This is a genomic window from Streptomyces sp. NBC_00212 (genome assembly GCF_045206365.1).
In the GTDB taxonomy this organism is placed as follows: Bacteria; Actinomycetota; Actinomycetes; order Streptomycetales; family Streptomycetaceae; genus Streptomyces.
Map to the genome: position 1 here is coordinate 1,018,572 of NZ_CP108115.1, position 111,961 is coordinate 1,130,532.

General features: G+C 72.0%; 102 protein-coding genes, 2 tRNA genes and 2 pseudogenes (2 of these 106 only partly in view). 44 read left to right on the plus strand and 62 right to left on the minus strand.

Annotation, left to right across the window (positions count from 1 at the left end):
- Window positions 1-1,120: the end of an ATP-binding cassette domain-containing protein gene (locus OHA17_RS04730; protein WP_406504325.1), read on the plus strand. Its footprint begins 1,223 nt before the window's first position; the window shows 1,120 of its 2,343 coding nt (coding positions 1,224-2,343); its start codon lies beyond the left edge, outside the window; the stop codon is at window positions 1,118-1,120.
- 157 nt (window positions 1,121-1,277) lie between these two features.
- On the plus strand, window positions 1,278-3,026 hold the full coding sequence (locus tag OHA17_RS04735) for a carbohydrate binding domain-containing protein (RefSeq protein ID WP_406504327.1): 1,749 nt from the start codon (window positions 1,278-1,280) through the stop codon (window positions 3,024-3,026).
- Between the two features lie 28 nt (window positions 3,027-3,054).
- Here OHA17_RS04735 and OHA17_RS04740 read toward each other — a convergent pair whose 3' ends face one another.
- Entirely contained in the window at window positions 3,055-3,801 is a 747-nt protein-coding gene (locus tag OHA17_RS04740; protein WP_406504329.1) for a hypothetical protein, read from the minus strand.
- A 237-nt stretch (window positions 3,802-4,038) separates the two neighbouring features.
- Here OHA17_RS04740 and OHA17_RS04745 point away from each other — a divergent pair, with 237 nt between their 5' ends.
- Together OHA17_RS04745 and OHA17_RS04750 are read left to right on the plus strand one after the other, a co-directional pair.
- On the plus strand, window positions 4,039-5,061 hold the full coding sequence (locus OHA17_RS04745; RefSeq protein ID WP_406504331.1) for a LysR family transcriptional regulator: 1,023 nt from the start codon (window positions 4,039-4,041) through the stop codon (window positions 5,059-5,061).
- A gap of 203 nt (window positions 5,062-5,264) precedes the next feature.
- Window positions 5,265-5,945 carry a hypothetical protein gene (locus OHA17_RS04750; RefSeq protein ID WP_406504333.1) on the plus strand — a complete coding sequence of 227 codons (681 nt, stop codon included), beginning with the start codon at window positions 5,265-5,267 and terminating at the stop codon, window positions 5,943-5,945.
- Window positions 5,946-6,009: 64 nt separating this feature from the next.
- Here OHA17_RS04750 and OHA17_RS04755 read toward each other — a convergent pair whose 3' ends face one another.
- The 3 genes from OHA17_RS04755 to OHA17_RS04765 are packed head-to-tail and all read right to left on the minus strand — an operon-like array spanning window position 6,010 to window position 9,417.
- Complete coding sequence (locus OHA17_RS04755; protein ID WP_406504335.1) at window positions 6,010-6,765, minus strand: succinate dehydrogenase/fumarate reductase iron-sulfur subunit; 756 nt, start codon at window positions 6,763-6,765, stop codon at window positions 6,010-6,012.
- Window positions 6,762-8,711: a fumarate reductase/succinate dehydrogenase flavoprotein subunit gene (locus tag OHA17_RS04760; RefSeq protein WP_406504336.1), complete on the minus strand. Its 1,950-nt coding sequence runs from the start codon at window positions 8,709-8,711 to the stop codon at window positions 6,762-6,764. The genes OHA17_RS04755 and OHA17_RS04760 overlap by 4 nt, the downstream gene beginning before the upstream one ends.
- A gap of 1 nt (window position 8,712) precedes the next feature.
- Entirely contained in the window at window positions 8,713-9,417 is a 705-nt protein-coding gene (locus tag OHA17_RS04765) for a succinate dehydrogenase (RefSeq protein ID WP_406504338.1), read from the minus strand.
- A gap of 83 nt (window positions 9,418-9,500) precedes the next feature.
- Between OHA17_RS04765 and OHA17_RS04770 the strand changes: the two genes are divergently transcribed.
- The gene (locus OHA17_RS04770) at window positions 9,501-10,403 is read left to right on the plus strand and encodes a LysR family transcriptional regulator (protein WP_406504340.1); all 903 of its coding nucleotides are present in this window, start codon (window positions 9,501-9,503) and stop codon (window positions 10,401-10,403) included.
- Between the two features lie 21 nt (window positions 10,404-10,424).
- Here the strand turns inward: OHA17_RS04770 and OHA17_RS04775 are convergent, their stop codons facing one another.
- The 3 genes from OHA17_RS04775 to OHA17_RS04785 all read right to left on the minus strand — a co-directional run bounded on the left by OHA17_RS04775 (window position 10,425) and on the right by OHA17_RS04785 (window position 14,621).
- Window positions 10,425-12,599 (minus strand): bifunctional diguanylate cyclase/phosphodiesterase, encoded by a 2,175-nt coding sequence (locus tag OHA17_RS04775; RefSeq protein WP_053725446.1) that lies wholly within the window; start codon window positions 12,597-12,599, stop codon window positions 10,425-10,427.
- The gene (locus OHA17_RS04780; protein ID WP_406504342.1) at window positions 12,596-13,408 is read right to left on the minus strand and encodes an SAM-dependent methyltransferase; all 813 of its coding nucleotides are present in this window, start codon (window positions 13,406-13,408) and stop codon (window positions 12,596-12,598) included. Before OHA17_RS04780 ends, OHA17_RS04775 begins: the two co-directional genes overlap by 4 nt.
- A 256-nt stretch (window positions 13,409-13,664) precedes the next feature.
- Window positions 13,665-14,621, minus strand: a complete 957-nt coding sequence (locus OHA17_RS04785; RefSeq protein WP_053725448.1) for an SCO0930 family lipoprotein — start codon at window positions 14,619-14,621, stop codon at window positions 13,665-13,667.
- A gap of 227 nt (window positions 14,622-14,848) precedes the next feature.
- On the opposite strand from OHA17_RS04785, the gene OHA17_RS04790 reads away from it, so the two are divergent.
- The 3 genes from OHA17_RS04790 (at window position 14,849) to OHA17_RS04800 (ending at window position 16,974) form a co-directional block, all read left to right on the plus strand.
- Complete coding sequence (locus OHA17_RS04790; RefSeq protein WP_406504344.1) at window positions 14,849-15,424, plus strand: hypothetical protein; 576 nt, start codon at window positions 14,849-14,851, stop codon at window positions 15,422-15,424.
- A gap of 24 nt (window positions 15,425-15,448) precedes the next feature.
- Window positions 15,449-16,210 carry a DUF4239 domain-containing protein gene (locus OHA17_RS04795; RefSeq protein ID WP_406504346.1) on the plus strand — a complete coding sequence of 254 codons (762 nt, stop codon included), beginning with the start codon at window positions 15,449-15,451 and terminating at the stop codon, window positions 16,208-16,210.
- A gap of 197 nt (window positions 16,211-16,407) precedes the next feature.
- Window positions 16,408-16,974, plus strand: coding sequence for a hypothetical protein (locus tag OHA17_RS04800; RefSeq protein ID WP_398872863.1), 567 nt, complete (start codon window positions 16,408-16,410; stop codon window positions 16,972-16,974).
- 106 nt (window positions 16,975-17,080) lie between these two features.
- On the opposite strand, the gene OHA17_RS04805 is transcribed toward OHA17_RS04800, so the two are convergent.
- Entirely contained in the window at window positions 17,081-17,569 is a 489-nt protein-coding gene (locus OHA17_RS04805; RefSeq protein WP_398872861.1) for a hypothetical protein, read from the minus strand.
- A gap of 330 nt (window positions 17,570-17,899) precedes the next feature.
- On the opposite strand from OHA17_RS04805, the gene OHA17_RS04810 reads away from it, so the two are divergent.
- Entirely contained in the window at window positions 17,900-18,559 is a 660-nt protein-coding gene (locus OHA17_RS04810; RefSeq protein WP_398872859.1) for a class F sortase, read from the plus strand.
- A gap of 12 nt (window positions 18,560-18,571) precedes the next feature.
- Here OHA17_RS04810 and OHA17_RS04815 read toward each other — a convergent pair whose 3' ends face one another.
- Together OHA17_RS04815 and lysX are read right to left on the minus strand one after the other, a co-directional pair.
- A complete protein-coding gene (locus OHA17_RS04815) occupies window positions 18,572-19,417 on the minus strand; it encodes a polysaccharide deacetylase family protein (RefSeq protein WP_406504349.1) in 846 nt (281 codons plus the stop codon).
- A gap of 129 nt (window positions 19,418-19,546) precedes the next feature.
- Window positions 19,547-22,819, minus strand: coding sequence for a bifunctional lysylphosphatidylglycerol synthetase/lysine--tRNA ligase LysX (gene lysX / locus OHA17_RS04820; RefSeq protein ID WP_406504351.1), 3,273 nt, complete (start codon window positions 22,817-22,819; stop codon window positions 19,547-19,549).
- Window positions 22,820-22,890: 71 nt separating this feature from the next.
- Here lysX and OHA17_RS04825 point away from each other — a divergent pair, with 71 nt between their 5' ends.
- Window positions 22,891-23,370 carry a universal stress protein gene (locus OHA17_RS04825; protein WP_053730901.1) on the plus strand — a complete coding sequence of 160 codons (480 nt, stop codon included), beginning with the start codon at window positions 22,891-22,893 and terminating at the stop codon, window positions 23,368-23,370.
- A 17-nt stretch (window positions 23,371-23,387) separates the two neighbouring features.
- Here OHA17_RS04825 and OHA17_RS04830 read toward each other — a convergent pair whose 3' ends face one another.
- Window positions 23,388-24,578: a CapA family protein gene (locus OHA17_RS04830; RefSeq protein WP_406504354.1), complete on the minus strand. Its 1,191-nt coding sequence runs from the start codon at window positions 24,576-24,578 to the stop codon at window positions 23,388-23,390.
- Between the two features lie 264 nt (window positions 24,579-24,842).
- Here OHA17_RS04830 and OHA17_RS04835 point away from each other — a divergent pair, with 264 nt between their 5' ends.
- A complete protein-coding gene (locus OHA17_RS04835) occupies window positions 24,843-25,463 on the plus strand; it encodes a sigma-70 family RNA polymerase sigma factor (protein WP_053730993.1) in 621 nt (206 codons plus the stop codon).
- On the opposite strand, the gene OHA17_RS04840 is transcribed toward OHA17_RS04835, so the two are convergent.
- Complete coding sequence (locus OHA17_RS04840) at window positions 25,364-25,750, minus strand: zf-HC2 domain-containing protein (protein WP_324610227.1); 387 nt, start codon at window positions 25,748-25,750, stop codon at window positions 25,364-25,366. The two genes, OHA17_RS04835 and OHA17_RS04840, sit on opposite strands and share 100 nt — an antisense overlap.
- Here OHA17_RS04840 and OHA17_RS04845 point away from each other — a divergent pair.
- The gene (locus OHA17_RS04845; protein WP_406504356.1) at window positions 25,693-26,187 is read left to right on the plus strand and encodes a hypothetical protein; all 495 of its coding nucleotides are present in this window, start codon (window positions 25,693-25,695) and stop codon (window positions 26,185-26,187) included. The two genes, OHA17_RS04840 and OHA17_RS04845, sit on opposite strands and share 58 nt — an antisense overlap.
- 24 nt (window positions 26,188-26,211) lie before the next feature.
- Here OHA17_RS04845 and OHA17_RS04850 read toward each other — a convergent pair whose 3' ends face one another.
- From OHA17_RS04850 to OHA17_RS04865, 4 genes and pseudogenes are all read right to left on the minus strand, one after another.
- On the minus strand, window positions 26,212-27,393 hold the full coding sequence (locus tag OHA17_RS04850) for a sensor histidine kinase (RefSeq protein WP_406504358.1): 1,182 nt from the start codon (window positions 27,391-27,393) through the stop codon (window positions 26,212-26,214).
- Window positions 27,390-29,069: a cation acetate symporter gene (locus tag OHA17_RS04855; RefSeq protein ID WP_406504359.1), complete on the minus strand. Its 1,680-nt coding sequence runs from the start codon at window positions 29,067-29,069 to the stop codon at window positions 27,390-27,392. Before OHA17_RS04855 ends, OHA17_RS04850 begins: the two co-directional genes overlap by 4 nt.
- Window positions 29,070-29,164: 95 nt before the next feature.
- A pseudogene (locus OHA17_RS04860) lies at window positions 29,165-29,518 on the minus strand (hypothetical protein); the annotation flags it as partial.
- A 44-nt stretch (window positions 29,519-29,562) separates the two neighbouring features.
- Window positions 29,563-30,309: a LytR/AlgR family response regulator transcription factor gene (locus OHA17_RS04865; RefSeq protein WP_406504361.1), complete on the minus strand. Its 747-nt coding sequence runs from the start codon at window positions 30,307-30,309 to the stop codon at window positions 29,563-29,565.
- Between the two features lie 123 nt (window positions 30,310-30,432).
- Here OHA17_RS04865 and OHA17_RS04870 point away from each other — a divergent pair, with 123 nt between their 5' ends.
- Entirely contained in the window at window positions 30,433-31,053 is a 621-nt protein-coding gene (locus OHA17_RS04870; protein ID WP_406504363.1) for a zf-HC2 domain-containing protein, read from the plus strand.
- A 21-nt stretch (window positions 31,054-31,074) separates the two neighbouring features.
- Here OHA17_RS04870 and OHA17_RS04875 read toward each other — a convergent pair whose 3' ends face one another.
- From OHA17_RS04875 to OHA17_RS04905, 7 genes are all read right to left on the minus strand, one after another.
- Window positions 31,075-31,935 carry an Fpg/Nei family DNA glycosylase gene (locus OHA17_RS04875; protein ID WP_406504365.1) on the minus strand — a complete coding sequence of 287 codons (861 nt, stop codon included), beginning with the start codon at window positions 31,933-31,935 and terminating at the stop codon, window positions 31,075-31,077.
- A gap of 29 nt (window positions 31,936-31,964) precedes the next feature.
- Entirely contained in the window at window positions 31,965-33,299 is a 1,335-nt protein-coding gene (locus OHA17_RS04880; protein ID WP_406504366.1) for a wax ester/triacylglycerol synthase family O-acyltransferase, read from the minus strand.
- Between the two features lie 187 nt (window positions 33,300-33,486).
- Window positions 33,487-35,481 (minus strand): SpoIIE family protein phosphatase, encoded by a 1,995-nt coding sequence (locus OHA17_RS04885; RefSeq protein WP_398873929.1) that lies wholly within the window; start codon window positions 35,479-35,481, stop codon window positions 33,487-33,489.
- A 165-nt stretch (window positions 35,482-35,646) separates the two neighbouring features.
- The gene (locus OHA17_RS04890; RefSeq protein ID WP_406504368.1) at window positions 35,647-36,678 is read right to left on the minus strand and encodes a hypothetical protein; all 1,032 of its coding nucleotides are present in this window, start codon (window positions 36,676-36,678) and stop codon (window positions 35,647-35,649) included.
- 148 nt (window positions 36,679-36,826) lie between these two features.
- A complete protein-coding gene (locus OHA17_RS04895; RefSeq protein ID WP_406504369.1) occupies window positions 36,827-38,047 on the minus strand; it encodes a DUF6777 domain-containing protein in 1,221 nt (406 codons plus the stop codon).
- 87 nt (window positions 38,048-38,134) lie between these two features.
- Window positions 38,135-40,489, minus strand: a complete 2,355-nt coding sequence (locus OHA17_RS04900) for an alpha-L-fucosidase (RefSeq protein ID WP_406504371.1) — start codon at window positions 40,487-40,489, stop codon at window positions 38,135-38,137.
- A gap of 173 nt (window positions 40,490-40,662) precedes the next feature.
- The gene (locus OHA17_RS04905) at window positions 40,663-42,690 is read right to left on the minus strand and encodes a S9 family peptidase (protein WP_406504373.1); all 2,028 of its coding nucleotides are present in this window, start codon (window positions 42,688-42,690) and stop codon (window positions 40,663-40,665) included.
- Between the two features lie 338 nt (window positions 42,691-43,028).
- Between OHA17_RS04905 and OHA17_RS04910 the strand changes: the two genes are divergently transcribed.
- Entirely contained in the window at window positions 43,029-44,699 is a 1,671-nt protein-coding gene (locus OHA17_RS04910; protein WP_398872829.1) for an amidohydrolase, read from the plus strand.
- Window positions 44,700-44,764: 65 nt separating this feature from the next.
- Here OHA17_RS04910 and OHA17_RS04915 read toward each other — a convergent pair whose 3' ends face one another.
- Window positions 44,765-44,938 (minus strand): hypothetical protein, encoded by a 174-nt coding sequence (locus OHA17_RS04915; RefSeq protein ID WP_344379193.1) that lies wholly within the window; start codon window positions 44,936-44,938, stop codon window positions 44,765-44,767.
- A 343-nt stretch (window positions 44,939-45,281) separates the two neighbouring features.
- Between OHA17_RS04915 and OHA17_RS04920 the strand changes: the two genes are divergently transcribed.
- On the plus strand, window positions 45,282-45,854 hold the full coding sequence (locus tag OHA17_RS04920; protein ID WP_406504376.1) for an inositol oxygenase family protein: 573 nt from the start codon (window positions 45,282-45,284) through the stop codon (window positions 45,852-45,854).
- Window positions 45,855-45,929: 75 nt separating this feature from the next.
- On the opposite strand, the gene OHA17_RS04925 is transcribed toward OHA17_RS04920, so the two are convergent.
- The 4 genes from OHA17_RS04925 to OHA17_RS04940 form a co-directional block, all read right to left on the minus strand.
- On the minus strand, window positions 45,930-47,456 hold the full coding sequence (locus OHA17_RS04925) for an SDR family NAD(P)-dependent oxidoreductase (RefSeq protein WP_406504378.1): 1,527 nt from the start codon (window positions 47,454-47,456) through the stop codon (window positions 45,930-45,932).
- Window positions 47,457-47,662: 206 nt separating this feature from the next.
- On the minus strand, window positions 47,663-50,005 hold the full coding sequence (locus OHA17_RS04930; RefSeq protein ID WP_406504380.1) for a GH92 family glycosyl hydrolase: 2,343 nt from the start codon (window positions 50,003-50,005) through the stop codon (window positions 47,663-47,665).
- Between the two features lie 174 nt (window positions 50,006-50,179).
- Window positions 50,180-50,728, minus strand: coding sequence for a Clp protease N-terminal domain-containing protein (locus OHA17_RS04935; RefSeq protein WP_406504382.1), 549 nt, complete (start codon window positions 50,726-50,728; stop codon window positions 50,180-50,182).
- Window positions 50,729-50,730: 2 nt separating this feature from the next.
- Window positions 50,731-50,973 (minus strand): hypothetical protein, encoded by a 243-nt coding sequence (locus tag OHA17_RS04940; RefSeq protein WP_053730920.1) that lies wholly within the window; start codon window positions 50,971-50,973, stop codon window positions 50,731-50,733.
- Between the two features lie 349 nt (window positions 50,974-51,322).
- Between OHA17_RS04940 and OHA17_RS04945 the strand changes: the two genes are divergently transcribed.
- Entirely contained in the window at window positions 51,323-52,246 is a 924-nt protein-coding gene (locus OHA17_RS04945) for a DMT family transporter (protein ID WP_406504384.1), read from the plus strand.
- Here OHA17_RS04945 and OHA17_RS04950 read toward each other — a convergent pair.
- Window positions 52,216-53,385, minus strand: a complete 1,170-nt coding sequence (locus tag OHA17_RS04950) for a transglycosylase family protein (RefSeq protein ID WP_406504386.1) — start codon at window positions 53,383-53,385, stop codon at window positions 52,216-52,218. The genes OHA17_RS04945 and OHA17_RS04950 overlap by 31 nt on opposite strands.
- A gap of 230 nt (window positions 53,386-53,615) precedes the next feature.
- Between OHA17_RS04950 and gndA the strand changes: the two genes are divergently transcribed.
- Complete coding sequence (gndA, locus tag OHA17_RS04955) at window positions 53,616-55,058, plus strand: NADP-dependent phosphogluconate dehydrogenase (RefSeq protein WP_406504388.1); 1,443 nt, start codon at window positions 53,616-53,618, stop codon at window positions 55,056-55,058.
- Window positions 55,059-55,467: 409 nt separating this feature from the next.
- Here gndA and OHA17_RS04960 read toward each other — a convergent pair whose 3' ends face one another.
- The 6 genes from OHA17_RS04960 to OHA17_RS04985 form a co-directional block, all read right to left on the minus strand.
- Entirely contained in the window at window positions 55,468-56,094 is a 627-nt protein-coding gene (locus OHA17_RS04960; RefSeq protein ID WP_406504390.1) for an aspartate/glutamate racemase family protein, read from the minus strand.
- A 2-nt stretch (window positions 56,095-56,096) separates the two neighbouring features.
- Window positions 56,097-56,435: a GNAT family N-acetyltransferase gene (locus tag OHA17_RS04965; protein WP_406504392.1), complete on the minus strand. Its 339-nt coding sequence runs from the start codon at window positions 56,433-56,435 to the stop codon at window positions 56,097-56,099.
- 31 nt (window positions 56,436-56,466) lie between these two features.
- Window positions 56,467-56,895, minus strand: a complete 429-nt coding sequence (panD, locus tag OHA17_RS04970; protein ID WP_053730925.1) for an aspartate 1-decarboxylase — start codon at window positions 56,893-56,895, stop codon at window positions 56,467-56,469.
- Window positions 56,896-57,020: 125 nt separating this feature from the next.
- Window positions 57,021-57,551 carry a DoxX family protein gene (locus OHA17_RS04975; protein WP_406504394.1) on the minus strand — a complete coding sequence of 177 codons (531 nt, stop codon included), beginning with the start codon at window positions 57,549-57,551 and terminating at the stop codon, window positions 57,021-57,023.
- A gap of 105 nt (window positions 57,552-57,656) precedes the next feature.
- Window positions 57,657-58,598 (minus strand): M56 family metallopeptidase, encoded by a 942-nt coding sequence (locus OHA17_RS04980; RefSeq protein ID WP_406504396.1) that lies wholly within the window; start codon window positions 58,596-58,598, stop codon window positions 57,657-57,659.
- Complete coding sequence (locus OHA17_RS04985; protein WP_053730928.1) at window positions 58,595-58,990, minus strand: BlaI/MecI/CopY family transcriptional regulator; 396 nt, start codon at window positions 58,988-58,990, stop codon at window positions 58,595-58,597. Before OHA17_RS04985 ends, OHA17_RS04980 begins: the two co-directional genes overlap by 4 nt.
- Window positions 58,991-59,112: 122 nt before the next feature.
- On the opposite strand from OHA17_RS04985, the gene OHA17_RS04990 reads away from it, so the two are divergent.
- On the plus strand, window positions 59,113-59,787 hold the full coding sequence (locus tag OHA17_RS04990) for a DedA family protein (protein ID WP_398872807.1): 675 nt from the start codon (window positions 59,113-59,115) through the stop codon (window positions 59,785-59,787).
- Between the two features lie 117 nt (window positions 59,788-59,904).
- Window positions 59,905-60,579: a phosphatase PAP2 family protein gene (locus tag OHA17_RS04995; RefSeq protein ID WP_406504398.1), complete on the plus strand. Its 675-nt coding sequence runs from the start codon at window positions 59,905-59,907 to the stop codon at window positions 60,577-60,579.
- A gap of 93 nt (window positions 60,580-60,672) precedes the next feature.
- Here OHA17_RS04995 and OHA17_RS05000 read toward each other — a convergent pair whose 3' ends face one another.
- Window positions 60,673-60,873 carry a hypothetical protein gene (locus OHA17_RS05000; RefSeq protein ID WP_398872803.1) on the minus strand — a complete coding sequence of 67 codons (201 nt, stop codon included), beginning with the start codon at window positions 60,871-60,873 and terminating at the stop codon, window positions 60,673-60,675.
- A gap of 346 nt (window positions 60,874-61,219) precedes the next feature.
- The gene (locus OHA17_RS05005; RefSeq protein WP_406504400.1) at window positions 61,220-62,455 is read right to left on the minus strand and encodes a hypothetical protein; all 1,236 of its coding nucleotides are present in this window, start codon (window positions 62,453-62,455) and stop codon (window positions 61,220-61,222) included.
- A gap of 308 nt (window positions 62,456-62,763) precedes the next feature.
- Here OHA17_RS05005 and OHA17_RS05010 point away from each other — a divergent pair, with 308 nt between their 5' ends.
- The 3 genes from OHA17_RS05010 to OHA17_RS05020 all read left to right on the plus strand — a co-directional run bounded on the left by OHA17_RS05010 (window position 62,764) and on the right by OHA17_RS05020 (window position 65,063).
- Window positions 62,764-63,768, plus strand: a complete 1,005-nt coding sequence (locus OHA17_RS05010; RefSeq protein WP_406504402.1) for an SPFH domain-containing protein — start codon at window positions 62,764-62,766, stop codon at window positions 63,766-63,768.
- Window positions 63,765-64,664, plus strand: a complete 900-nt coding sequence (locus OHA17_RS05015; protein WP_406504404.1) for a hypothetical protein — start codon at window positions 63,765-63,767, stop codon at window positions 64,662-64,664. The genes OHA17_RS05010 and OHA17_RS05015 overlap by 4 nt, the downstream gene beginning before the upstream one ends.
- A 141-nt stretch (window positions 64,665-64,805) precedes the next feature.
- Window positions 64,806-65,063, plus strand: coding sequence for a hypothetical protein (locus OHA17_RS05020; protein WP_053730935.1), 258 nt, complete (start codon window positions 64,806-64,808; stop codon window positions 65,061-65,063).
- A gap of 21 nt (window positions 65,064-65,084) precedes the next feature.
- Here the strand turns inward: OHA17_RS05020 and OHA17_RS05025 are convergent, their stop codons facing one another.
- On the minus strand, window positions 65,085-65,909 hold the full coding sequence (locus tag OHA17_RS05025; RefSeq protein ID WP_406504406.1) for an SAM-dependent methyltransferase: 825 nt from the start codon (window positions 65,907-65,909) through the stop codon (window positions 65,085-65,087).
- A gap of 461 nt (window positions 65,910-66,370) precedes the next feature.
- On the opposite strand from OHA17_RS05025, the pseudogene OHA17_RS05030 reads away from it, so the two are divergent.
- The 4 genes and pseudogenes from OHA17_RS05030 to OHA17_RS05045 all read left to right on the plus strand — a co-directional run.
- Window positions 66,371-66,661 (plus strand): annotated as a pseudogene (locus OHA17_RS05030) (discoidin domain-containing protein); the annotation flags it as partial.
- Window positions 66,631-67,716: a metallophosphoesterase gene (locus tag OHA17_RS05035; RefSeq protein ID WP_406504408.1), complete on the plus strand. Its 1,086-nt coding sequence runs from the start codon at window positions 66,631-66,633 to the stop codon at window positions 67,714-67,716. The pseudogene OHA17_RS05030 and the gene OHA17_RS05035, both read left to right, overlap by 31 nt.
- Window positions 67,717-67,844: 128 nt before the next feature.
- Window positions 67,845-68,981 carry an MFS transporter gene (locus OHA17_RS05040; RefSeq protein WP_406504410.1) on the plus strand — a complete coding sequence of 379 codons (1,137 nt, stop codon included), beginning with the start codon at window positions 67,845-67,847 and terminating at the stop codon, window positions 68,979-68,981.
- Complete coding sequence (locus OHA17_RS05045) at window positions 68,978-69,958, plus strand: TolB family protein (RefSeq protein WP_406504412.1); 981 nt, start codon at window positions 68,978-68,980, stop codon at window positions 69,956-69,958. Before OHA17_RS05040 ends, OHA17_RS05045 begins: the two co-directional genes overlap by 4 nt.
- A gap of 1 nt (window position 69,959) precedes the next feature.
- On the opposite strand, the gene OHA17_RS05050 is transcribed toward OHA17_RS05045, so the two are convergent.
- Entirely contained in the window at window positions 69,960-71,201 is a 1,242-nt protein-coding gene (locus OHA17_RS05050; protein WP_406510634.1) for a cytochrome P450, read from the minus strand.
- A 1,217-nt stretch (window positions 71,202-72,418) separates the two neighbouring features.
- On the opposite strand from OHA17_RS05050, the gene OHA17_RS05055 reads away from it, so the two are divergent.
- Window positions 72,419-72,934 carry a hypothetical protein gene (locus tag OHA17_RS05055; RefSeq protein WP_406504414.1) on the plus strand — a complete coding sequence of 172 codons (516 nt, stop codon included), beginning with the start codon at window positions 72,419-72,421 and terminating at the stop codon, window positions 72,932-72,934.
- Between the two features lie 64 nt (window positions 72,935-72,998).
- Here the strand turns inward: OHA17_RS05055 and OHA17_RS05060 are convergent, their stop codons facing one another.
- Window positions 72,999-73,652 (minus strand): chaplin, encoded by a 654-nt coding sequence (locus OHA17_RS05060; RefSeq protein ID WP_406504415.1) that lies wholly within the window; start codon window positions 73,650-73,652, stop codon window positions 72,999-73,001.
- Between the two features lie 297 nt (window positions 73,653-73,949).
- Here OHA17_RS05060 and OHA17_RS05065 point away from each other — a divergent pair, with 297 nt between their 5' ends.
- Window positions 73,950-74,756 carry a hypothetical protein gene (locus tag OHA17_RS05065; RefSeq protein WP_406504417.1) on the plus strand — a complete coding sequence of 269 codons (807 nt, stop codon included), beginning with the start codon at window positions 73,950-73,952 and terminating at the stop codon, window positions 74,754-74,756.
- A 15-nt stretch (window positions 74,757-74,771) separates the two neighbouring features.
- Here the strand turns inward: OHA17_RS05065 and OHA17_RS05070 are convergent, their stop codons facing one another.
- The 3 genes from OHA17_RS05070 to OHA17_RS05080 all read right to left on the minus strand — a co-directional run bounded on the left by OHA17_RS05070 (window position 74,772) and on the right by OHA17_RS05080 (window position 77,555).
- Window positions 74,772-75,491, minus strand: a complete 720-nt coding sequence (locus tag OHA17_RS05070) for an MgtC/SapB family protein (RefSeq protein WP_406504419.1) — start codon at window positions 75,489-75,491, stop codon at window positions 74,772-74,774.
- A 92-nt stretch (window positions 75,492-75,583) separates the two neighbouring features.
- A complete protein-coding gene (locus OHA17_RS05075; protein ID WP_406504421.1) occupies window positions 75,584-77,107 on the minus strand; it encodes a helix-turn-helix domain-containing protein in 1,524 nt (507 codons plus the stop codon).
- 374 nt (window positions 77,108-77,481) lie between these two features.
- Window positions 77,482-77,555, minus strand: a tRNA-Pro gene (locus OHA17_RS05080).
- 93 nt (window positions 77,556-77,648) lie between these two features.
- Here OHA17_RS05080 and OHA17_RS05085 point away from each other — a divergent pair.
- Window positions 77,649-78,134 carry a DUF309 domain-containing protein gene (locus tag OHA17_RS05085; RefSeq protein ID WP_406504422.1) on the plus strand — a complete coding sequence of 162 codons (486 nt, stop codon included), beginning with the start codon at window positions 77,649-77,651 and terminating at the stop codon, window positions 78,132-78,134.
- Here the strand turns inward: OHA17_RS05085 and OHA17_RS05090 are convergent.
- The 6 genes from OHA17_RS05090 to OHA17_RS05115 form a co-directional block, all read right to left on the minus strand.
- Entirely contained in the window at window positions 78,124-78,753 is a 630-nt protein-coding gene (locus OHA17_RS05090; RefSeq protein WP_406504424.1) for a lactate utilization protein C, read from the minus strand. The genes OHA17_RS05085 and OHA17_RS05090 overlap by 11 nt on opposite strands.
- Complete coding sequence (locus OHA17_RS05095) at window positions 78,750-80,168, minus strand: LutB/LldF family L-lactate oxidation iron-sulfur protein (protein WP_406504426.1); 1,419 nt, start codon at window positions 80,166-80,168, stop codon at window positions 78,750-78,752. The genes OHA17_RS05090 and OHA17_RS05095 overlap by 4 nt, the downstream gene beginning before the upstream one ends.
- Complete coding sequence (locus tag OHA17_RS05100) at window positions 80,165-80,920, minus strand: (Fe-S)-binding protein (RefSeq protein ID WP_406504428.1); 756 nt, start codon at window positions 80,918-80,920, stop codon at window positions 80,165-80,167. Before OHA17_RS05100 ends, OHA17_RS05095 begins: the two co-directional genes overlap by 4 nt.
- Before the next feature lie 139 nt (window positions 80,921-81,059).
- Window positions 81,060-82,289, minus strand: a complete 1,230-nt coding sequence (locus OHA17_RS05105) for a cytochrome P450 (RefSeq protein WP_406504430.1) — start codon at window positions 82,287-82,289, stop codon at window positions 81,060-81,062.
- A gap of 109 nt (window positions 82,290-82,398) precedes the next feature.
- Entirely contained in the window at window positions 82,399-83,256 is an 858-nt protein-coding gene (locus tag OHA17_RS05110) for a ketose-bisphosphate aldolase (RefSeq protein WP_406504432.1), read from the minus strand.
- A gap of 54 nt (window positions 83,257-83,310) precedes the next feature.
- Window positions 83,311-84,195 (minus strand): SIS domain-containing protein, encoded by an 885-nt coding sequence (locus OHA17_RS05115; RefSeq protein ID WP_406504434.1) that lies wholly within the window; start codon window positions 84,193-84,195, stop codon window positions 83,311-83,313.
- A gap of 157 nt (window positions 84,196-84,352) precedes the next feature.
- Between OHA17_RS05115 and OHA17_RS05120 the strand changes: the two genes are divergently transcribed.
- Window positions 84,353-85,132: a DeoR/GlpR family DNA-binding transcription regulator gene (locus OHA17_RS05120; RefSeq protein ID WP_398872764.1), complete on the plus strand. Its 780-nt coding sequence runs from the start codon at window positions 84,353-84,355 to the stop codon at window positions 85,130-85,132.
- A gap of 69 nt (window positions 85,133-85,201) precedes the next feature.
- Here OHA17_RS05120 and OHA17_RS05125 read toward each other — a convergent pair whose 3' ends face one another.
- Window positions 85,202-85,801, minus strand: coding sequence for a TetR/AcrR family transcriptional regulator (locus OHA17_RS05125; RefSeq protein WP_053730962.1), 600 nt, complete (start codon window positions 85,799-85,801; stop codon window positions 85,202-85,204).
- 171 nt (window positions 85,802-85,972) lie between these two features.
- On the opposite strand from OHA17_RS05125, the gene OHA17_RS05130 reads away from it, so the two are divergent.
- Both OHA17_RS05130 and OHA17_RS05135 read left to right on the plus strand, forming a co-directional pair.
- Window positions 85,973-86,863, plus strand: a complete 891-nt coding sequence (locus tag OHA17_RS05130) for a phosphatase PAP2 family protein (RefSeq protein ID WP_406504437.1) — start codon at window positions 85,973-85,975, stop codon at window positions 86,861-86,863.
- Window positions 86,860-87,774, plus strand: coding sequence for a DMT family transporter (locus OHA17_RS05135; protein ID WP_398872759.1), 915 nt, complete (start codon window positions 86,860-86,862; stop codon window positions 87,772-87,774). The genes OHA17_RS05130 and OHA17_RS05135 overlap by 4 nt, the downstream gene beginning before the upstream one ends.
- Window positions 87,775-87,785: 11 nt before the next feature.
- Here OHA17_RS05135 and OHA17_RS05140 read toward each other — a convergent pair whose 3' ends face one another.
- Window positions 87,786-88,895, minus strand: coding sequence for an FAD-dependent monooxygenase (locus tag OHA17_RS05140; RefSeq protein WP_406504439.1), 1,110 nt, complete (start codon window positions 88,893-88,895; stop codon window positions 87,786-87,788).
- Window positions 88,896-89,124: 229 nt separating this feature from the next.
- Between OHA17_RS05140 and OHA17_RS05145 the strand changes: the two genes are divergently transcribed.
- Window positions 89,125-90,072: a TetR/AcrR family transcriptional regulator C-terminal domain-containing protein gene (locus OHA17_RS05145; protein ID WP_406504441.1), complete on the plus strand. Its 948-nt coding sequence runs from the start codon at window positions 89,125-89,127 to the stop codon at window positions 90,070-90,072.
- On the opposite strand, the gene OHA17_RS05150 is transcribed toward OHA17_RS05145, so the two are convergent.
- The 3 genes from OHA17_RS05150 to OHA17_RS05160 all read right to left on the minus strand — a co-directional run bounded on the left by OHA17_RS05150 (window position 90,035) and on the right by OHA17_RS05160 (window position 93,557).
- The gene (locus OHA17_RS05150) at window positions 90,035-90,262 is read right to left on the minus strand and encodes a hypothetical protein (protein ID WP_406504443.1); all 228 of its coding nucleotides are present in this window, start codon (window positions 90,260-90,262) and stop codon (window positions 90,035-90,037) included. The genes OHA17_RS05145 and OHA17_RS05150 overlap by 38 nt on opposite strands.
- 34 nt (window positions 90,263-90,296) lie before the next feature.
- Window positions 90,297-92,966, minus strand: a complete 2,670-nt coding sequence (locus tag OHA17_RS05155; protein WP_406504445.1) for a TIM-barrel domain-containing protein — start codon at window positions 92,964-92,966, stop codon at window positions 90,297-90,299.
- A 285-nt stretch (window positions 92,967-93,251) separates the two neighbouring features.
- Window positions 93,252-93,557: a hypothetical protein gene (locus OHA17_RS05160; RefSeq protein ID WP_406504447.1), complete on the minus strand. Its 306-nt coding sequence runs from the start codon at window positions 93,555-93,557 to the stop codon at window positions 93,252-93,254.
- A gap of 801 nt (window positions 93,558-94,358) precedes the next feature.
- Between OHA17_RS05160 and OHA17_RS05165 the strand changes: the two genes are divergently transcribed.
- Window positions 94,359-95,096: a BTAD domain-containing putative transcriptional regulator gene (locus tag OHA17_RS05165; protein WP_406504449.1), complete on the plus strand. Its 738-nt coding sequence runs from the start codon at window positions 94,359-94,361 to the stop codon at window positions 95,094-95,096.
- 16 nt (window positions 95,097-95,112) lie between these two features.
- Here the strand turns inward: OHA17_RS05165 and OHA17_RS05170 are convergent, their stop codons facing one another.
- Entirely contained in the window at window positions 95,113-96,105 is a 993-nt protein-coding gene (locus tag OHA17_RS05170; RefSeq protein ID WP_406504451.1) for a phosphatidylglycerol lysyltransferase domain-containing protein, read from the minus strand.
- A 184-nt stretch (window positions 96,106-96,289) separates the two neighbouring features.
- Between OHA17_RS05170 and OHA17_RS05175 the strand changes: the two genes are divergently transcribed.
- The 7 genes from OHA17_RS05175 to OHA17_RS05205 are packed head-to-tail and all read left to right on the plus strand — an operon-like array spanning window position 96,290 to window position 102,871.
- A complete protein-coding gene (locus OHA17_RS05175; protein WP_406510635.1) occupies window positions 96,290-97,951 on the plus strand; it encodes an aldehyde dehydrogenase family protein in 1,662 nt (553 codons plus the stop codon).
- 10 nt (window positions 97,952-97,961) lie between these two features.
- Window positions 97,962-99,095, plus strand: a complete 1,134-nt coding sequence (locus OHA17_RS05180; RefSeq protein ID WP_406504453.1) for an acyl-CoA dehydrogenase family protein — start codon at window positions 97,962-97,964, stop codon at window positions 99,093-99,095.
- Between the two features lie 14 nt (window positions 99,096-99,109).
- Window positions 99,110-100,396, plus strand: a complete 1,287-nt coding sequence (locus OHA17_RS05185; RefSeq protein ID WP_406504455.1) for an aspartate aminotransferase family protein — start codon at window positions 99,110-99,112, stop codon at window positions 100,394-100,396.
- Window positions 100,397-100,403: 7 nt separating this feature from the next.
- A complete protein-coding gene (locus tag OHA17_RS05190; protein WP_406504457.1) occupies window positions 100,404-100,922 on the plus strand; it encodes a type II toxin-antitoxin system RatA family toxin in 519 nt (172 codons plus the stop codon).
- Window positions 100,922-101,413, plus strand: a complete 492-nt coding sequence (locus OHA17_RS05195; RefSeq protein ID WP_406504459.1) for a hypothetical protein — start codon at window positions 100,922-100,924, stop codon at window positions 101,411-101,413. Before OHA17_RS05190 ends, OHA17_RS05195 begins: the two co-directional genes overlap by 1 nt.
- 14 nt (window positions 101,414-101,427) lie before the next feature.
- Window positions 101,428-101,892: a flavin reductase family protein gene (locus OHA17_RS05200; protein WP_406504460.1), complete on the plus strand. Its 465-nt coding sequence runs from the start codon at window positions 101,428-101,430 to the stop codon at window positions 101,890-101,892.
- A gap of 4 nt (window positions 101,893-101,896) precedes the next feature.
- Window positions 101,897-102,871, plus strand: a complete 975-nt coding sequence (locus tag OHA17_RS05205; protein WP_406504462.1) for a VlmB-like protein — start codon at window positions 101,897-101,899, stop codon at window positions 102,869-102,871.
- Window positions 102,872-102,905: 34 nt separating this feature from the next.
- Here OHA17_RS05205 and OHA17_RS05210 read toward each other — a convergent pair whose 3' ends face one another.
- From OHA17_RS05210 to OHA17_RS05220, 3 genes are read right to left on the minus strand one after another with little or no spacing between them, the layout of a single operon-like run.
- Window positions 102,906-103,646: a hypothetical protein gene (locus OHA17_RS05210; RefSeq protein WP_406504464.1), complete on the minus strand. Its 741-nt coding sequence runs from the start codon at window positions 103,644-103,646 to the stop codon at window positions 102,906-102,908.
- A 20-nt stretch (window positions 103,647-103,666) separates the two neighbouring features.
- Window positions 103,667-105,742, minus strand: coding sequence for an MmgE/PrpD family protein (locus tag OHA17_RS05215; protein ID WP_406504466.1), 2,076 nt, complete (start codon window positions 105,740-105,742; stop codon window positions 103,667-103,669).
- The gene (locus OHA17_RS05220) at window positions 105,739-107,331 is read right to left on the minus strand and encodes an MFS transporter (RefSeq protein ID WP_406504468.1); all 1,593 of its coding nucleotides are present in this window, start codon (window positions 107,329-107,331) and stop codon (window positions 105,739-105,741) included. The genes OHA17_RS05215 and OHA17_RS05220 overlap by 4 nt, the downstream gene beginning before the upstream one ends.
- A gap of 150 nt (window positions 107,332-107,481) precedes the next feature.
- Here OHA17_RS05220 and OHA17_RS05225 point away from each other — a divergent pair, with 150 nt between their 5' ends.
- From OHA17_RS05225 to OHA17_RS05235, 3 genes are all read left to right on the plus strand, one after another.
- The gene (locus OHA17_RS05225; protein ID WP_406504469.1) at window positions 107,482-108,111 is read left to right on the plus strand and encodes a TetR/AcrR family transcriptional regulator; all 630 of its coding nucleotides are present in this window, start codon (window positions 107,482-107,484) and stop codon (window positions 108,109-108,111) included.
- An 89-nt stretch (window positions 108,112-108,200) separates the two neighbouring features.
- Window positions 108,201-108,292: transfer RNA gene (locus OHA17_RS05230), tRNA-OTHER, on the plus strand.
- 38 nt (window positions 108,293-108,330) lie between these two features.
- Entirely contained in the window at window positions 108,331-109,245 is a 915-nt protein-coding gene (locus tag OHA17_RS05235) for a diacylglycerol/lipid kinase family protein (protein WP_406504471.1), read from the plus strand.
- 127 nt (window positions 109,246-109,372) lie between these two features.
- Here the strand turns inward: OHA17_RS05235 and OHA17_RS05240 are convergent, their stop codons facing one another.
- The 4 genes from OHA17_RS05240 to OHA17_RS05255 all read right to left on the minus strand — a co-directional run.
- A complete protein-coding gene (locus OHA17_RS05240) occupies window positions 109,373-110,443 on the minus strand; it encodes a methyltransferase domain-containing protein (protein WP_406504473.1) in 1,071 nt (356 codons plus the stop codon).
- Between the two features lie 72 nt (window positions 110,444-110,515).
- Window positions 110,516-110,974, minus strand: coding sequence for a hypothetical protein (locus tag OHA17_RS05245; RefSeq protein WP_406504475.1), 459 nt, complete (start codon window positions 110,972-110,974; stop codon window positions 110,516-110,518).
- Entirely contained in the window at window positions 110,971-111,417 is a 447-nt protein-coding gene (locus OHA17_RS05250; RefSeq protein ID WP_406504477.1) for a hypothetical protein, read from the minus strand. Before OHA17_RS05250 ends, OHA17_RS05245 begins: the two co-directional genes overlap by 4 nt.
- Window positions 111,318-111,961: the 3' portion of an ATP-binding protein gene (locus OHA17_RS05255; protein WP_406510943.1), read on the minus strand. 1,216 nt of this gene lie beyond the right edge of the window; the window shows 644 of its 1,860 coding nt (coding positions 1,217-1,860); its start codon lies beyond the right edge, outside the window; it ends in the stop codon at window positions 111,318-111,320. The genes OHA17_RS05250 and OHA17_RS05255 overlap by 100 nt, the downstream gene beginning before the upstream one ends.

A 111,961-nucleotide genomic window follows, 5' to 3' on the forward strand; every position in this document is an offset into this window, starting at 1 on the left:
CCATCTGGATGTGGTGCGGCACGCGGACTGGCTGGTCGACGTGGGTCCGCTGGCCGGCGAGCACGGCGGCCAAGTGCTGCACAGCGGGCCGTTGGCCGAGCTCGCCCGCGTCGAGGAGTCGGCGACCCGCCGCTTCCTCTTCGACCGCTCCCCCGCGCCGCGCCGCACCGTCCGCGAGCCGCGCGGCCGCCTTGAGCTGACCGGTGTGACCCGGCACAATCTGCGCGGCGTCGACGCGGCGTTCCCGCTCGGCGTGTTCACGGCGGTGACCGGCGTCTCCGGCTCCGGAAAGTCCACCCTGGTCGACGCGCTGACCGAACAACTCCCCGGTGTGGGGCGGCTGGTGAGGGTGGATCAGAAACCGATCGGCCGCACCCCGCGTTCCAATCTGGCCACCTACACCGGCCTCTTCGACGTCGTACGCAAGCTCTTCACCGCCGCCGACGAGGCGAAGGCGCGCGGCTACAAGGCGGGCCGGTTCTCCTTCAATGTGGCCGGCGGCCGGTGCGAGACCTGTCAGGGCGAGGGCTTCGTGTCGGTGGAGCTGCTCTTCCTGCCGAGCACGTACGCGCCCTGCCCGGACTGTCACGGCGCGCGCTACAACCCCGAGACGCTCGAAGTCACCCATCGGGGCCGCAACATCGCCGAGGTGCTCGACCTCACGGTGGAGGCGGCGGCCGAGGTCTTCGCGGACACCCCGTCGGCCGCCCGCAGTCTGAGCGCGCTGCTCGACGTCGGCCTCGGCTATCTGCGCCTCGGCCAGCCCGCCACCGAGCTGTCGGGCGGCGAGGCCCAACGCATCAAGCTGGCAACGGAGTTGCAGCGCGTCCGCCGCGAGCACACCCTGTACGTCCTCGACGAGCCGACGACGGGGCTGCACCCCGCCGACGTCGAGATCCTGCTGCGCCAGCTGCACGGCCTGGTCGACGCGGGCCACTCGGTGGTCGTCGTCGAGCACGACATGAGCGTGGTGGCGGGCGCCGACTGGATGCTCGACCTGGGTCCCGGCGGCGGTGACGAGGGCGGCCGCATCGTGGCGGCGGGCCCGCCCGCCGAGGTCGCCGACGCCGGAGTGGGTCGTACGGCGCCCTACCTGGCGAAGGCCCTGGCCGAGATCTGATCGGCTCGGGGTGACCCCGAACTCGCCATCGCCGCACGTCGGTTGAGGGTCGAGGCAAACAGCGCGGAATGAATTGGCCTAGACCCTTGACCGGCTGTTGGTCCAGACCAATCATGGGGCGTCCGCACCCTTCTCTCACCCCCGTCGGAGAGCCCCGATGAGACGTCCGAGATCCGTCCGCGCCCTGCTCGCCACGCTCAGCACCGTCGCCGCTTCCGCCGGCCTCGTCATCGGGGCCGACGGCGCCGCGCACGCCGCCACCCCGCTCCCCGCCCACGTCTTCGCGCCGTACTTCGAGGCGTACTCCTCCGACAGCCCCGCCGATCTGGCGCAGAAGTCGGGTGCCAAGTACCTCACGATGGCGTTCGTGCAGGCCGACGCGAAGGGCTCGTGCACCCCGTACTGGAACGGCTCGACGGGCCAGCCGATCTCGTCTTCCGTGTTCGGCGCCGACATCTCCACCATCCGCTCGCGCGGCGGCGACGTCATCCCGTCGTTCGGCGGGTACGCGGCCGACAACGGCGGCACCGAGATCGCCGACAGCTGCACCAGTGTGGACTCGATCGCGGCCGCGTACGAGAAGGTCATCACCACCTACGACCTCTCCCGGCTCGACATGGACATCGAGGACAACTCGCTGACCAACAAGGCGGGCATCGACCGCCGCAACCAGGCGATCAAGAAGGTGCAGGACTGGGCGGCCGCGGGCGGGCGCTCGGTGCAGTTCTCGTACACCCTGCCCACCACCACCGGCGGACTCGCCGACAGCGGGCTCGCGGTCCTCAACAGCGCGGTGAAGTACGGCGCGAAGGTCGACGTCGTGAACATCATGACCTTCGACTACTACGACGGCGCCACGCACAACATGGCCAACGACACCCAGACCGCCGCCACCGGCCTCTACAACCAGCTGGCCTCCCTCTACCCGGGCAAGTCGTCCGCCCAGCTGTGGGGCATGATCGGCGTCACCGAGATGCCGGGCATCGACGACTACGGCCCGGCCGAGACGTTCACCACGGCGGACGCGACCGCCGTCTACAACTGGGCAACCTCCAAGGGCATCAACACCCTTTCGTTCTGGGCCCTCCAGCGCGACAACGGCGGCTGCCCCGGCACCGGCGGGCAGGACACCTGCTCCGGCATCGCTCAGGACCCGTGGTACTTCAGCCACACCTTCGAGCCGTTCACCGGGGGCGGCGGGCCGGTGCAGGACGACTTCTCGGTGGCCGTCGCGCCCGGTTCGGCCTCGGTGGCCCCCGGCGGCTCCACCACCGCCACGGTGAGTACGGCGGTGACCTCCGGCAGCGCCAAGTCCCTCGCGCTGACCGCCACCGGCGCCCCCGCCGGAGTGACGGCGACGCTCAGCCCGGCCTCCGTCACCGCGGGCGCCTCGGCCCAGCTCACGGTCGGCGCTTCTGCCTCGGCCGCGCCCGGAACATACCCGATCACCATCACGGGCACCGCCGGCTCGCTCGCCCACTCGACGACCTTCACGCTCACCGTGACGGGCTCCGGCGGCAACCCCGGCGCCCTGGTCAACGGCGGCTTCGAGAGCGGCTCCCTCGCCCCGTGGTCCTGCGACAGCGGCGCCGGTGTGGTGTCGAGCCCGGTGCACGGAGGCTCGTACGCGCTGAAGACCGCGCCCACCTCCGCGCAGACCGGCGAGTGCGCGCAGACGCTCACGCTGACCCCCAACACCAAGTACACGCTGAGCGGTTGGGTGCAGGGCAGCTACGCCTACCTCGGCGTGCGCGGCGGCGCCACGGGCAGCACCTGGACCAGCTCCACCGGCTGGTCGAAGCTGACCGTGCCGTTCACGACGGGCGCCTCGGGCACCGTCACCGTCTACCTGCACGGCTGGTACGGGCAGGGCGCGGTGTACGGGGACGACCTCTCCGTCGGGTAGGTACGGTCACTCGCGCGCCCGCCGGGAGCTACCGCCGTGGCGTCTCCACCTCGGCGCGGACCGCCCGCATGATCGGCGCGACGTCGGCGGCCGTGTAGCCGAGCCTGGTGCCGGTGCCGTCGGTCTTGGGGATGACGGTGACGCCTGCGGCGGTGGTCGCGGTGAACCACGAGCAGGTGGAGACCGCGGTGGTGAGCACCCCGGACTGGACCAGGACGGTGTTGCAGATCGCCCGGCCGCCGTGCGGGCCCGGCTCGGCATCGATGGCGCTGGTGGTCACGCGATCACCGGCGCCATCGTCGTGGACGGCCGGGAGCTGGCTGAGGGCATCGTGGAGACGGTCGGGATCGAACCCGCTGCCGGTGACGCCGGTGTAGAAGATCCAGGCGCCGTCCGCACAGTCGTCGTAGTAGGCCCGCACGGGCGTGCCGGAGACGGAGAGGCGCCCGGCGTTCTGCCGCATGTCGGCGTCGAACCGCTGCACCATGTCGGCGGGCGGCTGCCCCTGGGGATGGCCGGCCGCCACCTGCGGCGCGGTCAGCGCCCACCGGGTGCCGCCCTGCGTGGTGGCACCGCCCCCGGCCGTGCCCGGGACGGACGGCGCACCGCCTGGGACGGACGGCCCGCCGGGAGGGCCGGCCGAGCCGGAGGCAGGACCGCAGCCCGACGCCAGGGGCGCTCCCAACACCGCGCAGAGGAGAAGCGGTGCGAGAGCGGACCGGCCGGGACGCGGTACGGACGGGACGCCCGGCAGCCGGGAGACGGAACGGACCATGTGCGGCCTCCTTGTGGACGGGACACGACCGGGCTTCGGGCGCAGCCGCGCCTGGGCATGGCTGCGCCAGGGCGAGTGCGGGCCGAGGCCCTCGGGATGCCGCCGAGTCTGGCAGCCGCACGCCCACCGGGCACCCCTGTCGCACAGCGCCGCTTGCCCCTGCCCGACAGGACAACTGTCGGCACCTGGGTACAGTCCGGGGCACCGGTCCCGCCGACCCGTAGGAGGGCGACACGCATGGATCTCGACCCCCGGCGCCTGCTGGTGCTGAGCTCGATAGCGCGGAGCGGCGGCCTCGCTCCGGCCGCCCGGCTGCTCGGGCATACGCGTTCGGCCGTGTCGCAGCAACTGGCGAGCCTGGAAAGGGAAGTGGGGCTGCCGCTGGTCGACAGGTCGGGTCCACGGCTTGAGCTCACCGCGGCGGGTCGGCTGCTCGCCGCCACCGGAGACCGTATCGGCAAGGAACTCGCAACGGCGGCAGAGCAGTTGAGCTCCGTGCACCAGGACGTGGCTCAGGGGCCGGTGGCGATCGGGGCCACGTCGTGGGTGCTGGCCCGGCTGGCCGTCCGGGCGCTGCGACTGCTCGCGTCCTCGCATCCCCGGGTCGAGCCGAGGTTCGTGGAGGCCGGTCTCGCGGACGGTCTGCGGCAGCTGCGGCTCGGCGAGTTGGACGTCCTCGTCATCACGGACGACCGCGACACCGCCGCACCGCTGCCGCCTTCGGTGCGGGCCCAGGTGCTGAGCGAGGACCACTACCGGGTGGTCGTCCCAGCCGCCTGGGAGACGCCGACGGCGCCCGCCGAGCTGTCCGGCCGGCCCTGGATCTGCGCCCCCGCCCACTCCGCACGGGGCCGCGCCTTCGCCCGCTTCGCGAGCTCCCACGGGGTCGTACCGTCCGTCGAGCACCTGGCCGATCACATGCTCGCCGTCCAGGCGCTCCTCGCGGGGCAGGTGGGCGCCGCGATCCTGCCCGCGTATCTCGCGGCCCAGCTGGACCAGGTGACCGTGACCACGCTTCCCGTGACCGGCAGCCAGATCACCCGCACGCTCTGCCGCAAGGGGCCCGGTGCCGCCGCAGCTGCGGCGGGAGTGGTTGCCGACACTCTGAAGCAGGCGGCCCGCGACCACGCCGAGGCCGCGACCGGCACGGGGCGGGCGAAGGGCGACATCGTCGTCCGCCCGCTGCACGACCCCACCGAGACGCCCCGGCCCGCGCGCGGCGCCGCCCTCCCCGCACCCGGCACGCCGCGAAGCCGCTGACGGGCCGGATCGAGTCACCGAGCGCGTGACGGCCCCTTGCTGACGATCTGTAGCACGACGATGCCCGCCGACAACCTGAAACTTCGTCAACTTTCTGGCCAGGAGGCTCCTTTCCGCCCCTCCAACCCGGCCCTACTCTCAAGTCACCTGAGTTCCTCCTCGCACCCCCACTCATCGAATCCGTTCGACCGAGGAGTCCCCCCATGGCAATACGCACCTCACGCGCGCTCATCCTGCTCGCTCCCGCCGCCGCGGCCACCCTGGTGCTCGGCGGCACGACGGGCGCCAGCGCCCTGTCGGACGCCGGGCCGACCACCGTGACACCGGCCGGCCACTCCTTCGCGGCCCAGCTGACCGGTCAGGCCACCTTCAAGGCCGGGTCCACCACCATGACCTGCACGGTCTCGGCCTCCCTCCCCACCACGGGCGCCAACAACCAGGTCCCGGCCGCGCCCGGCAACCACAACGACGCGGGCGCGGTCTCCGCACCCATCAACCCGCCCACGTTCAGCGGGTGTTCGACCAGCATCGGCGGGGTGAGCGTCACCGCGAGCAGCAACGCCGACAACGGATCGTGGAGCATCTCGGCCCAGAACGGCACGCCCGTCGCGGCCGGTCTGACCATGCCCAAGGGCGGCTTCGTCCTCCAGACCAGCGGCCTGGCCGCCTGCACGATCACCGCGTCACCCGACGGCCCCACCACCGTCCCCGGCGCCTGGACGAACGGAGCGCCCTCCTCGCTGGCCATCTCCGAGGCACCCGTGGCCGCCACGGTGACCGGCGGCTTCCTGTGCCCGACGGGCAACCAGGCAGCCACCTTCTCGGCCACGTACAACGTCAGCGACACCACCGATTCGGCGCAGCAGATCACCGTAACCGGCTGACAGAGTAAGGGAGTTGGGACGCGCCCCCCGGATCATCGGGGGCGCGTTCTCCGCGCGGGGTGCGTCAGCGGCCCACCTTCTTCGCCTTCCTCGTCGCCCGCAGCCACTCCTTGTTCATGGCCGCGATCGACGGCAGCGGGATGCCCTTGGGGCAGGCCGTCGCGCACTCGCCGGTCAGGGTGCAGCCACCGAAGCCCTCGTCGTCCATCTGCCCGACCATGTCCAGGACGCGCGTCTCGCGTTCGGGAGCGCCCTGCGGCAGCACGTTCAGGTGGTTGATCTTGGCTGAAGTGAACAGCATCGCCGAGCCGTTGGGGCAGGCCGCCACGCACGCGCCGCAGCCGATGCACTCGGCGTGCTCGAAGGCGAAGTCGGCGTCCGGCTTGGGCACCAGGGTGGCGTGTGCCTCGGGGGCCGCGCCGGTCGGGACGCTGATGTAGCCGCCGGCCTGGATGATCCGGTCGAACGCCGAGCGGTCCACCACCAGGTCCTTGACCACCGGGAACGCGGAGGCGCGCCACGGCTCGACGTCGATGGTGTCGCCGTCGTTGAACGACCGCATGTGGAGCTGGCAGGTGGTGGTTCGCTCGGGGCCGTGGGCGTCGCCGTTGACGACGAGGGAGCAGGCGCCGCAGATGCCCTCGCGGCAGTCGTGGTCGAAGGCGACCGGCTCTTCGCCCTTGAGGATGAGCTCCTCGTTGAGCGTGTCGAGCATTTCGAGGAACGACATGTCCGTCGAGATGCCGTCGACGTCGTAAGTGGCCATGGCTCCGGGCGAGTTGGCGTTCTTCTGGCGCCAGACGCGCAGGGTGAGCTTCATGCGTAGCTCCGCTGAGTGGGGTGGACGTACTCGAAGACGAGGTCTTCCTTGTGCAGGACGGGGGCGTCGCCGGTGGCGCTGAACTCCCAGGCCGCCGCGTACGAGAACTCCTCGTCGCGGCGTTCGGCCTCGCCGTCCGGGGTCTGGGACTCCTCGCGGAAGTGGCCGCCGCAGGACTCGGCGCGGTGCAGGGCGTCGAGGCACATGAGCTCGGCGAGCTCCAGGTAGTCGACGACGCGGTTGGCCTTCTCCAGGGACTGGTTGAACTCCTCGCCGCTGCCCGGCACCTTGATGCGGCGCCAGAACTCCTCGCGGATCTGCGGGATCCGGTCGAGCGCCTTGCGCAGGCCCGCCTCGGTGCGGGCCATCCCGCAGTACTCCCACATGAGTTCGCCGATCTCGCGGTGGAAGGAGTCGGGGGTGCGATCGCCGTTCACCGCCAGGAGCAGGTTGATGCGGTCCTCGGTCTCGGCGACCGCTTCGGCGACCGCCGGGTGCGCTTCGGTGACGGGATCCTGGTGCGGGTTGCGGGCGAGGTAGTCGTTGATGGTGGCGGGCAGGACGAAGTAGCCGTCGGCGAGGCCCTGCATCAGGGCGGAGGCGCCGAGGCGGTTGGCGCCGTGGTCGGAGAAGTTGGCCTCGCCGATCGCGAACAGGCCCGGCACGGTGGTCTGGAGGTCGTAGTCGACCCACAGGCCGCCCATCGTGTAGTGCACGGCGGGGTAGATCCGCATCGGCGTCTCGTACGGGTCCTCGGCGGTGATCCGCGCGTACATGTCGAAGAGGTTGCCGTACTTCGCCTCGACGGCCGCCCGGCCCATCCGAGCGATGGCGTCCGCGAAGTCGAGGTAGACGCCCTGCCCGCCGGGGCCGACGCCGCGACCCTCGTCGCAGACGTTCTTGGCGGCGCGCGAGGCGATGTCGCGCGGGACCAGGTTCCCGAAGGCGGGGTAGATGCGCTCCAGGTAGTAGTCGCGCTCGTCCTCGGGGATCTCGGCCGCCGGGCGGGTGTCGCCCTTCGCCTTCGGCACCCAGATGCGGCCGTCGTTGCGCAGCGACTCACTCATCAGCGTGAGCTTGGACTGGTGCTCGCCGGTACGCGGGATGCAGGTGGGGTGGATCTGCGTGAAGCACGGGTTGGCGAAGTACGCGCCGCGGCGGTGCGCCCGCCAGATCGCCGTCGCGTTGGAGTTCATGGCGTTGGTGGACAGGTAGAAGACGTTGCCGTAGCCGCCGCTGGCGAGGACCACCGCGTCCGCGAAGTACGTGTCGATCTTCCCGGTGACGAGGTCGCGGGCCACGATGCCGCGCGCCTTTCCGTCCACCACGATCAGGTCGAGCATCTCGGTGCGGGCGTGCAACTCCACGTTCCCGGCCGCGATTTGGCGCGAAAGCGCCTGGTAGGCGCCGAGGAGGAGTTGCTGTCCTGTCTGGCCCCGGGCGTAGAAGGTGCGCGAGACCTGGACGCCGCCGAAGGAGCGGGTGTCGAGGAGTCCGCCGTACTCGCGGGCGAAGGGCACGCCCTGGGCCACGCACTGGTCGATGATCTCGACGGAGATCTGGGCGAGCCGGTGGACGTTGGACTCGCGGGCGCGGAAGTCGCCGCCCTTGGCGGTGTCGTAGAAGAGCCGGTGGATGGAGTCGCCGTCGTTGCGGTAGTTCTTCGCGGCGTTGATGCCGCCCTGCGCGGCGATCGAGTGAGCGCGGCGGGGCGAGTCCTGGAAGCAGAACTGGACGACGTGGTAGCCCTGTTCGGCGAGCGTGGCGCCGGCCGAGCCGCCCGCGAGCCCCGTACCGACCACGATGACGGTGTGCTTGCGGCGGTTGGCCGGGTTGACCAGCTTGGCCTCGAAGCGGCGGGTGTCCCACCGCTCGGCGATCGGCCCCTGGGGCGCGCGGCCGTCGGCGACCGGGGCGCCCAGGGTGTAGTTGGTGTACGAGGTCATGTCAGCTCACCACTTTGGTCATGACGGCGACGGGTACGGCGACGAATCCCGCGAACAGCACCAGGGCGAGGACGTTGGCGAGCGTCTTGAGCACCCGGTCCCGGGTGGCGTTGCCCACGCCGAGGGTCTGTGCGGCGCTCCAGAATCCGTGCTGGACGTGCAGCGCCAGGGCTGCCATCGCGACGATGTAGATGACGTTCCCGTACCAGGTGGAGAAGGTGTCCACGACGTTCTGGTAGGGGTGGCCGGGCCGGAAGCCGGAGTGCACGGTGCCGGTCGTCAGATCCAGGACGTGCCAGACGATGAACAGCGCGAGGATGATGCCGCCCCAGCGCATCGTGCGGGTCGCATAACTGGCCCGGGCCCGCTTGTGTACGTACTTGCTGGGCCGCGCTCTGATGTCGCGGCGGCTGAGCTGGTACGCGGAGACGGCGTGCCCCACGACGGCGGCGACGAGGACGACGCGGATGATCCACAGCGCCCACTCGTAGTGCAGGAAGGGCTCGCCGATGGTGCGCAGCCAGTGTGCGTAGGAGTCGAACTGGCCGGCTCCGAAGAAGATCTTCAGGTTGCCCATCATGTGGACGACCAGGTAGAGCAGCATGATGAGACCGCTCACGGCCATGACCGTCTTCTTGCCGACGGTCGAGTCCCAGAGTGTGCGCGTCATGGACGGCCGTTTGTCCGTCCGCGTTGCCAGAGCCATGTCATCGACGCTAGAGGCGAAGGGCCCAAGAGGTCCAAGACATGGTTCGGCTCAACTCCATAGGGATGGCCTATCGTAGAGGTATGCAGTTCCAGCAGCTCCTCTACTTCGTGGCGGTCGCCGAGACCCGGCACTTCACCCGGGCCGCCGAGCGCGTCCATGTCTCGCAGCCCTCGCTCTCCCAGCAGATCAAGGCGCTGGAGAACGAGCTGGGCGCCGAGCTGTTCAGCCGGGCCCGGGGCAACATCGCGCTCACCGACGCGGGCGAGGCGCTGCTTCCACTGGCCCGGCGCATCCTGGCGGACGCGGACACCGCCCGCATCGAGGTCCAGGAGCTGGCCCAGCTGCGGCGCGGCCGGGTGCGCCTGGGCGCGACGCCGAGCCTGTGCACGGGACTCCTTCCGGACGTGCTGCGCGCCTTCCACGACCGCCATCCCGGCATCCAGCTCCTCATCGAGGAGGGCGGCTCGCACGATCTCGTACGCGAACTGGCGCGCGGCGCGCTGGACTTGGCGCTCATCGTGCTGCCACTCCCGGCCGCCTCCCCCGCCCTCACCACGATCGAGCTGCTCCAGGAGGACCTGGTCGTCGTGTCCTCGCCCGCCGAGGTGCCGCCCGGCTCGGGCTCCTCGGTGCGCGTCGCCGACCTGCGCGACGCGCCCCTGGTGATGTTCCGGCACGGCTACGACCTGCGGGAGCTGACGGTGGCCGCCTGCCGCGCCGAGGGGTTCGAGCCGGCGTTCACGGTGGAGGGCGGCGAGATGGACGCGGTGCTCGGCTTCGTGCGGGCCGGGCTCGGGGTGGCCGTGGTGCCGAGCATGGTGGCGGCGCGGGCCAGGGACCTGCGGGTGACCCCGCTGGCCCGCCCCGGCCTGCGCCGCACGATCGCCCTGGCCCACTGCAGTGACGTGGACCCGCCGCGCGCGGCACGGGAGTTGCAGCGGGTCCTGCTCAGCATCGGGACGGGGCAGCGGGGGCCGGTCTAGGCCCGCCCCCTCAGTGCCGGGTCACACCGCATCGATGAGTGCCAGGGAATGGATCCGGTCCGGTGCCCCGGGCCTGGCGTAGTACCAGCCCTGGGCCGTGTCGCAGCCGAGCTCCTTCAACTGCTCGGCCTGGGCACCCGTCTCCACGCCCTCCACGGTGACCGCGAGGGAGAGGCTGTGCGCGAGCGACACGATGCCCTCGACGATCTTGATGTCGACGGGGTCGGCGGGCAGCTGCTGCATGGACTGGGTGAAGGACCGGTCCAGCTTGAGCACGCTCACCGGGAGCCGCCGCAGGTTGGCCAGGTTGGAGTAGCCCGTGCCGAAGTCGTCGAGGGCTATGTCGACGCCCATCTCGGCGAGCTGGCGCAGCGGCTTGAGGAGGTCGTCGTCGGCGCCGATGAGCGCGGACTCGGTGACCTCCAGGCACAGCGCGCCCGGGGCCAGCCCGGTGCGCTCCAGCATCTCGACGGTGTCGGCGACCAGGCCCGGGTGGTGGAGCTGGGTCGGCGAAAGGTTGACGTTGATGCGCAGCGGGCCGCCGTCGGTGGCGCCCGGGTGGGCCTCCTGCCAGGCCCGGGCCTGGCGTACCGACTCCTGCATCACCCAGCGGCCCAGCGGCACGATGAGGCCGGTGTGCTCGGCGAGCGGGATGAACCGGTCGGGCCCGAGCACCCCGTGCTGCGGGTGCGACCAGCGGACCAGGGCCTCCGCGCCGTGCACGCTGCCGTCGCCGAGGTGCACGAGGGGCTGGTACTCGATGAAGAACTCGCCGCGCTCCAGGGCCGCGGGCAGCGCGTTGGTGAGGCCGTGCCGGGTGATCGCGCGGGCGTCGGCCTCGGCGTCGGCGAACTCGAAGCGGTTGCCGCCGGCCGACTTGGCCCGGTACATCGTGATGTCGGCGCTGCGCAGCACCTCGGCGGGGCTGCGCTCGCCCGCCGGGCCCTCGACGACGCCGATCGAGCCGCGCACGGTCAGCTCGCGGCCCTCGATGCGGATCGGGGTCGCGAGGGTGTGCAGGATCCGCGAGGCGAGTTCGTCGGCCTCGTACTCGCTGTCGGGTCCGGTGGTGAGCGCCACGAACTCGTCGCCGCCGAGCCGGGCCACCATCTCGCCGGGCCCGGTCGCGCAGCTCTGCAGCCGGTCGGCGACCTCCACCAGGAGCCGGTCGCCCGCCGAGTGGCCGAGGCTGTCGTTGACCGCCTTGAACCCGTCGAGGTCGAGGTAGCAGAGCCCGAACCGTTTGCCGTCGCCCGGGGCGAGGGCCTTCTCCAGGCGCTCGAAGAACAGGGTGCGGTTGGGCAGTCCGGTGAGCGCGTCGTGGGTGGCTTCGTAGCGCAGCCGCAGGTTGAGCAGCCGGCGCTCGGTGGTGTCCTCCATGAGCGCGAGCTGGTACTGCGGCCGGCCCTCGGCGTCGCGGAGCAGCGAGACGGTGAGGTTGGTCCACAGGACGGTGCCGTCGCCGCGGTAGTAGGGCTTCTCGACCCGATAGTGGTCGCGGTCGCCCCGCACCAGTTCCTCGTACAGCTTCCAGACCTGCGGGGCGTCCTCGGGGTGCACCCACTCGCTGACGTTGCGGCTGCGGATCTGGCCCTCTATGCCGCCGAACATCCGGGTGAGGGTCTCGTTGACCTCCAGGACCCGGCCTTCGAGGTCGGCGATGCCGATGCCGACCGCGGCGCCCTCGAAGACCGCCCGGAACCGGGTCTCGGTGGCGTGCAGGGCGTCCAGGGCCGCGCTGCGCGCCGACATCGCGGAGCGGGCGATGGCCTCCTGCTCGGAGCGGGTGCGTTCGCGCAGGGCCGCCGCGAAGCCGGCCGCGAGGGCGTGCTGGAGCCGGGCGCAGCGGGCCCGCGCCTCTTCGGCGGGCAGCTCGTCGCCCGCGCCGCAGTACAGGACGAGGTAGGACTCGACCACACCGAGGGTGCGGCTCAGCGCGTCCGGGTCGGTGCAGTGCACGGCGACCAGGGCGGCGCCGACCTCCTGGGCGGGCGACGGGTCGAAGTGCCGCCCGTGCAGGGCGTCGATGAGCCGGCGGGCGAGCGGCACGAGGTGCTGCTCGAACTCGGGCCGGGTCAGCGAGGTCGCCGTCACCGGGAAGATGGCCCGGCTCCAGATCGTCGCGAACCGTCTGAGCCGGTCCTCGGGACTGTCCGGCGCCAGGTCCGGAGCCTGCGCCTGGGGCGGGATGCTCACGCTGTGCGCCCCACACCGGCGAAGCCCGAGAAGGCGTACGGATCTTCCTGGTCGGCCTCGATCTCCGGCCGCCACAGCGGCATCGAGACAAGGCCGGGCTCCAGCATCGTGTACCCGTCGAAGAATCCGGTGATCTCCTCGCGCGAGCGCATGACCAGCGGGCTCTTGATGTCGCGGTATACGCCCACGGTGCCGCCGGCCTCTTCCTCGCTGAGCGGGATGCCTTCGTAGGAGGCGTGGGTGAGGACTAGGAGGCTGCCGGGGGCGAGCGCGTCGCGCAGCTCGGCCACCGCCTTGTACGGGTCGTCCTGGTCCTCGACGAAGTGCAGTACGGCGACCAGCAGGAGCGCCACCGGCCTGGACAGGTCGAGGAGTTGGGTGGTCTCGGGGGCGTTCAGGATGTCGTGCGGCTTGCGCAGGTCGGCCGCGGCTATCCCGGCCAGTTCGTTGCCTTCCAGGACGGCGCGGCTGTGGGCGACGGCCACCGAGTCGTGGTCGACGTACAGGACGCGGGCCTCGGGGCTTGCCGACTGGGCGACTTCGTGGACATTTCCGAAGGTCGGGATTCCGGATCCGATGTCCAGGAATTGCGTGATGCCCTCGGAGACCGCGAATCGCACGGCGCGGCGCATGAACGCCCGGTTCGCCTGCATGATCTTGGGAAGCCCCGGCATGAACCGCATGGCCTCGCGGGCCGCTTCCCGGTCGACCTCGAAATTGTGCGAACCGCCCAGGTAGTAGTCGTAGATGCGGGACACGCTCGGCACCGAGATGTCGATGCCCTGAGGGGCCCAGGCGGGACGCTCCATCAATGTCTCCAACAAGTCGCCGCAGGACGGCCATGACCATGACCATTGTTTGGGCCTGAGGCTACTGATCGTCCGCCGGGAGAGCGAGTAAAAACGGAAAATGCTCGTCCGTTATTGGTCACACGCCCAGGGCATGTGCGCCGGATCGTACGTGCGGAAGCGGGAGCGCGCGCCATCGTATCGAGGGTTGGACACGAGCATCGGCCCGTCGCCGCGCGGGGGACGCGATGACGGGCCGACAGGGTTGGGCCCTGGGTTACTTGGGTGCGCCGATGAGCTTGCCCTCGGGGGACACGGCGTACCAAGTGCCGCCCACGCCCTGGCCGTTGGTGTCGCCGGGCTTGGTGTCGCCGGAGAACGTGTAGACCGGCCAGCAGGTGATCGACTGCTGCTTCACGCCGTCGGGCCGGTTGAAGGTGACGAAGCCCTTGAGGGCGATGCCCTTGGTGTTGGTCTTGTCGACCGGCGCCACCACCGGCCACTTCTCCAGACAGGCGCCGGTGCAGGCGGACTTCATGGGCCAGGCCGAGTCCTTCTTGAACCGGTAGACGGTCATGCCGCGCGCGTCCACGATGACGTCGCCGAGCTTGGCGTCCTTGCGGACGGACAGGCCCGGCATCGCCGCGGCGGGTGCCGGGGCCGCGGCCGCCGCCTTCTTGCCGTCGGGGGCCGCGGCGTGCCAAGTGCCGCCCACGTTCTGCCCGTTGGTGTCACCGGGGTTGGTGTCCTTGGCGTAGCGGTACATCGGCCAGCCCCCGATGGTGAGCTGCTTGGTGCCGTCGGCCCGGGTCACCGAGCCGAGCGCCGACTGGTCGGTGCCCGCGGCCGCGGTGACGCCGTCGGCGGGGACCGCGGGCCAGGCCTTCGCGCAGTCGCCCTCGCAATTCGACTTGGGCGGACTCGCGGTGTCCTTGTCGAAGCGGTAGAGCGTGAAGCCCGCGTTGTCGGTGACGACCTTGCCCAGTTCCTTGCTGTCGCTGACCGCCAGTTGCCCGGCCTGCTTGGCGGACGATTCGGCGCCGCCCGCCTGCCCGTAGCCACCGCTCGACCCGTAGGCGTTGTCGGCGGGCTGCTGCGCCGTACTGGCGTTTCCCACCGGCTGGCCGTTGCCGCTGCTGTAGCCGCTACTCTTGTCCTGGCCGCAGCCCGTCGCGGTCACTGCCAGTACTGCCGCCGCCGCTGCCGCGAGCGATGCGCTGCGCCAGGTGACCATGTCAACTCCCGTTGTCCGTAAGGCTGTTGCGGCGCCGGATGCGCCGGGTGATGGCCCTAAGTACGGGCGGCGGGAGGGGGTGTGTTCAACGCGGGCCGAGGAATTTTTCCGAACGGCCCCGAACAGCCGGTCAACGTGCCGAACGCAAATCGCCGGGATCTCCCCCCTTCAGGCGAATCGCTTCGGCACCCGCCAACCCGACGGCCCGGCGGATCGATGATCACCCCGTGCACCGACGACACCTAGCCGGGCGGCTGCTCGCCGCCACGGCCTTCACCGCGCTGCTCGCGGTACCGGCCCCGACCGCGCAGGCCGACGCCTGTGCGTACGCCTCCGTCACGCAGGGCAGCAGCGGCTCGCCCTGGGCGGTCGCGGACGCAGGCCATGCCCGGTGCCCCTGGCCTCCCCGGCCGAGCCCGACGCCCACGCCCACCCGGGTGCCACCGCCCCCGCCGTCGCACGCGCCGGCGCCGCCGCCACCACCGGCGAAGCCCGCGCCCCGGCCCACTCCGCCGCACCGCCCGGCGCCGCATCCGGCTCCGCCGCCACCCGCGCCTCCGGCGCCGCACCAGCCCGCCAAGGCGCCCCTGCCGGCCGCGCCGCCCGTGCCGCCCACGCCCGCGCCGGCTGCCCCGGCGCGCCCCGCGCCGCCGGCCGCACACCGCATCACTCTGCACAACTACCGGATGCCGCCGCGCAAGCAGCCCGCGCCGCAGCTCTCCCCCGTCACGCTCACCCTGCTCATCACCGCGCCCGCCGTGCTCGGCGCCGCGCTCCTTCGCTCGCGTTCCGGCTCCCGCTGAGCCCCACCGACCTGAGAGGTCCCCTTGTCCGACTGGCTCGTCCTGCTCATCGCGATGGCCGCCGCCTGCGCGGTCGTCCTCACCATCACCCTGTTCAGCAACCGCCGCCTCGACCCCGACGACGACCCCTCCGGAACCCCGGACGTCATCGAATACATGACGATGATGATCGGCGTGGTGTACGCCATCGTGCTCGGCCTCGCCATCGCGGGCGTCTGGGAGGGCCGCGGCGCCGCCCAGACGGACGTGCAGCAAGAGGCCCAGGCGCTGCACGAGATCGACCAGCGGGTCCAGGTGTGGCCGGCCGAGGTGCGCGACCGGACCCGGGCCGACGTCGAGGCGTACGCCTCGTACGTGGTGCACACCGAGTGGAGCTACATGGCCGACCACGGCACCCTCACCGGCGAGGGCACGCAGAAGCTGGAGAAGATCCGCCGCGACGTGACGGACTACCACCCGGCGAACGACTACGAGACGCAGGCCTACCAGCCGCTGATCGACCAGGTGGGCGCCGTCGACGCCGCCCGGACCGCCCGCGGGCAGGGGGCGGGCGCCACCATGCCCGGGGTCGTCTGGTTCGGCTTGATCACCGGAGCGCTCGTCACGGTCGGGCTGATCTTCACCTTGCAGATCAGGCGCACCTGGCGGGAGCTTTTGCTCGCCGGGCTCTTCAGTGCCCTGATCGCCTTCCTGCTCTTCCTGATCTGGGACTTCGACGCCCCCTTCGGCCGGGGCATCTCGGCGACGGCGGGGCCGTTCCTGGACCTGTTCCCCGGCATCGGCTGACACCCCCGTCACCCGTATGGCCCCGTCGGACCGGCGGGGCCTTCTGCCAGGCCGGGCAGGGGACCGCGATGCCCCATTCGCCGTACACGGGTCGCGACACGCCGGGCCGCCTCCTAGCGTTTCGGGCATCGAGGTGCATTCGCCCCCATATGTGGAATTGGTTCCGCAGCTGCTCCTCGGGGACCGGAGGATCGACCATGGGCGCGATACGCATCGCATCCACCGCTCTGCTCGGCGCCGCCGCCCTCTCGTTCGCCGCGCCGACCGCTGCCACGGCGGCCGACAGCAGCTCCAACGCGACCAACATCCCGCCGTTCGGATTCAGCGTGACGCCCTCGGTGGTAGCACCCGGCGGCCAGGTGACGCTGAACGTCACGAACTGCCCCGGCAATGCGACGGTGTCCTCCGGGATCTTCGACACCATCACCATCCCCCCGGAGAGTTCGAGAAACGCGACGGTCGACGCGAGCGCCAAACGCGGCGCCTCCTACACCGTGACATTCACCTGCAACGGCACGCGGGGCACCGCGCAGCTGACGATCACCGGCAGCTCCCCGACCACCAGCTCCACCGTGCGCCCCACCGTCCGGCCCACCGCCACCGCCTCCGCCACCTCCCCGCTCGGCGTCCGCGGCGGTCTCGGCGGCAGCGTGAAGGAGAGCCTCGATCCCGTGGCGATGTCGGTCGGTGCCACGCTGGTCGCGACCGCGGTGGGCGGCGCGGTCTACTTCCTGCGCCGGCGCCGGTTCGACCGCCGGCACTAGGCCCCCCCCGGAGCCACCACACCCGTCGCCCCCGAGTCCTGGCCAGGACTCGGGGGCGACGGGCCGTTGGGGTCCTTCCCTGGAGGTTCGTCCGGTCAGAGTCCGGTCAGACCCGTACGCCTTGGCGCCGGCGGTGGGCGACGAACAGCGCGCCGCCGATCGCGGACGTACCGACGAGGGCGCCGCCGACCGCCATCTCGGTGTCGCTCGGGCCTGCGGCGCCGCCGAGCCCGCCGTCGGCGCCGCGGCCTTCGAGGACCCGGAAGCTGCGCGTCGCCACCCGGTCGTTGTCCCTGCACTTGACCGCCAGTTGGTATTCGCCCGGCGTCGTGTGGTCGTGGACCCTCGCGGTCGCGAAGTTGGCGTCGCCCGAGGACAGGTGGACCTCGTCGAAGGCGTTGGAGCTGACTCTGCCGCCGTTCTGACAGCCCCTGGCGGTGATCCTCAGGGTGGCGCCCTGGTGGACCGCGGAGGGGTCGACCTCGACATTGGTCGGACCGCTGGTCGACGGGCCACCTGCGACGGCCATCGGGGCGGCGAGCCCGATCGCGGCGCCGGCGGCCAGCACCACCGCGAGAGCGCGTGAAGCACGCATCGTTGAACCTCCATGGGAGGACGCCCCAAAGCGGTGCTCCGGGATGATCGACGAGTACGCCTCCCATGACGAACCCTCACCGCCACTCATACAAGCCGCATTTCGGCACTGATCCACCCTGGTGAACCGCGGCATCCCCGAATGGCCGCCGAATCTGACGGACCCGCAGGTCACAGACCGTCAGATCGGTTTTGCCGTCGCGTTACCCGGATGGGTCAGGGGCGCACGGCCGACACCCGTTCGCCACCGTCCGATCGCGGAGTGGGTGCCGCGCCCTTACGGTGCTCGGAGGCGCTCCGAGGGTGGCTGGCGAAAGGGATGCGGAGAGAGATGGCGCAGGATGAGTACGGGATGGAGCGTCGCAGGCGCTCCCCGTGGGGAGCCCTGGCCCTGGTGATGCTGACCGGCCTCGCGCTGATGCGCAACGGCGCCGACATCACGATGGGCCCGCCGCAGCCGGCCGCGGCGGCCGCGTTGAACGGCCGGGCGGCGAACGCCTCCTCCTCGCGTCCGGCGGCTCCCGTCACGGCGCTCGCCTACGCTCCCGCCTCCCGGATCCGGATCGACGCGATCAATGTGGACGCGCCCATCATGGACGTGGGCACGGACGCCCAGGGCTGGGTGCAGGCTCCCCCGCCGCAGGACCCGAACCTGGCGGGCTGGTACCAGAACGGCGTGGCCCCCGGGATGCGCGGCACGGCCGTGGTGGTGGGCCACGTCGACAACAGGACGGGCCCCGCGGTCTTCTACGGCCTCGGCTCGCTGGAGAAGGGCAACCACATCGAGGTGGCCCGCTTCGACGGGCACACCGCGGTCTTCGAGGTGTACGGCATCGAGGTGTACGAGAAGAACGCCTTCCCGGGCACCCGGGTGTACGGCGACACCGGGCACCCGGAACTGAGGGTGATCACCTGCGGGGGCGGCTTCTCCAAGAGCCGGGGCTACAACTCGAACGTCGTGGTCTTCGCCCGGCTCGTCGCCACGAAGTAGCGTCTCCATGACTCATCTGCGCCGCGGCGGAACCTTCAACTCGTAGCCCTGGGCCAGGAGTTCGGGCAGATAGGTGCGCAGGGCCGCGACGCTCTGCGAGCGGTCGCCGCCCGCGTCGTGCGAGAGCACCACGACGCCGGGCGCGGCTCCCTCCAGGACCCGGCGGATGATGGTGGGGGTGCCGGGCGTGGTCCAGTCGAGGGTGTCGACGGTCCAGGCGAGCGGCTCCATGCCCATCTCGGCCTGGATCTCGAACACGTTGCGGTTCCAGGCACCGTAGGGCGCCCGGAACCACTGGGGCGGCTCGCCCAGGGTCTGCTCGATGACCTCGCTGGTGCGGCCGATCTCGGAGCGGATCAGGGTGGGGGCCGTCTTGTTGAGCTGGGGGTGGGTCCAGGTGTGGTTGCCGACGACGTGCCCGTCGTCCTGCATCTCGCGCAGCAGGTCCCGGTTGTCGGTGGCCATCTCGCCGCAGAGGAAGAACACGGCGCGCACGTCGTGCTCGCGCAGGGTCTTGAGGATGCCCGGGGTGTAGCGCGGGTCGGGCCCGTCGTCGAAGGTGAGCACCATCGCGCGCTCCCCCAGCTCGGGCATGCTCAGGAACGGCCTGGTCCGCACCGGCGGCAGCGCCGTGTGGTAGCGCGGCGGAGTGTCGGCGGTCATGGGTTCCAGGCGGTACGCGCTGGACCGCAGCCGGGGCGCGGCGGCCTGGGGGCCCCCGGCGGGCGCCGCCCGGGGCGGGGGCGCGGGGGCGACGGTGTCCTCGGCGGTGAGCATGCGCACCGCGGCGGCGGCTCCGAGGCAGGCGGTGATGCGAAGGAGCGTCCGCCGACTGGGGAGCATTTGATCCCTTTTCATGACATACGGCTTTTGTTCGTCATGGCGGAAGATTAGGGCGTACCGGGCGCCGCGAGGCCGACGAAACGTCAACACCTGGATGACACCAGCACGAATGGAGTCAACCGGCGGCACCGGTCCCCGGCGGTCTCAGGTCCGGCGGACCAGCGGGAAGGGCAGGGTCTCGCGGATGGTGAGACCGGTGAGGAACATGACGAGCCGGTCCACGCCGATGCCGAGCCCGCCGGTGGGCGGCATGCCGTATTCGAGCGCGTCGAGGAAGTCCTCGTCGATCTCCATCGCCTCAAGGTCGCCGCCCGCCGCGAGCAGCGACTGCGCGGTGAGCCTGCGGCGCTGCTCGATCGGGTCGGTCAACTCCGAGTAGGCGGTGCCCAGTTCGGTCCCGAAGGCGACCAGGTCCCAGCGCTCGGCGAGCCGTGCGTCGGTGCGGTGCTGGCGGGTCAGCGGGGAGACCTCGGTCGGGAAGTCCTTGTAGAAGGTGGGCAGCTGGGTCTTCTCCTCGACGAGCCGCTCGTACATTTCGAGGACGACGTCGCCGCGCGTGTTGTCCGGGGTGTGCGGCACGCCGGCGCGGTCGCAGAGCCGGCGCAGCCTCGCCTCGTCGGTGTCGGCGCCGATCTCCTCGCCGAGCGCCTCGGACACCGCCCCGTACAGCGTCTTGACGGGCCAGGGGCCGGAGATGTCGTACTCGACGACCGTGCCGTCCGGGCCCGCCTTGCGGGCGATCGGGGAGCCGAAGGCGGCGGTGGCGGCGCCCTGGATCAGTTCGCGGGTGAGGTCGAGCATCACGTCGTAGTCGGCGTACGCCTGGTAGGCCTCCAGCATCGTGAACTCGGGGTTGTGCTTGTAGGAGACGCCCTCGTTGCGGAACGTGCGGCCCATCTCGAAGACCTTCTCGACGCCGCCGACGCAGAGCCGCTTCAGATACAGCTCGGGGGCGATGCGCAGGTACAGGTCGAGGTCGTAGGCGTTGATGTGGGTCGTGAACGGGCGGGCGTTGGCGCCGCCGTGGATCTGCTGGAGCATCGGCGTCTCGACCTCCAGATAGCCCCGCTCCAGCAGACCCTGGCGCAGCGCCTGGACGGCGGTGGAGCGGGCCCGGACGACCTCGCGGGCCTCCGGCCTCGCCACCAGGTCCAGATAGCGGCGGCGCACCCGGGCCTCGGGGTCGGCGAGGCCGCGGCGCTTGTCGGGCAGCGGGCGCAGGCACTTGGCGGTCATCTGCCAGGCGGTGGCGAAGAGCGAGAACTCGCCCTTGTCACTGGCGGAGGTGGTGCCGGTGGCGGTGATGTGGTCGCCGAGGTCGACGTCGTGGGTGAAGCGGTCGAGGACGGCCTCGCCCGTGCCTTCGCGGGTGAGGGCCACTTGGAGGTCGCCGGACCAGTCGCGCAGGACGGCGAAGACGACGCCGCCGAAGTCGCGTACGGCCATGACCCGGCCGGCCACGGTGGCGTTCACGCCCTCGCCCTCGGCGCGCAGCCGGGCCAGGGTGTGGGTGCGGGCGGGGACGACGACGGGGTAGGGCTCGGTGCCGTCCGCGCGCAGCCGGTCCAGCTTGCGGTGGCGTACCCGTACCTGGTCCGGGAGTTGACGCTCCGTCATCTCGGCCGAGCCGGGCCCGGCGAGGCCGAGCGCCTCGATGGAGGGCAGCCCGGCGGTGGTGACGGGCTTGGTGACGCCCTTGGGCTGACGGCCCTTGCCCCACAGCTTGCGCAGGCTCGGTACGGAGACGAAGCCCTCGGCGATGCCGGACGCGAGGCCGACCCGGGCGAGCGAGCCGGCGTCGCCGTAGCAGAGGAAGCGGGGGAACCACTGCGGCTGGTACTTCACGTTGGAGCGGTAGAGCGCCTCCAGCTGCCACCACTTGGAGAAGAACAGCAGCAGCTTGCGCCACAGCCGCAGCACCGGACCGGCACCGATGCGGGCGCCTTCCTCGAAGGCGGAGCGGAACACCGCGAAGTTCAGCGAGATCCGGCGGACCCCCAACTTCGGTACGGCGGCGCAGAGTTCGGCGACCATGAACTCCATCACTCCGTTGGGCGCGCTGCGGTCGCGCCGCATCAGGTCGAGCGAGATGCCGTCGGGGCCCCAGGGCACGAAGGAGAGCAGCGCGATCAGTTTGCCGTCGGCGTCGAAGGCCTCGACGAGCAGGCAGTCGCCGTCGGCCGGGTCACCGAGCCGGTCGAGCGCCATCGAGAAGCCGCGCTCGGTCTCGGTGTCGCGCCAGGCGTCGGCGCGGTCGATGATCTGCTGCATCTCCTCGTCGGTGAGCGCCGAGTGGCGGCGGATCCGGGTCGTGGCGCCGGTCCGCGCGACCCGGTGGACGGCTTGGCGGGTGACCCGCATGTCGCGGCCGTCGAGGTCGAACTTGGCGACGTGCAGGATCGCCTCGTCGCCGAGCTGGATGGCGCCGAGCCCGTGCCGGGCGTACACGGTGGCGCCTTCTTCGGAGGCGCCCATCACGGCGGGCGCCCAGGCGTACTGCCGCGCGATGTCGAGCCAGGCGTCGATGGCCGGGCCCCACGCTCCGCCGTCGCCCACCGGGTCGCCGCTGGCGAGCGCGACGCCCGCCTCGACGCGGTAGGTGACGGCGGCCTTGCCGTTCGGCGAGAACACCACCGCCTTGTCGCGGCGGGTGGCGAAGTAGCCGAGCGAGTCCTGGCGGCCGTACGCGCCGAGCAGCGCCCGGATGCGGGGCTCCTCGTCGCCGTGCAGGGCGGCCTCCATCCGCTGCGAGCGGAAGAGCGTGGAGGCGGCGGCCAGCAAGGCGATGGCGCCGAACAGGCCGAGGAAGAAGTACAGGGGCTTCGGCGGCCGCCCGTCGAACTGGCCGTTGGAGACGAGCCCGCCGAAGACGCGGTTGGTGGCCCACAGCAGGCGCTGGCCGCGCGGCAGGGTATTGGGAAACAGCTCGACCAGGCCCCAGCCGACGAGGACGCCCGCCGCGAGCCCGAGGCACAGCACCCCCACCGCCCGGCGGAAGGCGCCCCGTCGGGTCTGGGCGTAGAACTGCCTGCGGGCCAGGATCAGCACCACGAGCGCGGCCCCGCAGAACACCCCGTTGGGGATCCACATCCATTCGGCGACGACGATCAGCAGGACGTCGAGCAGGAAGAGCAGTCCCAGGTAGATGACGACCAGCCACCAGGCGACCTTCTTGCGGGCGCCGATCGCGGCCGCGAGCAGCAGCAGGAAGACGGCGTACGCGAGGTTGGCGCTGACCGGCACGGTGACCCGGTCGAGGAACCAGACGATGGGGTAGAGCACCCGGCGCAGCGGCGGGATGAGCGATATGAGGCCGCAGAAGAGACCGAGCACGCCGAAGAACATCGCGAACGCTTCGGGCACCCGCCCCAGAAAGCCGGTCCGGGACGGTATCGGCGCCGCCTCGCTGACAGTCATGCTCAGCACTCTAGGGAGGCCGCGGCCGGGCCGCCTGTCGGAAGCCCCACCCGGCCGGATAGCCTCGAACAGTGACAGAGCAGCAGCCCCAGTCCCACCCTGAGTCCCAGCGATTCGAACGCGGTACCGACGGCCCGAAGGTGATCGTGGCCGGCGTCGACGGCTCGGACTCCTCGCTCCGGGCCGCGGCGTACGCCAGTGGCCTGGCCCGGCGGCAGAACGCGCTGCTCGCCCTCGTGTACGTGCAGCCCGTGATGTCGGCGGGCGCCGCCCTCGGCGCGCCCGTCGCCGACACCACCGGGGAGATCGCCGAGGGTCTGGTCGCCGAGATCAGGGCGGCCGCCGAGCGGGTCCGGGGCATCTGGGACGTCCGCTGGGAGTTCCACACCTTCCGGGGCGACCCCTACTCCGGACTGGTGACCGCGGCCGACGAGCTCAAGGCGGACGCGGTGGTGGTGGGCGCGTCCGAGTCGGCGGGCCACCGCATCATCGGCTCGGTGGCCGTACGCCTGGTGAAGGCGGGCCGCTGGCCGGTCACGGTGGTCCCGTAGGCGTCCCGCCCTCTCGGCTAGTGGGACATCTTCAGGCCGTCCTTCGCGGCGCCGCGGCCGAGAACCGCCTCGCGGATGTCGTCCCGGGCCTCGGTGTAGTCCTCGCGGCCGGGTGACTTCGCCAGCGCGTCGGGCAGGCTCATCACGCGGCCGCGCTCCACGTCGATCCATTGCGGGATGAACTCCGCCTTGGTGACCGCCCAGCGCTCCCCCCGCCGGACCGGCGGCGCGAAGGTGAAGCGGGCGATCGAGCTCATGTTGCCGCGGTGGTCGCGCGCACCCGTCTCGTTGAACATCTCGCCCGCGATCTGGTCGCCCTCGCCGTAGACGATCCAGGTCCCGTTGACCTTCTCGTACGCCTGCGGGATGTGGGCGTGGGTGCCGAGGATCAGGTCGATGTCGGGGCGCCCGCTCGTTTTCGAGGCGGTGAGCGCCTTGCCGAGGGTGAGCTGCTGTTCGTCGGGCTCGGTCTGCCACTCGGTGCCCCAGTGGAGGCTGACGACCACGATGTCGGCGCCGGAAGCCCGGGCCGCCCGGGCATCCGCGATGATCTTCTTCTGGTCGATGAGGTGGACCGCCCACGGCTGCCCGTCCGGCATCGGATAGCCGTTGGTGTCGTAGGTGTACGCGAGCTGCGCGACCCTCGCACCGCCCGCCGACAGCCGCGCGGGCGTCGCCGACTCGTTCGCGGTGCGGCCCGACCCGGTGTGTTTGAGCCCGGCCTTGTCGAAGGCCCTCAGGGTGCGGGCGATGCCGTCGGCGCCGTCGTCCAGGGTGTGGTTGGAGGCCGTCGAGCAGGAGTCGTACCCGGTGTCCTTCAGCGCGGCGGCCACCTGCGGCGGCGAGGTGAAAGCCGGGTAGCCGGTGAAGGGGCCCTCGTCGGCGCCGTACACGGTCTCCATGTGGCAGATCGCCAGATCGGCCCGGGAGATGATCGGCTTGACTCCGGCGAGCATCGCCCGGAAGTCGTAACCCCGGCCGCCCGCATCGGAGTTGGCGCGTTCGATAGTCGAGTCGTGCGGGAGTACGTCGCCGGTGGCGACCAGCGTGAAGGGGCGCTGCGCGCGGGCGGGTCCGGAGGCCGGGGAGGGCTGGGCGTCCTGAGCGTGCGGCGGCCGGTGCCCGCCGCTGCATCCTGCGGTGGCCGCGAGCAGGAGGGCCGCGGCGGCCGCCGCCCTCACTCGGGCGCGCTGGGTCGGCTGGTGCATCGGGCTCCCTTGATCGGGTGCGGTGTCTGTCCGAAATCCACCTCCCGAGAACGGGCCAGTCAAGGCGAAAAGCCGTTTATAGGACCAAGACCGCTGAATCGGACGCACGGGGACCGACCCCGCCCGGGTGGCGGACCGCTCGCCGCACCATTCACCGCTCGGTTCGACCGCTCGCCGCACGGCGCGGTGCGACAGCTGTCCGCGTCCGCCCCGATGCGCTCCGATACGGCTGCGGCCGACGGAATCCGGGGAAGGGGCGTGCACGTGACGACGGCACTCGCAGGCAGCCGGCGGTACGCCCACGAGCGTGATCTGGCCGAACTGCAGCGTGCGCACGGCCCCGCCCTGCTGCACTTCCTGCTCGGCCTCACCTACGGCGACCGCCAGCGCGCCGAGGACCTCCTCCAGGAGACGCTCGTGCGGGCCTGGCAGCACCCCGAGGCCTTCGAGGCGCCGTACTGCTCGATGCGGCCCTGGCTGTTCACCGTCGCCCGGCGGCTCGCGATCGACGCGCGCCGCAGCCGGCTCGCCCGGCCCACCGAGGTCGGCGACGAGGTGCTGCGCGCGACGGCGGAGCCCGGCGACCACACCGAGCGCTGCACGGCCGCGCTCGACGTCCGCGCCGCAGTGAAGTCGCTCACACCCCAACACCGCGCGGTCCTGGTGCAGTTGTACTTCCGCGGACTGAGCGTGACCGAAGCGGCCGAAGTGCTCGGTGTTCCGCCGGGGACCGTCAAGTCCCGTTCGTACTACGCCCTGCGTGCGCTGGCCCGGGCGCTGCCCGGCTATTCTGCGTCAGGCCCCGAAGGGCTCTCCTCGGCGGGTTCCAGGTCCGCCTCGGTGAGCAGGGCGAGCAGCGACGGCGCCTCGGCGACCTCCAAGTAGGCGGTACGGCACGGCGCGCACCGGCGCAGATGCGCGGCGACGGCGCGGTCCTCGCCGGGCGTGAGAGCGCCGAGTGCGTACGCGCCGAGCAGTTGCCGCACATGCATGAGCACCTCGTGTCTTGTGACGGATCCTGCCCTTCTGGCCACGGCGGGCACGCGCCCCCGGTTCAATGCTCCCTGGAGCTCCCCGGGAGCGCCGGGACGGTCGATGAAAGAGGCGAGACAGGATGCGTCCGGAGGGAAGTAGCGGGACCAGTGGTGGCGAGCTGGTGGTGCCGATGGCATGGATGTACGCCGAGTACATCGCGGATGAATTACTGCGTACCGGCGATCTGATGCCGCCGACGACACTGGAGTTCCGGGCCGGGCGCAACGCCCTCGCTCTGACGATCTTCCTGTCCGACGGGGCGGCCGACGGGGCCCGGGTGGTGGCCCGGCTGGACGAGTGGAGCTCGCTCACCGCGGCCGGGCGGCCGTGGCGGGGCTGGGTCTGTTCGCGGCTGCGCCGGCTGGCCGGCGACCAGGAGCAGGGGCCCGATCTGGAGATGGCGCGCACCGCCTGGCGGTGGCTGGAGGAGACCGAGCTCCTGGCGACGGATCTGGACGCGGTGGTGCCGGGCGGGGTCGACCCGCACGCGGACGAGGAGGACGAGCCCCGGGTGTGGACGCCGGCCTGGGAACTCGGCCTGCCGCTGGGCCACTTGGCGATCCATCTGTTCTGAGTCGCCCCACCTCTGACGGGGACGTCAACTGTGCACTCCAGCACGGTATTTGGGGATCCGCGCCGTCACCTTCATGCCCGCTCCGACACCGGTCTCGATGACCAGGCCGTACGCGTCGCCGTACACCTGCCGCAGCCGTTCGTCGACGTTGAGCAGGCCGATGCCGCCCGACGGGCCGCCGTCGCCGCGCAGGATGCGGCGCAGCTGCTCGGGGTCCATGCCCGCGCCGTCGTCCTCGATGACGACCTCGGCCTCGTTGCCCGCGTCCAGGGCGCTGATGGTGATGCGACCTGCCGTGGCGGCACCCTCGATGCCGTGCTTGACGGCGTTCTCGACGAGCGGCTGGAGGCAAAGGAACGGCAGGGCGACCGGGAGGACCTCGGGCGCCACCTGAAGGGTGACCGAGAGCCGGTCGCCGAAGCGGGCGCGCACCAGGGCCAAGTACTGGTCGATGGAGTGGAGTTCGTCGGCGAGCGTGGTGAAGTCGCCGTGCCGGCGGAACGAGTAGCGGGTGAAGTCCGCGAATTCCAGGAGGAGTTCACGGGCCCGGTCCGGATCGGTCCGCACGAAGGAGGCGATCGCGGCGAGCGAGTTGAAGATGAAGTGCGGGGAGATCTGGGCGCGCAGGGCCTTGATCTCGGCTTCGATCAGCCGGGTGCGGGAGCGGTCGAGCTCGGCGAGCTCCAGCTGTACGGAGACCCAGCGGCCGACCTCGCCCGCCGCGCGCGCGAGCACCGCCGACTCGCGGGGCGCGTACGCGACCAGGGTGCCCAGCACCCGGTGGTCCACGGTCAGCGGGACGGCCACCGCCCAGCGCAGCGGGCAGTCCAGGTCGTCGCAGGACAGCGCGAACGCCTTGTCACGGCCGGTGTCGAGCAACGCCCTCACCTGGTCCATGACGTGAGCACTGTGGTGCTGCTCCCCCGCCCCGTCCCAGGTCAGGATGGTGTCGCGGTCGGTCAGGCAGAGCGCGTCGGTGCCGAGCAGCGAGCGAAGACCGCGGGCCGACTTGCGGGCCGCCTCACTGGTGAGCCCGGCGCGCAGCGGAGGCGCGGCGAGCGAGGCGGTGTGCAGGGTCTCGAAGGTGGCGTGCTCGACGGGGGTGCCGACATCGCTGGTACGCCCCTGGCGCGCGGCCCGCCGGCCGAGCAGGAATCCGGCGGCGGCGAGCAGCGGGCCGAGGAAGAGCAGGGCGGCCAGGGTCATCGGTGGGCTCCTCCGTGGCGGGCCAGGGCCTCGGGCAGATGGAAGCGGGTCATGGCGGCGTTGGTGCCCGCCGGGACGCGGCCCGGGGTGGCGAGCGACACCCCGATCATGGCGAGGAAGCCGACGGGCACGGACCAGACGGCGGGCCAGGCGAGCAACGCGTGCAGCAGGCCGGGCGGGGCCGCCCCGAGGACGGTGGCGGCGACGGCGACCAGCGCCGACCCGCCCCCGAGGACCAGCCCGGCGGCCGCTCCCGGCGGGGTCAGCCCCCGCCACCAGATGCCGAGCACGAGCAGCGGGCAGAACGAGGAAGCGGACACCGCGAACGCCATCCCCACCGCGTCGGCCACCGGCACCCCGCTGACCAGCAGCGCGCCGACCAGCGGCACGGAGATCGCGAGCGGCGTCGCGAGGCGGAAGTGGCGTACGCCGCGCGAGGGCAGCACGTCCTGGGTGAGGACTCCGGCGACCGCCATGGTGAGCCCGGAGGCGGTGGACAGGAACGCGGCGAACGCGCCGCCCGCGACCAGCGCGCCGAGCAGATCGCCGCCGGTGCCGCCGACGAGCCGCTCGGGCAGGAGCAGCACGGCCGCGTCGGCGTCGCCGGTGAGGGCGAGTTCGGGAGCGTACAGGCGGCCCAACGCTCCATAGACGGGCGGCAGCAGGTAGAACGCGCCGATCAGGGCGAGGACGACGACGGTCGCGCGGCGGGCCTCGCGGCCGCCCGGGCTGGTGTAGAAGCGGACGACGACGTGGGGCAGGCCCATGGTGCCGAGGAACGTCGCCACGATCAGCCCGTACGTGGCGTACAGGGGGTGTTCGGTGCGGGCGGCGCTGCCCGGGACGCGGGTCGCTTCGGCGAGGGCGAGCCGGGTGCCGGCCTCGACGCGGTGCTCGCCCGGCGGGAGCGTCAGCGCCTCGCCGTCGTGGCGGCGGCCGTCGACGGTGCCGCTCGCGCGGACCGGGAGGGGTTCGGTGAGGCGCAGGGTCAGGGTGTCGGCGAAGCGGACGGTCTGCTGGTGGCGCAGCGCGGCGGGTTCGTCATAGACGGGGCGTGGCGCGCCGTCGCCCTGCCAGGCGAGGACCAGGAAGAACACAGGTATGAGCAGCGCGGTCAGCTTCAGCCAGTACTGGAAGGCCTGCACGAACGTGATGGAGCGCATGCCTCCGGCGGCGACCGCGAGGACCACGACAGCCGCGACGAGGACCGGCCCCAGCCAGCCCGGCGCGCCGGTCAGGATCTTCAACGTCAGCCCCGCGCCCTGGAGTTGGGGCACCAGGTACAGCCAGCCCGCGCCGACCACGAACACGCTCACCAGGCGGCGCACGGCCCGGGATTCGAGCCGCCCCTCGGCGAAGTCGGGCAGCGTGTACGCGCCCGAGCGGCGCAGCGGAGCCGCGACGAAAAGGAGCAGCACGAGGTATCCGGCGGTGTAGCCGACCGGATACCAGAGCATGTCCGGGCCCTGCACCAGGACGAGTCCGGCGATGCCGAGGAAGGAGGCGGCGGAGAGGTACTCGCCGCTGATGGCGGCCGCGTTCAGGCCCGGCCCGACCGTGCGCGAAGCGACGTAGAAGTCGGACGTGGTGCGCGAGATGCGCAGTCCGAACCCGCCGACGAGGACGGTGGCGAGCACGACGGCGGTGACCGCGACCACGGCGTACGTCTGGCTCACGGTGCGGGGTGGTGTTCTGTCGGGGGACCAGGCGTCGCACGGCCTTCCGCCGCGCCAACACGCGGTGGATGGACGCCTGTTGGGCGTCCTTCCGTCGGCCGGTCGGCGACCAGGCGGGCGAAGTCGCGTTCGTTGCGCTCGGCGGTGCGCACGTACCACCAGGCGATGAGGCCGAGCGGCCCGTAGACGGCGAAGCCGAGCACGCACCAGGTGACGGCGTCGTCGTCCAGGGCGCGGAAGGCGAGCGGCAGGGTGGCGACGGTGAGGGCGAGCACGCCGAACCCGCCGAGCGCGGCGCGGAGTTGGCCGCGCATCAGGGAGCGCACATAGGCGCCGCCGAGCGCGGTCTGCTCGTCGATCTCGCACTGGGCGCGGTGGCGCGGCAGCGGGCGGACCCGCCTCGGCTCCCCCGTGACCGTCTCGCGTCGCGCGGCCTGCTCCGGTGACATGGCGCGGAGTGTACGCAGCTGATCACCGCTCGGGGAAGGCCAGGTCAGCGGCTGGTGCGGCGCAGGAGGCGGTCCCGTACCGTGCGGGCGTGGCGCCGGCTGACGGGGAGTTCGGCGTCGCCGACCCGCACGCTCATGCTGCCCGCGTCCAGGCGGAGTTCGTCGATCCGGTCGAGCGCGACGAGGTGGCTGCGGTGGATCCGGACGAAGCCGCGGCTGCGCCAGCGCTCCTCCAGGGTGGACAGCGGGATCCGCACGAGGTGGCTGCCGCGGGCGGTGTGCAGCCGGGCGTAGTCGCCCTGGGCCTCGGCGTACACGATGTCGCCGACGGGCAGGAAGCGGGTGACGCCGCCCAGTTCGACGGGTATCTGGTCCGGCTCCTGGACGCTCGCGCCGCGGTCGCCGACCAGCTCGGCGACCCGGCGGACCGCCTCCGCGAGCCGCTCGCCGCGCACCGGTTTGAGGACGTAGTCGACGGCCTTGAGGTCGAAGGCCTGGACGGCGAAGCCCTCGTGGGCGGTGACGAAGACGATCAGCGGCGGGCGGGCGAACCCGGCGAGCAGGCGGGCGATGTCGAGTCCGGTGAGCCCGGCCATGTGGATGTCGAGGAAGACCACGTCGATGCCGCGCTCGCCGTCCTCCCCCGCTTCGAGGGCGGCCCCGATGAGCCGCAGCGCCTCGGTGGCGCTGGTGGCCCCTTCGGCCGAGCGGATCCGGGAGTCGGAGCGCAGTAGGTAGAGGAGCTCTTCGAGGGCGGGGGCTTCGTCGTCGACCGCCAGTACGCGCAGCATGGGGCCGGAGTCTAGGTGGTGTCCGCCGGGCCATGACCGGGGCCGCGACCCGCCGGACTCCTCCTGGGCGTGGGATGCCGGTGTGTCTTGAGTGTTCGGGCCGGTTTCTCCGTACCTGACGGCATGAGTTCGCCGCAGATCCACGAGGACGTCGGGGCCTATGCCCTCGGCGTGCTCGGCGCCGCCGAGACCTTCCGCTTCGAGGAGCATCTCGTCGGATGCGCCGCGTGCAGACGGCTGTTGACCGAGTTCGGGAGCGTGACGGCGCTGCTGGCCGCGTATGCCGAGGACGGGGCGATGCCGGCCGGACCGGTCTCGCCGGAGGTGCTGCACCGGATGCTGGGCGCGGTGGCCAAGCGGCGTCGGCGCGGCCGCACCCTGCGGATCGCTCTGGTGGCCGCGGCCGGGGTCCTCGTGGTGGGCGGGATCGGCGTCGTCCTGGCACCGGCGGCTCCGCGCTGGCAGGTGGCCTCGCACGCGCCCGGGGTGACGGCGTCGCTGGTGACCGCGCCCAAGGAGTGGGGCACCGATGTGGAGCTCGGCCTCGCGGGCGCGGCGCCCGTCTCGTGCACCCTGGTCGCGGTGGGCCGGGACGGCACGGAACAGACGGTGGCGACCTGGGCGGACCGGGGCGGGCAGCCGGTGCGGATGCGGGGCGCGGCGGCGCTGGCGCAGAACGCCATCGCCCGGTTCGAGGTACGGGCCGCCGACGGGACCCGCCTTGCGACGATCACACCCCGGTGAGCCGGGGCCGTCCAACGGGCGCTACTTGAGGAGCTTGGACATGCGCCGGTCGGCCAGGATCTTGCCACCCGTCTGGCAGGTCGCGCAGTACTGGAGGGAGGAGTCGGCGAACGACACCTCGCGGACCGTGTCGCCGCAGACCGGACACGGCTGCCCGGTCCGGCCGTGTACGCGCAGCCCGCTCTTCTTCTCGGCCTTGAGGCGGCCCGCCGCGAGGCCGTGCGAGCGCTCGACGGCCTCGGTGAGGGCGGCGCGCATCGCCTCGTACAGCGTGGTGACCTCGTCATCGGTGAGGTGGGCGACCGGCTTGAAGGGCGACATCTTCGCCACGTGCAGGATTTCGTCGCTGTACGCGTTCCCGATGCCCGCGATGAGGGACTGGTCGCGCAGCGCGCCCTTCAGCTGGCGCCGCTCGCCCGCGAGCAGGGCCGCGAAGTCGTCGCGGCCGAAGCCGGGGGCCAGCGGGTCGGGGCCGAGCCTGGCGATGCCCGGGACCTCGCACGCATCGTGCACGAGGTAGGCGGCGAGGCTCTTGCGGGTGCCCGCCTCCGTGAGGTCGAAGCCCGCGCCGCCGACCAGCGTCACCCGCAGCGCGAGCGGCCCCTTGCCGGGTTTCGGCGGGGCGGTCGGCAGCGTGTCGTACCAGCGCAGCCAGCCCGCGCGGGCGAGGTGGACGCACAGGTGAAGACCGTCGGCGTCGATGTCGAGGAACTTGCCGTGCCGGGCGACACCGGTGACGGTGCGCCCGGCCAGGGCGGTGTACGGCGGGTCGTACGTCTTCAGGACGCTGATCGCGACGGGCAGGGCGCTCGCGATCTCCCGGCCGACCAGGTGGTCGGAGAGGAAGTCCCGCAGGGCCTCGACCTCGGGCAGTTCCGGCATACGTACCAGGGTGCACCGGCCGCGCGGGCTCAGCGAGCCGCGCTCGCCCCGATGAGGTCCGCCAGGTCCTGCCCGAAGGACTCGGCGAGCCGGTCCAGGTCGGGCACGGCCTTGCCGTCGGCCACCAGGCCTATGTGGACGCGGCCGCCGTACGTGGACAGCGCGATCGCCAGGGACTGGCCCCGGGCGAGCGGCGCCATCGGGTAGATCGCGCGCAGCGGGCAGCCGCCGAGCGAGAGCTGGGAGCGGGGCAGCGGCACGCTGGTGACGAGCACGTCGAAGAGGATGCGGGCCGCGTTCCCGGCGAGCGGCGCCCCGAACCGGTGGGCAAGGGGCGGCAGTTGGTCGGCGAGCAGGGCGACGGCTCCGGCGCCGCGCCCGGGCCCCGCCGCCTTGTTGCGGTCCATGGCGGTGCGCACGGCGGCGAGCCGGGCCAGCGGGTCGGGCTCGGCGACCGGCAGGCCGAGCAGATACGCGGAGAGCTTGTTGCCGGAGCCGGGCGGGGAGCCCGGGCGGCGGCGCGAGACGGGGACCAGGGCGCGCGGTTCGGCGCCCGGGATGCGTGAGTCGCGCTCCAGGAGCCAGCGGCGCAGCCCGCCGGCGACGACGGCGAGGAGTACGTCGTTGGCGGTGCCGCCCTCGGCCCTGCGCACCCGCTGGACGTCCTCGTGGTCGAGTACGGCCGTGGCGAGGCGGCGGGTGCCGCTGGAGTCGGCGGCGAGCGCGGAGCCCGCGCCGAGTTCGAGGCGGCTGGCCCGCATCACGGAGGCGCCGATGCCCACGGCCCGGGTGAGCTCGCCGACCCGGTCGCGGGCGAAGCCGGCGACCTGGCGGGGGCCCGGCAGCCAGGAGCGGGGCGGCACGGGGCGGCGGCGCCGGGCGCTCGGGGCGGCGAGCTGGTCGAGGATGCCCGCGCCGATGGCGACCGCGCGCATGCCGTCGGCGAGCGCGTGGTGCAGCTTCACCAGGACCGCGAAGGCGCCGTCGTCCTCGCCGGTCAGGACGTACATCCGCCACGGCGGCAGGCCGCGCTCAAGCGGACGCTCCATCAACTCCCCCGCCACCCGGGCGGATTCGGCCTGGAAGTCGCCCGCGGGCAGCCGGACCCTGCGGACGTGGCGGCGTACGTCGAAGTCCTTGTCGGCGACCCAGGCCGCGCCGCCGACGGGCAGCCACACGCCGCGTACGCACATCCGCAGCCGCGGGATGGCCGCGGCGCGCTCGGCGAGGAGTTCGAGGATCTGCCCGCCGTCGGTGCCGGGGAGCGGGTCGAAGTGTGCGAGCGCACCCAGGTGCATGGGGTGCTCCGCCGATTCGAGGTGCCAGAACGCCAGATCAAGAGGTGCCAGCAGCTCACTGCTCAAGGAGTCCTCGTGTCAGTCGGAGGCCGGTCGGGCGGCAACGGTGCCGCCCGTACAGAGTGAGCAGTGAAACCCCCGCGAACGGTTACGGTCAAGTAATGAGTTGTTACGTATGGTTACCGCCAAGTATTGATCAATTCCCGCTCAGGCGTTGTTCCCCGGCCGGACACCGAGCGCCGGCACCCGCCCCTTATCGGCCGCTGCCGGGTTCCGGGACGACGAACTCGCACCACACGCATTTGCCGCTGCCGCGCGGCTCCACGCCCCACACGTCCGCGAGCCGGTCCACCAGCATCAGACCGCGCCCGGAGACCCCGGAGGCGCCTGCCTCCCGGCGGCGCGGCAGGGCGCTGGAACGGTCCTCCACCTCGACCCGCAGGCGGCGTTCCGGGCCGGAGAGGGCCCGGATGGTGACGATCGCCCCGCCGTCGGTGTGCATCAGGGCGTTGGTGATGAGCTCGTCGGCGGCGAGCTCGATCTCGTCGGACCGCTCGCGGGCACCCCAGGCGCGGACCGCCGCGCGGATCATGTGCCGGGAGGAGCTCAGCGCCTCGGGGTCGTTCTGCGCGACGTGCTGACGCAGCCGTCCGCCGCCCTGCGGTACCTCCATGACGCTCCGGCGCAGGAGCAGCAGCGCCACGTCGTCGTCGCCGGCCCGCTCGTCGACCACGTCGCAGAGCCGGTCGGCGAGCTCTTCGAGGCCCTCGGGTCCCGACCGGACCAGAGATGCCAAGAGCTGCATGCCGTCGTCGAGGTCGGTGCCCGGCTGCTCCACGAGGCCGTCGGTGTAGAGCAACAGGGTCTGGCCCGGGTCGAGTTCGACCGTCGACACCGGGTATTCGAGGCGCCCGAACTCGGCCGAGAGCCCGAGCGGAAGGCCGCCCTCCACCGCCAGTCTGCGGCAGCTGCCGTCCTGGAAGCGGACCAGCGGGTCGATGTGCCCGGCACGCACGATCTGCACCACTCCGGTGCTCAGGTCGGCCTCCGCGTAGGTGCAGGTCGCGAACCGGTCGGTGTCCAGCTCGTGCAGGAAGACCGAGGCCCGCGCGATCACGGTGGCCGGCGTGTGCCCCTCGGCGGCGTACGCGCGCAGCACGATGCGCAGCTGCCCCATCACGGCGGCGGCGTGCGTGTCGTGTCCCTGTACGTCGCCGATGGCCACGCCGACCCGGCCGCCGGGCAGCGGGATCACGTCGTACCAGTCGCCGCCGATGTCCCGGCCGAACCGCGCCGAGCGGTAGCGGACCGCGAGCTGGGCGCCGGGCACCTCGGGGATGCGGCGCGGCAGCATCGCCTGCTGGAGGCCTTCGGCGAGGTCGTGCTCCTGCTCGTACAGCATGGCGCGCTGGAGGGACTGGGCGATCGAACTGCCCAGCGCCACAAGGATGTTGCGCTCGTCGCTGCTGAAGCCCCACTTGTCGCTGTAGAGCAGGCCGATCGCGCCGATCGGGCGGGCCTGGGCGATCAGCGGGAGGTAGGCGGCGGAGGTGATGCCGAGGCCGCTGATGTTCGGCCACAGGCCCGGGTAGGAGTCGGCGAAGTCCTTCGGCGACTCGATGAAGCGGGGCGCGAGGGTGCGGACGACCTCGCTCATCGGGTACTGCTCGTCGACCCGGGTCCACCGGGTGCCCGGCACGAAGCTGTCCTCGGGCCCCTCGGCGATCAGATGGATGCGGCCCGCCTCCAGGAGGCCCATCACGAGGCTGGTGGCGCCGAGGTATTCGGGGCCCTGCGAGTCCTTCATGACGTCGATGACGTCCTTGACGGTCCTGGCGTGCGCGAGGGCGGCGGTGGTGGCCTCGACGACGCTGGTCGTGCGGCGCCGCTCGTCGTCGAGGCCGACCCGCGCGGTGGACTCGGCGAGCTCCTGGGTGGCGTCGCGGACGATCCCGATGATGCGCAGCGGGCGGCCGGTCTCGTCGCGGCGTACGAAGCCCTGGGTGTGGGTCCAGCGCAGGCTCCGGTCCCGGCAGCGGATGCGGAAGTACACGCCGTAGTTGACGCTGCCGTTCTTGAGCGCCTGCGAGACGAGCGCGTCGAGCCTGGTGGCCTCGGCGCGCGGCACCCGGGCGGCCAGCGACTCGGGCCGGTTGTCGTACTCGTCGGGGCGCAGGTCGAACACGTCGAGCGCGGGCTCGTCCAAGTGCATGAGGCCGGTGCCGAGGTCCCAGTCGAAACTGCCCATCCGCAGGTCTCGGCCGTACGAGTGAAGGAAGCGGCAGTCCTCGCCACCGGCCGGCTCGCCGCAGTGGCACAGTTCGGCCGCCCCTCCGCCCCCTGTGCCCGCGTCCATGGGGCCACGCTAGGCGCAGCCCGGATCCCGCGCATCAGGGAGGCGGCGGGGAGTGGCTCAGTGCGCCGGGGAGGCCTTGCGCAGGGCGGTGATGCAGGTGCCGATGGCGCTCTGGAGGGCTTCGAGGCGCTGGACCATGTCGTCCTCGTAGATGTCGTCGGCGTCGTCGAGGGTGAGCTCCTCGAACACCTTCGTCGCCTTCTGCAGGCTGCTGTAGAACTTGGTGCGGCGTTCCTGCACGCGCAGCTCGGGGTCGGCTTCGACGGCCTGGACGACGAGGCCCTTGACGGTGTCGTACGCCTCGGTCGCCCACTCCCCGGCCTCTTCGGAGTCGTCGAGCTCGTCGAGCAGGGAGAGGTGCCGCTCGGCCTCGGCACGGAGCTCGGCGGGAGCCTCGACGGTCTGGCCCGCGGGCGTGCGGATCTGCCCGTTCTCGACGATCTGGCGGACGTATCCGATGCGGTCGGCGGCCCGGGTCTCGCTGGCCACCGCCTTCTTCAGCTCGTCGGTGCGGGCGATGTCGCGGGCCAGCTCGGTCTGGAGCGCGGGGTCGTCCTTGAGCCGGTCCAGGAGCGCGGAGCGGGCGGCCTGGGCGGTGCCGGGGTCGGCGAGGATCGCGGCCCTGAGCGCGGTGGGGTTCTCCGCGACCTCCAGGGCCTTGGTCGGCCGGATGCCCTCGGCCTCGGCGGCCGCGGTGATGGCGGTGCCGCGCTCCGAGGTCGCGCTGGAGCGGGACACGTAGTAGGTGAGCCAGACATCCGCGTCGGGCAGGTCGATGTCCTCGCCCGGGACGAGCGCCTCGAAGAGCGGGACCAGGCCGTCGTCGGAGGCCTTGTCCCACGCCTTGTAGTAGCGCATGACGCGCTCGGCCGAGCAGCCGGCGAGCTCGCTGAACTCCTTCGCGGAGACCTTCGGCGTCTCACCGGCCGCCTGCCCGCCGGGGCGTACGCTGCGCGCCACCTTCAGGGCGAACGCCCAGCCGCCGGTGCGGGCGTAGGCCCCGAACTCGCGGGCGTCGCGCGCCACGCTGTCGTGCACTTCGACGGTGGGGGGCGCGGACTGTTCGGGCAGGTCGATCGCGACGGTCACGGCGGACGCTCCTGGCTGCTGGAGGGAGGACAACGGACAAAGGATGCAGCCTATATGCACCTCTTGGTCCGTCTTTCCGTCACTCCCCGAGTCGGACGCCGCGGTCACCGGCGCAGCCCGCCGGTGACCGCGGGTCGTACGCGCCCCCTCAGACGTTCTCCGACTCCGGCGAGGGCCCGAACATGTCGGAGTCCGGCCCGCTCGGCAGGTTCGTCGGCTTCGTCGGCAGCGAGGGCGGGCCGCTGGGCGCGCCTGTGTCGGGCGGCGACACCGGCGTCGAGGGCACCCGCGGTGAAGGCGCCGAGGGACTCGGCACGGACGGCGTCGCGGTGACCGTCGTCGTGGCCGACGGGCAGCCGCTCGGGGTCGGCGCGACCGGCTTCGGCAGCCGGGCCGGCGGGGCGGATCCCGGCGGCGTCGGGGTCGGCGTCTCGGTGACCGTCACGGTCGGCCTCGGCGTCGGGCAGTTGGGGCTCGGCGGCGGCGAGCTGCCCGAGGGAGAACTGCTGGTCGAGGGCGAGCTGCTGACCGATGGCGAGGTGCTCGGGCTCGCCGAAGGTGACGGCGGCACGGTGACCGGCGGCTTGGTCGGGTCGATCTGGATGTCGGGCCGCTTGCGGTCGTGCTGCCCGTCGTCGCCCTTCTCCCGCTCGATCCAGGTGTTGTTGGTGATGTTGACGATGATGAAGTTGTTGATGACCACCGTGGTGGGCCGCACCACGATGACGCGGTCACCACGGAAGCCGGGCCAGGGCTTGCCCTGGTCGCGCCAGGCACCCTGGTGGTTGTTGGGCGCCTTCAGCGGGTTCCCGCAGGCGCACCGCACGCGCGGCGCACCGTGGTCGTCGACCAGGACGGCGGTGCCGGCCTGGAGCACCGACTGGAAGCTGGTCGCCGAGCCGTCGCGGAAGCCGTGGTTGGTGACCCGGGTGTCCGCGCGCAGCACGACGGGCGTGAGCCCGCGCAGGAAGCCCGCGACGGAGCCCGGGTCGACCCCGGCGGCATCGGCGAACGCCTGGTTCTTGGCCCGGTCGCCGCCGAGGAAGCGGATCTGCTTCTCCACGTCGCAGCTGGCCACCGACTGCGTACCGCCGTACAGGCCCGGCGTGGAGCCCGAGACGGTGCTCGCCGAGATCGAGCCCGACGGCGGCGCGCTGCTCCGGGTGCCGGGCGGCGCGGCCGGGGTGGGGGTCGCCGTCGATTCGGCCGTGGACTTGGTGAACGGGTCCGGCCCGGCGGCGGCGATCGGCTGGAGGTTGAGGTCCTGCTCGCTGTCGGCACCGATGGCACCGCCGCCGCATCCGGCGGCGAAGGCGCCGACGGACAGCACGGCGGCGGCAGCGGCTATTCTGCGCAGGGTCGAGGGCACGTGGATCTCCCACCTGTACGCCCCGAGTTGCCCCTCATTGTGTGCCGCAGGCTCACGTCTCGCGCAAACGGACGGGGTCCGCCCGGGTCATCCCAGCCACTCGATCTTGAACACCCAGGCGTGGCTCCCCGCGGCCCGCGCGGCGGCCGGCACGTCGATGACGAGCCCGCTGCCGCTGGTCCGCCAGGTGAGCGGCCGCCCGTGCCCGAGCATCGTGACCCGGTCCCCGGCCCGGATCGGCACCGGCGCCTCCACGGTGAGCGTGGCCCCCGGCTCGGCGAGCGAGTGGATGTAGAAGGCGCGGCCCGGCCGGACGGTGAACCTGAGGTCGGCGCCGAGCTGCGGCATCCGCGCCCAGTAGGTGGACCCGTAGATCGCCTCGCCGTTGGTCTTGAGCCACTGCCCCGTCTCGCGCAGCCGGAGCTGCATGATCTCGGGGATGGTGCCGTCCGCCCGCGGCCCGATGTCGAGCAGGAAGTTGCCGTTCTTGCTGACGATGTCGACGAGGGTGTGCACGACCTCCTCGGTGGTCATGTACCTGTCGTCCGGGGTGGCCTGGTTGTAGCCGTAGCTGAACGGGTCCAGGCCCCGGCTCGCCTCCCACTTCGCCGTCACCACCGTGTCGTACGTGGCGTACTCGGGCGTGGTGAAGTCGTGCGGCCCGATGCCGGAGCGGTTGTTGACGGTGACCTCGATGGGGCGGGCCCGCTTCTTCGCGTGGTTGAAGTACTCGGCGAGCACCCGGTGGCTGTCGTTGGCGCCGCCGATGTCGCACCACAGGATCTCCGGGTCGTACCCCTCGACCAGCTCCAGCATCTGCGGGGCCTGGAGGTCCTTGATGTAGTCCTTGCCGGGCGTGTAGCCGGTGTACGGGAGCGGCTTGAGGGTGTACGGGTTGCGCGGGCCGTGGCCCTGCCAGGGGCTGTCGGGGTTGAACCACTCCGGCATCGAGAAGTAGAGCCCGCGGTGCAGTTGCGGCGCGTACTGCTTGGACGCCTCGAACAGGGCGCGGACCAGGTCCTTCTTCGGGCCCATCTTGACCGCGTTGCGGTCGGACACCTTGGTGTCCCAGAGCGCGAAGCCTTCGTGATGCTTGGAGGTGAGGACGTGGTACTGGGCGCCCGCGTCGCGGAACAGCTCGACCCAGGAGCGGGGATCGAAGCGTTCGGCGGTGAACCGCGGGATGAAGTCGTCGTAGTTGAACGACTCGCCGTAGGTGTCGCGGTGGTAGGCGTACGTGGCGTTGTTCGGGTTCTGCATCTGGGCCCAGTACCACTCGGCGTACTGCACGCCGACGGGCGCCCAGGCGGGCACCGAGTAGACGCCCCAGTGGATGAAGATGCCGAACTTGGCGTCCTGGAACCAGTAGGGCGCCTGGTGCGAGGAGAGCGAGGCGTCGGTCGCGGTGAAGTCCGGTGTGCCCAGGGTGAGTTGACGGGACACGGAGGCGGCCTCTTGCCCCCGGCCGCGCGCGGTCACGCGCCCGGGGCGCACCGTTCCCGGGGCGGTGCCGGTGCCCGACCGGATGCCGACCCTGACCCTGGCCTGCTCGCCGGGTGCGAGCCGGGGTATCCGGGCCGCTTCGACCGTACGGGCCCCGTCGACGTCGACCTGGACGCTCAGCGCGTCGGAGGCGAGCAGGGTGACGGTGCCCGCGTTGATGACGGTGGCCTCGATGCTCTGGGCGCCGGAGGCCAGCGTCGTGGTGGTCGAGTGCGCGTCCCGCAGCGCGACCGCGCGCCCGTCCGCCGCGGGTTGCAGCGAGAGCGCGAAGACGTGCAGGGAGGGCTTGCCGGGCTGGGCGGGGTTGGTGACGGGCAGGGTGAGGGCGACGGCCTCGCGAGCGGGGTCCATCGCCAGCTCGGCGCTCGCGACGACGACCTGGTGGGAGTCCCGCACGCCGCCCGGCCCGTAGCGGTACGCGGCGGTCAGCTGCCCGCTGCCGCTGTACCAGTCGGGGCCGCCGAGCGCGGCGGCGGAGGTGCTGCCGTCGGCGTAGTGCACGGTGGCCCGGCCCGACGCGTCCCCGTAGCTGGACGCGACGAGGAACAGCCCCGAGAGGTAGCGCCCTCGGGGCAGGTCGATGCGCTGCCCGAGAGCGACGATGTTGTTCTTGACCCCGGCGGCGGCGCCGGGGAAGACGTACGGGACACCGTCCAACTGGACGTTTCCTGCCGGGAGTTGCTCGCCGGGAAAGGTGTAACCGGAGCCGTCGAAGTCGCCGCCGCGGGCGCTCGCGGTGTCGATGCCGTCATTGTCGAACCAGCGGTCGAGCGCGACCGGGACGGCCGCGGGAACCGTGCCCCACTCACCGCCCTTCACGGCAGCGCCGATTGAGGGGTCGAGGGGGTTCGCATCGGCCGTGGCCGGGGAGAGAAGAGCGGCGCCGACTGCCGCCCCCGCCGTCATTCCGAGTACATGTCGTCTGGGAAGTTCGGTCATGACATCCGATGATTGAGGCGAGTCGGAGGCGTGTCAATGCACCCTGCACAACAGAAATAGGCCTCCCGCCCCAACTCATCCGACCTATTGCCGCCCAGCCGCCCGCCCGGCATGCTGTGGGCATACCGGGCCGGCGAGCCCTGTGTCTGACATACCGTCAATTCGGGTGCAGCTCACACCATTTCGGGCCTCAGCCACTCCTCGCCGAGCACATGGTGGTCGAGGAAGTTGAGCAGGGTCGCGTACCAGAGGCGGGTGTGGTTCGGGGCCAGGATCCAGTGGGACTCGTCGGGGAAGTACAGGAATTTCGCCGGGACTTCGCAGCGCTGGAGCTCCTGGAACAGGGCCCTGCCCTGGCCGACGGGCACCCGGTAGTCGTTGGCGCCGTGGACCACCAGCATGGGCGTGCGGATCCGGTCGGCCGCGAGGGACGGCGAGTTCTCCTCGTAGCGTTCCGGCCGGGTCAGCGGGTCGCCGAAGATCCGCCGGAAGTAGGCCGAGGCGTCCGTGTCCGGCTGGAACGAGCGCAGGTCCCAGATCGAGGCGTGCGAGACGATCGCCTTGAAGCGGTCCGTCAGGGTGGCGATCCGGTTGGCCATGTAGCCGCCGTACGAGGCGCCCGCGAGGCCGGTGCGGGTCGCGTCGATGTCGGGGCGGGCCTCGGTCGCGTCGGTCATCGCCATCAGGTCCCGGTAGGGCTGACCGCCCCACTGCCCCCAGCCGCGCTCGTGCATCCGCGGCCCGTAGCCGGCCGACAGCGCGGGGTCGGGCAGCAGGACCGCGTAGCCGCGGGCCGCGAAGGGCCACGGGTTCCAGCGCCACGTCCAGGCGTTCCAGGAGGTCTCGGGGCCGCCGTGCGGGAAGACGAGCAGCGGCGCGGGCCGCTCGGCGGACGCGCCCTCGGGCAGCACGAGCCAGGAGCGCAGCGGGAATCCGTCGTCGGCCACCGTGTGCACTTCGGTCAGGGTGCCCGGCAGCCGGCCCGCCCCGCCGGGCGCCTTGAGCACGACGGGTTCCTGGTCGGCCGCGGCGGCATCGAGGCGGACCGGGGTGGGCGGGGCGTCGACGGAGCTGCGCAGCGCGTACAGGGTGCGTCCGTCGGGCGCGACGGTGAGCGAGGTGTACGTCCCGGCGGCGGTGAGCCGGGTGACCGTGCCGTCCGCGTCGCGCCGGAAGACGGGCGAGTGGCCGAGCTCGTCGGCGGCGAACCAGACGGTCGCGTCGTCGGGGCGCGGCGAGACCACCGCCCCGATGGGCCAGTTCTCGAAGTCCGGCACGAGCTCGCTCTCCGCGCCGCTCGCCAGGTCGATGCGTACGAGGGTGTAGGTGTACGGCTTCTCGTACGTTTCGATCAGCTGGCGGGTGCAGATCAGGCCGGTGCCGTCGGCGGTGAACTGCGGGGTGGAGTACACGTATCCGTCCTGGTCGACCACGCGCAGCTCTTCGCCGGTCGCGCAGTCCGCGACCACGACGACGGTGCGGTCGCGGTCCGGCACCGGGCCGTGGACGAAACGGGTGTGGGCGACGCGGGTGCCGTCGGGCGACAGGGCGGTCTCGGCCTCGCTGATGAATCCCTGCCCGCCCGCGTCGACCGGCGAGCCGTGCTCGTCGCGGGTGCGGCGGACGAAGGTGTGCGGCTCGTCCGGGCCGAGGTCGCTGTCCCAGTGCCGGGTGGGCCCGGACTCGTACAGGATGGCGGTGACCTTGGCGTCGGCGCGGTCCTTGCGCAGCTTGCCGTGTGCCTCGGCGTCGGCCGCGCCGGGCAGCAGCCCCGCGGTGTAGGCGAGGGTGATGGTGTCCCGGGCGAGGGTGAATCCGGCGATTGGGCCGGGGTGGCGGGCCATGAGCGCGGACTCGCCGCTCTCGGGCAGCGCCCACACGCCGGGGTGTTCTTCGCCGGCCTTGGCCGCGGCGGGGTCGGTGTCCTCGCGCCCGGAGAGGAAGTACAGGGTTCCGTCCGAGGCGAACGCGGGCGCGGACTCGCCCTTGCGGGAGCGGGTCAGGCGCCGGGGTTCGCGCACCCCGGCGGGGTCGATGTCCCACAGCCCGGACACGTACCCGTTGCCCTCGGCGTTGAGGCTCTGCACCGCGGCCACCAGCCGCTTTCCGTCGAGTGAGAGCGCGAGGGCATTGACGCGCGGGGTGGCGAGGAAGGCGGACAGGTCGTGGAAGGCGGTGGTGTCACTGGGTGTCTCGGACATCCGGTCATCCTGCCTCGTGGCGCTCCGGGGCGACAGGGCGTGGGGCCGAACCCCACACCTGACACACCGTCACATCCGGTTGCCTCACCGCCCTCACGCCCTTCGGAGGGTGGCCCCGGGCACCCGGTATCCGGCGGGGCGGGGCCGGTGGCTGGCCGGTTCTCCTTCTTGTGCGGAGTGCGGGGCGGCTCAACACTCGGACCGGACAGCGAAGGCCGGCCCGCCTGCCCCGCCCCGAAGCCACCGATCAGCTGGGCGCTCGGCACACTCGGGCCCGGTCACGGGTGCGCCCTGCGCGGGACTCGGCCGAGCAGGCCGGACACCCTACGGAGGACTTCATGGCAAGCACCAGTCCCGTCCGGGCAGTTGACACGATCTACTTCGGCGGGGACATCGTCACGGTCGACGACGCCCGGCCGACCGCGGAGGCGGTCGCCGTCAGGGACGGCCGGATCGCGGCCGTCGGCGACCTGCGCGAGGTGCTCGCGCAGGCCGGTGACGGCACCCGCTTCGTCGACTTGAAGGGGCGCGCCCTGCTGCCCGGGTTCGTCGACGCGCACAGCCATCTGTCCCTGATCGGCTTCCAGGCGGGGGCGGCCAATCTGCTGCCCGCACCCGACGGCGAGGTCGACGACATCCCCGCCCTGCAGGCCCGGCTGGAGGCGTGGAAGACCACGGAGACCGGCCGGCGCTGGGACTGGATCGTCGGATTCGGCTACGACGACGCGCAGCTCGCCGGCGCGCGGCACCCCACCCGCGACGACCTCGACGCGGTGGACACCGACCGGCCGATCCTGGTCATCCACCAGTCGAGCCACCTCGGCTCGGTCAACAGCAAGGCCCTCGAACTGCTCGGGTACGACGCGGACACCGAGGACCCGGCAGGCGGTGTGATCCGGCGCCGGCCCGGCAGCAGCGAGCCCAACGGCGTCCTGGAGGAGTCCGCGCTGTTCCAAGCCTGGGGGCATTCCGCGGCCGGGTTCAGCGACGAGGACCGGATCGCTCTGATCCTGCTCGGCCAGCGCGCCATGGCCTCGTTCGGGTTCACCACCGCGCAGGACGGCCGGGTGATGACCGCGAAGGACCTGGAGATCCTCGAAACGGTCGCGGGGCGGCGGCTGTTCGACATCGACGTCGTGGTCTACCCGGACGTCTCGCTGGCCGCCGAGCTCAAGGACGCCGAGGTTTCGGTGCCGGAGTACCGCGACCGGCTGCGGATCGGCGGGGTGAAGCTGGGCCTCGACGGTTCGCCGCAGGGCCGCACCGCCTGGCTGACCCGGCCGTATCTGACCCAGCCCGACGGGGAGAGCGCGGACTACCGGGGCTATCCGGCGCTCACGGACGCGGAAGCGGTGGCCGCGGTCGGCGACGCGTACGCCAGGGGCCGCCAGGTCCTGGCGCACACCAACGGCGACGCGGCCATCGACCAGTTCGTCATGGCCGTGCGGCAGGCCACGGCCCGGCACCGCCCGGTGGACCCGCGCCCGGTGGCGATCCACGCCCAGACCGCTCGCGAGGACCAGCTGGACGCCATGCGGGAGTTGGGGATCATCCCGTCGTTCTTCTCCATGCACACGTTCTACTGGGGCGACTGGTACCGGGAGACGGTGCTCGGCGAGGAGCGCGCGGCCCGCATCTCCCCGGCCGCCTCGGCGCTGCGCCGGAACATGATCTACACCTCGCACCACGACGCCCCGGTGGCACTGCCCAGCTCGTCGGCCATCCTGTCCAGCCAGGTCACCCGGGTGACCCGCAGCGGCCATGTGCTCGGCGAAGAGCAGCGGGTGTCGGCGCTCGACGCGGTCAAGTCGACCACGATCCATGCCGCGCACCAGTACTTCGAGGAGGCGGTCAAGGGCTCGATCGCGGTGGGCAAACTCGCCGACCTCGTGATCCTGAGCGCGAATCCGCTCACCGTGCCCGCCGAGGAGATCAAGGACATCCGGGTCGTCGAGACCGTCAAGGAGGGGCGGACCATCCACCCCGAGCCGCTCGGGCGGCCCAGGTAGCGGCCCCTCGCATGTCCGTGCCCCCCTGCGTCAACAGGAGGGCACGGATCTGTGGTTCGGCCTCGTCAGTCGATGCCGGGCAGGATGTGGGGTTCCGCGAGGTCCTCCTCGTAGCCCGCGAGGCGGATCGGGGCCGAGCGGGCCCAGACCTCGATGTTGCGGAGCTTCTCGGGCCTGGCGGCCCGTTCGCCGCCGCGTTCCGGCGTCCGGCGTTCGCGTTCTGTGGTTTCTGGTGTCACCGCGCACTCCTTTGTGTCGCAATAACCCTGGGCGTACCGGCACGCGTCGTTCTCCGACCCGGTTGTCCGCCCGCAGGGCAGGGGCAAGGGCAGTTCTGACGCGGTGGCGCCGGCACTCTGTCCGCATCACGGCCACAGGTTGTGGGACGGATCCGGAACGGGCCTTGAGGGTTGGTGGACCCGCTGTGGCTACCGTTCGCACCAGAGTAACCAAATGAGCGCGGTCCCGCTCGATAGGGCCACTTCCTTTGCGTCAACTTTCCTTCGCCGGGCGTTCAGCCCGATGTTCATCCCGCCATGATCTGCTGACGGGGTCGGCTGCCGCGCGCGGGGAGGAGACCACATGGAGCTGTCGAGCAGGCCCGGTCACGACCGGGCGGTGCGCTCGGTCGACGAGCTGATGGAGCTCCTGCACGCCTGCCGGGGCGCCTGGGACACCCCCGACCGCAGCGGCGACCCGGTCGATCTGCACGACCACGCGCTCCAGACCGCCCACCTGCTGCGCCGGTCCCACCCGGCCGACAAGGAGCTCCAGTTGGCGGGCCTCGTGCACGATCTCGGGCATCTGCTCCGTCCCGGTGACGACGCGGGGCACGCCGACACCGCGGCGCGGGCCGTGCGGCCGCTGCTCGGTGCGCGGGTGGCCCGCCTCGTACGGCTGCACGTGCCCGCGAAGCGCTATCTGGCGGCGGTCGAGCCGGACCGTACGCTCTCGCCGCAGAGCGCGCTGACGCTGCGGGCACAGGGCGGGGTGATGGGGCCCGAGGAGGCGGCGGCCTTCGCGCGGGACCCGCTGGCCGAGGACGCGGTGCTCCTGCGGCAGGCCGACGACGCGGGGAAGGTCGTGGGGCTCGAAGCGGGCGTCATGGAGGACTGGCGTCCGGTCCTTGAGCTCGTCGCGCAGTACGTCAACTGACGCTTGGGCGGGTTCAGTTGACGCCGAAGGGCGGCACGCGCGATGCGTACCGCCCTTCGGAACGAGAACTGAGGCCTACCAGTTGGCCGGCGCGTAGTCCTTGAGGAAGACGCTGTGCAGGTCCTCGCCCAGCTCGCCGCGCACGATCGGGTCGTAGACGCGGGCGGCGCCGTCGACGAGGTCGAGGGGGGCGTGGAAGCCCTCCTCGGCGAGCCGCAGCTTGTCGTGGTGCGGGCGCTCGTCGGTGATCCAGCCGGTGTCGACCGAGGTCATCAGGATCTTGTCGGTCTCGAACATCTCCTGGCCGCTGGTCCGGGTGACCATGTTCATGGCGGCCTTGGCGGCGTTGGTGTTGGGGTGTCCCGCGCCCTTGTAGCCGCGACTGAAGACGCCTTCCATCGCCGAGACGTTCACGACGTACGCGCGGCCGTTCGGCGCCTTGCGGGCGGCGTCGGCCATGGCCGGGCGCAGGCTGCTGATCAGGATGAACGGCGCGGTGTAGTTGCACAGCTGGGTTTCGAGGAGCTCGACCGGGGAGATCTGGTCGATCGACTGCACCCAGGTGTTGCTGTCGACGACGTCGGGGAGCAGCCCGCCCGCGTCGAGCGCGGTGCCGTCCTGGTACTTGGCGATGCTGGCGTTGCCCGCGACCAGGGCGAGGTCGGCGACCCGCTGGGCGTCGAGGCCCGAGGTGCCGACGGGGAGCGCGGTCAGGCCGTCGACCGCGCCGGAGTTGAAGGCTCCGATGACGTCGTGGGCGGGGAGCTCGCCGGCCGGCAGCGGGGCGCTCTCGCCGTCCACCAGGGCGGCGTAGGCGGAGGGCAGCCGGCGCACGGTCTGCGTCGCGTTGTTGATCAGGATGTCCAGCGGGCCCTGCTCGGCCGTCCGCTCGACCAGGGCGACCACCTGGGCCGGGTCGCGCAGGTCGATGCCGACGACTTCGAGGCGGTGCATCCAGTCCGCGGAGTCCTCCATCGCCTTGAAGCGGCGGATGGCGTCCTTGGGGAAGCGGGTGGTGATGGTGGTGTGCGCGCCGTCGCGCAGCAGCCGCAGCGCGATGTACATGCCGATCTTGGCGCGGCCGCCGGTGAGCAGGGCGCGCTTGCCGGTGAGGTCGGTGCGCGCGTCACGGCGGGCCCGGTTCTCGGCGGCGCACTTCTGGCACAGCTGGTGGTAGAAGGCGTCGACCTCGACGTACCGGGCCTTGCAGACGTAGCAGGACCGGGGGCGCTGGAGTATGCCCGCGATCTCGCCGGTGACGGACGAGCTGGGCAGCAGGCCCTCGGTCTCGTCGTCGATGCGCTCGGCGGAGCCGGTGGCGGTAGCCTCGGTGACGGAGCGGTCGTGGGCGGTCTTGGCGGCGCGGCGCTCCTGGCGGCGGCGCTGCTTCACGGTCCGGTAGATGCCGGCGGTGGCGCGGCGCACGGCGATCGCGTCGGGGTGGTCGACGTCGATCTGGTCGAGTTCCGCCAGCACGCTCAGGCAGAGCGCGAGCCGCTCGGGGTCGATGCCGGGGCCGAAGTCCTGGTCGACGCCCTGCTCGGGCCGCTCGTCGACACCGGGACCGTGCTCCTGGTCCTGGAAGTCCTCTGTCACCGTCATCGCCGCTGCGTTCCTCGATCAGTCGTGAATATAAGTTCCCAAAAGCGCCATGGTACGGAGCGATCGCCCCACATACCAAACCGCCCGCCCCGGGGGGAAGAGGGGGCGGGCGGTGGCACAAGGGCTGGCTGGGCGCATCCTGCTAGGGGCGCCAGGGAACTGCGCGACCAGCCACGACGGACCCGCAGCCGAAAAACGTGACGCGCTCAGCGCACCACGGGCGGCGCAGCGGAAGCCGCGGTGCCCCATCCGGAGGGGGCGGAACCGACCGTGAAGGCCAGGTTCCGCCCGGCCCTGAGGTCCGCCCCGGTGAGATACGTACGGGCCTGGACACGCCCGTCCAGCCGAGCACCCTGGATGTAGCGGGCAGCGTCGGACGTGCCCGGGGCGGTCACCGTGAACCCGCCGCGCGGGTAGTACCGACGGTCGAGCGAGAGGTCGACCCGGTCGAAGACGGGCGTGGACAGCCCCCACGTGTCCGTGCCGGGCTGGACCGGGAAGATCCCGATCGAGGACAGCACCATCCACGCCGACATCGTCCCGAGGTCGTCATTGCCGGTCATCCCGGTCGGGGCGTCGGTGAACAGGGTCAGCGCGGCGTGCACCACGTCCGTGGTCTTCCAGGGCTGCCCGGTGGAGAGATAGGTGTACGGAGCGATGAGGTCCGGCTCGTTCTGCGGGTTGTACTTGTCCGCGTTGTAGTACGAGTACGGCCCGTTCACCCACACCTCCCGGGCGGTCTTCGCCGGGTCCGCGAGGAGCTTGTCGTACGCGAAGAACGAGTCGAGGCGCCGGTTGGCCGCGTCCTGTCCGCCGATGAGGGAGACCATCCCGGGCAGGTCCTGCGGCACGAGCCACTGGTACTGCCAGGACGTGCCCTCGTGGAAGCCCTCGCTCTTGGCCGGGTCGGCGGGTCCGGTGAAGGCGCCCTGGGCGTCACGGGCGCGGAAGAACCCGGTCGAGGGGTCGAAGACCCTCCGGTAGTTCTGCGCGCGGGCGGTGTAGCGCGCGGCGTCCTCAGGGTGTCCGAGCTCGCGGGCCATCCTGCCCAGCATGGCGTCGGAGAGCGCGTATTCCAGGGTCGCGGACGCGCCGTGGTCGAAGTCGGAGTCGCCGGGCTTGGTGTGCGGGCGGTCCTTGATGTAGGGGGCGTAACCGTCCCTGATGTAAAGGGAGTTGGCCTCGCGGCCGACGGCCGGGGAGTCGGCGGGCGGCACCCCGTCGGCGTTCTTCTTCAGCGCCCGGTACGCCTCTTCCTCGTACCCCTTGAGCAGTCCCTGCGCGTAGGCGTTGGTGAGGAACGGGGTGACCGGGTCGCCCGTCATGATGTTGGTCTCGACGGTGCCGTAACCCCATTTCGGCAGCCAGCCGCTCTCCTCGTCGATCTTCAGCACGGAGATCGCCATGTCGCGGGCCTCGCGCGGGGCCAGCAGCGAGAGGAGCTGGGTCTGGGTGCGGTAGGTGTCCCAGAGAGACCAGTTCTGGTAGTAGTCGAAGCCGCCGGCGCGGTGGATCTTCTGGTCCCAGCCGGTGTAGCGGCCGTCGGTGTCGCTGCCGATGTTGGGCGCGAGGAACGAGCGGTAGAGCGAGGAGTAGAAGGTGCGGCGCAGGGTGTCGCTGCCGCCCCGGGCCCGTACGGTTTCGAGCCTGCTCTCCCAGGCGTCGCGGGCCGCGCGCGCCACCCGGCCGAAGCTCTTGCCGCCCTCGGCGCGCAGGTTGCCGGCCGCGCCCGCCGCGTCCACATAGCTGAGCGCGGTGGTCGCCTCGACGGTGCGGTCCTCGGTGGTGTCGAAGCGCAGCCAGGCGCCGTTGCCCGCGCTGCCGCTGGACTTCTTCGTACCCTCGCTGACCTTGCCGTCCTTCCAGGTGCCGGACGCGGTGAAGGGGCGGTCGAAGCGGGTGACCGTGTACACGGTGTACGGCTTGGTGTCCTGGCAGAAGCCGCTGCCGGTGATGGCGGTGCGGACGGTGCGCGCGTCCAGGATCTCGACGGTGGTGGAGATCGTCCTGTGCAGTGACTGGCCCGCGTTGAGCAGGACGTCGGCCTTGTCGGTGGCGGGGAAGGTGTAGCGCTGGACGCCGGTGCGCGCGGTGGCGGTGAGCTCCGCGGTGATCCCGGAGTCGAGGCCGACCTTGTAGTAGCCGGGGCTCGCCCGCTCGGTGTCGTGGCTGAACTTGGCGGCGTAGCGGGCGTAGTCGGTCTCCGTGATGTCGCCCGTCGTGGGCAGGGTGGGCAGATCGCCGCCGAGCCCGCAGCCCACGCCCGACAGGTGCACGCCGGAGAAGCCCCGGATGTGGTCCTGGGCGTGGTCGTAGCCGGTGTTGTGGCCGGTGTCCGGGGAGAGCTGGACCATGCCGAACGGCACGGCGGCGCCCGGATAGGTGTTGCCCTCGTTCTCGGTGCCGATGAACGGGTTGACCAGATCGGTCAGTTGACCGCCGCCGGCTGGTGGCGCGGCCTGGGCGGCGGGCGCGGCGAGCACCCCGGCAAGCAGCGCGAGGGCGGCGAGCCCGATGCCCGCGCCGCGCGTTCTCCAGTTCGGACGCATGGGTGGAACCGCCTCCTTGGACCGTGGACAACGTTGTCAGAGCGCGATCATTCTTCGACCTCATGCGTGTACGCGTCAAGGGTTCGGGCATGGGTTGGAACACGGGTCGGGGCACGGCAGGGGGCCCGGCGGGATTTCCCGTCGAGCCCCCAACTCCCTTGCTGCTCCTGCCTGCTACGCGTGGTGCGGCGCCACCCGGGACAGGACCTCCGTACGCAGCCCGGCCGGGTCGATGCCGAGCGCCGCGAGGACCTCCGCCCCCCGGCCCCCGTCACCGGCCGCGAGCAGCCCGAGCAGCATGTGCTCCGTGCCGAAGCGGTCGTGCCCGAGGGCCTTCGCCTCACGGAGGGTGGCCTCCAGGACCTTCTTGGCGCGCGGCGTGTACGCGGGCCGGGGGTACTGGAAGGTGCCGGCGCCGAACGTGCTGTCGGCCTGGCGCTTGATCTCCTCGACGTCGATGCCGATCGAGGCGAGCGCGTCCTTCGCGGGCTGCCCGCCGGTGCTCGGCACCCCGGCCGCTTCCAAGATCCGTACCGCCTCTTGGCGGGCCCGGCCCACCTCGACGCCCCGCGCGGTCAGCGCGTCCCAGGCGGTGCTGTCGTCGGTTCCGGCGAGGCCCAGCAGGATGTGCTCCGTGCCGATGAAGTCGTGCCCCAGCGCCAGCGCCTCGTCCTGCGAGGCCACGATCGCCCGCTTGGCCCTCTCGGTGAAAAACTCGAACACCTTCAGTCCTCCTTGCCCGTGGCTTTGCGCCTGCTCGCATGCTTCTCGTGCACCGACTGCCTGCTGACGTTCAGCGAGGTGGCGATGGACTGCCAGGACCAGCCCTGGTCGCGGGCGTTGTCGACGTGGACGCGCTCCAGCTCCTCCAGGAGGCGGCGCAGCGCTACGACCGCCGCGAGTCCGACGGCGGGGTCCTTGTTGGTGACTTGTCCGGCCAGCGAGGCCGGTGTGTCCTCAGCTCCCATGTCTGTCAGGTTGCCCTGACAGACAGGGGTTGTCAAGAAATCCTGACAAGCCGCCGGGCGGCGAGGAAGTACTGCCCAGTAGGTGGCAGTTCGTGCCATCGAGGCACGTACTCGCCGGTGGCCGGTTCCCACCTCGCGGGCAGCGGCGTTCGCCGATCGGCGCCAGTGGGCGGACCAGCCCACGGAAGGTGATCTTCCGATCCCCTTGACGCCCATTTTGAGCTGCGGTTTTACTGAAAGTCCGATATCTGGGACGACTTTGGTCGTACGCCCCTACTCCTCCTGGAGTACTAAGCAATCGGTGCTCAGGGACGACGACACGGGGTCCGCAACGAGACATCGTGGAGCCATGAGCGCCCTTGTCCTGGCCGTGTTGCTGTCTCTGGTCTCCGCCGTCGCGTACGCGGCGGCGGCGATCGTGCAGGAGCGCGTCGCGGCGTCCGGGCCGGGCAGCACGTACGCCCCGGTGCGCCGCCCGGCCTGGTGGGGCTCGGTCACTCTGAACGGCCTTGGCGCGACGCTGCACGTCGCCGCCCTGGCGTGCGGCCCGCTCACGCTGGTGCAGCCGATGGGCGCGCTCACCATCGTGTTCGCGCTGCCGATGTCAGCCGTCCTCGTAAGACGCAGAGCCGGGGCAGCCGCCTGGCGCGGCGCGGTCATGGCCACCGCGGGCCTGGCCGGGCTGCTCGTGCTGACCAACGGGGCGGGCGCGGACGACCTCGCCACGGGGTCGCGCCTGGTGCTCGCCGCCTCCGGGTTCGGGGCGGTCGCGGCGCTGTTCGTGGCGTCCAAGGCCCTGCGCCGGGCGGCCACCCGCAGCGTGCTGCTCGCCACGGCGGCGGGCGGCGCGTTCGGCCTCGCCTCGGTGTTCACCAAGTCCGTCGCCGAGGACTGGCAGTCGGGGCTTCCCCTCAGCGAGCTGCCCGTCCTGTTCGCGATAGCCGGGTTCGCGATCTCGGGGCTGCTGCTCTCGCAGGCCTCCTACAGAGGCGCGGGCCTCGCGGCGCCACTGGCGACGGTCACCGTCGTCAACCCGGTGGTCGCAGCGGCCATCGGCCTGACGCTGTTCGGCGAGTCCTTCCGGTACGGGACGGCGGGCACCGCGGTCGCCCTCGGCTTCGGTGTCGTGGCGGCGGGCGGGCTGATCCTGCTCACCACGGAACGGCTGAGCGCTGCCCACCACGACAAGCCGGTCCTCGCCTCCGACACGGCCTCCGCCGGGCGCCAGGGGGACAGCCCCGATCAGACGGCGACGCCGCCCGCCCTCAGGTAGGCCAGCGGGTCGACGTCGGATCCGTACGCCGGTCCTGTGCGTATCTCGAAGTGCAGATGCGGCCCGGTCGCGTTGCCGGTCGCACCCGAACGCCCTATCCGCTGGCCGGTGTTGACCTTCTGGCCCGCCTTCACGTTGACCGCCGACAGGTGGGCGTACTGGCTGTATCTGCCGTCGGGGTGGTGGATCACCACCTGGTATCCGTACGAGCCTCCCCAGCCGGCCTCGACGACCGTGCCCGAGGTGACCGCCTTCACCGAGGTGCCGGTGGCCACCGGGAAGTCGACGCCGGTGTGGTAGCCGCTAGCCCAGGACGAACCGGCCAGGTGGTACGGGGTGCTGGGGTGCACGTCGACCGGCGCGGTGAACCCGGCCGACTTGGTGGCGACCTTCGCCGCGGGCGGCTTGGCGGCGGGGGGCTTGGGGGTGGACTTCGGCGGGGTCGTCGGCTTCGCGGGGGCGGCGCCGGGCAGCGTCAGGTGCTGGCCGGGCCGGATGAGATCGGGGTCGGCGCCGACGACCGTGCGGTTGTCCGCGTACAGCCTGGGCCAGCCGCCCTGGACGCGCTCGCGCCCGGCGATCGTGGACAGTGAGTCGCCGTGCACGACGGTGTACGACTCCCGCGGGCCGGGCACCTTGGTGGGGCTCGGCGGCTCGGCCTTCTTCGCGGCGGGCGCCGGGGACTTCGGCGCGGCGGGGGCCGCCTTCGGCTTGATCTCGGTCCGGCGCCGGTCCGTCGTGGTCAGCTGCGGGGCCGTGCCACCCCGGGTGAGACCGGCCTCGCCCGAGCAGACCGGCCAGGCGCCGGGGCCCTGCCCCTTGAGCACCTTCTCGGCGATCACGATCTGCTGGTCCCGGGCGGCCAGGTCCGCTCGCGCGGCGTACTGGCGGCCGCCGTACGCCTCCCAGGTGGACTGGCTGAACTGCAGCCCGCCGTAATAGCCGTTGCCCGTATTGATGTGCCAGTTGTTGGTCGACTCGCAGGCCGCGACCTTGTTCCAGACGTCCACGGAGGCGGCGTCCGCGGTGCCCGCGCCGATCAGTGGGAGGGCGATGCCCGCCCCGCCGGCCGTGACCGTCAGGGACGCCCGGTTGATCCGGCTCGGCTGATACCGGCGGTGCCGGCCGCGTAAGGCCATGAGTCCCCCTCGAAGGCATCAAGAGCCGCCAAAATAGGGGCTGCGAACTGGTCATGACAAGGGGGCGGACAAGTGGAGGGCGGGCCTCGGCGGGCCCGGGACTTTCGTCGGCCGTGTCGGGAATCCCGACCGTGCCGGATGACGTGGCGTGTTCCGTAGGGTGGGCGGCAACCGTGCGCCGTGACGGTCGCTCGTGGCGCCGCGAACCCCGAGGATCCAGGAGCACACGCATGAGTGGAACAGCCCAGATCGGCGTCACCGGACTCGCGGTCATGGGCCGCAACCTCGCCCGCAACTTCGCGCGCAACGGGTTCACGGTCGCCGTGCACAACCGGACGGCCGCCAAGACCCGCGCGCTGGTCGAGGAGTTCGGCACCGAGGGCAGCTTCGTGGCGGCCGAGTCGCCCGAGGAGTTCGTGGCCGCCCTGGAGCGGCCGCGCCGGCTCGTCATCATGGTCAAGGCGGGCGAGCCGACGGACGCGGTGATCAAGGAGTTCGCACCGCTCCTGGAAGAGGGCGACGTCATCATCGACGGCGGCAACGCCCACTTCGAGGACACCCGCAGGCGCGAGCGCGAACTGCGCGAGCGCGGCATCCACTTCGTGGGCGTCGGCATCTCGGGCGGCGAGGAGGGCGCGCTGCACGGGCCGAGCATCATGCCGGGCGGCTCGGCCGAATCGTACGACTCGCTCGGGCCGCTCCTGGAGCGGATCGCGGCGAAGGCCCCGGACGGCACCCCGTGCGTCACGCACGTGGGCCCGGACGGCGCGGGCCACTTCGTGAAGATGGTCCACAACGGCATCGAGTACGCCGACATGCAGCTCATCGCGGAGGCGTACCACCTGCTGCGTACGGTCGCGGGCTACTCCCCCGCGAAGATCGCCGAGACGTTCCGGGGCTGGAACACCGGGCGCCTCGACTCCTATCTGATCGAGATCACGGCCGAGGTGCTCGCCCACGTCGACGCGGCCACCGGCAAGCCGTTCGTCGACGTCGTCCAGGACCAGGCGGAGCAGAAGGGCACCGGCCGCTGGACGGTGCAGATCGCGCTCGACCTCGGGGTCCCGGTGTCGGGCATCGCCGAGGCCGTGTTCGCCCGCTCCCTGTCGGGCCACGCCGAACTGCGCGAGGCGGCCCGCTCCCTGGCCGGGCCTGCCGCGGCCCCGCTGGGCGAGGCCGAGGCGACGGCCTTCGCCGCGCAGGTGGAGCAGGCGCTGTACGCGTCCAAGATCGTGTCGTACACGCAGGGCTTCCACCAGATCCAGGCGGGCAGCGAGAACTACGACTGGGGCGTCGACCCGGGTGCGGTCGCGGCGATCTGGCGGGCGGGCTGCATCATCCGGGCCGCTTTCCTCGACCGGATCCGGGGCGCCTACGACACCAAGCCCGACCTGCCGAGCCTGCTCTCGGACAAGCGGTTCGGCGACGAGATCGGGGCGGCGCAGGACGACTGGCGTGCGGTGATCGTGGCGGCGGCCGGGCAGGGCGTGCCGGTGCCCGGCTTCTCGGCGGCGCTCGCGTACTACGACGCGCTGCGCGCCGAGCGGCTCCCGGCCGCGCTCACGCAGGGCCAGCGCGACTTCTTCGGCGCGCACACCTACCGGCGCACCGACCGCGAGGGCTCGTTCCACACGCTGTGGGGCGGCGACCGCTCCGAGGTGAGCACTGGCTGACCAGCGGTTCCGCCGGGCCCGAAGCCGTCAGCCGGCCGGTTCGGGCTCCGGCGGACCCGGTACGGGGTCGGGGCCCGGCGGCTGCGGCACGGGGTCCGGCAGACCGGGGTCCGGGTCCGGTTCGGGCGGCTTGGGATCGGGCCCGGGGCTCGGCGGCCGGGGGTCGGGTCCCGGCCCCGGCCTCGGCGGCGTGGGATCCGGCCCCGGCCCGGGTCCTGGCACCGGCCCCGGGTCGGGGTCCGGCAGCGGCGTGGGCCACGGCGGGACGGGGTCCGGGTGCGGGACGGTCATGGTCGGCCTCCTCAGGGTCTGAGTTCAGCTTCACCTGCGCGCGTTCCCGGCGCCCGCCGGTTCAACCCGTCCGAGTCGGAGCCTGTGTCTGATCCGGACGCAGTTCCGACACCGGCTCTCAGCCCACCACGGCGGCCGCCGCGCGCAGCCCGGGCCGGGGGCTGGACAGCACCGGGACCTCGATCGTGGTCCGTGCCGCGGCGGGAGCCATCGAGGCCTGCGCCAGAACGACGACGTCCACGTCCCTCAGCGCGTCCACGGTCGCCGCGATCTGTGCGAAATACGCGTCCGCGTCGCCCGATTCGAAATGCTGCCAGGCGTCCTCCGCAAGCACCGTGCGCAGGGCGAGGGGCCGGTCTCCGGCCTCTTCGCGGATCAGGTCGGCGGTCGGCTCCAGGGTGGAGGCGACCGTCGCCACGACGGCGATCCGGTCGCCCTGCGCCACGGCGGCCGCCGCCATCGGCCGGTCGACCCGGAGCACCGGGACGCCGAGCGGTGCCGCTGCCGCCTCGGCGATGCCGCCGATCGTGGAGCAGGTGCACAGGACCGCGTCCGCGCCCTGGGCCACCGCCTCGGCGAGGGCGGCCTCGACGTCCGCGGTCACGGCGTCCGGGCCCAACTCCCTTGCCCGGCTGAGCAGTTGCTCGTGCACCAGGTGGCGCAGTTCGAGGTCCGGGGCGTCCTCGTCGCGCAGGGCGTCGAAGACCGGGACGTGGGCGGGCGAGGTGTGCAGCAGCGCGAGCATGGTCACCACAGTTCCGGGTTGGCGGCGAGTTGGGCCTGGGCGGCTTCGACGAGGCCGGCCGGGGCGGCGGGCGCCTCAGCCGGGTGGCGTTCGGCCCACTTCGCGGCGTACGGGCAGAGCGGCACGACCGGCACGCCCTCGCGTGCGGCCATGGCGTAGAACTCCCGCACCAGGGCGCCCGCGATGCCCTTGCCCTCGTACGCGGGCTCCACGACGGTGTGCACCGCGACCAGCGCGGCCGGCTCCGTGTCGAGCGTGAAGTAGGCGATGCGGCCCGCCACTTCACCGTCCTCGAAGGCCGCGAGCAGCCCCCGGGAACGGTCGTCTCGGATCTCTGCCATGGTGCGGGGTCCTCTCCCGTGGTGGCCGCGTTCAGCTCTGGGCGGGAATCCGGGCGTGCGGGCTGCGCCGCTGGTCGCTGCCGGGGACCGGCGCCGAGGCATCGGTGCCGAGCTCGACGATGCGGTTGGCCGCGTCCACGTGCACCACGCTGGGCTTCAGGGCGCGGGCCTCGGCGTCGTCGACCTGGGCGTAGCTGATGAGGATCACCAGGTCGCCGGGGTGCACGAGGTGGGCGGCGGCACCGTTGATGCCGATGACGCCGGAACCCCGCTCGCCCTCGATGACGTACGTCTCCAGGCGGTTGCCGTTGTCGATGTCGACGATGTGGACCAGCTCACCGGGGAGCAGGTCGGCCGCCTCCATGAGCTCGGCGTCCACGGTGACCGAGCCCACGTAGTGGAGGTCGGCCTGGGTCACGGTGGCTCGGTGGATCTTGGACTTGAACATGGTGCGCAGCACTGCGTCACACTCCTGCCGGACAGAGGGTCGCGGCCCCGGGCGGGGTACGCGCCAACGTCTGACAGGGTACGGCTCCGGATCATCAGGCGGGGCGGCAGCCCGGTGGGTGGACGGGGCGGGCCGCCTCAGTCGAAGGTCTCGACCTCGGCCTCGGCCTGCGCCTTGGCCCGGCGGCCGACCACCGCCGCGGCAGCCACCGCGCTGCCGAGGAAGGCGAGTGCGACGGTCCACGGCTGGTCGAGCAGGTGGTCCGTGGCGTGGTCGAGGGAGTAGCGGCCCGCGCCCGCGAGGCCGATCGCGGCGGCGGTGAAGCCGAGGAACGCCGGGTATTCGAAGCCGCCGCCCTGGGCGAAGAACCCGGCCGGCGCGTGCACGGAGACCGCGCCCGCCATGGCTCCGGCCGCCGCGGCTCCGGCGGCCGGGGTGGCCAGACCGACGACCAGCAGGGCGCCGCCGCCCATCTCGCCGAGCCCAGCCGCGATGGCGCTCTGCTTGCCGGGCCGGAACCCCATGTGTTCCATGGCGGCGGCGGTGCCTTCGAGCCCGACCCCGCCGAAGCAGCCGAACAGCTTCTGGGCGCCGTGCGCCATCAGTACGGCGCCGGTGCCGGCCCGCAGCACGAGCAGTCCGAGGTCGCGTCGGTTGAGGCAGGTCATGGCTTCTCCCGGAGCGTGGGGCGGATGGGCTCGGGATCCACTCTCCGGGTCGCGGTGCTGCGACCCGCAGCGTTACTGGGCCGTACGGGTCACGGGGGCAGGCCCCTACCGGCCCGCCTCCCCCTGCGCTATCTCGATCCCGCCGTGCAGATCCGCGGCAGCCTCGATCGCCGAGGCCGCCGAGACGCACAGGCAGCCCAGCAGGACGGCCGCTATCAGGCGGGCGCCGCGCGAGCGGGGCAGTCGGGCCGCGGGGCGGCGGTCGAGCAGGGCCGCGACCCTGCGCGGCACGGGCCCCGCCGCCGCGGCGAGCGCCGCGCGGGGCCGGGCAGGGCCGGGTGCGGCGGCCCGGGACGCGAGGGCGGCGCGGCCGATCGCGCGCGCGGCGAGCTTGCGGTCGCCCACGGCCCCGGCGGCGTACTCGTCGGCGGACCGCTCCAGGGCGAAGGCGAGTGGCGCGCGCAGCGCACGCAGTGACGGGTGGCAGTGCGCGGCGAGTTCGGCGGCGGCCAGGAACAGGTGGTGGCGGCCGACGAGGTGGGCCCGCTCGTGGGCGAACAGGGCTTCGCGTTCGGCCGGTTCGAGGGCGCGCAGCATTCCGGTGGTGACGACGATGCGCCCCGGGCGGCCGGGCAGTGCGTAGGCGTCGGGACTCGGGTCGCGCAGCACGGCGAGCTCACCGGCCGCGGGCCCCAACTGGCCGCGGGCGGCGCGCAGTTCGGCGAGATGGCGCCGCGCGGTACGCACCAGGGCGACCCCCGACACGGCGACCAGCCCGGCCGCGACGGCAGCGGCGGGTATGGCGAGCCAGGCCGGGAGTGCGTCCAGCGGGGCCGTCAGGTTTTCGAGGGTGGCGAAGAAGGGCAGTCGCAGCGCCCCGGCCAGCGCGATCAGTCCCAGCGCGGCGGTCGAGCAGGCGGCGAGGCCGGTGGCCGCGGTGGCGAGGAGCCAGGCGGCCGGGCGGGGCGGCAGGGCCTCGGCGAGCCGGCGCGCGGCGGGCACGGCGAGGAACGGCACGAGCAGCGGGATCCATACCGAGAAGATCATCGCCCGTCACCCCCGGAGTCCTCCAGGAGCGAGCGGAGCAGCTGCTCGTCCTCGTCGCTGAGCTGGGAGACGAACCGGGCGAGCACCGTCGAGCGGTCTTCCTCCTTCGCCAGCTCGGTGTGCATGCGGCGGGCGGTGAGCCCCGGAGCGTCCTCCGTCGGGGTGTACGCGTAGCCGCGCCCGGCGCGCTGGCGGGTGACCGCGCCCTTGTCGTGCAGGCGGGTCAGGATCGTGGTCACGGTGGTGCGGGCCAGCCTGCCGCCGAGCTCGGCCTGGACCTCTCCGGGGGTGAGCGGTGTCCCGGCGGCCCAGAGCGCGGCGAGGACACCGGCCTCCAGTTCACCCGCGGGGCGTCGCGCGTCCCCGTGCCCGACGTCTCCCGTGGCTGTCATGGAGCACTCCTCCCGCTTCGTTCGTCTACAGTGCCGTAGACCGTCTACATCACTGTAGTCAGCCGGGCCGTGCGCATCCTCGGACGAGCGGCCCGACCACCATTATGGGAGGGCCCACTGACATGGCAGTCGTACCCCTGTTCGCAGCCTCGGCCCCACAGGCCGTGAACGTCCTCGACGCGGGCTCGCTGCTGTCCGCGTTCGGCGCGCTCGGCATCGCCGTGGTGCTCTTCGCCGAGACCGGTCTGCTCGTCGGCTTCCTCCTTCCGGGCGACTCCCTGCTCTTCACCGCGGGCCTGCTGTGCGTGCCCGGCGGCAACGGGCCCGTGTCGCTCTCGCTGCCGCAGGTCCTGATCTGCTCGGTGGCGGGCGCGCTCGTCGGCGCGCAGGTGGGCTACTGGATCGGCCGCCGCGGCGGCCGCGCCCTGCTGGCCCGCAGCAGGTCCCGCAAGCTGCACGAGGGGGCGGCCCGCGCCGAGGAACTGCTCGCCAAGTACGGACACGCGAAGGCGATCGTCCTCGCGCGCTTCGTGCCGATCGTCCGCACCGTGCTCAACCCGCTCGCGGGCGTACTCGGCGTACCGGCCCGGGTCTTCGCCCTCTGGCAGATCGCCGGCGGGGTCGTGTGGACCTGTGCGCTGGTCCTCGGCGGCTACGCGCTCGGCTCCTCCGTGCCGAACGTCGACCGCTATCTGCTGCCGCTCGTCGCGCTGGTCGTGGCCGTCTCGCTCACCCCCGTCGCCCTGGAGCTGCTGCGCGCCCGCCGCGCCCGTACGGCCACCGAGGATTCGCGCTGATGCACTTCGACGACGGCCTGTACACCCGGGTCACCGACCTGGCACACCGCGCTCCCGCGCCGCGCCCGTCGTGGAGCGGCTGGGCGCCACTGCGCTGCGGCCACCGGTGACCGCTCGATGACTTCGGCTCGGCGCACGGGCACGGCGGCCTGCGTGCTGCTGCTCCTCTTCGTGCTGCTCACGGTGCTCGTCGCCGTGCGCCACGGCGCGCCGCTGCCCGGCGACCGGGCCCTGCACCGCTGGCCGCTCGATCACCGCCCGCCGGTCGCCGTGGCCACCGCCCGCGCCGTCACGGCGACCGGCACCGGCGCGCTCCCCTACGCCCTGGCCGTCGTCGCGGGCCTGATCGCGGGCCGCGACACGAAGCGGCGCTGCTGCGCGGCGGCCGGTGCGCTCGCGGTGCTCCTCCTGGGCCAAGCGGTGCGGTACGGCCTGATGTCGGCCGTCGCCCGCCCGCGCCCGGCCGTGATCGACTGGGCGACCACGGCATCCGGCCACTCCTTCCCCTCCGGGCACGCCACCACCAGCGCGCTCACGGCCGGACTGCTCGTCTGGGCGCTCGCTACCCGCGCCTCGGCCGCCCGCACGTCGGCCGCCCGCACCTCGGCCGCCCTGCTGCTGCTCTGGGCAGCCTCGGTCGGCCTCTCTCGGATCTACCTCGGCGTGCACTGGGCCAGCGACGTGCTGGGCGGCTGGCTCTTCGCCTCGCTCTGGCTCTGCCTCGCGGCCCTGGCCACGGCTCCCCTCGTACGCGCGCGAAGGGCGGACCCCACCTCCGCGTCCCGGGCCTGACCGGCCCGCGCCCCAACTCCCGTGTCCCGCACTCCACTTGGGGACGCCCGCGAACTCCTGGCCAGCAGGCCCCCGTTCAGGGGCGTCCAGTCCTCAGCAGGCGGCCATGCAGACCCCGCAGTAGCGGTCGGCGTTGGTCAGGTCCGCCTTCAGCGGGGTCGCCGCCTCCTGACGGGCGAGACTGCGTCCGCACAGGGTGGTGGGGTCGTCGGTGCTCATCACGTGCCACAGGAGAGCGCTGCGGTCGTCCGCGCCCGCCCGGTCGAGAACCGCTTCCGCTCGCAGTTCGCGCATGGTGTGCTCCCTCCGCCCCGGACCGCGCCGGGGCCGCTTTCCGCTCTGCGTGGCGCGGCCGCCTGCGTTCGCGGCCGCGCGGAGCCGGCGCACCCTCGCACCGGCCGACCCGACCGGGGCCCGCTTCCCTGTTCCGAGCAGACCCCGGGGTCCCTGCGCCCGCCTCCCGGCGCCGCCCGAACCGCCCTGCCGAATCCGGCGTGTTGCACTTGACGGCATACATCGCCGCAGGATGCGACGGTCAGGCCGGATCCGGGCAAAATGCGGAACCCGGCGCCCGATCGAGTGATCACGCCCGGGTGCCCGTCAACTGCGCACCCCTTATGCCGTCTTGACACACTCCGGATCAGGCCGCCTTGAAGTAGGCGTTCCAGCCGCCCGGGGGCGCCTGCCCCACTTCCAGGGCGCGGAGCCGGTCGAGCACTTTGGGATCCTGCGCATCGAGCCAGTCCACGAACTGGCGGAACGACACGAGACGTACGCCCTCCTTCCCGACCATCCCCTTCAGCGCCTCCTCGACGGCGTCCATGTAGATGCCGCCGTTCCACTCCTCGAAGTGGTTGCCGATGTAGAAGGGCGCGCGGTTCGTTTCGTACGCGCGATTGAAGCCCGCCAGATACGAGGCGGTGGCCTGCTCCCGCCAGCCGGGATAGCGCGAGGGCATGCCTTTGGTGGTGTTCTTCGACTGGTTGGCGAGGATGTTGTAGTCCATCGACAGGACCTCGAAGGAGTGCCCGGGGAACGGGATGCCCTGCAGCGGGAGATCCCATACGCCCTGGCGCTTCTGCGGCCACTTCTGCCGGCCACCGGGAGAGGAGGCGTCGTAGCGCCAGCCCCGTTCCCTGGCGGTGGGCAGCAGGTTCTCCTGGCCGAGCAGACACGGGGTGCGGCCGCCCACGAGTTCCTTGTGATAGTCGAACGGCAGCGGGTCCTCGTCGGTCCAGCCGGTGTTGGTGCGCCACTCGGTGACGAAGGAGACCGCCTGGTCGATCTCGCTGTGCCACTGGGCCGCCGTCCAGTTGGCGACCGATCCCGAGCCGTCGCAGAAGTGGCCGTTGAAGTGCGTGCCGATCTCGTGACCCTCCGACCAGGCCTGTCGGGTGTATTGCAGGGTCTCCTTGAGGTGCGCGTCGGTGAGGTAGCCGATGTCGGAGGCGCCGACGGGGTTGTTCGGCGGCTTGTAGAGGCTCTTCTTCGACTCGGGGAGCAGATACAGGCCGGACAGGAAGAACGTCATGCCGGCCCCGTGATTTCTGGCCAGTTCGAGGAAGCGCGGGAAGAGCCCACTGCCGACCTCGCCCGCGCCGTCCCAGGAGAAGATCACGAACTGCGGCGGGGTCTCGCCCGGTTCGAGCGGAACGGGCTTCCCGGGCTGGTTCGGCTGCTTCCCCGTGTCCGCGGTCGAACCGTCACCGATCAGCCTGGCCTGCGGCTTTGCCGGTTTCGCGGGGGCCGGTCCACGCACCGGCTGGCCAGGCCGGCCCGAGCCGTCACCCCCCGATGACCCACACCCGGCGAGCCCCGCCACCGCGACCGCCCCAAGTCCCGCGCCCAGCAATCCCCTTCGACTGATGTCTGGCATGCCTGCTCCCGTCACTCATCCCACGGACCCCTGATGTGTAGACCGGATAGCCCTGAATTAACCCGATATCCATACAAATTGAGCCGCCCGCTGCTTCACACAGACCCCGCGGTCACCACGCGTAACCACCCATCAACTCAGCGTCCCCAGACCGCTCGAAAATGGCCTGACCAGCGCCACTCCCGCCGCGGCCGCCCACCCACCTCGACTCACGCCAGACAAGGCGCGCCGTTCACCATTCACGTCATCTTGACGATAAGAAGGTGCCGCATCTATCGTCGAACTGACGAAAAGAAAGGGGTTCCGGCATGGCCGACATCTCCAGGCGCTTCGGCAGGCGCCATCTGCGTTCCGCACCCACCTCGCACATCCGGCACCACAGGAACGGCCGGCCCGCCCACGACGGGGTCGGCCTGAGCTTCTGGTTCAAGCCGCTCAGCGCCGCCCTGTCCGAAGTGCCGGTCAACGACCGGGAACTGGCCATGGCCTTCCACGCCCGTACCGCCGACTTCCAGGACGTCACGGTGCAGGCGACGGTGACGTACCGGATCAGCGAGCCGGGCAGCGCCGCCGACCGGCTCGACTTCTCGATCGATCCGGACACCGGGATCTGGCGCGGCGACCCCCTGGAGCAGTTGTCGACCCTCCTCACCGAGACGGCTCAGCAGCACGCCCTCGACGTGCTCGCGCGCACCGAGCTCGCGGCCGCCCTGGCCGACGGTGTCGCCGCCGTACGGGAACGGATCGCGGCCGGGCTCGCGGCGGAGCCGCGGCTGCCCGAGACCGGCATCGAGGTGGTGGCGGTCCGCGTCGTCGCGATCCGCCCCGAGCCCGAGGTCGAGCGCGCACTGCGGACCCCGGCACGCGAGCGGATCCAGCAGGAGGCGGACCGGGCGACGTACGAGCGGCGGGCCGTGGCCGTCGAGCGGGAGCGGACCATCGCCGAGAACGAACTCGCCAGCCGTATCGAACTGGCCCGCCGCGAGGAGCAGTTGGTGGAGCAGCGCGGCACCAACACCCGGCGCGAGGCGGAGGAAGCGGCGGCGGCTGACGCGGTACGCACGGAGGCGGAGGCCGCCCGCACGGTGCGGCTCGCCCGGGCCGAGGCCGAGGCGGCCCGCGCGTCGGGCGAGGCCAAGGCTGGGGCACAGGCGGCCTGGCTCCAGGTGCACGGCGAGGCGGACGCCGCGACGCTGCACGCCCTGGCCGTGACCCGGCTGGCCGAGAACCTGCCCCGGATCGACAGCCTCACCCTCTCCCCCGACGTGCTCACCACGCTCCTGGACCGGCTCGGCCGGGGTGAGCGGCCGTGAGCCTGGCGCCGCGGGCGGTCCTGGTCCACCGCACCTCGGAGTACGAGGAGTTGCTGGCCCGGCACGGCACCCACGGCCAGGCCGACTTCTTCCTCTCCTCGCGGGGCCGCAGCATCCGCGAGGTGGCCGAGCGGCACCACCGGGCGCTGCGGGCGCCGGCCGACGTGGCGGTGGCGATTCCCCCGCAGTGGCGCCAGGCCCGGGTCGAGCGCGCCGACCTCGACCGCTTTCTGTTCGCGCCGCAGGACGTGATCGTGGTGGTCGGTCAGGACGGTCTGGTCGCCAACGCCGCCAAGTACCTGTCGGGGCAACCGGTGATCGGCGTCGACCCCGAGCCGGGGCGCAATCCGGGTGTTCTGGTGCGCCACCGTCCGTCGGCCGCCGCGGCGCTGCTGCCCGCGGCGGCCGCGCGCGGCTGCGCGGTCGAGGAGCTCACCATGGTGGAGGCGCTCACCGACGACCGCCAGCGGCTGCTCGCGCTCAACGAGATCTACCTCGGCGCGCCGGGCCACCAGAGTGCCCGCTACCGCATCGGTCCCGACGACCCGGCCGCGGCCACCGAGGCACAGGCCTCCTCCGGCGTCCTGGTCGGCACGGGCACGGGGGCCACCGGCTGGCTGCGCTCGCTGTGGCAGCAGCGCGCGAACGCCCCGGCGCTGCCGGCCCGGGCGGATGCCCGCCTCGTGTGGTTCGTTCGCGAGGCGTGGCCCTCTCCGGTGACCGGGACCTCGCTGGTGGACGGCGAGTTGTCCCGCTCCGAGCGGCTCCGGATCACTGTGGAGTCCGACCGCCTGGTCGCGTTCGGGGACGGCATGGAGAGCGACGCGCTGGACCTGACGTGGGGCCAGTCGGTGAGCCTCGGCGTCTCGGACACGGCGCTGCGGCTGGTGGGTTGAGAGCCTGGGTCTGAATTCCGTCCGGATCGGACAGGGACTCCGAGCAGCGATCGGCCGCGCGTCAGCGGGCCGTGACGGTCGATTGTCAGTGGCGTACGGCATCGTGAACGGTGAGCCCGTACTGCCGAGGGAAGGCTGCCGATGACCGCCACCGCCCTGATGACGTCCCATGAACGCTCCGCCGCCCAGGCCTATCTGCGCCTGTTGAGTACCGTGCGCGCCGCCCTTGACTCGCCTTCGGACCGGCCGCTCGGCCCGCTCGCCCTCGAAGGGGTCATCGCCGAGGCGGACGACGCGCTGGCGCGGGCCGGGCTCGCGGGCAACGAGGCCGAACTGTTCGCGCTCGTCGGCAGTCTGCACACCGGCGGGGCGCCCACGCAGGGGAAGCCCCGCCCGTGACCGCCGCGGCGGGTGACCGCGTCAGCGCTTGTGGCCGACGCCGCCGTACATCGCCACCTCGTCGGGGAGCGTGTCGCCCACCTCCGGGCGCCAGCGCGAGCACGACACCACGCCGGGTTCGAGCAGGTCGAGTCCGTCGAAGAACCGGGCCACTCGCTCCGGGGTTCGCTGCGTCAGCTTCGGCGTGCCGTGCTCGTTCCAGAACGCCACCGCGGCGTCGACGTCGGGCATCGCCGGGCTGGTGATGGTGTGCGAGAGCACGAGGTAGCTGCCCGGGGCGAGTTCCTTCATCAAGTCGCGTACGAGCCCGCGCGCCTCGGCCTCGTCGGGGATGAAGATGACGACGCCGAGCAGCATGAGGGCGACCGGCTTGCTCAGGTCGAGGGTCTTCGCCGCGTGTTCCAGGATGCCGGCGGTGTCCCGCAGGTCGGCGTCGAGGTAGTCGGTGCGCCCTTCGGGGGTGCTGGTCAGCAGGGCGCGGGCGTGCGCGAGCACCAGCGGGTCGTTGTCGACGTAGACGATCCGGGCGTCGGGTGCGATCCGCTGGGCGACCTCGTGGGTGTTGTCGGCGGTGGGCAGTCCGGTGCCGATGTCGAGGAACTGGCGCACCCCCCGGTCGGCCACCAGATGACGCACAGCTCGCCCGAGGAACAGCCGGTCGGCCAGGGCGTAGTCGCCGATGCCCGGGTGGAGCGATCTGATCTGGTCGCCGACCTCGCGGTCGACGGGGTAGTTGTCCTTGCCGCCGAGCCAGTAGTTCCAGATCCGGGCGGTGTGCGGCTGTGCGGTGTTGATGCGGTCGCGCACATGGTCGGGCGTCGACGAGGGGGCGGGGTTCTCGGTCACGGTGGCGTCTCCTGGAGGTACGGCGCTGCGTCAACGGCCAATCTAGATACTCGTGTTGCGAACTGTCACAGAGAACGTGCCGCGGCGCACAGGTGTCTCAGGGAGCCGACAGTGGCGGACCCCGGCCTCTCCGCACGCGGGAGCTCGCCCTGCCCGGCGCCGCCCACCGTTGAGTCCCCTCCCTGCAGCATGAACCGCCTCGCCGCGAGGAGCCACATCTTCGCCCATGTCCCTTTGCCAGCAAGCCTGTTGGAGGACTGGTAGGAAACTTTCCTGTCCTATACGATTCCCGCGGCGGCTTGGCGCGGTGCCCGAACTCCCCCGTGGGCATGACGCGCTCAGCGAGAGCTCTGATCCGGCCGTCGCGACGCCGCCCCCTGCCCCCTCCACAAGGGCAAGGGGTGCGGCGCCGCGAGCTCCGGTGTCCAGCTCTCGCCACCCCGAAGGCAGGGAGTCCAGGTATGCGCCTGAACGCCTTCGCTCCACCTTTCTCGCCACCGCGCCGCCCCACCGTGGGCCTCGCAGTCGCCGCCGTCCTCGTGCTCGTCGCGGGCCTGCTGCTCACGTGGCCCGACCGGGCCGGAGCCGCCGCCGACCCCCTGATCTCCCGCGACAGACCGGCGACCGCCTCGTCCGTCGAGAGCTCGACGCTCGGTCCGCAGAACGCCGTCGACGGCTCGGCCACCACCCGCTGGGCCAGCGCCGAGGGCAAGGACCCGCAGTGGATCCAGGTAGACCTCGGCGCCACCGCCGACGTCACCAGAGTCGCCCTCACCTGGGAAGCCGCGTACGCGAAGGCGTACCGCGTGGAGTCTCCGCCGACGGCACCACCTGGACCCGACTCGCCGCCGAGACCGCCGGGAACGGAGGCGCGGACGACTGGACCAGCCTGTCCGGCAAGGGCCGCTACGTCCGCGTGTACGCCACGGCCCGCGGCACCTCCTACGGCTACTCGCTGTACGACTTCGCGGTGTACGGCACCCTCCGCGGCACCACACCGCCGACCGGCGCCTTCACCGTGGTCGCCGCAGGCGACATCGCCGCGCAGTGCACGGCGTCCGACAGTGGCTGCGCCCACCCCAAGACGGCGGCCCTCGCCCAGAAGATCAATCCGCGGTTCTACCTGACGATGGGCGACAACCAGTACGACGACGCCCGCATCGCCGACTTCCGCGCCTACTACGACAAGACGTGGGGCGCCTTCAAGGCGAAGACCCACCCGGTGCCCGGCAACCACGAGACGTACGACCCGGCGGGCACCCTGTCCGGCTACCAGGAGTACTTCGGCGCGATCGCCTACCCGCAGGGCAAGAGTTACTACAGCTACGACGAGGGCAACTGGCACTTCATCGCCCTGGACTCCAACTCCTTCGACCAGAAGGCCCAGATCGACTGGCTCAAGTCCGACCTGGCCCGCAACGGCAAGGGCTGCATCGCCGCGTACTGGCACCACCCGCTGTACTCGTCGGGCGGACACGGCAACGACCCGGTCAGCAAGCCCGTCTGGAAGATCCTTTACGACGCGAAGGCCGACCTCGTCCTCAACGGCCACGACCACCACTACGAGCGTTTCGCCCCGCAGAACCCGGACGGGAAGGCGACCGCCGACGGCATCGTGGAGATCGTCGGCGGCATGGGCGGCGCCGAGCCGTACCCCATCGAACAGGTCCAGCCCAACAGTCAGAAGCGGATCAGCGGCCAGTACGGCGTGCTGAAGCTCGACTTCAACGACGCGGGCTACACCTGGAGTTACGTCGGCACCGACGGCCAGATCAAGGACTCCGCACCGAACTACACCTGCCACTGATGTAGCTGGCGACCACCGGTCGCCGGGACGCGCCGCCCCCGTCCGCCACCGGCGGGCCCGGGCGGCGCGTCCCCGCCACCGTCCTCGCGCTCGGCACGGTCAGCCTCGTCACCGACGTCTCGTCCGAGATGGTCACAGCGGTCCTGCCGCTCTACCTCGTGGTCGGCCTCGGCCTCTCACCCCTCCAATTCGGCTTCCTGGACGGCCTGTTCAACAGTGCGGCGGCCGTCGTGCGCCTGCTCGGCGGACACGCCGCCGACCGCGGCGGGCGCCACAAACGCGTCGCAGGCCTCGGCTACGCCCTCTCCGCCTGCTCCCGCCTCGGCCTGCTCCTCGCGGGCGGCGCGACCGGCCAGATCGCGACGGCGCTCGCCGTCGACCGGGTCGGCAAGGGCATCCGCACCGCGCCCCGCGACGCGCTGATCACCCTGAGCAGCCCGCCGCACCTGCTCGGCCGGGCCTTCGGCGTGCACCGCGCCATGGACACCACGGGCGCGCTGCTCGGCCCGCTCGCCGCGTTCGCCCTGCTGTGGGCGACGGCGGACGCCTACGACGCGGTGTTCGTCGTCAGCTTCTGCACGGGCCTGCTCGGCGTGCTCCTGCTCGTCCTGTACGTACCGGCCCGGGCCGCGCCGACGGAGTCATCAACTCCCCACCGAATCAAGCCACTTGGAGCCCTGCGCAGCGCCGCCTTCCGTCGGATTCTGTGCGCCGCGGCCCTGCTCGGCGCCGCCACCGTCGGGGACTCCTTCGTCTATCTGCTCCTGCAGCGCGGGCTCGACATCCCGGTCGGCTGGTTCCCGCTGCTTCCTCTCGGGTCCGCGGCGGCCTACCTGCTGCTCGCCGTCCCGGCGGGCCGCATCGCGGACCGGGTCGGGCGGCGGCTGCCGTTCCTGTACGGCCATGTCGCGCTGCTCGGCGTGTACGCGCTGCTGCTCATCCCGGCCGGCGGCCCCGCCCTCGTGATCGTCGTGCCCGTGCTGATCCTGCTCGGGGTCTTCTACGCGGCCACCGACGGCGTGCTCATGGCACTGGCCGCGCCGAGCCTGCCGGACGGCGGCCGGGCCGGCGGGCTCGCCCTGCTCCAGACCGCTCAGGCGCTGGCCCGGCTCCTCGGCACGGCGGGGTTCGGTGCCGCCTGGACGGTGTGGGGGCCGGGCCCCGCGCTGTGGATGGCGGCCGTCGCGCTGCTCGTGTCCCTCGCGGGCAGCTGGGCGCTCCTGCCGGGCACCCCGACCCCCGATCCGGAAAGGCCCACCGCATGAGCCCCCGCGCGAAACTCGCCGTCGTGGTCGTCGCCGTCCTGCTGCTCGCCACCGGCTCGCTCGGCTATGTACTGCACTCGGCGCACCGAGGACCCCAACAGGCCGCCGCCGACGGCTCGTTCACCTTGGAAGGCCCGGGCCTCTACTTCCGGGACACGGCCACCGGGCGCATAGCCCGCCAGCCGCTCGGCGCGCCGCGGGGCGCCCGCACCGGCGGCGGCCCGGAGTGCGAACGGTTCTACGCCGCCGGGGACACCGCGGTGTGCCTTCGACGGGAGCCCGGGGTGCCGCCGCGTGCGTACGCCGTCATCCTCGACCGGCGGTTGCGCGAGGTACGCCGGATCGCCGTCCCCGGCATCCCGAACCGGGCCCGGGTCTCCGCTTCGGGGCGGATGCTCTCGTGGACCGTGTTCGCGGTCGGCGACTCGTACGCCACCACGGCCTTCTCCACCCGCACGTCGATCCTGGACCTGCGGACCGGCTATCTGATCAAGTCGATGGAGGAGATTCCGCTCACGCTCACAGGGGCCCGTTATCACGCGCCCGACGTCAACTACTGGGGCGTGACGTTCGCGCGCGACGACAACCGGTTCTACGCGACTGTCTCGACGAAGGGGCGGACGTATCTCGTGGAGGGGAACATGGCGGCCTGGTCCGCCAAGTCCCTGCGGGAGAACGCCGAATGCCCCTCCCTCTCCCCCGACAACACCCGTATCGCCTTCAAGAAAAAAGTCTCGGACGGCCCCGCCGCACCCTGGAGGCTGTACGTCCTCGATCTCGCCACGCTGAACGAACACCCTCTGGCCGAGCGGCACAGCGTCGACGACCAGGCGGCCTGGCTCGACGACCGCACGGTCGCCTACGCGCTGCCCGGCCGGGCAGGACGGGCGAGCGACGTGTGGACCGTGCCGGCCGACGGCAACGGCGCGCCCCGGCTGTCCGCGGCGGGCGCCTCGTCTCCCGTCGCGGTGCGCTGAGCTACTGCCCGAGGCGCACCGGTATCTCCTGCCAGCCGAAGGCGATGAAGGACGGGACTTGTTTCAACTCTGCTGCTTTTACGGCGAGTTGAAGGTTCGGGAAGCGGTCGAAGAGGGCCGGGAGGGCAGTGAGGGCTTCCATCCGGGCGAGCGGGGCGCCGATGCAGCGGTGCACGCCGATGCCGAAGGCGAGGTGGTCGTCGGCGCCGCGGGCCGCGTCGAAGGAGTCCGCTTCGGCGCCATAGTGCGCCGGGTCGAGGCCCGCGGCCGCGTACGTGGTGATGATCGCGTCGCCCGCCGGGACGGTGACGCCGTCGACGGTGATGTCGCTGATCGCGAACCGCAGGGGGAGGTTGGCGATCGAGGGGTGGACGCGCAGCGTCTCGTCGATGACGGCGTCCCAGCCGATCGCGCCCGAGCGGACGGCGGCGAGCTGCCCGGGGTCGTCGAGGAGCGCGACGACGGCGTTGCCGATGAGGTTGACCGTGGTCTCGAACCCGGCGCCGATGACCACGAGCAGCGTATGGAGGAGTTCCTCGGCGCTGAGCCGGTCGCCGTCCTCGTTGCGCACCCTGATGAGTTCGGTCGTCATGTCGTCGCCGGGCCGCTCGGTCTTGTACGCGACGAGGGCGGGGAGCACGGTGGCGATCTGCTCCTGCACGAACGCGGCGTGCCGCGGGGTCGGGTCGGAGGTGTCCATGATGGCGGCGATCAGCGCCCCGGTGGACTCGGTCAAGTGGTCCGGAACGCCGAAGAGTTCGCAGATGAGGCGCATCGGCAGGGGGTGGGCGTAGCCCGACTTGAGGTCGACGGGCCCGCCGGACGCGGCGGCTTCGCCGAGGCCGTCGAGGAGTTCGGCGGTGATCGTCTCGACCCGGCCGCGCATCGCCTCGGTACGCCGCGCCGTGAAGCTGGGGGCGACGAGTTTGCGCAGCCGGGTGTGGTCGGGCCCGTACGTGGACAGCATGTTGATCACGCCGACCCAGCCCAGGATCCAGCCCCACTCGGGGTGTTGGCCCAGCTCCGCGAAGAGCGCCCAGTGACGGCGCGGGTCCTTGCTGACCCGGGGGTCGAGGATCAGCGCCTTGAGAGTGTCGTAGCCGGTGGGCGCCCAGGCGGGGATGCCGCCCGGCAGAGTGACCGGAACGATCGGCCCGAGCGCGCGCAGGCGGGCGCTCTCGGCGGCTATGTCCGCCCCGAACGGGTCGAGGGGCACACGGGAGCCCTTCCCCGGCGTCTTCACACTCTTTTCCAGGGCGTCCGCCACCTGGCCGAAAAAAGCCGCGTGGGCGCGGGCGCTGCACGGGGATTCGGGGTTCCAGGGCAGGACGCGGGACCCGTTCTCCAGGGCGCGCCACGCCGCGTCGGACCGCAGCTCGTCGAGCGGGGCCGCGTTCGACCGGACGTCCACGAGGGCTATGTCGGGCCGCAGTTCGGCCGCCGTCGGCCATCCTGTCGTGCACCAGTTGGCGCCCGCTCCCTCTCCCGGTTCGACGAGATCCACGCCGTACTGCGCGAGGGCCCGCAGCTCGGGCCAGGCCTGTGGGCGCGCCAGGTGGACCTCGGACGCACTCGCCGGGGAGAGCGCGAGGACGCGCGGCCGGGGCGTTCGCGCGGCGGCGGCACGCAGCCGGTCCTCGGCGGCGAGCAGCGCGTCGCCGTTCTCCTCCGGAGCCCCCAACGACCGTGCCAGGTCGGCGAATCGGCCCCGTATGCGGGTCGGCGTGTGCGCCTGGCCCACGTCCAGGACGGCCACCGGGACCCGCTCCTCCAGGTGCTTGAGCGTCTCGGGGTCGAGCCCGTACACCTGGCCGCCGCCGTAGCTGACGGCGACGACGAGGTCCGGCCCCGGGGCGAGCAGCGCTTCCACGTCAAGGTCCGCTCCCGCACCCAGATAGCCGACCTCGTCCAGCGGCAGCGCGCCGGACTTCGCCGGGTCGGGTTCCGCACCGTCGTGGAAGGACCCGAACACCGCGACGGGGCGTATCCCCAGGTCCTCCAGCGTTGCGCCGGCCTGTATGTAGGCCACCACCCGGGACGGAGGTGCCGGCGCCGCCGACATCTGTCCGCGGTCGTCCGAGAATCGCCAGGCCGTCTGCTCCATGACGTCATCCGCCCCCAATGCGGTCGCGTTGCCGGCTCGTGCGAAGCCGGTTCCCCGCTTGACTGCCCAACGCGCGGGATCGTCACGCAAGTTCCCGCTCCCAGCCGTCAACTGCCGCTCGGGGCAAGGAATTTCGCGCCCCGGTCCCAAGTGTGGAGCACGCCGTTTTCGCCGGGCTGCCCCGGATCCGGCACAGCGGCACACGGCCCAGCAGGCGCCGCCGCGATCCCCCCGCTGTAGTGCGGGAACCCGCCCGGGCACAACCCGTACCGCCGGACCGCCCGGCACGGCCGTTTCGAGCCGTACGCGGAGGATGTGGGCGACGGCGGGCCCGGGGGCTTCTAGTCTGCGGGGCCATGAACACGACACGCCTCGTAGGTCTCGGCCTCGCCGCGGTCCTCACATGCGCCGGCGCCCTGTTGTTCAGCGTGGACACCCCGGCGAACGCCGACACGGCCGATCTGACGTTCAGCACCGACAGGGACGCGGTCCTTCCCGGCTCCACCGTGGACCTGACGATGACGCTCACCAACACGCAGTCGACCGAGATCCGGTTCGTCTACCAGTCGATCCAGCCGACCTGGGACACCAGCGGCCAGGCGGGCCTCAAGTACGCACTGGTCTCCTGCGAGACGGCGGGCGCCGACTGCAAGGACGCCGCCAAACTGGGCCTCAACTACGGGGTCCCGCTGGCCCCCGGGGCGAGCCGCACGGTGACCCTGACGTACCGCATCGCCGCGGACTCCACCTGCGGGCGCACCCTGGGCTTCTCCTCGTACCTCTACTACGAGTACGGCAGCGGCCTGTTCTCCACGAGCGACACCTACGGCACGCCGGACATCCGGGTCGACTGCCCGCCCGCACACTCCTGAGCCCTCACCCGGCACGGCCGTGGCCCCGGCATCGATGCCGGGGCCACGGGCTGCTACCGGTGCGTCAGCGCGTGGCGCCGCGGAAGCGTCGGTAGAGCACTCCGCCGCCCAGCAGCAGCGCGGCCGACGCGGGGATCGCGAGGCCGATGCCGTCGGCGCCGGTGTGGGCCAGTGCGGACCCCTGAGCCACGGGCGTCGCGGGGGCGGCCCGAACCGGTGCGGGCCCCTGGAGCGCGGGAGGAGCCGCCGGGTGGTGGTGAACCGGCGTGGAGCGGTTCACCGAGGTGTTGCCGACGGCCGGGTTCAGCGCGCCGACGACGCTGACCGAGTTCCCGGAGATGTTGACGGGGAGATCAACAGGGAGCTGGAGGCCGTTGCCCGAGAGCACCCCGGGTGAATCCTTTCCTCGCCCGGAGGCGGAAGCTCCGCCGGTGTTGCCGGAGTGCGCGGAACCCGCCTTGGCGCCGTGGTGGGCGCCCGAGACGTTGGCGCACGTGTTGCCCGCGCTGGGGTTGAGCAGTCCGAGCACGTCGACGGTGTTCCCGCACACGTTGACCGGGACGTTCACCGGAAGCTGCACGGAGTTTCCCGCCAGCACGCCCGGGGAGGAGTCAGCGCTGCCGTCGGCGTTGGAGTCCGCGTAGGCGTAGCCGGTCGCGGCCAGCACACCGCCCGCGGCCACCGCCGTGACCAGGCCTTTCATGGCGACCCGTCTCATTGGTTTCCTGCCTTCCGGAGGTTGTCGCGGGCCACTCGCCCGCACCGCCATCAACTCCGGAGAGACCGGAGGGGTTATGCCTAATACGCCTTTCACCCCATCGAGTGGCCTGATTATCGATTTGAGTCGGATACATGAGGTTTACGGCGTTATGTGCATGAATATCCGCCTGCGAGAATGCGCCGCACCCATGATCGAACAGGTCCGGGGGCGGCCCCCGACCCACGTGCGTCCCATGGCAGGATCGACCGGAGGTCGGTGGGGAGTCCCTGGCCGGAGCGGGTCTGGGGGTTGAAGGTGAGCGGGGACACGGAAGCCCGGGTGCGGGTCGCGGGGCCGGAACCGGCGCTCGCCGGAATTCGGCGACCCGTCGCCGCCCCGGCGCCGCGACCGCCCGGTCGAGCCGAACGCAGCCTCAAGAGCTTCGTACGTTTCCTCGGACGGAATCTGCTCCGCGAATTCCGTTCCATCGTCGCCGAGCCCGTGCGCGAGTTCGTGCGGCGCGGCCTGTCCGGCGTCCTCATCGCGATCCTGGCGTCCGCCGCGGTGCTCTCGCTGCACGCGGTGGACCAGTACCGCACCGGCGCCGTACTGGTGCGGCTCACCTCGCACGTCCGGGGCGACATCCCGATCCCGCTCGTGCTGCTGCGCACGCCGCTCTCGCTGTTCGTCCCGGCCCGCGACATGCCGGCCCTGCCGGGCATCCCCGTGCTGTTCCTCGGGTTCGCGCTGGCCCAGCTGGTGCTGGGGCTCCGGCGGACCCTGGTGGTGGCGTACGCCGTCTCGCTCGCGGGCACGATCAGCGCCCGGGTCATGATCGCCGCGGGGCCCGGCTGGTGGGGGCTGCCGCCGGAGGCGGCCCATGTCGTCGACACCGGGGCGTCGGCCGCGGTCGTGGGCCTCTTCGCCCATGTCGCCACGGTGAAGCGGGCGCCCGTGCTGTTCTTCTTCGCGGTCACCCCGACCGTGATCAGATCCTTCGAGAAGCCGAACCTGGCGGGCCGCGAGCACATCGTCGCCATCACGGTCGCCGTGGTCCTCGGCTTTCTCGCCACCCGTAAGCCCAGGAGGACGGCACCCGTCGACCTGGCCCGTCCGGCCTGAGGCCGGGGCGCGCTCTCACTCGTCCTCGTTGCCGCCGCGCGTGCACGCCACCACACCGGCCACATCGGCGAACCGGGCGGTCAGGACGGCCGGGTCGGCGCGGCCCACCGCCGAGATCAGCACCTCCGCCGTGTCCCCGGTGCCGCCCACCCTCAGCATCTGGAGCCCCGCGACGGTGAACCCGGCCCGCTCGCACTGCTCCATGAGCTCTTGAAGCAGACCGGGCCGCTGCTCGTACGCTATCCGGAAGGTCGACGCCACGGACCGCATCGCGGGCAGCCGGTGGACCATCGGGCGAACCACGTAGGCGGCGACGAAGTACGCGGCGGTCGCCAGGATCGAGAGCAGCGGCAGGCCCGCGGCCGCGGCCGCGCCCACGGCCGCCGTCAGCCAGATCGTGGCCGCCGTGGTGAGGCCCTGGACGGAGCCCCGGTGCACGAAGATGACCCCGGCGCCGATGAAGCCGACCCCCGACACGATCTGCGCCGTCACACGGGACGGGTCGAGCTCGATGGTCCCGGCGTGCAGGACGTCGGCGAAGCCGTACTTGCTGACCAGCGTGAACAGGGCCGCTCCGACGCCGACCGTGGTGTACGTCCGCAGCCCCGCGGCCTTCTGGCGGATCTCCCGCTCCAGGCCGATGGCCGCGGAGAGCAGGAACGCCAGGCCGAACTCACCGGCCTGGAGCCAGCCCTGCCCACTCGGCTCCAGCGCCCCGGCCGCCAGCAGCACCATCCTGTGCCCCTTCCCACTCGGGCCGCGCCCACCTCACGAACAGGCTCTCCCTACCCATACAGCCACGATCCATGGCGTCCCGCCCGCCTGATTCAGCGGCAGCGCAGCGCGGCGTACAGGTCGAGCTTGTGCTCCAGGCGGGAGAGGTCGCGGCCGGTGAGGACCTCGATGCGCTGGATGCGGTAGTGGACGGTGTTGACGTGCAGGTGCAGGGCCTCGGCGGTGCGCGCCCAGGATCCGTTGTGCGCGAGGAAGGACTCCAGGGTCTCCCGGAGCATCTGCGAGGAGGCGTTGCCGTCGTCGGCCAGGGGCCCCAGGACGCGGTCGTGGTAGGCCGCCCGGACGTCGGCGGGGATGCCGGCGAGCAGCCCCTCCAGCGTGGTGAGGTCCGCTACGGAGCCGAGCCTCGGCCCGTCGGGCGCCTTCGAGCGTGCGGTGGCGAGGGCGTAACGCGCGCCGGTCAGGCTGGAGTTGAGCCGGTCCGGCGAGGTGACCTCGGCGCCGATGCCGCCGTGCAGCGGGACGAGGGGCGCGCAGGCCTGCACCACCGCCCACAACTCCCCCAGTTCCGCGGCCGGTTCGGGGCCGCCCTGGACCACGGCCACCGCCTCGCCGTGCGGGAGACGGCCGAGGGCGAACGGACGGTCCGGGATGTGGCGCAGCGCCTCGGCGAGGGCGTCCGCCGCCGCGTCCTGGTCGGCGTCGGTCCTCGCGGCGGCGGTGACGACGCGGAACGGGCCGTCGTGGGACAGCCCGCAGGCGGTGAGCCCGGCCCGCAGCGCGGAGAGATCGGCGGTCCGCGCGTCGATGAGCCGGACCAGGTCACCGGCCCTCCGCCGGGCCTCCTTCCGCGCCCGGTCCCGGCCGTACCGGTGGTCCGCGAACACGTCGGCCGTCTCGTGCAGGAGGCGGGGCGGGACGGTGGCCGCGTCGGCGAGGTGCAGGTGCCAGCTGTCGTAGGCCGAACTGTCGGTGTCTATCCGCAGGGTGAGCCCGTCGGGTGCGCGGCGCAGCAGCTCCCGGGCCCGCTGCGCGGGGATCGCGGGAGCCTTCGGGGTGCGCGCGACGGTGCGCCCGGTCGGTGTCAGTACGTAGCAGTCCGGGGTGCCGAGGTGGGCGAGCGCCCGGTCGAGCAGGACGTCGGGTTCCGCGCCGGCCCGGACGAGGTCGCTGAGCTCGCTGCGGACGTTCTCGGGCAGGGCGTAGCGGTGCGAGGTGGGCCGCCTGCTGAGGTCGCCCCACTGGCGCAGATAGACGGCCTCGGTGATGGCGCGGAAGTTGGTGCGCGAGGGCACGGCGAGAAGCGGGATGCCGTTCTCGCGGCACGACCGGGTCAGCTCGTCGGGCACGGCCCCGTGCGTCTCCTCGCCGGCCAGCAGGGCCGCCGCGCCCGCGGTCGCCAGCGCCGAGACGAAACGGCTGATTTTCTCCGTCCCGCCCCCGGGGCTCCACCACACCAGACCGCTCAGAACGACCTCGCCCGGCCGCAGGAAGCGGGTCGGGTCCTCCAGGTCGGTGGCGGTCACCCCGGTGATCTCCCGGACGAGCTGCTTCTCCTCGCCCCAGAGCAGTTCCAGGTCGAGGGATTCGAGACGCAGGAGGTCTTCGACGTGCATGAGTGGCTCCTTGGTGCGGGTGCCGGGCCGCTGGCACCGGTTCTCGCATTCACCAGGTGAATATGAGTATCTGCATCGTAGATGCAAGGCGAGCTGGCCGATATACCTCTTGTTTGATCCTCCAGAGATGGCTCTGTCCGATGGTGGTTTTCCGTGTGACGCACCAGTCGCGGCGGACCCGGCCACGTTGCTTCACTCATCCTGTGAACGGGCCGCGGGCAACCGCGGTCGAGGGTGTGGATGCCCCCGGACCGTCAACGCCATTCCGTACGGCGGGGGTTCCCCGATGGGCAGGGGATCAGAACCGCCCCGGAAACGGCGAAAGGCCGCATCGGAATGATTCCGATGCGGCCTTCGACTACGACTCGTTCGAGTCGGGACGACAGGATTTGAACCTGCGACCCCTTGACCCCCAGTCAAGTGCGCTACCAAGCTGCGCCACGTCCCGGTGCCCGTCTGACCTGGGGTTTCCCCCGGCCGTTCGTGCATGAGAACCATACCGCACTCTGGGACCGCAGCAGGAACGGGGGACAATCGGCACATGGACAGTTCCGCAGACCGCGATCGTGATGCCGAGGGGCGGGCGCGCAACGCACGGCCCAGGGACGGGCTCGGCCGGCCGCTGCCCCATGACGCCGAGGGGGTGGCCCGCCAGCCGGAGGGCGTGACCAGGTCTCCTGAGGAGACGGTGCGGGAGGCGCAGCGGCTGCTCGACGCGGGGATGCCGTTCCACGCGCACGAGGTGTTCGAGGACGCGTGGAAGTCGGGCCCGGCCCAGGAGGAGCCGCTGTGGCGGGGGTTGGCGCAGCTCGCGGTGGGTCTGACGCATGCCGCGCGCGGCAATGCGAAGGGCGGGGCCTCGCTCCTCGATCGCGGCACGGGCTCGCTCGCCGAGTACGCGGCGCGCGACGGCGTACCGACGTACGGGATCGATCTGGCCGGGCTCGCCGTGTGGGCGCGGGAGTTGGCGGGCCGGCTGCCGGGCCCGGTCGACGCGGCGGCCGAGGCGCCCCGGATCACCCGCTGAGCAGGATCACTTCGAGGGTGCGGGGGCCGTGCACGCCTTCCACCCGGTCGAGTTCGATGTCGCTGGTCGCGGACGGGCCCGAGATCCAGGTCAGCGGGCGGCGCGGGTCGAGCCGGGACATGGCCTGCGGGACGGAGGCGACGACCTGGTCCGGGACCCGTACGACGCAGATGTGGTGGTCGGGCACGAGGGTGATCCGGCGGCGGCCCTGGCCCGGTCCCGCGTCCAGGACGATGGTGCCGGTCTCGGCGATGGCCAGGGCGCAGCCGGTGACCACGCTGTCGACGCGGTCGAGTTCGGCTGCCGTGGACCGCGGGGTGTCGTCGACGCGTACGGACGTGACACCCGACAGCCACTGCGGCGGCAGCCCGTCCGGCACCAGCACGCTCCGGGCCTCTCGTGCGGCCAGCGACGCGGCGATGAGGGGCGCCACCCCGGCCGCATCCGTGCGGTGCACGACGGCTCGGTAGTCGGCGAGGTTCTCGTGCAGCAGGTCGAGTACGGCCACGGGGTCGTCCGGGGTGTGGCTCGTCAGGTAGTCGCGGGTGGCGGCGGGGGCCGCCGGGGCGCCGTCGACGGCGGCGCGGACGCGGGCCAGGATGCGGTCGCGTGAGCTCATGCGCGGTTCTTCTTCCACCAGTCACGGAAGGGTTCTTCGGGGAGTTCCGGCAGGTCGCGGCTGTCCGTCCAGGCCTTCGCGCCCGGCGGTCGCTTCGGGTGCAGCGCGCGGGTCCTCGCCGCCGCCCGCTCCCCCGCCGCCATGACGGCGGGGCGGTCCATGGCCCAACTGGCCGCCTTCATCGCCGCCTTCTCCAGGCGGTGCCCCCGGCCGCCCTGGCCTGCGACCCTCTCCCGGAGGTGGACCAGGACTTCCGGGATGTCGATGGCGACCGGGCAGACCTCGTAGCAGGCGCCGCACAGCGACGAGGCGTACGGCAGCGAGGCGTCGATCTCGCTTGTCGTGCCCCGGAGTTGAGGGGTGAGGATGGCTCCGATGGGGCCCGGGTAGACCGATCCGTAGGCGTGGCCGCCGGCCCGTTCGTACACGGGGCACACATTCAGGCAGGCCGAGCAGCGGATGCAGCGCAGGGCCTGGCGGCCGGTGTCGTCGGCCAGCGCGTCGGTGCGGCCGTTGTCGAGCAGGACGAGGTGGAAGGTCTGGGGGCCGTCGCCGTCGGCGGTGCCGGTCCACATGCTGGTGTACGGGTTCATCCGCTCGGCCGTCGAGGAGCGCGGCAGGGTCTGGAGGAACACCTCAAGGTCCTGCCAGGTGGGGACCACCTTCTCGATGCCGACGACCGAGATCAGCGTTTCGGGGAGGGTCAGGCACATGCGGCCGTTGCCCTCGGACTCGAAGACGACCAGGGTGCCCGTGTCGGCGACCATGAAGTTGGCGCCCGAGACGCCCACCTTGGCCCGCAGGAACTTCTCGCGCAGGTGCAGCCGGGCGGCCTCGGCGAGATCGGCGGGCGTGTCGGTGAGCCCGTCGGGGGCTGGCCTGCCCCAACTGGCCATCTTTTCAAGGAAGATGTCGCGGATCTCGCCCCGGTTGCGATGGATGGCCGGGACGAGGATGTGCGAGGGCCGGTCGTCGCCGAGCTGGACGATGAGCTCGGCGAGGTCGGTCTCGTAGGCGTGGATGCCTTCGGCGGCGAGCGCCTCGTTGAGGCCGATCTCCTGGGTGGCCATGGATTTCACCTTGACCACCTCCGTCTCCCCCGTGGCCTTGATCAGTTCGGCGACGATGCGGTTGGCGTCCTCCGCGTCGGCGGCCCAGTGGACGGTGCCCCCGGCCGCGGTGACGGACTCCTCCAACTGCACCAGGTAGCGGTCGAGATGGCGCAGGGTGTGGTCCTTGATGCGCTTGCCCGCCTCCCGCAGTTGCTGCCAGTCGGCGAGTTCGGCGACCGCCTTGGCGCGCTTGTCGCGGATGGTGTGGGTGGCGTGGCGCAGATTGCCGCGCAGGGTGGTGTCGCGCAGGGCGTCGTGGGCTGCCCTCGGGAACGCAGGCATTCCGATGAAGGTGCCGCTCATACGTGGGGCTCCGCTTCCGTGCTGAGAAGGATCTCGGCGATGTGCAGCGCCCGCATCGGGGCGTCCTGGCGGTGGAGGATGCCGCCGAGGTGCATCAGGCAGGAGTTGTCGGCGCCGCACAGCACCTCGGCTCCGGTGGCGGCCGCGCTGCGCACCTTGTCGGTGCCCATCGCCGCGGAGACGTCCGGGTTCTTGACGGCGAAGGTGCCGCCGAAGCCGCAGCATTCCTCGGCGCCGGGCAGTTCGCGCAGCTCCAGGCCCTTGACCGCCTCAAGCAGTCTGCGCGGCCGGTCGCCGAGGCCGAGCAGGCGCAGGCCGTGGCAGGAGGGGTGGTAGGTGACAGTGTGCGGGAAGTACGCGCCGACGTCGGTCACGCCGAGCACGTCGACGAGGAACTCGGTCAGCTCGTACACGCGCGGTACGAGAGATTCCGCGACCCGGCCGAGCTCCGCGCCCCGGCCTTCGGCGGCCGCCTTGCGGGCGATGCGGGGATAGTTGTCGCGGACCATCGCCACGCAGGAGCCGGAGGGGGTGACGATGTGGTCGTAGCCCTCGAAGACCCGGCCCATCCGGCGCACCAGGGGCTCGGTCTCGTGCCGGTATCCGGTGTTGAACTGCGGCTGCCCGCAGCACGTCTGCCCGGCCGGGAAATCCACCTCGACCCCGAGCCGTTCGAGCAGCTTCACCGTCGCGATGCCGGTGGCCGGGTACACCGCGTCATTGACGCAGGTGACGAAGAGTGCGACTCGCATGGTCGGAGGATATGCCGCGCGGGTGGTTCACGGTAGGACCGTGATCAGCGGAGATTACGGCCGAATCGGGGCATCCACCGAGGAAGCAGTCCCGCAGACATCCGACAACTCCCCTGAGTCCAAAGGCAGTTGACGTCCCTCACCACACCAGCGGAAGTTCCTCCGGCGAGCGGTGGATCATCGTGGGGCGCATGACGACGGGTCTCTCCTCGGCAAGCCGCAACCCCGGCAGCCGCGAGGTCAGCAGTTCCAGGGTGACCCGGAGCTGTTCGCGGGCCAGCGCGTAGCCCGGGCAGCCGTGCACGCCGTACCCGAAGGCGAGGTGGCGCGCGGGCGGGCGGGTGATGTCGAAGACGTCGGGGCGTTCGTGGCGGCTCGGGTCGCGGTTGGCGGATCCGTACGCCACGAACACCACGGCCCCGACGGGAAGTTCGGTGCCGGACAGCACGACCGGGCGGGTGGTGATGCGGCGGAAGCCCTGGATCGGGCTGTCGTAGCGGGCGGCCTCCTCGACGGTGGCCGGGATCAACTCGGGCTTCTGGCACAGGAGTTCCCACTGCGTGGGGTGGTGCATCAGGTGCAGCAGCGTCGAGCCGATCAGGGCGCTCGTGGTGAGGTGCCCGGCGAGCAGGAAGTTCTGCAGGTGGGCGACCATCTCGTGGCGCTCGTCGAGCGTGAGCTCGGTGGCGGGCGGGTCGCCGCCCGGCGCGAGCGCGCTGATCAGCGTGGTGCACAGGTCGTCCTGAGGGTGGGCGTGCCGTTCCCGTACGTAGGTGTCGAGGAGGTGCTGCATCTCGACCACGTCGCGGGCCGCGGCGAGCTGGTCCTTCTCCGGCAGGGGTCGGAAGAGGAGCTGCTCGGCGCGGTAGCCGCCGTGCACGGCGAGCGGCACGTCTGCCTCGTCGAGGCCCATCAGGCGTCCGATCACCTGGCCGGGCAGTTTGAGCGCGAACTCCGCCATGAGGTCGGCCGAGCCGTGGCCGGCGAAGGCGTCGATCAGCGCGGTCGCGCGGTCCACCGCGTAGGGCACGACCGCGGCGACGCGGGAGGAGGTGAGGCCGTGCACGATCGGGGCACGCAGCCGCTGGTGGAGGGCTCCGTCGGAGCTGACCACGACGGGGCGGCCGCCGAATCCCCGGCCCATCTCGGCGAGCACCGTGGGCCCCGGCAGAACGTCGGGGCGCAGGGCGTTGGCGGAGGAGAACGCCTCGGGGCGGCGCAGGACTTCGCGTACGTCCGCGTCCCGGGCCACCAGCCAGGCGTCGAGCTCCGGCACGAAGGTCAGGCCCTCGGCGTGCCGGGCCCGCGCATAGTGCGGATAGGGGTCGCGCTGCAGCGCGTCGAGCCGAGCGTGCTCATGCCTGTCCACAGGCCCATCGTCTATGACGTCCGGCCACATCGGAAGAGTGCCGTACGGGCAGAACGTGGCGCTTTCGCCGCCGGGGCCCCGCTGGGGCCCGGCGGCGGGCGCGTGCTCCTCAGGCGATCCGGTCGAGCACCCCGATGAGGCGGGTGACGGTCGCGGCCATCGCCTGGCGGCCGACCGTCAGGTAGGTGCGGGCGTCCACCGCTTCGGGGTGGGCGGCGAGATAGGAGCGGATGGCGTCGGTCATGGCGATGTTCAGCGCGGTGCCGATGTTGACCTTGGCGATGCCGCCGGCCACGGCGGCCGACAGCGCGTCGTCCGGTACGCCGGAGGAGCCGTGCAGGACGAGCGGGACCCTCAGCGCGTCGTCGAGCCTGGCGAGGAGGGCGTGGTCCAGTTCGGCGGTGCGCGAGGTCATGGCGTGGGTGCTGCCGATGGCCACGGCGAGCGCGTCGACGCCCGACTCGGCGACGAACTGCCGCGCCTCGTCGGGGTCGGTGCGCGCGCCGGGCGCGTGCGCGTCAAGGGGCGCCTTGCCGTCCTTGCCGCCGACCTCCCCCAACTCGGCCTCGATCCACAGCCCTTGGGTGTGCGCCCAATCAGCGGCCGCCCTGGTCGCGGCCAGGTTGTCCTCGTACGACAGGTGGGCCGCGTCGTACATGGCGGAGCTGAAGCCGGCGTCGGCGGCCTGGCGCAGGAGTTCGTCCTGCTTGACGTGGTCGAGGTGGAGCGCGACCGGTACGGAGGCGGCTTCGGCGGCCGCGGCGGCGGCGCGGGCGAGCGGCAGGACCCGGCCGTAGCGGAACTTGACCACGTTCTCGCTGACTTGGAGGACGACCGGCGACTTGGCCGCCTCGGCGCCCGCGATGACCGCCTCGGCGTGCTCCAGCGTGATGATGTTGAAGGCCGCGACGGCGCGGCGTTTGGCGGCGGCCTCGGCGACGAGTGTGCCGGTCCGGGCGAGTGGCATCAGTGCTTCCCCTTCACCTGTGTCACGTTGTTCGGTCTCACGTCTCGCGCCCGCTCACGCGCCGTCGAGGATGACGGAGCGGGTGAGGTGGCGCGGCCGGTCCGGGTCGAGTCCGCGGGCGGCCGCGACGGCGACGGCGAGGCGCTGGGCGCGGACGAGTTCGGCGAGCGGGTCGAGGCGGCCCTCGATCCACAGCGCACCGGTCGCGGCCACCTGCTCGGCCAGCCCTTCGGGGGCTTCGCCGAACATCCAGGTGGCGGTCGTGGTGGTGGAGATGCTGATGGGGCCGTGGCGGTACTCCATCGCCGGGTAGGCCTCGGTCCAGGACAGCGACGCCTCGCGCATCTTGAGGGCGGCTTCCTGGGCGAGGCCGTTGGTCCAGCCGCGGCCGAGGAAGCTGAACTGGGTTGATTCCACGAGGCCTTCGGGCAGCGGCTCGGCGAGCGCGGTGCGGGCGTCGGCGACGGCCTGCTCGGTGTGCAGCCCGAGGTGGGCGCGGAGCAGCGTGAACGCGGTGGTGGCGAAGCGGGTCTGGACGACCGACTCCTCGTCCGCGAAGTCGAGCACCATGATGTCGTCGGCGGCCCGCATCACCGGCGTGGCGGGGTCGGCCGTGACGGCGGTGGTACGGGTCCGGCCGCGCACCTGCGCGAGGAGGTCGAGCACCTCGGTGGTGGTGCCGGAGCGGGTCAGCGCGACGACCCGGTCGTAGGTGCGCGAGGCGGGGAATTCGGAGGCGGCGAAGGCGTCGGTCTCACCGAGGCCCGCGCTCTCGCGGAGCGCGGCGACGGCCTGCGCCATGAAGAAGGAGGTGCCGCAGCCGACGACGGCGACGCGCTCGCCGGGGGCCGGCAGGGCGTCCTTGTGCTGGAGGGCCAGTTCGGCCGCCCGCTTCCAGCATTCGGGCTGACTGCTCAGTTCGTTCGCGACATGGCTCATGCCGGGCTCCCACCCTCTGAAATCTGACACTCTCTGGATCTGACGCGCCACATGCTTGTTTCTGCAAAATATAGCTCGATTTCGAGCACGATCAAGCATCTGACCGTGCGCTAAGGTCATTACGGACGGTTACCGGTACGAAGAATGGAGGGCGCGGATGTCTCGCGATGCCCGCTGGCAGGCGCTCCTCGAACTGCTCGTGGAACAGGGCCGCCTGGACGTCGACGAGGCGGCGACCGCCCTCGGGGTCTCGGCCGCGACGATCCGCCGCGACTTCGACCAGCTCGCCGAGCAGCAGATGCTGGTGCGCACCCGGGGCGGCGCGCTCGTCCACGGCGTCTCCTACGAGCTGCCCCTGCGCTACAAGACGGCGCGCCAGGCCTCGGAGAAGCAGCGCATCGCGAAGGCGGTGGCGGATCTGGTCGCCCCCGGCGAGGCGGTCGGCCTGACCGGCGGCACCACGACGACGGAGGTCGCCCGCGCACTGGCCGTGCGGCCCGAACTGGCCACCGGATCACCGGCGTTGACGATTGTCACGAACGCGCTCAACATCGCCAACGAGCTGGCGGTGCGGCCTCAATTCAAGATCGTGGTGACCGGCGGGGTGGCCCGTCCGCAGTCGTACGAGCTCACGGGGCCCCTCGCGGGCGGGGTGCTGAACCAGATCACGATGGATGTGGCGGTGCTCGGCGTCGGCGCCTTCGACGTGACGCACGGGGCCTCGGCGCACGACGAGGACGAGGCCGGCATCAACCGGCTGCTGTGCGAGCGGGCGCAGCGGGTCGTCGTGGCCGCGGACTCGACGAAGCTGGGCAAGCGGACGTTCGCCCGGATCTGTGCGACGTCGCAGGTGGGCACGCTGGTGACGGACACCGCGGTCTCGCAGGAGACGGTGGCCGAGTTCACCGAGGCCGGGGTGACGGTGCTCGCGGTCTGAGCGGGGAGGGGCAGCAGTCTCTCCCGGAGCACCTCCAACTGGCTTGCGGCAGCGCCGAGTTGGGCCCGGTCAGCCGATCCGCAGCGCCGGGAGGATGACCGACTCAAGGAGTCCCGGCAGCGTGTCCTCGCCGCGGAAGCGGTCCTCGAAGAGGCGCTCGACACGCAGCATGCCCATGATCATGGGGGCGACGTACCCGATCGCCGGGTTGTCCGCCGCCACCTCCCCGCGCTCGACGCCGCGCCGGAGCATCGCGTCGAGGGCGGCGATCTCGGGGTTCAGGACGGTCTCGCGCAGGGCTTCGCGCAGGTCCGGGTGCTTGATGTAGGCCTGGCCGACAGCTTCCATGAGCGCGGTGTCGGGGCCCTCGCGCCGGCCGACCGCCCGGGCCGCCTCGCGCAGGTCCCCGGCGAGGGTGCCGGTGTCGATGCCGGTGAAGAACGAGCAGCGGTTCCTGCCCAGGGCGGCGGTGACGAGCAGCGACTTGCTCTTCCACTGCCGGTACAGGGTGGCCTTGCCGCACTTGGTGCGCGCGGCCACGCCCTCCATCGTGACGGAGTCGTAGCCACCCTCTCTGAGCAGGTCGAGCACCGCGTCGTACAGCTCCAGCTCGCGCTCGGGGCTGATCTTGCTGCGGCGGGCAGCGGCCGTGGCGGCCTGCGTCGACATCGTTCCCTCCGGAGAAAAACAAGGGGTGCTCCTGCACGTACGAGAGTAGGCTCCGCTCAACCGAGACGCAAACGTATCGAGACGTTTGCGTCTCGATGAGTTTCGATCTAGCCTTCCTACGTTTGCTTGTGTTTTTTCCACGTATCGATCCAGGTTCAAAGGGGCCGGAGAATGTTTGCCGGTATAACCACGGGGACGCGTCGCCAGACCCGTCCCGCCGGACCGGAGACGACCGCTTCCCGGCCGCCCCTGGTACGCGAGCTGCTGCTCGTGACCGCGCTCTTCCTCGTGTACAAGTTCGGCCGCCGGCTGGCCAACGGACACGAGGCGAGTGCCTTCGACAACGCCGACCGCGTCTGGAGCTGGGAGCGCGCGCTGCACCTGCCCGGCGAGGGCTCCGTGCAGCATCTGCTGCTGCACGGCGACACCCTCGTCAAGGACGCGAACACCTTCTACGCGACGGTGCACTTCCCGGCCACGGTGGCCTTCCTGGTCTACCTGTACCTGCGCCGCCCGGGCCACTACCTGTGGTCGCGCCGGGTGCTCGCGGGGCTCACGGCCGCCGCCCTGGTCCTGCACATCACGGTCCCGCTCGCCCCGCCGCGCATGCTCACCACGGCCGGACTCGTCGACACCGCACAGGTCTACGGGCCCTCCGTGTACGCCGCGACGCCGGACAACGACGCCATGGCGAACCAGTTCGCGGCGATGCCCTCGCTGCACTTCGGCTGGGCCCTGATGGTCGCGATCGGCATGATCATGGCGACCCGGAGCCGCTGGCGCCGGCTGTGGCTGCTGCACCCGGCGCTCACCCTGTTCGTGGTCGTCGGCACCGCGAACCACTACTGGCTGGACGCGATCGTGGCCACCGCGCTGCTGGGGGCGGTGCTGTACTTCGTGCCGTCGCCGAAGCAGCCCGCAAGGTTGCCTGCGGCATCCAAGGCGGGTCGGCAGGCTCCCGCCTCGGAGCAGGCATCCGGGGCTCCGCAGACCCCCGCCGCTCAGCCCGCCCTCGCGTCCCAGCAGGCACCCTCGCCCCAGCTCTCCGAGGCCGTGCGATGAACGAATCCGCGCTGCTCGCCATCCTGCTCTCGCTCGCCTCGGCCGCCGGCTACGCGCTGGCCGCCGTCGGGCAGTCCCGGCTCGCCGCTCAAGGTGGCGGCGGTATCGGGCAATTGCTCACCCGCCCGCTGTGGTGGTGGGCGGTCGGCCTCAACGCGGCCGGCGCCCTCATGCACGTGGCCGCGCTCCACTACGGCCCGCTCACCCTGGTCCAGCCGCTCGGCGCACTCACCCTGGTCGCCGCGCTGCCGCTCTCCGCGTACTACGAGCGGCGGCGCGTCACCCGGCGTGAATGGCGCGGCGCGGCGTGGACGCTGGCCGGGCTCACGGGCCTGATCGCGGTCACCGGTCCCGCGAGCCCCGGCGACGCGCTCAGCCTGCGCGAGGCGCTCGCCATCGCCGCGGCCACCGCGCTGCTGCTCGCCTTCCTCGTACGGGCCGGGGCGCACTCCGCACGCGGCGGCGGCCTCGGCCATGCCACCGCGTCCGGCGTCGCCTCGGGCGTGGCGTCCGCGCTGACCCAGACCGTCACCGCGTCGCTGGCCCGCGAACTGCCCGGGGGCCCGCTGAACTGGTGGCAGACCGCCCTGCTCGCGGTGCTCGTCGCGACGTTCGCCGTCGGCGGGCTGCTGCTCTCGCAGGCCGCCTACCGCGGAGGCCTGGCCGCCCCGCTGGCCGTGGTGAACCTCGCCAACCCGGCGGCGGCCGCGGTGATCGGGGTCGCGCTGCTCGGCGAGAGCTTCCACGGCGGACCGCTCGGCTGGCTGGTCGCCGCCGCGTCGGCGGGCGTCGCCGCCCGCGGCGTGCTCATGCTGACCGGCGCGACGCCCGCGGAACTCCCCGCGCCTGTGCCCGCGCCCCTGCCCACCGACCTGTCGGCCCCCGAGCCGGCCGTCCGCATCACCGCCTGAGGGCACCCGCCTCAGGCGTCCAGCGTGATCGCGTCCTTGGCGCGCTCCACGGATTCCTCGGCGGCCGGACCACCCGGGTTCTCGGTCGCCAGCGCCTGGTTGAGCTCCACGAAGGGCCGCAGGCGCGCCTCGTACTCCGCGAAGGCCGCACGGTGCTCACCGCCCGTGCGGCCGAGCGCGTCCGAGAGGACGTACGCGCCGACCAGCGCGAGGCTGGTGCCCTGGCCGGAGAGCGGCGAGGCGCAGTACCCGGCGTCGCCGAGCAGCACGGCCCGCCCGCGCGACCAGTGGTCGAGCCGGATCTGGGCCATGGCGTCGGAGTAGAAGTCGGGCGCCTCCCAGAGCGCCTTCAGGAGCCGTGGCGTCTCCCAGCGCAGCGCGCCCATCCGCTCGGCTACCTCCCGCTTCAGCGCGCCGGGACCCCGGGTCTCGGGGTCGAACGGCCCGGACGCGAAGCCGAAGGTGACCCTCAGCTCGCTGTTGTCGCGCACCGGGTAGATCCCGTACCCGGCGTCGCCGTCGCGCTGCCAGAGCTGCCAGTTGTCCAGGCCGAGGAAGTTCTCCGCGCTGAAGATCGCGAGATGCGTGCCGAGGTGGTGCAGGAAGTCCGCCTCGGGGCCGAAGACGAGCCCGCGCACCGTCGAGTGCAGCCCGTCGGCCCCCACCACGAGGTCGAACGTACGGGACGCGCCGTGCGCGAAGTCGACGCGGACGCCGTGCTCGTCCTGGTCCAGCGCGGTGATGCGGTCCCCATAGATGAACTCGGCCTGCCCATGGGCGAGTTGCTCCAGCATGCCGATGAGGTCCTCGCGCAGCAGCTCGACGTCCCCGCTGTCGAGGCGGCCGCTGCTGAACGTGGCCTCGGTCGACCGGTGGAGCTCGTCGCCGTCGGCGTCGAGCACGGACATGCCCCGCATGCGGGTGGCCGCCGCACGCACCGGGCCGAGCAGTCCCATCCGCTCCACGACGTCGAGCGCCACTCCTCGGATGTCGACCGCCTGGCCGCCCGGCCGAAGCCCCGGGGCACGCTCGACGACGGTCGGCGCGAAGCCGCCCCGACGCAGCCAGTACGCCAGCGCACAGCCGGCGACTCCGGCGCCGGAGATGAGGACGGTCTTCATGGCGAACTCCTTGGATGGGCGGGATGAGTGAGATGAGCGATGCAAATACGGTGTACGCGAACTGAATGTACGACGTACTCTCACCTCCGCCAACCGCCCTTTCCCCGCAACTGAGCTAGGACAGACAGCGGTCTGACCTGGCTATTCGCTGCTAACCCTCTGCACTAGTACAGGCAGCGCGGCCGTCCAAAAGAATTGCGCGGCCGCCGACGGGAAGGACGTACGGGGCATGGCCGTGCAGAGCGAACCGCCCTACCTGCGGATCGTCGCCGAGATCCGGCGGCGCATCACGAGCGGCGAGCTCGCGCCGGGCGACCGGGTGCCCTCGACCCGGGGCATCGTCAAGGAGTGGGGCGTCGCGCTCGCCACGGCCACCAAGGTGCTCACCACCCTGCGCCTCGAAGGATTCGTGGAGACACTCCCCCGGGTCGGCACCGTGGTCAGGGACCACGCCCCGGTACCGCCGGCGAAGGCACGTACGAGGCCCGAGCAGGATCTGACGCGCCATCGGATCGTGCGGGCCGCCATGGACATCGCGGACAGCGAGGGCCTGGCCGCGCTGTCGATGCGCGGGGTGGCGGCCCGGCTCGGGGTCGCCGCGATGTCGCCGTACCGGTATGTCGGCAGCAAGGACGACCTGGTGCTCCTGATGGCCGACGCGGCGTTCGGTGGGGCCCGCTATCCGGCCGTGCCGCCGGACGGCTGGCGGGCGCGGCTCGAACTCGGCGGCCGGACGCTCTGGTCACTGTTCCGCGCGCACCCATGGCTGGCTCAACTCACCCCGCTCACCCGGCCGTTGCTGCTTCCCAACCTCATGACGCACGCCGAGTGGGCGCTGGCCGCGCTCGACGGGCACGGGCTCGACCCGGTCACCATGATGGACGTGCACGTGCTCCTGTACAGCTATGTGCAGGGGCTCGCGGTCGGCCTGGAGCAGGAGGCGCAGGCCGCGGCCGCCACCGGGGTGAGCGAGGACGGGTGGATGGAGCAGCAGGCCGCGGCGCTCACCTCCCTTGTGGCGTCCGGGAGATACCCGGTCTTCAGTCGGGTCACGGCGGCCCTTGCGGACGGGTACGAGGTGCGGTTCGACGAGCTCTTCGAGTTCGGGCTCGGCCCGCTGCTCGACGGCTTCGCGACCGTCATCGAGGGCGGGCGGCCGGGACCGGCGCCGGGGTGAGCCCCTTGGGCAGCGGGACCAGCCGGCCGCCCCTGACCCGGGCCTTCTGCGCGAAGCCGCCGTCGTGCCGCTCGCCGACGCCGTAGCCGTTGGGCACCGCCTTGTCGCCGGGCGCGAACGAGGCGTGCGTGGACGGCTCTTGCCCCAGCCTTCCTCCGCGCGTGCGGAGGGGCCGTACCGGACGGCTCACGGTACGGCCCCCGACCCGGTAGCGGACGGTCAGGTCACGCGATCTCGACGGAGAAGCCGTGGCCGGTGGACTGCGACGGCGTCTTGACCTCCGTCACCCCGGTCACGGGATCGAAGTACCAGCCCGTGCCCGCCGCGGCGAGCTCCGCCGCGGAGCCGTAGCGGTGCAGCCGGTTCCCGCCGAGGGCGACGACCGAGGGAGCCGCCTTGGTGTGGACGGTGAAGCGGTACGAGCGCGTGGCCGGCTTGCCCTGGTAACTGCCCACGCTGGCACCGACGTTGAGGACCGCGGCGCGTCCGGCCGAGGTGACCTGGACCCACTGGGTGGCCGAAGCGCCCTTGGCGAACTGCCGGGTGACGCCGTCGTCCTCGTACAGCGTGTAGGAGGACGAGCCGAGCTGCGGGTAGATGTCGTAGTCCAGCTCGCCCTTGTCCCGGGTCTGCCAGGACGTCGTGCCCTTCGGCCACATGGGCACGATCGAGCCGCCCTTCACGAACAGCGGGAGGGTGTCGAGCGGGGCCGCGTAGTTGTCGATGGTCGTCGGGCCCTGGTAGGTCCTGCCCGTCCAGTAGTCGGTCCAGGTGCCCTTGGGCAGATAGATGCCGTTGCGGACGCTGGTGTCGCTGTAGACCGGGGCGACCAGGAAGTCGGGTCCGGCCAGGAACTCGTACTTGGCGTTCGCACCCAGGGTGCCCGGATCGTCCGGGTACTCCAGGGAGAGCGGGCGGACCGCGCCTACGCCGGTCTTGGTGGCGTCCTTGGAGAGCCCGTACATGTACGGGATGAGCCGCTCCTTCAGCTGGAGGTACTTGCGGTTGATGGAGGCGTACGGCTCACCGTCGAGCCAGGGCTGCTGGTCGGCGGCCTTGCCGGTGGTGAGGTCCTTGGCCCAGCCGTCCATCGTCATGATGGCGGGCAGGAAGGCCTTCCACTGGAGGTCGCGGGTGTACATCTTCGGGTCGTGGCCGAAGATGCTGCCGACATCGCCCGTGTTGTACGCGATGCCGGAGAGCGTGGCACCCGCGTAGGTGGGGATCTGCCAGCGCAGGTAGTCCCAGCTGAGCTTCTGGTCACCGCTCCACAGGACGCCGCAGCGCTGAGCGCCGGACCAGGACACGGGCAGCCACACGAAGCCGCGCGCGTCGCTGTTGTCCTCGATGCCGGCCTTCGCCTGGTCGCAGGCGTTCAGGGCGAAGCCGTAGCCGTTGCCGACCCAGGCGACGTCCAGTTTCGCGACCCGCTGGCCCGCCTTGACCTGGTCGGCGAGTTTGTCGAGGCCGTCCTGGGTCCACAGGCCGAGCTGGGCGTTGTGGGCCTGGAGGCCCTTGCCGGTCTCGGCGAGGTTCTCGTAGCCGCAGCCGTAGCCGTCGTTGACGAGCATCCAGCCGAGCGGCAGCTGGTTCTGGGTGTAGCCGTCGGCGACCTTGAGCGCGTCCAGGGTGTGCCGCTCGCCCCGGTTGGCGTTGTGCAAGTAGCAGTCGGAGTCGCCCGGTTCGAGCCCGTACACCGGCGGCATGAACGGCTTACCGACCAGGGAGGTGTACTTGCCGATGACGGACTTCACGTCACCGGTGAAGTAGTAGGCGTCCAGCCGCCGTTCCTGCTGTCCGGTGCGCACCCGAGGCCCGAAGTCGTACACGCCCGGTGTGAAGGTGTTGCGGAACACCCCGTATCCGGCGGAGGAGATGTAGAAGGGCTGGGAGTTGTTCCAGCCGCCCTCGTTCCAGTTGGTGTTGTTGCCCACGTTCATGACTTGGTCGCGGTGCGAGAAGCTGCCGTTCTGCTCGCCGCCGCCGAAGAACTGCTCGTCGGCGCCGCGGGTCAGGCTCTGCCGCATGCCGCCGGAGGTCCAGCGCAGCGGGTCGGCCTCGGACCAGATCACGGTCCTGTTGTCGCCCTTGTAGAGCGCGAAGCGGAGCGGCTTCTTGTAGACACGCAGGACGACGTCCTTGCTCCGGACGCCGTAATAGGAGCCCGCGTCAAAGGACTTGGTGTCCTTCTGCGGCTTCGGCCCGGTCTGGATCATGTGGCTGCCGGGCGGGTCGGTGAAGGTCCCGTCCGGGGCGGCGCGCAGCCTCATCGTGTCGTCGGCGAGGAAGTCGACGCGGGCCTTGAGCGCACCGGCGGCGATGTCGTACGTGCCGTCCTTGCCGCCGAAGGCCGTGAGGTTCCCGGCGTCGGTCGGCTCGGGCAGATACGCCTTGCCCGTGAACGAGTTGTGGTGCACGTCGTACGGGACGACGACCACGTGGTACGTCCCCGACGCCTTCGGGATGACGGTCGCCTCGGGGTCGGCGGTGCCGGCGCTGGAGGCGACCTGTTTTCCGGCGTCGTCGTAGATGTACATGTCGAAGTCGTCGGTGGGGGTGGCCCATTGGATGGAGACGGGCACACCGCCCTCCGGGTTGTCGTCCCACTGGCCGGCCGGCGGCTTCACCGTCAGGTCGAAGCGGGCACAGACCGCCCCGTCGGGGTCCTGCGCGGGCGCCGGGCACTTGTCCGGCGAGTCGACCGTGCCCTTCTCGTACACCGGGCTCTGCCAGGTCAGGGACTTGGTGCCACTGTCCAGGACGCCGCCGGGCGGCGTCGCGCCCTCGGCGTGGGCGGCGGGGACGGCCAAGGCGGTGAGGCCGAGCGCGAGCGCCGAGAACACGGCGACGGCGGGCCTTCGGGGCGGGTGGGAGCGATGCCAGGGGGTCCGCAAGGGTTCGTTCTCCGTTCGTACCGAGCAACAGCCGGGCGCGGCGTGCGCGTTCATGCTTGGAACAGTGGAGTTTCGAGCATCAAGATTCACCTTGGGGCGGGTGCATGTCAACGCCTGTGGCGCTTGAGGTACCCGACTTCCCTGCGGATCCGGCAGTTGGGCACCTGCCGGGTGGCCGGTCGTACGCCGGTTCCGCCGACGGCCATGGACGCGGATCTCGTTACGTTGCCGGCCTCCGGCCCGGGCCCCTTGCGGGAAACGGCGGGCGGAGGCCGGCACGGGTGATCACGGCAGGACGAACCAGTCCATCCCGAGCGCCGCGGCGAGGCCCACCACGAGGAGCCAGGAACCAAGGCGGGTGCGTCCGTTGCGACTCAGCTCGATGACCACGCCGCACAGGATCAGGGCAAGGCCGTACACCCCGACGACGAGCACGGAGGAACGCGTCGCAAGCCGCACGACGAGGATCACCCCCATCGCCGCCATGAGCACCCCGGCGGCGACCATGCGAATACGGCGGGCCTGCCGCGGGGCCATGCCCTGCCGCTCGGCCTCGTCGGCGGGGCCCTCGGAGGGCTCGGGTGACTCCAACCCCTCGTCAGGATCGGTGACTTGGGAGCTCTGCGCTTCCTCGGAGTGTGCGGGTTGCTCAGCGCGTCCTGGGGCTTCCCGGGCCTCGGCCCCGGCGGCCTCCGGGGCTTTGGCAGGCTTCGGGATCCCGGCGCGTCCAGCAGCTTCGGCTGCCTCGGGGGCAGCGTCGGCTTCCGCGCACTCCGCATCCCGGTCGGCACCCTCGGCTTCCCCACCCCGCCGCTGCGGGGCCCGCTCGGCCGTAGGCCGGTTCGGGGCCTGGTTCGGTACCGTCGCTTCTGCCACGCGGGACGCACCCCCCGCTTCCGGGGTCGCGTCCACCGCTTGTTCCTGATCCGAGGTGCTCATGAGCCCGGATCGTAATCGCTCACCCCGTTACGGTGTTCCACCCAGGTCACGGCCGCGCCACACCTCGACGTGAGCCCCCTCACAGGCCGTCACCTGCCGGTCGCGCGCCGGGCCCCGCCACCTGCGGCGCTCCCGCTGCGCGCGGATCACCGTGCGACAGCGGGCGACGCGCTGTCAACTCACCGTTATCTTCTCGGACGTTGACCCCAATAGCAGGGCGAAATACTCTTCCTCCATGTTCTCTACGGGGGTAGAGCACCGCTCTTGGCAGCGATGGGCGAGAGGTCGACGGGCGAAGAACGCCGATCATTGTGCCGATCCGCGGCCCGGTCGATTCACCGGGCACATCTGATCCACTCGCCGGGCCCGCACGGCCCGTCATCGTGGATTCCGCTTTTTTGCACGCAGCACGGGGGAAGCACGTTGAAAGTTCGCCTGCTCGGGTCCCTTGAATTGACCGACGGACACATCACGTTCAAGATTCCCGGCGAAAAACTCAGGGCGCTCGTGGCCGTACTCGCCCTTTCGCCCGACCGTCCGGTGTCCCGGAACGACCTCATCGACGAACTGTGGGGAGAGGAACTCCCGCGCAACGCCGAGAACTCCTTGCAGGGTCATGTGGCCCGGCTTCGCCGCGTCATCGAATCCCGTACGGGCCACGACGGTCTGCGGGAACTGATCCGCACGTCCAGTTTCGGCTACGCCCTCGCGCTCGCGGAGAGCGACGTCGACGCCTCGCTGTTCGAGGCACTCGTCCGCGAGGCGACCGCCCTTGGCCGGAGCGACCCGGACCGGTCGGTGCGGCTGCTCACCGAGGCGCTCTCGCTGTGGCGCGGGCCCGCGCTGCTCGACGCCGGGCAGGGCCTGATCAGCCGCATGGCGTACACCCGGCTCACCGAGATCAGGCTCACCGCGTACGAGCACCTCTTCGACGCCGAGCTCGCCCTGGGGCTGCACCGGGAAGTCATCACGGAACTCCAGCAGTTGCACGCGCAGTACCCCTTGCGGGAGTGGTTCTGCGAGCAGCTGATCACCGCCCTGTACCGCTCGGGGCGCCAGGCCGAGGCGCTGGACGCCTACCACCGCACCCGGCAGCGGCTCTCGCACCACCTGGGCCTTGAGCCCGGGGAAGCGCTGCGGGCCAGGTTCCAGGGCATCCTGCGCCAGGAGCCGGTGCCCGCCGGACGCTGACTGAACACCCCGTATTTCAGAGGGAGTTGGTGACGCGAAGGAGCTGCCGGACCGCGCCCGCCCTGGCCCTCCCCTGGAAGGCCAGGTACTCGGGCAGGACCAGCTGGGGCGCCCATTTCTCCTTGTACGCCAGCTGGCTCGCGGCGGGGTACACCTTCGCGCCGTGCGCGGCGAGCTGCCGCAGTAGCCAGGCCGTGGGCCGGCTGGCGGAGGGCGCCTCGTGTTCGGGCGCGAGTCCGGTGAACGGGGTGAAGCCGAGGTGCAGCCACTCGGCGCCCTCCGCCCGGAAGGCCTCCACGGCCGTCAGGTTGATCGCCTCAAGGACGCCCGGCGCGGCCCCCGGCAGCCGGCGGCTGAGGTCGTGCAGCAGACCGGCGCGCTTGCCGAAGGCCGGAGCGTACGAGATGTAGGCGACGAGTTCGCCGCCGATCCGGCCGGCGAACAGCCGGCGGTGCGCCTGCCCGGGTCCGCCGAGCTGGCCCACGAGGAACTCGATCTCCTTGACGTGGCGCCCCTTGCCGCGCAGCCACTGCCCATCGACGGTCCGGACGCCCCCGGCGATGCGCTCGTACGGCACTTCGGCCACCTCAAGACCGCTGCGGCGCGCCCGCGACACCTTGTTCCGCAGTTTCACGAACCGTGAGCCCTTGAGCCCGAATTCGGGAAGGTGCAGGGAGTAGGAGGCGCCGACCTGATTCACGGTGAATCCGCAGCGCTCGTAAAGAGCTACGTCCTCGCTCTGCACCTGGACGGCCACGACCGTGCTCCGGCGCGCCCGCGCGAAATCGAGGAATCCGTGCAGGAGTTCCTCCCGCGTGTGCTCCGGCGCGAACGCTCCGCCGAACTGCATCAGATACTTCCCGGCACTCCGATAGGCGATCACACCCGCACTGCCGGGCACGGTGAAGTACTCATTTCCCGTGTTCATCGCCAGAAACGCGCTGGGATTGTCCGCGTAGTCCTGAAGTTGCTGCAGAACGTCGTCAATGGCAAGGACATGACCGGTCATCGAAGCTCCTCCCCTGGCCGTCCGGAGAATCGTCCCACCGCGCCGTGCCGAATTCCCTGAAGCCGCCGTCTCAGTGCCGTCTCAGGTGCTTCTCAGCCAGGGCTGAGAAATTTACCGCGAAACATTCAAGCAATTCCGCCGCGCGGTGTGGGGCGGACGTAAACGGGGGCCTGGCGTGACCGGAATATCAGCGAAATCGCGTGCACTGCTGCATCCCGACGACGTGCTGCTCGCCAAGGGGGCGCGCTCCTACGGCTCGTACGTGGCGGGGAAGAGCGTGCCGGGTGAGGAGTGGGTGTACGTCGTCGACTCGTCGGCCCTCCTCGACGACGCGTTCACCAGTCTCACGCTCAAGCGGAAGCTGGAGAAGGGCTGGACGCCGATCGGGCCGCTGCCCGGCTCGATCGTCGCCCGCGTGGCCAAGGCCTCCGCCGGCACGGTCGAGGAGGCCCTCGAAGCGGCCGCGGGCGCCGCCGCCGAGTGGGGGGCGATGCCGCTGGACGTACGCCTCGACGAGGTCTGCGGACTGCTGCGCGAGCGGATCGCCGAGCGCACCGACGAGATCATCGAGGTGCTCGTCCAGGAGGGCCACCCGCTGGCGCTTGCCCGCTGGGAGGTGTCCGGGATGCTCCAGTGCTGGAGCCCGGAGTCGATCGGGTTCTACCACTCGCAAATGATCCAGGAGTTCCGGCACGGGGTGCGCGAGATCTCCGTGCGGCGCAGGCCGGACGGGGTGGTGTGTCTCAACCCGCCGCAGAACGCCCCGATGGCCAGCGCCCTGCTCGGCGTGTACTCGATCTTCGCGGGCAACGCCCTGCTGGTACGGGCGCCGCGCAGCGGCCCGCTCGGCGTGATGTACGCCCTGCAGGAGCTGGTCGCCCCCGTCCTCGACGAAGTGGGCGCGCCGCCCGGCACGCTCGGCGTGGTGTGCGGGGACCCGGGGCCGATGCTGAACTCCTGGCTGGCCAGTGAGCACGTCGACGACATCATGTATTTCGGCGGCAGCGAGAGCGGCATCCGGTTCCAGGAGCGCTGCATCGCGGCCGGAAAGAAGCCGATTCTGGAACTCGCCGGCAATGACATCGTGACCGTCTGGAAGGACGCCGATGTCGAGCTCGCCGCCGAGGCGCTCACCGAGGGTTTCTACGGTTCCGGCCAGCTCTGCATGATCCCCAACCAGGTGGTGGCCCACCCCGACGTCGCCGACCGTCTGGTGGCCGAACTGGCCCGCCAGGCCCAGCGGATCAGGCCCGGCCGCGCGAGCGACGAGGGGGTGCTGCTCACCCCGGTGCTGCGCAACGAGAAGTTCTTCGAGTGCCTCGACGACGCTCTGGCCCACGGCGCCGAGCTGGTCTGCGGCGGTCATGCCATGGAGCTCGACGGCACGCGGGACGCGAACGGCATCTTCCTGGAGCCGACCGTGGTCCGCTTGAACGGGCTCGCCCGGGCGCGGCGGGTGCAGGCGGTGCGCCACGAGACGTTCTTCCCGCTGCTCCCGGTCGTCGTGGCCGAACCGGCCGAGGACGACGAGCTGTTGGCGTCGTTCATCGACTTCGTGAACACCAACTGGTACGGGCTGCGCAACTCGCTGTGGGCCAAGGACCGCGCGGTGATCGACCGGTTCGTGGCCCGGGTCACCGAGGGCGGGCTGCTCAAGGTCAACGACTCGCACATCGGGTTCCTGCCCTATCTGCCTTCGCACGGCGGCACCGGCCTGACCGGCGGTGTGTTCGGCGAGGCCAACTACCCGATGCTGCGCACCACCCATGTGCAGGGCGTCAGCGTCGCACCCGGCGGGATCCGGCCCCGGGACGCCGTGTTCGGCACCGGCAGCAGTGCGGCCTGAGGAGGATCCGATGCGTTCGACACAACGGGCCGCGGAGGTCTGCGAGCGATTCCTGCCCGGGCTGCTCGGCAAGCTCGCCGACATCCCGCTGAGCGAACTGGAGGCGCCGGGCAGCCCGGCCCTCGCCCACTTCAAGGCGTGCCAGGGTCCGAGTCTGGTGATCCCGGAGGCGTACCAGGGCGCGGGCGCCACGCCGTTGGAAGCGCTCTCGGCGGTGCGGGCCATCGCGGCGGTCTCGCCCTCGCTCGCCGTGGGCACCACGATGCACCACTTCTCGGTGGCAACGCTGTTCACGCTCGCCGACAGCATGAAGAGCAGCGGCATGGAGTGGGCGCTTCTCGAAGGCATCGCCGAGCAGGGGCTCCTGGTCTCGTCGGGCTTCGCCGAGGGGCGCCCCGGCCAGGGCATCCTGTCGCCGACCATGACCGCGGCGAAGGCCGAGGGCGGCTATCTCATCAACGGATCGAAGAAGCCGTGCAGCCTGGCGCACTCCATGGATCTGCTCACCGCGTCCGTGGCGCTGCCCACCGATTCCGGCCCCGAGATGGCCGTGCTGCTGGTGCCGCGCGGCACTGCGGGCCTCACCGTGCACCCGTTCTGGAAGAGCTGGGCGCTGGCGGGCGCGGAGAGCGACGAGGTGCGGCTCACGGATGCCTTCGTGCCCGAACAGCTCGTCGTGCGGCCGGAGTTGGGGGGAGTCGGGGAGCTGGACGAGCTCCAGACGGTCGGCTTCATCTGGTTCGAGCTGCTGATCTCGGCCTCGTACCTGGGCATGGCCGGCGCCCTGGTGGAGAGGGCGCACGCCTCGGGCCGGGGCAGCGCCTCCGACCGGGCCGAGCTGTTCACGGCGTACGAGAGCGCCGGGCTGCTCCTGGAGGGCGTGGCCCGGATGCTCGGCGACGGCGAGCGCGGCAACGAGGCGCTCGCCAAGACGCTGGTGGCCCGGTACGCGGCGCAGGACGCCCTCGGCGTGGCCGTGCGGCGGGCGGTGGAGGTGCTCGGCGGCATGGCGTTCATCGGCTCGTCCGACGTCGCCTATCTCGCTGCGGTCTCGCACGGGCTCGCCTTCCACCCGCCCTCGCGGGCGAGCTTCGCGGCGCCCTTCCTCGACCACGTCGACGGCCGCCCGCTGCGGCTGGCCTGAAGGGGGTGGTGACGATGACGGTCACGACAACGCCGGTCAGGGAACTGCCCGACCGGGAGGCCCTTGGCCGCCTGTACCGGGCCCGGCTCAGCAAGGGACGCGCGACGCTCGGCGAGATGTTCGGCGGCCATGTGGAGGTGGCGTCCGAGGGGGCCTGGGTCACCACGGCCGAGGGCCGCAAGTTCCTCAACTGCGGGGGCTACGGCGTCTTCATCACCGGCGCGAAGCACCCCACGGTGATGCGCCACGTACGGGAGCAGTTGGAGCGGCATCCGGTGTCGACGCGGCTCTTCATGGAGCCGCAGATCGCCCTCGCCGCCGACGCCCTGGTGTCCGTCGCCCCGCCCGGCCTCGAACGGGTGCACTTCGCGGGGTCGGGCGCCGAGGCGGTGGAGGCCGCGATCAAGGTGGCCCGCACGCGCGGCCGCACCCGGCTCGTCTCGATGGCGGACGGCTACCACGGCAAGACGATGGGCGCGCTCAGCCTCACCGGCAAGGACGTCTTCCAGGACCCCTTCCGGCCGCTGCTCCCGTCGGTCACGCATGTGCCGTACGGGGATGTGGAGGCCCTGCGCAAGGAGCTCGCGGGCTGCCCGGGCGAGGCCTGCGTCTTCGTCGAACCGGTGCAGGGCGAGGCGGGCGTCGTCATTCCGCCGCCCGGCTATCTGGGCGCGGTCGAGAACGCCTGCCGCGAGTACGGAGCGCTGCTCGCCGTCGACGAGATCCAGACCGGCCTCGGCCGGCTCGGCACCTGGTGGGGCTGCGGGCCCGAGGGGGTGCGCCCCGATCTGCTGCTCGTCGGCAAGGGGCTCAGCGGCGGCGTGGTCCCGGTGTCCGCGGTGATCGCGACACCGGAGGTGTTCGGCGCCTTCGACCGCGACCCGTATCTGCACACCTCGACGTTCTCGGGCGCGCCCCTGGCGATGGCCGCCGCGCGCGGCGCGATCGCCGCGCTGCGCGAGGACAACCTGGTCGGGCGGGCGCGCATCCTGGGCGAGGAGATCCTGCGGGTCGTCGGCCGGATCGTACGCGGCCACTACGGAACGGTCGTGCGCGAGGTGCGCGGGCGCGGACTGATGCTGGGCATCGAGTTCACGGAGCCGGGCCCGGCGGGCGACCTGCTGATCGAACTGATCCAGCACGGCGTCATCGCCAACCACTCACTCAACTCCCATCTGGTCCTGCGGCTCACCCCGCCCGCGATCCTGTCCCGCGGCGATCTGGACTTCCTGTACGAGGCGGTGGACCGGGCCTGCCGGGCCCAGGCCGCCCGCTACACCCCGATCCCTGAAAGTGGCTGAGACAACCATGCGCAGCACGCAACTGAAGGTCCGTGTCGAGGCGGTCTGCCCCAACGCGGCGTACGACCGCATCAAGGACTACGCCCGCTACCCCGAACTCACCCCGGTCGTAAGGTCGGTGACGGTGCGTGAGATGACGGACGAGGAGATACACAGCGACTGGGAGGTGTACTTCCGCAACGGCATCCTGCGCTGGACGGAGACCGACCGGTTCGACGAGGCGAAGCTGCGGATCTCCTTCCGTCAACTGGAGGGCGATTTCGCCGAGTTCACCGGCACCTGGTCGGTGACGCCGGACGGCGAGGGGTGTCTGGTGGACTTCGCGGCCGAGTTCGACTTCGGCATTCCGAGCCTCGCGGGCATTCTCGACCCGGTCGCGGCGCGCGTCCTGAAGGAGACTATCGGCGTGGTCGTCACCAGCCTCTTCGAGCGGGCCCATGTGGTCGGCGACGACCCGGTGGCGCGCTCGGTCGCCCGGGCCTCCGGGGGCGCGGCCCACCGGGACCTTCCCGGAGCGGCCGCCTGATGGACGCCAAGAACCTCTTCGAGACGCCGGTGACCTGTCGCCTCGTCCGCCTTGAGTACGCGGTCGGGCTCGCGGTGGCCGCCGCGCTGCTCCTCGCCCACCTCGGCGAGGTGCGGTGGGGGGTGGCGGCCGGCCTGTTCGTGTACATCGACCTGGTCGGCTACGTCCCGGGGGCGATCGCCCAACACCACAGTTCCAACGGCCGTATCCCGCACGCCTATTACGTGCTCTACAACGTGATGCACAGCCTGGCCACGCAGACTCTGGTGGCGCTGGCCTGGATATGGCTGTTCGGCGCCGAGTGGGCGCTGCTCGCGCTGCCGATCCATCTGTTCGGCGACCGGGCGATCTTCGGGAACTTCCTCAAACCGTTCGGCGTGAGCTTCGAACCCGTGGCGCACCCCGCGTACCAGCGCTTCAGCGGCGAGTACGCGGCCGGAACCACGGGCCGGGAGCACCACGCGGTACGCCTCGACGCGAGGTCGTCATGACGGCGCCGGGGAGCGTGTCCACGCGTACGGGCTGGCGGTTCGCGTCGGGGGTGTCCGTGCTGACCTGCGGGGCGGCGGACCGGGCGCACGGGGTCACGGTCAGCACCCTGTCCGTGGCCTCGGTCCACCCGCCGATGGTCTCGGTGGCGCTGCGCCGGGGCAGCCGGGGGCTGGGGGCCCTGCTCACCGCGGGCCGCTTCGTGGTCAACGGCCTCTCGGTCCACCAGGCGCCGCTGGCACGGTACTTCGCCCGCAAGGACCGCAGCGAGGGGCTGGCCCTGTTCGGCCCCGAGGCCGAGTCGGCGTGGGAGACGTACACCGCCGACGGGGTGCCGCTGCTCGCCGGAACGGTCGGCCGCCTGGAGTGCCGGATCGAGCGGACCGTGCCCGTCGGTGACCACGAACTGCTCATCGCCCGCGTGGTCGGCTCGCACCTCGGCAGCGGCACTCCCCTGCTCAACATCGACACCAGGAGCTGATCCGATGACCGAGACCGAGAGCGCTCTCGGCGCGATTCCCGCCGAGGCCGACCGGGAGCGGGCGCCGTCCCTCGTGGACGGGGCCATGCGCCTTGAGCTGACGGCCGCCGACTGCGGCCTGCGGTACTGGCTGCGGGCCGTCCCGCAGGGCACGCTGCGCGGCCAGGTACTGGGCCACGCCGACGACGTCCGTCCGCTGGCGGTGACCAGCGAGCCGGGGCCGCTGAACGACGCCCTCACCCAGGAGCTGGCGTTCCGCTCGATCGCCGAGGAGAAGGCGACCCGCGCGATCTCCTACCTGGTGGCGCTCGCACCCGATGTCGACAGCATGGAGTTCTACGCCACCCAACTCCTGGACGAGGCACGGCATTCGATGGTGTTCCGCTCTCATCTGACCTCCCTTGGCGTGGCCGAGCGCGAGCTGTGGCCGACGGTGGAACGGCTGGCCGGCGCGGACCGCGAGGCCGTGCTGGCGCCGCTGGAAGGGCTCGGGCTGCGGGTGCTGCGCGACGAGAGCGACTTCATCGGGGGCGTGGTCGTCCTGACCATCCTGGTCGAGGGGGTGCTCGCGCCCGCGGCGGAGCTCAGCGAGCGCAAGTGGCGGATCTTCGACCCGGCGGCCGCCGACATCGAGCGGGGCGCGGCCATCGACGAGATCCGGCATCTCACGGTGGGCAGCTCGATCGCCCGCGAACACCTCCTCACCCACCCCGGTGACAAGCCCCGCATCCTCGAACTGATCGCGCGGGGGCGGGAGTTGTGGGGTTCGCTCCCCGCCACGGACATGATCTTCCGCCGCGAGTCCCTGTTCCAGGAGGGGCTGCGCAAACACGCCGAGCTGGCCGGCGACTACGAGATCTGGCCGGGCCGACGTCTGGTGGACACCGATGCCGAGGAACGCATGACGACCGCGCTCGGCTGGGCGGACGCCATGCAGCGCCGCCGCCTGGAGTACATGGGCCTGGAGGAGGCCCTTTGACGCCCCCCGCACCGTAGGCAAATGAGCGCGTTCTTCAGCGCGTTCGGGCCTGTTCCGCCAGGGCACGTACGACCGCCGCGGCGGCCACGGCGTGCCCTCGGCCGTTGAGCCGGCCCGGATGCGCACTCCACAGCCGCTTGACGTCGATGCCCTTCTCGTACGCCATCAGGTCGATGTGCAAGGCTCCATGACGGAGTGTCACCACCGTGACGCGCTCGACGAGAAGACGCTGACGAGTATGGATCCGGTCGCGCTGGGCGTCGGCCACCTGGCCGGAGCCGGACCAGTCGAAGGGGCTGACCACCGCGGCGTCCCGGCAGGTCGCCCCTTTCAACGAGGCCAGGATCCGGCTGAGTTCGGACTCCACCACATCGGGGTCGAAGCTCCGGGCCCGCAGATCGGGGCCGCCGCAGGCCAGTACCGCGAGGTCCGCCTCGAAGGCCAGCGCCTGCGCGAGCTGCCGGGACCGCACCTCGGACAGGACCAGATCACGCCGGGGGCGCAAGGACAGGCAGGCGAGTTCGGGCGGCCCGGCCTGCCTGAGCAGGCAGGCCACCCGCTCGGGCCAGGGTTTCGCCCGGTGGTCGCGGACCACGGCGACCGGCGCCGGGCCCGCCTCGCAGCCGCCGAACACCACGGCCCGCCGCCACGGCAGGCCCGCGAGCAACTCCTCGGCCTCGCCCGGTCGCAGAACGTGCGGATCAAGACCGTGCGGATCGGGACCGTGCGGATCGGGACCGTGCGGATCGGGACTGTTTGGATCGTGATCCTCCATGGCGTTACCTCGCTCATCACTCAACTGGTGCCCTCATCAAGGGAGTTGATCCGAGCAGCGTGCCCCGGCAGTTGTTCCTCGGCCCGCATGCGAACGATCTCTCCCCAGGGGACGGCCCCGCCGAACAACTCCTCCCCGGCCCCGTTCACGAGCCGCACCCGCACGTCGGCGGACCGGCGCCGGGCCGGGGTGCGGGCGAGCAGCCCGACCAGCTCCGCGGCGTTGCGCCGGACGAGCTCGGCCAGCACGGCCCGGTCCGCCGCCGCGATGAGCGCGTCGATCGCCGCGGGGTCGGTGGCCGCGGAATTGTCGAGCACCGGCGCCGCCGCCCCGTCCAGCACCTGTCGCGCGGTGTCCGCCAACAGGCGGTCACCGAGGGCGAGATGAGCGAGCGCCCGGTCCACTTCGCCCCCAGCACCGCCCCCCGCTTCGGCGCCGCTACCGATGCCGATCCGGGAGGCCATGGCACGGAACAGCCCGTCGTACGCCGACTCAAGGCCGGCCGTGTCCCACATGGCCTCGGGCTTCCGGAGCCGTGACGGCTCGGGCTCCCCCGTCCAGGAATCGGAGTCCGCGGCCGCCGGTCGCCCGGGATGAACCCGCCGAGGCACCCCCTCGCCCAGATCACCCAGCGCCAGCTCGACGAGACGTTGAACCTCCGATGGATCCAACTCGGCCAGATTTTCCACGAGTTCGGCGACTTCCGGCTTGCCTCCACAGCGCAGGAACTTGCGGCGGGCCAGTTCCTCATGGCCCGGCCCGTCCGTACTGCCCGCCGCACCCACGGCGGCGCGGCGCTCGGCCCGGAGCTCGCGGCCGTCGCGCAACCGTACGGTGACCCGGGCGCCCAGGTCCTTCGTCGCCCAGCGGAAGTCGTCCGCCGGGGCCAGCCAGTCCGGCGGCAGCGCGTCGACGGCTTCCCGGCCCGCCGACCCGGCCCAGCCTGCGGCCCGCCGCCCCGCGCGCCGCAGCGCCTGCCCCAGCGGGGCCGTGCCGAGCAGCGCCGCCCGGCTCAGCGCGGGGTCGTGGACGGTCCGCACCCTCGCGGCGAGCGCCCAGCGCTCCGGCCGGGCCACGTCGGGCGGCGCGAGGTCGGCGGGTTCCAGGGATCCGGTCAGCAGGGCGGTGGCCACGTTGTAGGGCACGGAGAAGTTGAGGGCGGCGACGCTGGAGCGGGGACCGATCGACTCCGAGCGGGTGAGCCGGTCTAGGCCGCTGGTGAAGAGCGAGCCCTCGACCACGACCTCCTCGATGTCGTCCACCCTCAACTCCCGCACTTCCGAGTGGAGTTGAGCCGCACAGTCGATTGCAGCGCTGAGGTAGGCGCTGCCGGGGTGGACCTTGTACGAGAGCGTCTGCGTGTACCAGAGCGTGCCGAGACCGCCCACCACCTCCTCGGGCAGCGACAGGGCGGCGAACCGGTGCAGGAAACCCTGGGGGTGTTCGAGGACGTCCGCCGGGCCGCTGAGCCCCGCGCGGGCGCCGTCGCAGGCGCCGAGGCCGATGCGTACCGGGACGGCGGCCGTGTACAGCTTGGCGTCGGTGGTGAGGAAGCCGCGTGGCAGCGTCCAGGTGGGGGTGGTGAAGGCGAGTCCCAGCGCGTTCACCCAGGTGTCGGCGCGGGCGCCCTCGGCGCGCAGCCGGCCTGCCACCGCACCCGCGAGGTGGGTGTGCCCGGCGGCCTGGCCCCGGAACGGGCCGAGCGTGGCGGCGGCGGTGATGCGTGCCGCGCATTCGTTGGCCGCCAGGATCGCGGTGGCGAGCCGCCGCCCGTCGAGGCCGAGCGGCCTGGCGTACACCAGGGGGACGTTGACGCAGGAGTGGGAGAGGTGGCCCGCGTACGCGGTGTCGTCGAAGTCCAGGCAGATGGTGGCCATGGCCAGGGAGTGCGCGGCGCGCTCGGGATCGTCCTGGAGGGGGCTCCCGTAGGCCTGGCCGATCTTGGCGCCGAGCGGGTGGCCGTATCCGGCGCGGGCGGCGGCGAGCTGGCTGAGCAGCTGGCTCCTGAGGTGGGCGACGACTCGGTCCGGGGCATCCCTGGCATCCAACTGGCTTGCCCAGGAGGCAAGTTGGGCCAGCAGCGGGGACTCGCTCATCGCTGCCTCCCTTCCATGGCGGCCTCGGGCCGCGCCGCCTCGGCCCGCTTCGGTGCACTGCCGCCACCTCGGCCGCGCAGGAGGACCAGCGCGCACAGGCCGCCGACGAGGGTGCCCGCGGCCGCGACCTCCGTCACCAGGTGCATGCCGTCGATGAAGACGGGGCCGACGGCATCCATGACGGTGCGGCGCATGTCGGGGGGCAGCGTCCCCGCCTGCGACAGGTCGCCGCCGCTGAGCTGGTCGTAGGCCCGGTCGCGGACCTGCTGCGGGAGGGGGGCCGCCGAGAGCGCTCCCGGCAGGGCGTCCCGCAGGTGGCGAAGGAGCAGCGCGCCGGCGAGCGCGACGCCGAAGACCGCGCCGACCTGCCGGAAGGTGTTGGAGATGCCGGATGCCGTGCCCGCCTGCTCGGGCGGGACCGAGCCGAGCAGGGCGACCGTGGCCGGGGCGCCGGTGAAGGAGACACCGACGCCGAGCAGTGCCAGGGCCCACCAGTAGCCGCCGAAGCCGGTGTCCACGTCCAGCGCGGTCAGGCCGTAGAGCCCGGCGGCCGACAGGACGGATCCGGCGACGATGGGCCACCGGGCCCCGGCCCGGGCCGCGACCACGCTCGCCGCGAACGAGGCGATCATGATGGGTACGGTCAGCGCGAGGAAGCGGACGCCGGTCTCCACACTGCTCAGCCCCTGGAGGCTCTGCAGCACGAGCGTCAGCAGGAAGATCGCGGCGAACAGGCCGAAGAGGCTGAGGAAGTTGACGGATCCGGCGACCGCGACGACCGGGCTGCGGAAGAGTTTCAGGGGGAGCATCGGGTCAGGCCGGCGCAGTTCCCAGAACACGAACAGCACAAGCGTCACCACGGAGAGCGCGAACGATCCGACGATGAGCGCCGAGGCCCAGCCCCTGCTGTTGCCCTCGATGAGCGCGTAGGCGAGGGCTGCGATCGCGACGATGAACAACGCCTGCCCCACCAGGTCGAGTTGGCGGGCGCGCGGGGCGCGGTTCTCGGTGAGCAGCCGGGCGAGCACGAGTGCGGCGAGCACGCCGATGGGCACGTTGATCCAGAAGATGCTCTGCCAGCCGACGTGGTCGACGAGCACTCCGCCGGCCACGGGACCGGCGGAGAGCGCGACCCCGCCGATGCCCGCCCAGATGCCGATGGCCTTGGCCCGGGCGGCCGGTTCGGGGTAGGCGGCGGAGACCAGGGCGAGCGACACCGGGATCATGACGGAGCCGCAGACGCCCTGGAGGGCCCGGCCCACGAGCAGCACGCCGATGGATCCGGCGAGCGCGCACATCACCGAGCTGAGGGTGAAGCCGACGAGACCGCCGAGGAAGAGCTTCTTGCGGCCGAGGACGTCCCCGAGGGTGCCCGAGGTGAGCAGCAGGCAGGCGAACGCGAGCGCGTAGGCATCCACGATCCACTGCAACTGGGTTATTCCTGCGGTGAGTTCGTGCTGGATGTCCGGCAGGGCCACGTTCACGATCGTGGCGTCGAGGTACACCATGAACACGCCGAAGCAGAGGAAGGCGAGCAGCAGCCCCTTCCTGGGGGCATGCGCCGCGCCGGCGCCGATGGTCTCGCTCATTGCGGATCCTCACATGAGGGGGTCCGGGGACGGTCTGGCACTCGCAACATAATGACCGACGGTCAGTCAGTCAATGCACAATGACTGGCGGTCAGTCACCATGAGGGTAGATTGGACCATGACCAACTCCCCGTGACCGGAGGCGAGTTCATGGCCGCCAGCAGCACCCCGAGCCGTCCGCGCCGCAAGCGGGTGACCAGGAGCCCCGAGGACCGCCGCACCGCGCTGCTGAGCGGCGCCGCCGAGGTCTTCCGCGAGAAGGGCTTCGCCGACGCCACCGTGGCCGAGCTCGCCGAGGCGGGCGAGGTCGCGAAAGGCACGTTCTACCTCTACTTCGACTCCAAGGACCATCTGCTCGGCGCGATGTGGGAGGAGTACGTCGACCGGTTCCTGGTGACCACCCGGGCGCTCCTCGACGAGGGCGGGGCCTGGTGGCCGACGCTCGACCGGCTGGTGCGCGCGCTGGTGGCGCACTCCGTCGAGAACGCCGAGCTGCACCGCGTCGTCTACCGCTCGGCGAACGCCAAGTCCCTTGATCTGTGCCGGAGTTCGAACCAGCGGGTCATCGACCTGATGGCGGAGTTCATCGGCCGCGGCGCACTCGCGGGCGCGTTCCGGGCCGGGGACATGGGGTTCGCCTGCCGCATGCTGTTCCACGGGGCGCACGGGCTGCTCGACGACCTGATCAGCAGCGCGGAGCCCATCAATGTCGAGGCGGTCACGGCCGCCGTCCTCGAACTGGCCCACCGCGGCCTGGGCGCGCCGGAGCCGACCGCCTGAGTCCGCCCCGTCCGCGGTCTCAGCCCGGTCTCAGCGAAATCTCAGCCCACCCCCGCAGGATCGGAACGTACGCGGAACGAGGCGTACGGGGAGAGGTACCCGAAGCGGCCCAACGGGGTTCCGGTGCTTTCCGGTCCGGGTGTGAAAGCCCCCGCAGGTTCGAATCCTGCCCTCTCCGCCACAGCCGAAGAGCCGCCTGTCGCGACGAGGTGCCCGCCGATGACTCCATCTCCCAAGTCCGTTCTGGTCGTGGCCAATCCGGCCGCGGGAACGAACACACCGGAGATGTCGGAGGCAGTCGTCCGGCGGATCGCGGGGGTCGGCGCGGCAGTCGAGCTGGCTGTGACCGAGCGGCCGGGCCATGCCCACGAGCTCGCCCTTGCGGTGGGCGAGCGGGGCGGCCCGGCCCTCGTGGTGTCCGTCGGCGGCGACGGCACCGCCCATGACCTCATGACCGGCCTGTACGAGAGCGCTCCCGCGGAGCGGCGAGTCCCCCTGCTGGTGCTCCCTTTCGGCACGGGCAACTCCTTCTACCGCGAGATCTGGTCCGACCGGCCCTGGCAGGAGGCCGTGGAGAGCGCGCTCTCGCGGCCGCGCGTGCGCCGGGTCGACCTGGCCCGCGTCGCCGAGACGGACGGTCTGGCGCTGCTCGGCGCCTCGTCCGGGCTCGCCGCCCAGACCCTGGTCACCGCGCGCTCCGTCGCCGACACGGGCCGGGCCCGCTACGAGGAGGCCCTGGCCCGCGCCGCCGAGGCGTTCCGCCCCTACCCGGGCCGGGTGACCGTCGACGGCGAGGTCGTCCACGCGGGGCCGACCGTGTCGGTCGGCGTGGGAGGCGGCCGCCACCGCGGCGGCCGGTTCATGCTGCTTCCGCGGTCCGTCCTGGACGACGGACTGCTCGACGTCTGCGTCGCGGGCACGGCCCTGCCTCTCCCCGAGCTCCTGCGGCTGTGCCGCGACGGCAGCCATGTGGGCGGCCCCGGCGTCGTGTACGCGCGGGGCCGTCGCGTGGTGGTGGAGCGCACCGACGGGGAGCCGCTCGTCTTCGAGTACGACGGCGATCTGCTCCCCGGCGCCGCCGCCCGCTACACCCTGGACGTAGACCCGCACGCGCTGCCGGTGCTCGCCCCGTAACCGGACTTCACCGCACCGAGCGTTTGCCCTGTCGCATTCCTCGCGCCGTCCCCGCCGCGCACCGACTCGCCCTGCCCGGTGGCGTCAAGAGCGGCGATGCGTTCGATGTCGGAGGTGGCGGGAGTGGTCATGGCCGCGCCTCCAGGACGATGTTGACCGGTGCGCTGTCCTCGGCGATGCGGCGGATGCGGGTGAATCCGGCGGCGGTGAGGACCTCGCGCAGCCGGGCCTCGCCCGCCATCGCGCCGAGTGCGGCCGCTCCCGGTCGGGCGAGCGACGAGGGCGTGCACACGAGGGTGGAGATGGCGTAGCCGACCCGGGCGTACGGGTTGGCGAAGTCGTCTTCGAAGCGGTCGGCGGCCAGTGGTTCGACGACCAGGACGGTGCCCTCCTCGGCCAGGGTGGCGCGGGCGTGGGCGGCGGCTCCCCGCGGGTCGCCCATGTCGTGCGGGGAGTCGGTGAAGGTGATCAGGTCGTAGCCGCCGCCGGGGTACGCGGCGGCGTCGGCGACCTCGAAGGCGACCCGGCTATCGAGCCCAGCCCTGGCCGCGGCCGACCTGGCATGGGCTATGGAGGCGTCGTCCGGATCGAAGCCCGTCACGCGGGATTTCGGCCACCGCTGGGCGATCAGGATCGAGGAGAGGCCTTGGCCGCAGCCGACATCGGCGACGGCGGCTCCTGCGTCGAGCTTCGCGACGATGCCGGCGGCGGCCGGGATCCACTCGGCGATCAGGCCGTGCACGTACGCGGGGCGGGTGAAGCGTTCCTGGGCGGCGCCGAGCGCGGGGTGGTGATCTCCCCAGCCCATGCCGCCGCCGGTCCGGAAGAACTCCTCGACGTGGTCGAGGTCCGCCCACAGCGCCTGGAGGCCCGGGAAGACACCGATCAGGGAGGTCGGTGCCGCGTCGTCCGCGAGGACGACGGCGTACGCGTCGGTGAGCGTGAAGCGGTCCGTGGCGGGGTCGTAGCCGAGGTATCCGGCCACGGCGACGCCGCGCAGCCATTCTCGGACGTACCGCTCGACCAGTCCCGTGCGGTCGGCGAGTTCGGCCGAGGTCAGCGGGCCGGCGCCCGCGAGGGTGCGGAAGAGGCCGAGCCGGTCGCCCAGGACGACCAGCGGGGCGGTGCAGTTGACGCCGAGGTCGCCGAAGACCGTGCCCACGGCCTCGCCGACCGAGGTGGTGTCCGGAGTGGTCATCTCGATCACCTTTTCGGGTTGTTGGTGACTCGTAGGCGTGAGAACGCTCCTCACAAGCTGTGGGACCGGCGCTCACAGCTGCCAGTGGACCGGTCGCTCGGGGCGGTAGGAGCAGGCCACCGACGCGGACAGGTGCCGGCCCAGTTCGGGGTGTTCCCGCTCGATCCTGTGCATGGCATCCCGGATCCGGGCCGTGACCGTGGTGCGGGCGCGCTCTCCGGGATCCCCGAGCCGCCGTCGGCGTCCACCGAGGCCGTACGCCCTGCGCAGCTCCGCGATCAGCTCGTCGCGCTCGTCCTCGGCGCGGCCGAGCCGGGAGAAGTCGCCGCCGGCGCGGGCGTCGGTGATCTCCTCGTCGAGGCGGTCCAGACGGGCCCGGTAGGCGGCGCGCGCCCGGTCGTCCGCCACCTCGTCGCTTCCGGCGGGCGGCGCGTCCTCGCCGGTCAGCAGGCGGGGTGCGGGGATCTCGCAGCCGGGGCAGGACAGCAGCAGCGCCAGGTCGTGCAGTCCCTTGGCGTCCTTGAGGATCACCGTGCGCCCCTGGTAGGCAAGTGTCCACAGCTGTCCGTCCAGGCGGAACACGTGGCTGGTGTCCGCCCGCGCGAGTGCGGCGCGGGCCCGGTCGGACAGCCAGCCGACTGCTCCTCGGCCGCTGTCAGTGCCTGGGAGAGCAGCAGTCGGCCGCGCTCGCCCGCGGGGTCGTGTGCCAGCAGGAGGCGGCCGAGTTCGAGCCGGGCGCGGGCCGCGATGGGCCGGGCGCCGAGCCGGTCGGCGGCCACCAGGGCGTCCTCAAGGTGCGCTGCGGCCTTCGGTCCGGTGCCGGCCAGGCCCAGGTAGAGCGCCACCGGGGCGAGGACGGCGACGCCGCCGCCGATCACGACGGTCTCCTGCTCGTACGGCAGCAGCCGCCGGTAGCGGTCCTCGCACACCTCCGGAACGCCGACCGCGACCGCGATCTCCACGTCGAAGGCCATGCCCGCCAGGGCCCGCCACCGGACCGCGACAGCTCCTCGGCCGCGGGCAGGGCCCGCAGGACGGCCGCCGCCGCCTCGGGCCGGCCGGCCGCGAGGTAGGCGAAGCAGCGCCCGTGCGGCAGGAACTCCGGCGGCAGCCCGGCTTCGCCGCATTCGTTCAGGACGGCCGAGACTCCGCTCGGTCCCTCCCGGGCCATCGCGACCGCGATCCGCTGGGTCGCGGTCACCCCGGACCCGTCCGGTTCGCCGATCGCCTCGGCCAGCTCCGCCGCCTCGTCGGACAGGCGGGCGCCCTCCAGGAACCGGCCCTCCAGCAGTGCCCAGGCGGCCTCGCGCGAGCGCACCAGGTAGCGGGCGCGCGGCAGCCGGGACCGCTCTGCCACGTCGGCCGCCTGGCGCAGCGCGGCCGCCGCGGCGGGGTCGGCGAGTTCCAGCAGCGCCACGAACCGGCACAGCAAGCCCTCGAACTCCAAGGCCGCGTTGCCGGCGTCCACCGCGGCCGCCACCATCTCCTCGGCCAGTGCCAGCCGGCGCCGTGCCGTGC

Coding starts and splice junctions, on each gene's coding strand:
- OHA17_RS04735 (WP_406504327.1), top strand. CDS start 1,278: ATGAGACGTCCGAGATCCGTCCGCGCCCTGCTCGCCACGCTCAGCACC.
- OHA17_RS04740 (WP_406504329.1), bottom strand. CDS start 3,801: ATGGTCCGTTCCGTCTCCCGGCTGCCGGGCGTCCCGTCCGTACCGCGT.
- OHA17_RS04745 (WP_406504331.1), top strand. CDS start 4,039: ATGGATCTCGACCCCCGGCGCCTGCTGGTGCTGAGCTCGATAGCGCGG.
- OHA17_RS04750 (WP_406504333.1), top strand. CDS start 5,265: ATGGCAATACGCACCTCACGCGCGCTCATCCTGCTCGCTCCCGCCGCC.
- OHA17_RS04755 (WP_406504335.1), bottom strand. CDS start 6,765: ATGAAGCTCACCCTGCGCGTCTGGCGCCAGAAGAACGCCAACTCGCCC.
- OHA17_RS04760 (WP_406504336.1), bottom strand. CDS start 8,711: ATGACCTCGTACACCAACTACACCCTGGGCGCCCCGGTCGCCGACGGC.
- OHA17_RS04765 (WP_406504338.1), bottom strand. CDS start 9,417: ATGGCTCTGGCAACGCGGACGGACAAACGGCCGTCCATGACGCGCACA.
- OHA17_RS04770 (WP_406504340.1), top strand. CDS start 9,501: ATGCAGTTCCAGCAGCTCCTCTACTTCGTGGCGGTCGCCGAGACCCGG.
- OHA17_RS04780 (WP_406504342.1), bottom strand. CDS start 13,408: ATGGAGCGTCCCGCCTGGGCCCCTCAGGGCATCGACATCTCGGTGCCG.
- OHA17_RS04785 (WP_053725448.1), bottom strand. CDS start 14,621: ATGGTCACCTGGCGCAGCGCATCGCTCGCGGCAGCGGCGGCGGCAGTA.
- OHA17_RS04800 (WP_398872863.1), top strand. CDS start 16,408: ATGGGCGCGATACGCATCGCATCCACCGCTCTGCTCGGCGCCGCCGCC.
- OHA17_RS04805 (WP_398872861.1), bottom strand. CDS start 17,569: ATGCGTGCTTCACGCGCTCTCGCGGTGGTGCTGGCCGCCGGCGCCGCG.
- OHA17_RS04810 (WP_398872859.1), top strand. CDS start 17,900: ATGGCGCAGGATGAGTACGGGATGGAGCGTCGCAGGCGCTCCCCGTGG.
- OHA17_RS04815 (WP_406504349.1), bottom strand. CDS start 19,417: ATGAAAAGGGATCAAATGCTCCCCAGTCGGCGGACGCTCCTTCGCATC.
- lysX (WP_406504351.1), bottom strand. CDS start 22,819: ATGACTGTCAGCGAGGCGGCGCCGATACCGTCCCGGACCGGCTTTCTG.
- OHA17_RS04830 (WP_406504354.1), bottom strand. CDS start 24,578: ATGCACCAGCCGACCCAGCGCGCCCGAGTGAGGGCGGCGGCCGCCGCG.
- OHA17_RS04845 (WP_406504356.1), top strand. CDS start 25,693: ATGCGTCCGGAGGGAAGTAGCGGGACCAGTGGTGGCGAGCTGGTGGTG.
- OHA17_RS04840 (WP_324610227.1), bottom strand. CDS start 25,750: ATGCCATCGGCACCACCAGCTCGCCACCACTGGTCCCGCTACTTCCCT.
- OHA17_RS04850 (WP_406504358.1), bottom strand. CDS start 27,393: ATGACCCTGGCCGCCCTGCTCTTCCTCGGCCCGCTGCTCGCCGCCGCC.
- OHA17_RS04865 (WP_406504361.1), bottom strand. CDS start 30,309: ATGCTGCGCGTACTGGCGGTCGACGACGAAGCCCCCGCCCTCGAAGAG.
- OHA17_RS04870 (WP_406504363.1), top strand. CDS start 30,433: ATGAGTTCGCCGCAGATCCACGAGGACGTCGGGGCCTATGCCCTCGGC.
- OHA17_RS04875 (WP_406504365.1), bottom strand. CDS start 31,935: ATGCCGGAACTGCCCGAGGTCGAGGCCCTGCGGGACTTCCTCTCCGAC.
- OHA17_RS04885 (WP_398873929.1), bottom strand. CDS start 35,481: ATGGGCAGTTTCGACTGGGACCTCGGCACCGGCCTCATGCACTTGGAC.
- OHA17_RS04900 (WP_406504371.1), bottom strand. CDS start 40,489: ATGACCGAACTTCCCAGACGACATGTACTCGGAATGACGGCGGGGGCG.
- OHA17_RS04905 (WP_406504373.1), bottom strand. CDS start 42,690: ATGTCCGAGACACCCAGTGACACCACCGCCTTCCACGACCTGTCCGCC.
- OHA17_RS04910 (WP_398872829.1), top strand. CDS start 43,029: ATGGCAAGCACCAGTCCCGTCCGGGCAGTTGACACGATCTACTTCGGC.
- OHA17_RS04920 (WP_406504376.1), top strand. CDS start 45,282: ATGGAGCTGTCGAGCAGGCCCGGTCACGACCGGGCGGTGCGCTCGGTC.
- OHA17_RS04925 (WP_406504378.1), bottom strand. CDS start 47,456: ATGACGGTGACAGAGGACTTCCAGGACCAGGAGCACGGTCCCGGTGTC.
- OHA17_RS04930 (WP_406504380.1), bottom strand. CDS start 50,005: ATGCGTCCGAACTGGAGAACGCGCGGCGCGGGCATCGGGCTCGCCGCC.
- OHA17_RS04940 (WP_053730920.1), bottom strand. CDS start 50,973: ATGGGAGCTGAGGACACACCGGCCTCGCTGGCCGGACAAGTCACCAAC.
- OHA17_RS04945 (WP_406504384.1), top strand. CDS start 51,323: ATGAGCGCCCTTGTCCTGGCCGTGTTGCTGTCTCTGGTCTCCGCCGTC.
- OHA17_RS04950 (WP_406504386.1), bottom strand. CDS start 53,385: ATGGCCTTACGCGGCCGGCACCGCCGGTATCAGCCGAGCCGGATCAAC.
- gndA (WP_406504388.1), top strand. CDS start 53,616: ATGAGTGGAACAGCCCAGATCGGCGTCACCGGACTCGCGGTCATGGGC.
- OHA17_RS04960 (WP_406504390.1), bottom strand. CDS start 56,094: ATGCTCGCGCTGCTGCACACCTCGCCCGCCCACGTCCCGGTCTTCGAC.
- OHA17_RS04965 (WP_406504392.1), bottom strand. CDS start 56,435: ATGGCAGAGATCCGAGACGACCGTTCCCGGGGGCTGCTCGCGGCCTTC.
- OHA17_RS04975 (WP_406504394.1), bottom strand. CDS start 57,551: ATGACCTGCCTCAACCGACGCGACCTCGGACTGCTCGTGCTGCGGGCC.
- OHA17_RS04980 (WP_406504396.1), bottom strand. CDS start 58,598: ATGATCTTCTCGGTATGGATCCCGCTGCTCGTGCCGTTCCTCGCCGTG.
- OHA17_RS04985 (WP_053730928.1), bottom strand. CDS start 58,990: ATGACAGCCACGGGAGACGTCGGGCACGGGGACGCGCGACGCCCCGCG.
- OHA17_RS04990 (WP_398872807.1), top strand. CDS start 59,113: ATGGCAGTCGTACCCCTGTTCGCAGCCTCGGCCCCACAGGCCGTGAAC.
- OHA17_RS04995 (WP_406504398.1), top strand. CDS start 59,905: ATGACTTCGGCTCGGCGCACGGGCACGGCGGCCTGCGTGCTGCTGCTC.
- OHA17_RS05000 (WP_398872803.1), bottom strand. CDS start 60,873: ATGCGCGAACTGCGAGCGGAAGCGGTTCTCGACCGGGCGGGCGCGGAC.
- OHA17_RS05005 (WP_406504400.1), bottom strand. CDS start 62,455: ATGCCAGACATCAGTCGAAGGGGATTGCTGGGCGCGGGACTTGGGGCG.
- OHA17_RS05010 (WP_406504402.1), top strand. CDS start 62,764: ATGGCCGACATCTCCAGGCGCTTCGGCAGGCGCCATCTGCGTTCCGCA.
- OHA17_RS05020 (WP_053730935.1), top strand. CDS start 64,806: ATGACCGCCACCGCCCTGATGACGTCCCATGAACGCTCCGCCGCCCAG.
- OHA17_RS05040 (WP_406504410.1), top strand. CDS start 67,845: ATGGTCACAGCGGTCCTGCCGCTCTACCTCGTGGTCGGCCTCGGCCTC.
- OHA17_RS05045 (WP_406504412.1), top strand. CDS start 68,978: ATGAGCCCCCGCGCGAAACTCGCCGTCGTGGTCGTCGCCGTCCTGCTG.
- OHA17_RS05055 (WP_406504414.1), top strand. CDS start 72,419: ATGAACACGACACGCCTCGTAGGTCTCGGCCTCGCCGCGGTCCTCACA.
- OHA17_RS05060 (WP_406504415.1), bottom strand. CDS start 73,652: ATGAGACGGGTCGCCATGAAAGGCCTGGTCACGGCGGTGGCCGCGGGC.
- OHA17_RS05070 (WP_406504419.1), bottom strand. CDS start 75,491: ATGGTGCTGCTGGCGGCCGGGGCGCTGGAGCCGAGTGGGCAGGGCTGG.
- OHA17_RS05075 (WP_406504421.1), bottom strand. CDS start 77,107: ATGCACGTCGAAGACCTCCTGCGTCTCGAATCCCTCGACCTGGAACTG.
- OHA17_RS05085 (WP_406504422.1), top strand. CDS start 77,649: ATGGACAGTTCCGCAGACCGCGATCGTGATGCCGAGGGGCGGGCGCGC.
- OHA17_RS05090 (WP_406504424.1), bottom strand. CDS start 78,753: ATGAGCTCACGCGACCGCATCCTGGCCCGCGTCCGCGCCGCCGTCGAC.
- OHA17_RS05095 (WP_406504426.1), bottom strand. CDS start 80,168: ATGAGCGGCACCTTCATCGGAATGCCTGCGTTCCCGAGGGCAGCCCAC.
- OHA17_RS05100 (WP_406504428.1), bottom strand. CDS start 80,920: ATGCGAGTCGCACTCTTCGTCACCTGCGTCAATGACGCGGTGTACCCG.
- OHA17_RS05110 (WP_406504432.1), bottom strand. CDS start 83,256: ATGCCACTCGCCCGGACCGGCACACTCGTCGCCGAGGCCGCCGCCAAA.
- OHA17_RS05115 (WP_406504434.1), bottom strand. CDS start 84,195: ATGAGCCATGTCGCGAACGAACTGAGCAGTCAGCCCGAATGCTGGAAG.
- OHA17_RS05120 (WP_398872764.1), top strand. CDS start 84,353: ATGTCTCGCGATGCCCGCTGGCAGGCGCTCCTCGAACTGCTCGTGGAA.
- OHA17_RS05125 (WP_053730962.1), bottom strand. CDS start 85,801: ATGTCGACGCAGGCCGCCACGGCCGCTGCCCGCCGCAGCAAGATCAGC.
- OHA17_RS05130 (WP_406504437.1), top strand. CDS start 85,973: ATGTTTGCCGGTATAACCACGGGGACGCGTCGCCAGACCCGTCCCGCC.
- OHA17_RS05135 (WP_398872759.1), top strand. CDS start 86,860: ATGAACGAATCCGCGCTGCTCGCCATCCTGCTCTCGCTCGCCTCGGCC.
- OHA17_RS05140 (WP_406504439.1), bottom strand. CDS start 88,895: ATGAAGACCGTCCTCATCTCCGGCGCCGGAGTCGCCGGCTGTGCGCTG.
- OHA17_RS05145 (WP_406504441.1), top strand. CDS start 89,125: ATGGCCGTGCAGAGCGAACCGCCCTACCTGCGGATCGTCGCCGAGATC.
- OHA17_RS05170 (WP_406504451.1), bottom strand. CDS start 96,105: ATGACCGGTCATGTCCTTGCCATTGACGACGTTCTGCAGCAACTTCAG.
- OHA17_RS05180 (WP_406504453.1), top strand. CDS start 97,962: ATGCGTTCGACACAACGGGCCGCGGAGGTCTGCGAGCGATTCCTGCCC.
- OHA17_RS05185 (WP_406504455.1), top strand. CDS start 99,110: ATGACGGTCACGACAACGCCGGTCAGGGAACTGCCCGACCGGGAGGCC.
- OHA17_RS05190 (WP_406504457.1), top strand. CDS start 100,404: ATGCGCAGCACGCAACTGAAGGTCCGTGTCGAGGCGGTCTGCCCCAAC.
- OHA17_RS05195 (WP_406504459.1), top strand. CDS start 100,922: ATGGACGCCAAGAACCTCTTCGAGACGCCGGTGACCTGTCGCCTCGTC.
- OHA17_RS05205 (WP_406504462.1), top strand. CDS start 101,897: ATGACCGAGACCGAGAGCGCTCTCGGCGCGATTCCCGCCGAGGCCGAC.
- OHA17_RS05210 (WP_406504464.1), bottom strand. CDS start 103,646: ATGGAGGATCACGATCCAAACAGTCCCGATCCGCACGGTCCCGATCCG.
- OHA17_RS05215 (WP_406504466.1), bottom strand. CDS start 105,742: ATGAGCGAGTCCCCGCTGCTGGCCCAACTTGCCTCCTGGGCAAGCCAG.
- OHA17_RS05220 (WP_406504468.1), bottom strand. CDS start 107,331: ATGAGCGAGACCATCGGCGCCGGCGCGGCGCATGCCCCCAGGAAGGGG.
- OHA17_RS05225 (WP_406504469.1), top strand. CDS start 107,482: ATGGCCGCCAGCAGCACCCCGAGCCGTCCGCGCCGCAAGCGGGTGACC.
- OHA17_RS05235 (WP_406504471.1), top strand. CDS start 108,331: ATGACTCCATCTCCCAAGTCCGTTCTGGTCGTGGCCAATCCGGCCGCG.
- OHA17_RS05240 (WP_406504473.1), bottom strand. CDS start 110,443: ATGACCACTCCGGACACCACCTCGGTCGGCGAGGCCGTGGGCACGGTC.
- OHA17_RS05250 (WP_406504477.1), bottom strand. CDS start 111,417: ATGGCCTTCGACGTGGAGATCGCGGTCGCGGTCGGCGTTCCGGAGGTG.